This window comes from Bacillus sp. GW823-FHT06B01, assembly GCF_058952315.1.
In genome coordinates, this window is the sequence record NZ_JBXAHR010000001.1 from 823,138 (window position 1) to 938,480 (window position 115,343).

The following is a 115,343-nucleotide window of genomic DNA, read 5'->3' on the forward strand; positions in this document are numbered from 1 at the left end:
TACTCCCGGTGATCCTGGTAAACCAGTTGGACCTGTTACTCCCGGTGATCCTGGTAAACCAGTTGGACCCGTCGCACCGGTCATTCCCGTTAAACCCGTTGGGCCCGTTGGAATATAAATTGGGGGAAGAACTGGAAACGTAGGTCCAATGTTTTCAGGTTCTATCATAGCTTTATTTATTGATAGTTTATTATCTCGCTTCACTTTAATACCTCGTTCCACATTTTTGTTTACTACTTAACAAAATAATACATCTATCATTTTAGAAGAATTCCATAACTACTTTTTTCATTCTCAAATGATTTTTACATATAGTAAACTTTTTACCGTTGCTATAACTAGTAGTAATAATATAATAAAATGATAGTTCCATTTCAAAATACTAAATCGGTTACGTTCTAATTTAAAAATGAGGTGATTTATATTCAAGATAAGAATGAAAAAATGAAAAAAGAACTATTATCACTGGCTCTTGAAATTATTCTTCCATACAGACTTACAGGTCCTACTGGGCCCACAGGTATTACTGGACCCATTATTACAACAAACTCTATGTTCGCTAATAATACATTAGGTGGTCCCATCTCAGTCATATTAGGTGGAACTAATATTCCACTTTCTAATAACCAAAGTCTCGGTAATTTTACAGTGAACGCTACAAATGATATATGTACAATTCCTGTTACTGGAAGATATTGTTTAACCTATCAAATTAATACAACAACTTCTCTACTTGCTGGTACAAGGCTACTATTAAACTCTTCGACTCCACTTCCCGGATCTATTTTTTCACCCGCAATATCAACTTCAAACTATAATAATAATTTAATAACCAATTTAATTGCTGGTAATACAATTTCACTTCAACTATTCGGAGTATTATCCGTAGTTAATTTAGTTGGAGGTGGTTCAACTGGTGCCTCTTTAACAATTATACGAATTGATTAAAAAATGATTCGTTCTTTTTTATAATAATCATTCTTAAATGGTCAAATAGAAAAGATTACGTAATTAAAGCTAATATTCTTTCAATAACTACACGATAGTGATTAAGCAATAAAAAACATTTTGCACTATGTTAATAGTAGAAAATATCTATACTAAATTTTCCGTATATACATTATCAATTTACACTTCTCCCTGCCAATGTTACATTGAATAAGAAGACAGTTTCCCAAAATGCGAACCATCTCAAAACGTATTTGAGAAACATACTCCAATCCTATACGCGAGAGCAATACTATGTCGACACTCAAACGAGTGTCTTTTTTATGAATTTTAAAAAATAAAACCATCTCTTATAGATGGTTTATAAACACACATTTCTTTATATTCTTGATGCAATTGTAAGTTTATGCAGTTGGATAATAAATGGTCATACTTAACCGAGTTAGCGTACTTCCGGAATTATGATAAGAGTGCGGTCTATCCGCCTTAAAGCAAATTGCATCTCCGCTATTTAATGTATATTGACAATCATTTATTTCAATTATCAATTCCCCTTCAAACACCGTTATAAATTCTTCGGTTCCTTCTTTATGGCCTTCCGAACTTAATTTTCCTTCTGTTTCAATTTCAACCGTATAGATTTCAAAGTTCCTATCATCTTGAAAAGGAAAAGTAGGATACACTTTATATCTCCCATTGTCTTCTGATAATACTTGAACATCATTTCGTAAAACAACTTTCGTATCTGGTTGCGGATTATTGATTAAAGAAGTAAAAGACACTTTCAAACCATTAGCAATTTTCCATATCGTTGTTAATGTTGGACTTGACTCCCCTCGTTCAATTTGTCCAATCATCGTTTTACTCACACCTGTTAATTGCGAGACCTTTTCCAAACTCATTTTTTCTTTCTCTCGTATTGTTTTTAAATTTTTCGCCAAAATAAGTTGAATTTCTTCCATAAGAAACACCCCTACACTATATACAATATAACGACCGTTATGTATAATAAAGAGCACACGTTATATTGTTCTTTTCGGTCATTATAACATACACTAAATAATTAGGGGGTTTTGAAATGCCTATATTTTCTTTTTTGTTATTTGTTTTTATAAGTAGCTTCACACCCGGTCCTAACAATTTTTTAGCTATGACATACGCTAATCAACATGGTTTAAAAAGGAGTATGCAATTTTGTTTTGGAGTAGCTTTCGGGTTTTTCATCCTCACCTCCTTATGTAGCTTCTTTAATATTGTACTAATTAATATCCTACCCATAATCGAATTCCCTTTAAAAATTTTAGGTGTAGCATATATGCTATATTTAGCTTTTAAAATACTCACTAGTAAAACTAGTACAGATTCCGATGAAAAACATAATAAAAACTTATTTACAGTGGGAATTTTTCTTCAGTTTGTTAACCCTAAAGGGATACTATTCGGGCTGACTGTAGTATCAACTTTTATTCTCCCTTACTATAATTCATATTCAAGTTTTCTACTTTTCTCATTATTTCTAGGTGTAGTCGGGTTAATGAGTACATTTAGTTGGAGCTTATTTGGTTCCATGTTCCAAAAACTTTTATTAAAACATACTAAATCATTTAACATCATTATGGCCGTTTTATTAGTTTTTAGTGCTATTTCAATTGTAGTCAATTAAATTCAAATTCTAAATTTCATTTCTGTTTAAAAGTATGATTTACAAATATAGCTGATATACCAAACGAACCTCCCGCTTACATGCATTACTTATTTAGTTTTAAGGCGGTAATCTTCTATATCTACTCTTATTCATACGAGATAAAATAAAAAGAGGATTACTCATTATAAGTAATCCTCTTTTTTGACTATTGATTTTTAAATATTCTGTTCCACTAAACTAAAATCTTTACTTAACTTCATACCACCAGCCTTTACGATCAAGGTAATCCGTCATTCCTTTAAGTTGCGCATCTGAAGTTGGTTCAGAGATAAAATATGTTAGACCATCCGATTGTAAGATGAAGTTAGCTGTCATTTTTAGTGACGTTAATGCTCCCATTACATCGGGGGTTTCATGCGGTGAAAAAGCTCCTGATTGAATGATATTTTTTTTGGCTGGCGGAGTTGTCCCACCAGATTGCCCCGTTAACGCATAAACAATTGAATTTGCAATCTTATCTGGATTCCATTTTGACATATCTGCTTCATTATCGATAAATCCAAGTTCAATTAAGATCGCAGGTGCTTTCGTATTCGCTAATACATAAAGGTCTTTTCGCTCCTTCGCGCCACGATTTGACCAGCCAATATCTTTTGAAAGTTGCGCTGCTATCTTTGCTGATAAAGCTTGTTGGTCATAATACAGTACTTCAACACCATTAGCATTCGTATCATATGAGTTTAAATGAAATGAAACTACTAAGTCTACATCATGTGAGTTTGTTTTAGATACAATGTTATTTAAATTTTGCGCTTGTGTTGTCCCTACTTCATCAGTATCATCATAAACTGTATGCCCTAATGCTCTTAATTTAGCAACAACCGCATCCTTAACTTGGCGATCCATAATGTGTTCTTTCCGATTCCCATAATTTGCGCCCTGTACAATACTATTGTGCCCTGCGTGTAAACTATATCTAGCCATTGTTCCACATCCTTTTTTATTACTATATTCAAAGCTCGTCTTATTGTCCGGTCAAATATCCAGTACTTCTCCAGCAAACAAAATTTGGGCACTAATCTATTTTTTAATTTTTAATTCTAGATTATCTATTTTCTAAAATAAGCAACTTAAAAATAAAAACCACAACTAATATTTTTAAGTTGCGGCATTTACGTCTTTAAACTATTGATTTCAAAATCTTTTTATTATAATACAGACAAATACGTTATAATATAACTTACTGTTCTTTAGGAGGGGTTTAATAACTGATAAATATAAATTTTTGATACTCATTGTTACAGCATTTTTTTCTTTCTTTTCTTTAATAAAAGATTTCCGTAACACTTCAAAAAGTTTCTTTTGGGGGAGCTTTGCAATTTTAACGAGCTTTATATTATTATTAACTCCCGCTTTAGAATTAACTCCAATACTTCTCTATTCAGCACAGATGGCTCTTGAGATTATTACAATTCCACGTAAATTAATTCTTCCATCTGGCACTGAAGTTGCTATTTTTTACTAACTATTCGTGTATTTTAAAAAATCCAACTCTATATTTATAATTATCTTTACAAATTTAATATAGTGCGGTTTCCCCTTTCTAGAGAAACCGCACTATATTAAATTTCAAACCCACTAGTATAAAAATCTCATACATCGCTATTTTTTTCATTGAGTTCGTTTGTTTTGTGTAAAAGAAAAAGCACCCAAATGGTTGCTTTTTACAGAATCATCTTTTTCTTCTGCTTCTTTTTACTTCCTTTATTTCTCCTTGCTTAACTAGTTTTCAAAATATAAACGTACTAGCTTATAAACACACTCCCTTCGCTAATTTTCCTGCTCTTCTTGATTTTTCATCCGGACGCACAATTCTTTGTAGTTTCTCAGCTCTTTCACCACAAGTCTTCACATCTCCTTTTCATCGATGTCTTTAAAAAATAACAATTGATTCATACGATACGGTTCCCCTCCGTTCGATCTACTCTGTTGAACTTTTACTTCATTTCTTTTTTACATTCTTCAAGAAAATCAATGACTTTTTGAGTGTGCACTCTCGTAGAAAATAATTCCATCACATCGTCTTCCGTGTTATAAACACAGATCGTTCTTTCCTTGAACTCCATCCCTAACATTCCATCATCACCTAAAAGCTTTACGTTACCCTCCATTCTTTTAACCTCACTTTCTTTTCAAAGGATTATTTTGTTCAGTTCCTTATAAAGTGTTAATATTCTTCATAAAGGAGGTCTACTAATGAAAAATTCCTGGAAGAAAGTTTCTTTAATTGCTTTCATAGTAATTGTCCTTTTAATAATTTTATATTTTGGCGGTATGTCACTTTTTTGGAACCAGCCCTGAATAAAACTCAATATTCCGTCAATACTGTAGACAACCCATTAAGTTACTTTCTCCTTGTTCCCCCTTGGAGAACTAGCCGGGCAGTTAGTTTTTGCTAGCTGCTCTTTTATTCTGTAATCCTCCAAATAATGTTCCTTCTTCAATTTGCTTGAGAAATTCATCATCAACAGCATTTTCTACATCTCTCATAAGTTTAATTAACACCTTATCATCTTCTTTACGGGCTATTTTATCTAAAGTGTCCCAATAAGCACCTTTTATTGAGCTATGCATCTTGTACCATCTTCGTTTCAACTTTCCGTTTACAATTCTCAATCACTTTCTCTCTTAAATGCTCCGGTATGTCTTCAATCAACACATTCACATAACATCTCTTTTTGTGGATTTCCAAACTCTTATACAATTTCTCAATATTTTTACGCACCATATATTGCGCTTTAAGAAATGCTCTATTTGAACTAACTGGTGAATGAGAAACGATTTTACCAGTTACCATTTCAGTGATGACAAACATTCTCTTTGAAACGCTGTATCGCGAGAACAGATGAACACCTTCAATATTTCCGCAATACTCTTGTATCTCCACAAACACACCATCAACTGCCCCGAAAACAGCTTTATTAATAATCACACCAACCTCATACTTTTCACCTACATTCAATGGTCCTTGAATTGCATTAAAGTAACGATCTTCCTCATTAAACATATTTGCTACCATTCCTATGAATCTCATATCCATTCCCCTTTTCTACAAAATGAAATTTTTATACAAAAAACACTCAATTAAACAAACGTAACTTCAGATGATATATTGCATTCTTTTTAGGGTGGATAGTCGCTACAGAAGGGCGCTTTCCGAAGCGCTCTTTTTAATATCCCCTGCACTGAATAATTGTTGAATCATATATTAATTTCGAGAACACTCACAAGTCATAGGTTTACAATAGGTCTTGGTCAGAAGAGCACTTATATATGGTGCTCTTTTTGGTATGGAATGTGAAATAGAGACTTGCTCTTAAAACCTTTCATGTGATTTTTATGGTTTTTCCTTACACCCGTATGTCTGCTTGCTCATAAGTTGTTAAAGTATAAATAAAAATTGGCTAGTTATTTATAACGGAGGTGTAAAAATGAGTAAATTTAAAAAGAAATGTCACATCCCATTTCCATGCGCCTTTCCTTTGCCTCAAATCGGGTCTACTGGACCTTCGGGACCTACTGGAGCTACTGGACCTTCAGGTGGACCTCGGGGGCCTACCGGACCTACTGGAATTCAAGGTAACCCGGGACCTACTGGTCCTCAAGGGATTTCTGGATCTATTGGTCCAACTGGACCTTCTGGAATTCAAGGTATCCAAGGCATCCAAGGCATTCAAGGGATTCCTGGCATTCAAGGGATTCCTGGCCCGACCGGCCCTCAAGGGATTCCTGGCATTCCTGGTTCTGTAGGTCCAACTGGACCTTCTGGAGCTATTGGACCTACCGGCCCTTCCGGGGGACCGCCAGGACCAACGGGCCCGACTGGACCTTCCGGGGGACCACCAGGACCAACCGGACTTCAAGGTATCCAAGGCATCCAAGGCATTCCTGGCCCCACTGGACCTCAAGGAAGTCAAGGGATTCAGGGGATACAAGGTAATCCAGGGCCTATTGGTCCTATTGGACCCACTGGAATAACTGGGGCGACTGGAATTCAGGGTATCCAAGGTATTCAAGGTAATCCAGGACTTATTGGACCTATCGGCCCGACTGGACCAACTGGGCTTCAAGGTATCCAAGGCATTCCTGGGCCTACTGGATTACCAGGAACCGCTGGAGCTACCGGACCTACTGGGCCTGCCGGTCTTACAGTATCTGGTTTATCTCAGTATGCTTATGTTTTCAATACAGCAGCTCAAGTTGTTGCCTTAGAAGCACCTATTCTTTTTAATTCACACGGTAGAATCACATCCGGTTTTACTCATACTCTTGGAACTTCTCAGATGACAGTTATTAATGCTGGAGATTATAAAATTTCTTTTTCTGTATCAGGAGTTGAACCTAATCAATTTGCCCTCTTTTTAAATGGGGCTCCCGTTACCAACTCCATTTATGGATCAGGTGCGGGTACTCAACAAAACAATGGGCAAACAATTCTCACTTTAGCAGCAGGTGATATTCTTACCCTTAATAATCATACTTCCGCTGCTGCGGTTACTTTGCAGACTTTGGCAGGTGGAACACAAACAAATGTAAATGCTTCAATTGTAATTGAAAAGTTAGATTAATTTAATCATTTGTTTCCTGAAACTCTGTCAGTAAATAACTTTGGTTGGATTCTTTTTTCAACAAACAGTTAGCATTTGCTAGCTTCTTTTTGTATGGAGTGGAAAATAAATTTTAAGTCTTATTTCTTTTCTACGTCATATATTTTTAACCTAAACATCCAGCTCAAAGTGTTACCTCCTAATTTAAAGAGCACTTATGCATGGTGCTCTTTTTTATTTTGTTTTCTTTCATTTCTCAACACTCCGGTTGTGGAAATTGATTACCTTTTATGGTAATATATTGGTAATTTCACAAACTTCTATTGTTCCATTAAAAGGACCCGCACCCCTAATCAGGTCCTTTTTAATGTTTTCTACTTAAATAGCGTTTTTATATTAAATCTCGAACATTCCTAAAAAACATACATACAGTATCATGAGGTATTCTTTTTTATTTTTATTAAGGAGCGCTTTAAAAAGCGCTCTTTAGTTTTTAAATAAAGATTTTGTTTTACTTTTGCTAGCTACCCTTCCCTTGTATAAATGCACCTTTTTTTACATACCCTATTAAAATCTAAATAATTCTCTTTTAGGACGGTACAAATATGAACAAGGCAGTAAAATACATTTTAATCTTCTTTTGTACGGTGTTTTATATTGTAATTATTGGCGGTATTGTCTATCAAAACTTTGTTCAAGAGCATTTTATTCCTCCAAGCAAGAAATCTAAGATTGAACATAAACATTCATAATTAGCTATAAGAAGCGCTCTACAAGGCGCTCTTTAACTTTAAAATAAGAATTTTGTTTAATTACTATTAACATTTTAGATTTCTTTGAATACATTAATATCAAAAGAAATTCTATATGGTGCTCTGGTCCAGTTACCTTGAATTTCTTGCAGACCTTGTGTGAAGAATCCGTTTATAACAAACGGGTTCTTTTATTTTGGGTTATAAAATAACTATTTTGTTTAAATTTATCTTAATTCACATCAGATTTTCTTAACATTCGAATTAACAACTATATAATATAATTAAACTATTTGTATGAGGGGTGATTATTATGAACTGGAAACAAAAATACAATCCAAAGTATCTCTTTTACCGTATGTATAGTTATATTTATAAAGCCCTTGATGATATATCATGGTCCTTAAAATAATTTAGATTGTGATGAGTACACATTTTCTGTGTGCTCTTTTCACATTTCTATAAAATAACTCTTTCATTTCAGAATTATATTATTTTAAATTATCTATTTTACTTCTCTTCTCTTGTTCATATGCCAAGTTCTTTATTCATAAACTAAAAGTACTTGACATAACTGAATGGAGGCTAGCCATGTCTTTTGCAAATATTATTAAATATGGACGCGTTCCCCTCTTTAATTCTAACTTCCCTTTAATTTTATTTTGGAGTCAAAAAAGTGGCTGTACCTCTCTTGCACATTGGTTTTTTTATCAAATAAATTTATTTAAACAAGCCATAAAATACGATTCTTTCATTCATAATTATGAAAATGAAATATACAAAAACTCTTCGGACTACTTTATTGAACTAGCTGCGGCTTTATATTCAAACAGAAAAGATACCTATAAATTAGTGAGAAACCCCTATACAAGAGCTGTAAGTTCATTCTTTTCACTAATTGCCCCCCCTTATATAGAAAACCCAGCATGGAATCCTATTCGGAATTTTTATTATGGTAATGAATTTTGTAATAAACCTATTTCATTTAAAATCTTTCTCTACTACTTAAAAGCGCAAATGATAGATTTAGAACAAGTAGATCCTCATTTAATGCAGCAATATGAACCAGGTGAGGAAGAGTTTGTTACAAAGTATATCTACCTTGAAAATTTCTCTACTGAAATTGTGCGCTTAGAACAAACATATCAATTAAAAAATTCTCCTTTACAAATACTAACCAAATCATGGCATCATCAGAAAGACAGGGCGATTTATAAAGGTACTTTTGCAGATGCTGATATTACGAACCCTTTATTCCCACGCCTCCCAACATATGATAGTTTTTATGATCATGAAACTATCCAATTAGTACAAGATATTTTTAATAAAGATTTTAGCACGTACAATTACCCATTAACTCCTTTAAAAAATAAGTGATTTTCTAATTGTAGTTTCATATATTATAGAGAAACTTAAATTCACCTATTTAAGTTTCCTCATAAAACTCTCGTAGTAAGTTGGGACACTGGAAACAGTGTCTTTTTTAATAAAATTAAAATTGTATTATTCATCAAATCATTAAAATGTATAAATACAATGTGAAACACTCATTAAGGTTGTCTTCATTCGCTCTATTTGTTCCACTGCCGTTATATAATCAAAGTTCAATTATTTTACTATTAAATACAGAAACTTCAATTCCTAAACGATTAGTCTCAATTGTTAAAAAAATCAATCAAAGCATTATAATAACATAAAATTATAACACACACTGATAAAGCAATTCTTGGTCAAGCGTATCACGGACTGTGATTTAGTTGTTAGCATCAAAAAAGCTACATGAGGTTATCAAAGTGGATTTCATGATATTTTTAAGGCTCATTTAATAAAATCTGAATTTAAAAAATTCAATTTCATAGTTTACGTCATACTCATGCAACACTTTTTTGGAACAATTTGTACATCCAAAAATTTACAAGTGAACAATTGGGTCATAAAGGTGTTTTCATAAGCTTACGCATGTTTTACCTTGGATACAAGAATACGCAGTTAAAACATTTAGTGAACAACTATTTGGATAATAATGTTTTCAAATATAAAAATACGGTTTCTCTTTCCTAGAGAAACCGCACCATATCAAAGTTCTTATTAAATTTTAAACTGACTCGTATACAGATCAAAGTAAAACCCTCTATCTTCCATAAGAGATTCATGATTCCCTCTTTCCAAAATACTTCCATCTTTTATAACAAGGATTTGATCTGCTTTTTCAATCGTTTTCAGTCGATGAGCGATTACGAAACTTGTTCGACCTCTCATTAAATTGTTTAGTCCTTCTTGTATTTGTAATTCTGTTCTCGTATCAATATTAGATGTCGCTTCATCAAGAATTAATATATCTGCATCTGCTAAAATCGCCCGCGCAATCGCAAGAAGTTGTTTTTGTCCTTGACTTAAATTCGATCCTTCTGAAGCAATTTTTGTTTCATATTGATTCGGTAAATGTTTAATAAAAGAATGTGCAGATGCTGCCTTAGCTGCATTGATTACTTCATCATCACTAGCATCTAATCGACCATAACGAATATTATCCATAATCGTCCCAGCAAATAAGTACGTATCTTGTAAAACTACTCCTATTTTACTCCGCAACGAATTAATATCATAATCTTTTATATTTTTTCCATCGATATGAATTTGCCCTTGCTGTATATCGTAAAAGCGAGTTAGCAAATTAATGATTGTTGTTTTGCCCGATCCAGTTGGACCAACTAAAGCAATTGTCTCCCCTGGCTGTGCCTTAAGACTCACTTCTTTTAAAATCGTTTTATTTTCCTCATAACCAAATGAAACATTCTCGAGTGCAACATGCCCTTGTAAATTTTGTACAATGCATGCATCTTTTTTATTTTGAATTTCTGGTACTTCATCCATAATTTCAAAGACACGTTCTCCACCAGCAACTGCCGCTTGAATTGTATTCATTAAAGTGGCGAATTGACTTAGTGGTCTTGAGAATTGACGAGAATAATTAATAAAAGCCGCAATGACACCTACTGTTGTCATTCCATTTAAAACCATAACTGAACCAGCCCCAATTACAAGCCCCATACCTAAGTTATTTATAAAGTTCATACTTGGAAAAATAAAAGCTGAAAATGTATCCGCCTTCGTAGCTGAAACTCTTAATTGTTCATTAATTTTATTGAAAGTTTGTACGGTTTCTTTTTCTTTCCCATATAACGTTGTAACATCCGCTCCTGTTATAGCTTCCTCAATAAAACCATTTAATTCTCCTAAATCTCGTTGACGCTTTGCAAAGTTTTTACCACTATAAGTAACTAGTTTTTTTGTAACGAAAAACATAATAGGTACTGTAATTAAAGTAACAATCGCTAAAATCCAATCTAATGCGAACATCGCAATCGTTACACCTATAAAGGTTAATGCTGATGAAATAATTTGTACAACACTTTGCGTCAACGCTTGATTCAAATTATCTATATCATTTGTAACACGGCTCATTAAATCCCCTTGAGAACGTACATCAAAGAACCGTAAAGAAAGCGTTTGGATTTTCTCAAAAATATCTTGTCGTATTTTTTGTATCGTTTTTAATGCAACGTTAACCATGACAAATGTTTGTAGCCAAGTTAACAATACTGTTACACCGTAAATCGCGATAAGTAACAAACACATTCTCGCCGTACCGTTTAAATCTTTCGGTACAATATATTGATCTATAATTACTCCCATTAAATAAGGACCTAATAACCCAAGTAACGTCGTAACAAATACTAAAAATATAACGAACGTAAGAGCAGCCTTTTGATACCCCATATAGTTCCATACTCGCAATACAGTTCCTTTTGTGTTTCTAGCTTCACCCATTTTAGGCGCGTTACGCCCACCTTTATTAGCAAATTGCCCTTGAAAATTACGCATGTTCTTTCCCACCTTCTTTATGTAAATTGCCACCTTGGGAAAGATAAATTTCTTGATATACCTCACATTGTTCTAACAATTCTTCATGTGTACCATCACCAACTAATTCACCGTTATCTAAAACGAGAATTTTATCAGCATCTATTATAGATGAGATTTTAGAGGCGATTAATAATGTTGTTGTTCCTTTATATTCTGTTCTTAATGCCGATTGGATGTTAGATTCTGATTTCGCATCAACTGCTGATGTAGAATCATCTAATATAAGAATGGATGGCTTTCTCACAAGTGCCCTTGCAATTGATACACGTTGTTTTTGTCCACCTGATAAATTCGTTGCACCTTGTGTTAAATGATATTGATATGAATCTTCCAACTTGTTAATAAACTCAGTCGCACAAGCTGATGAAGCCGCTACTTCCAGTTCGTCATTCGTTGCATTTTCTTTACCATAACGTAAGTTCTCTTCTATGCTACCTGAAAACAATAATGCCTTTTGAGGTACAAACCCGATAGAAGCACGAAGTTTTTGTAAATCGTATGCTCTAACATTTATTCCATCAATGCATACTTCCCCTTGATCAACATCGTATAAACGCGGTAACAGTTTTGCTAAAGTAGATTTACCACTTCCTGTAGAACCGATAATTCCTACTTTTTCACCTTTACATATGTTAAATGAAATATCTTTTAAAACATATTCATTATTTTTCGTGTAACTATAACTAACATTTTTAAAGTCAATTTCTCCCTCGATTTGCTTAGGTGCAACCGCATTTGTTTCCGTCGTAATATCAGCCTCAGTATTTAAAACTTGCTGTACACGATCCGCAGATGGAAATGCTCGCGCGATTTGCATAAATACCATACTTATAGACATAAGTGACATTAAAATAATATTCAAATAGTTTATAAACGCTAAAATAGCTCCTACTTGAAGCGTTCCATCAAATACTTTTTCTCCACCAATCCATAATGTTGCGACAATCCCGCCGCTTACAACTAACATAATGATTGGCATCATTATGGAAATAAGCTGCACCGCTCGAATATTTATCTTCGTTAAATTTGTATTAACATCTCCAAACTGAGTAATTTCATATTTTTGTCTTACATACGCTTTAATAACACGTACTCCAGATAAATTTTCTTGTAGCTTTGTATTCACTTTATCTAATGCTTCTTGCACTTTTTTGAACGTTCCGCTCGCTTTACTTGCAATGAATATAATCGCAAGTAATAAAATTGGAACAACCACAAGTAATATAGGAAATAACTCACGTGCTGTTACAAAAACAATTATTATACTTCCGATAAATAACAAAGGACCACGAACAAGTACACGTAATGTCATCGTCATCGCCGATTGAATAGAAGTAATATCATTTGTCACAATCGTTAATAATTTCCCAGTTCCAAATGAATCACGATTTTCACTAGAAAATGTTTCTACTTTCGCAAATACATCTTTTCGTATGTCTGTAGCGAAATTAACAGCTGCTTTTGTAGAATACATCATACACCCAAGTCCTCCAACTAAACCGAGTGCTGCAGCTCCTATCATAAGAAGCCCCATTTTTATTACATAATTCAAATCACGATTTGCTATCCCAACATCAATAATATGTTGCATAATAGTCGGTTGAATTAAGTCCATCGCAACCTCAAGTACCATAAATAGCGGTCCAATAATTGCGAAGAACAAGTATGGTTTTAAATACTGTAATAATTCGCGAAATGATTTCATACTTAATCTCCTTTTTCCTATGAAATTACCATTTAATAATTCATACCCTCCTTACTTAAGCCATATATTTTTTGATTTTTCCAGTACTTCTATTATATTATGCAAATTAATATTTAACATTATTAAATGATAAGCATTAATGACTTTCTGGTCAATAAATGTGCTTTATATTACACAAATAGAAAAACCGTATTCTTAAGTAGAAAGAATACGGTTTTTCATCTATATCTCTTCAATTGTAAAATCTAAAAACTCAGTCTCAAATCCATTGTTTTTAGAAGGACTACACGTGTAAAAACCTATTTTAACAGGCGCATTCCCTATATCCTCCATCAAATGAGCAATTCTTATTTGTTCCCATTGACAGCTATTTTTTACATATATTATATAATCGCCACGTTTACGAACAATTCGAAAACGAAGTTGCTCGTTAGCTAATTCTGTTGGAAAGTCTTGTGTTGACCAATCAGAATATCCATTATTCGTTACGACAGCTCCTAAATGAGAAGGGCCATCTGGAATATACTCTAATGAAGTTTTCAACCAACACTTTTCCGAAATCATAACAAAAAGACCTGCTTGATCGTATTTTGAATTTGGATTCATACACAATTGAACTTCAGCTTGAAAGTCTGTCATCATTTCATTATAAAATACATGACCATTCATTACTTCAAAACCATAATGTGTTTTAAGCCAGAAATCTGTTTCTGCTTTGGAACGGACGATAAACGACCGGTTGTCATTAACTTTATAATATTCAGGGACATTCATTATAGTGAGCTGCTCAACATGTTTAGGTATATACGATATATTCATAGTTCCTCCATAATAAAGCCTTTATACAAACATTTAAAACTCCGCTAATACAGGGAATTTATAACCTTTAAAATCTAACTCTTTATTACTTCGAACCATTAAATACTTATTAGACTGTAATTCTGTAAATTGTACATCCTCAATCCCTAATTGATCTGGTGAGAAGTAAAATTCGATTTCTGTAAATCTTTCAGCGATTTCTCCGCATATTTCATCTAAAACTGGAATTACTGGTGCAAATACTCCATATAATTTCAACTTTTCATTATCTACTTCATACACAATTAGAGCATCTAGTTTTTCTGAATAATACAATTTCCCATTCCATCCAGAATCATACATATTCAAATAAAACGAAGGACGGAAGTTTAATGTTGAAAAATTATTTGAAAGTCTTTGGCTACTATCAATAGTTTCATGTATTAACTTTCTATCCTCTTCCATATAATAATCTAATTTTCTAAGTAAGGAGTCATTATTATTCTTTTTATCATATAGAATAGTCATCAAATACTCCTGCACAACTTTAAACCCAAATGATGTATATAGTTCCGGTTTTTCCGTAAATAATAATGTACATTCACATTTCTTATCAATTTCTTCTATCATTTTACTTATTAATTGTGTCATGAGTCCTTGTCTACGAAAATCAGGGTGAGTCATTACCGTTTGAATGCCGGCTGCATTTATTCTTGCACCATTTACTAGCAACGGTAGCGAAAATACCGCAACATTTGCAATCGCTTTATCGTCATGTAAAAATGATAAAGCTTTGTATGTATCATCCCAATAACCTCTCTTTGAAAAATCATTCAATGTTTGAATTGTAATCCCAAACACTTCTTCAAATAAAGGAAATAACTGCTCTCTTTTCGGTTCTTCTAAAAGAAGTTTTTCAAAATTTTCAACATTCCCCATGTTGTCCCTCCATACGTTAATTCCATCAAATTAGATGTAGTTGTAGAACCTACTCTTAAAGTAATAGGTCTTACCAATCAATATACTATCATAAAATATAAAAAAAAAGTCTAATTTATTTTATGTTTTGACTATTTGAAAATAAGTCGAATAAAATAATATTAGGATTTTTGAATATTAATAAGTTTGTTATATAAAAATAGTGCTTTCTAAGTCGTTTTTACTAATAGAAATGCACCATTTATAAAAAATATTTTTTATTATTTTTTTCCTTCTAGTCTCTCCTGCGTGTTAATTTCTTCTCCCCTCATTCGCCTTTCAAATGTATTTCTCCAACTCGTAGAAAGTGCCTGTACTTCTAAAATCCTTTTTAGCCCTTCTATATTTTGTTTTTCTTTATGCATGATACGATTAGCAAATGCTACCGTAACACCTTTTGGATCAGACTTCAGTAATTTTAACGTATCAGCAGGTGATACCCATCCTTCTTTTAATACGCGAAAATAAAATCCTGTATATCCTGTTTCTTGAAAATATAGTGGTAACTTTGGAATATTGTATTTCTTAGCTAATTTAAAACAAGGTTGTCTTGGTTGCGTCACTTGGACAATCGCTTCTCCAATTTGAAATGTATCACCAATACAAACATCCTCTTCACACAGACCACTAATTGTTATATTTTCTCCGAATGCTCCATATACAAGGTCTTCATTCAACTCTTTTTCCCAGTATCTATAATGTTCTCCAGAATAAACACAAACTGCTTTATCTACTCCGCCATGATGAACTAAGTCCGCTTGCCCATCTCCATTAAATTTTAAAAAGGATAAAAACACTGGTTCCCTTACTTGCTTCTTATTTATACCTGTATGAATTACCTTTCCGCCGTATGTAACCTCTTTTGGTAACCCTATGTTTAAAGATAGTACCTCATATACTTTATTCATCTTAATCGCTCCTCTTACTTACCCCACAATTTTTCAATAGATTAATTTATACTTTCAAACTCTCTGTCTATTTTTCATTTAAAATGACAAAAGATCAGCAAATGTAATAACCACTCAAATATCCCTGCTCCGATACTTATCTATCCTTACTTCAAAAACTTTTCAATCCCTCTCTAATAAAGTGATTATAAGCTCAACAAAATCATTGTTCAATCCAATTATTTATATAATAATGATAGGTATAACCTATCATTAAACTTGAGGTGATTCCAATCGAATTAAGACAACTTGAATATTTTTTAGCTGTTTCAAAAGAATTGCATTTCACAAAAGCAGCTGAGAAACTAAATATTTCACAACCTTCTCTAAGTCAGCAAATACGTGCATTAGAACATGAAGTAGGAATGCCACTTTTTGATCGCATTGGTAAAAAAATATCTTTAACTGATGCAGGAAGGATTTTATTATTACATAGTAAAACCATTTTTCATGAAGTCGAACAAGCTCGTTCTGCAATTCAAGATCTAAACGGATTACAGCAAGGTTCCTTAACAATAGGCTCTTTGTTAACCGTCGTAAATTATTTACTACCACCAGCTATATTAAATTTTAATCATTCATATCCCAATATAGAGCTTTCTGTATTAGGGCTTCGTACAGGAGATATTCGTGAAAAATTATTACAAAACGAACTAGATATTGGCATTACATTTCTCCCGGTGCAAGATAAGGAGATTATTTCTATCCCTCTATACAAAAGTAAACTTACATTAGTCGTACCAACCGATCATCAATTAGCTGAACGTAATCATGTATCTATTGCTGAATTACAGAACTACCCTTTAATTCTTTTACCTCAAAATTTCTTTTTAACCGAACTAATTACATCTCATTGTCAAAAATTTAACTTTAAACCAAAACCAATTTTAGAAATTAGTACGATGGAATCTTTAATCCAAATGGTTTCAAAAGGAATGGGAATTACAGTGTTACCAAAACCGTATATAGACTTTTTACAAAATAAAAACATTCAAGCAATTAAAATAGAAAATCCTACCCCAACAATAGAAATTGGGCTTATTTATAGAAAAGATAAATATATGTGTGCTGCAACTCGAGAATTTATTGAACAACTAAAAAGAACAGTACGTTCTTTACAAAGCTAAACGAACAAAAGAGATTATCCTATAAAACCGTTTCACAACGCTCTAGTAGGATAATCTCTTTTCAAAACAAAATACAACATAACTTTTAAACTCAAATAAATTTCAATGTACCTTTTTAGATATTGGAATATATTTCGTAAAATATGCCCCGACTAGTAATAAAACAATTGAAATTAACCAAATAAAAATACCGCCAAAGTTAAACCAATATGCAAGCAAATTTAAGATTGCTAGTGTAAAGAAACAAATTGAAGTTAACGCACTCTTCAATCCTTTTACCCCTGCTTTTTTTCTTTTTTCATAAGTAATATACATTGAAACGGCAACAAATAAGATAAGAACAATCGGTAACATTACTTTTAGCAATGGCAATCCCTCCCGTACATACACCTTACTATTACCATTTTATCTCATTTATTCTTCTTGAATCAATTAATAGCATTCTTCTCTCCAAAAGTCAGTATACGTTTTATTATTAAATTTCACATTTACCTGAGAAAATGAAAGACTTCCTCCAACTTTCAATGAGTACCAGTCGTTGAATAGTGGAGATCCGAAGCAAATATTCATTATACGATTATGCAAATCAAATAAGACAGAATGCAAAGTTCCAAACCATTCTTCATAATTATGTACTGTCAGCCCAGTAGGATACTCTCTTTCTACTAATTCTTTTAAAGAATCCATGCTCACTAGTTCATTTTGATTTAAATATTCATACAATATGTGATATCTGTTTGTGGATTGTTCTAATCTTCTATTATTCAATTTTTGAACAGATAAACTAATCGCATGATTTGTTGATACGATAAAATCATGGCTTTCCTCATCAATTGTGGTTATTGATTTATATCCGTCAAATATTTCAATACGCGCTGCGTCTAAAGGATCTGCTACAATTAGATTAATATTACTTGCAATTGGCATTTCATCAACTAGTGATATCGCCTCCTGCACATTTTTACATTTCTCCAATAATACTCGAATTACCGCAAAGCATTGTAAACCACTTAACACTGGCTTTCGTAAGCCTTCAATATTTCCTACTGGTTGACCACATGCTGAAAATGTAACAGATAACCCATGCTCGTTAACTCCTTCTGTTCGACCGAAATAAAAAGTAGAAAAGCCACTATGTACATATGCACCTTCAACATGTGTTGAGCAAAAACGCATATCATCTATTTTGGGTGACAAATCATAATTTCTTAATACATATGTGTGCTTTGAATCTGTCTTTTTAGGTAATACGACACAATGACTACATCCTGCTTTTAATAGTGTTTGATAATAATACATCAGATTTCTAGCAGGAATTTTCAACACTTCACAAAACCCTTCAATTTCTTCATTAATTCCTGGACAATATTGATTTAATATATTTCTAGATTCTGTCCAATAATTATCTGATACTAAATGTTCTTGCTGTATAAATTGTGGAATGAGATACGGATGATTTTTCACAAACTCTCCTTGTTGCTTTCCAATATCATAATGACTTCCTTTTAATGATGAAAAGTACCCCTTTACTTGGTACATCTAAATCCCCCCTTACACCTAATTTATCCATATCATACCAAATGAATTTTATTCATTCTTGATGTTTTTTACTGTCTTTCAAATCAAATTTGGCTGGAATAAAGAAAACAATTATAAAATAAAAATTCGGAAACTGTAATCATTAACAGTTTCCGAATTTACCTATACTATATTATCCCCTCTTCCACCAACGTTTCTGCAATTTGAACCGAGTTCCAAGCGGCCCCTTTTAATAAATTATCGGAAACAATCCAAAGATGGAATCCTTTTGGTGTATCAGGGTCTTTTCTAATTCTCCCGACAAATGTATCTATTTTCCCTTCTGCATATAATGGCATTGGGTACAGCTGTTCACTAGGATTATCTTGCAGTACAACACCTGGTGCATCCAGCAACACTTCTCTTATTTCTGTAACAGTTGCTTCTTTTTCAAGTTCTATATAAACCGATTCTGAGTGCCCGGATACGACCGGAACACGCACACAAGTAGCTGCCATTTTCAAGTTTTGGTCCTCCAAAATTTTCTTCGTTTCTTGAATCATTTTTACTTCTTCAAATGTAAAATCATTATCTGTAAATATATCTACTTGAGGCAATACATTAAACGCAATCGGATAGTGTTTTTTATCTTTTTTCGCTGGCAGTATAGTACTCTTAACCTCTTCACCTTCAAGCATTGACTTTGCCTGTTCTTTTAATTCATGAATCGCATGAATTCCTGAACCTGACACAGCTTGGTATGTGGAAACAATAATTCGTTCCAATCCGAATACTTTTCGTATTGGCTGAAGAGCTGTTACCATCTGTAATGCTGAACAATTCGGAACTGCTATGATACCGTTATGCTCCTTTAAAGTGTGCGCATTTACTTCTGGAACAACGAGTGGTACATCGTGCGCCATTCGGTATTCACTTGTGTTATCAATTACGATGGCACCACTAGTGACTGCGTGATTAACAAATTGTCTAGACACTTCTCCTCCAGCACTAAAAAAGGCAATATCTACACCTTCAAAGCTAGTTGCTTTTGCCTCTTGTATCATTATCTCTCGTCCTTTAAATTGCACTAACTTGCCAGCGGATCGTTTTGACGAAAGCAATGTAACTTCAACTATATTAAATTTAGTTTCTTTTTCTAACAGTTCAATAATTTTCTGTCCTACTGCACCTGTAGCACCAACTACAGCTACATGATAGCCCTTTTTGATCATCATTTCTCCTCCAATATAATTTAAATGAATATTTCTATAATTTCATTTTATAAAGAATTTAATCATTTGGAAAATTGAAATACGTGATATAATCATTCACAAATCATGATAATAAAAGAGGGATAGCTTATGGAAATGAGACATGTTAAAACATTTTGTGCCATCGTTAAGTATGGTAGTTTTTCTAAAGCTGCTCATGCGTTAGGTTATGCGCAATCTACTGTAACAGCGCATATGAAAGCATTAGAAAACGATTTACGTCTCCCTCTATTCGATCGATTAGGGAAAAAAGTACTTCTTACAAAAGCAGGTCATCAATTTCATCCTTATGCTCTAGAATTACTAGCTATTTATGAAAAAGCGCAAGAAATCCCTCAAAATAGTGATGATTTAGAGGGAACTTTAACGATTACATCTAACGAATCATTAGCAGTGTACCGATTACCACAATTATTACGTATGTACAAACAGGAGAATCCGAAAGTAAATATCATACTGGAAACAACTACAAACGAACAAGCAATGAATAAGCTACGTGAAGGAGAAACAGATGTTATTTTCATAATTGGAGAAAGTATGGAACATAATGATTTTATTACGCGTACTTTTTGTAATGAAGCATTTGGATGGATTTTAACTCCCCATCACTCTACACACTCTAATCCATTTTGTTTACTAAATGATACTCAATTTATCTTTACAGAACAAAGCTGCGGCTATAGACCGATGGTAGATCGGTTTTTACGTCAAAGCGGAAATATTCCAGCTAAAACATTTGAAACTTCCAACGTTGAAGTCATTAAACAATCTGTGATGTGTGAGTTAGGAATTTCAATTCTTCCTTACATTGTTGTACAAGAAAGTTGTCAAAAAGAACAACTCTGTTTTCAGCCTATCGAAACTTCAACAGTTATTCAAAGCCATGTAATCTATCATAAATCTAGATGGATTTCACCCGTTTTACAATCGTTTCTTTCCTTACTAGAGCGAGACTAATATGTGCACAAAAAAAGAGTAACTGCCTAATAAGCACTTACTCTCTTCCAATATTATCTTATTTATTAGTCTGTCCCCCATCTGCAATTAATTTACTACCTGAATATGTACCTTTTTGCATAAACAATTGATTAATTAACTCTTTTTGTTCCGCTTCTGACATTACTCCTTTTCCTTCGCCTAAATTCCCGCTTTGTAATTTCCAAATCTTATTGTGATCTGCGTCCATCTTTTCATATTTCCCTTGTTTCCATCTCTCTAAAATATCTGCATATGTATTTCCTTGTACTAGATCATTACTCTTTACAATATCAAGTAAACTTTCAATTCGTTCTTGTGTGATAAAAATATAGCCCCACTTTTGATCAGCTTTCGTTTTTTGATGTGCCATTTCATGTAATGCTGTCTGTATGTTCTCATCTGTCCATTTAAAATTTTTATTAAAACCGCTATTTGGTAATGAATGATTGCCATTTTCTAAAAGCTTTGCATCTTCAGCTTTTACATTACTATCAGCTAGTACTTCTGCTGCCGGAGCAGCTGGTGATGCCTTTTTCGCAGCTGGTTTACTATTATTTAGATAATACAGCATACCATATGTTACACCTACGCCGATTACCGCCATACCAGCTAAAATACCTATTATTTTAAAAAATGTTTTCATCTTGCTTGTTTCCTCCCACATATCCCATTCATATTTTCTATTTCTTGAACCACATATATATTTCCTTATATTATATTTCTTTTCTTTGTCAATTGAAAGATTATTCTGTCAAAATATCCATCTTTTTCAAATGCAGATCCATCTCTAAGCATTTCGTTTTAATTTTATAAAAATATATGCTAGTCTACATATTAAGGAGATGAATAAATATGAGTTTATTGTATAGCGGTTTAACTTTTTTAAACTTTGACGATACATATTTATTACAAAATAAACTTCATTCTTATTCACATGAAGATATTGATTTTAGTCATTTAGAGCACACAAACCTGTATTGCGAGATTCCTTCTTTAAAGCGTATAAAACGGGAGTTATATCGTAGAAAGCAAAGTGGAATCACCTTTATCGGTTCTGGAAATTATCATTATGTATCTTATTTGCTACTAAAAGAAATAGATGAACCATTTAGCCTTATTTTATTTGATCATCACACTGACATGAACTTAAAAGAAGAAAATGAACATACTCTTATTTCTTGCGGGTCATGGGTATCGTTCGCACTTCAAAATAACCCAAAATTAAAGAAAGTAATTATTATCGGACCTTCTTCTTTAACCATTCATTCTAATGATTATTCATGCGTAGAAGTATTCCCGATAGATACAACTTATGAAGTATCTACACATACGATACTTTCGCATATTCATACAGATACTATATATGTAAGCATTGATAAAGATGTTTTAGATTCAAAAGTAACTATTACAAATTGGGATCAAGGACATATGAAACTTTCTACACTATTAAAATGTTTACATTCTCTTATTAGGAATAAAAATGTTTATGGTATCGATATTTGTGGTGAACTACCGGTTTATCCTTCTCAGCTCTTTCTAGCTAAATATGCAAATGCTATTAAGAAAAATGAAAAAGCAAACTTACAAATTTTAAAATCAATATATAATACATAAAAAAACAACGAGTACCTTATAAGGCACTCGTTGTTTTTATGCACGATGTTCTTTTAACCACTTCGTAATCGCATCTAACCTCGAAACATCAAAACGTCTCTCTTCACACACATTTAAACTATTTAAACTTTTCACAATTTCTAATTCATTCGATTTTACACTTTTCGCATCAATCATTTTGCAATATCCGTCTGTAACAGCATTTAAATTTTCATAATAACGTTGAAACGATTTTGATATATGTAAATGTTTTTCAAAGTTTCTTCTTCTTTTTGTCTCGTCAGATTCTTTCCGTTTTCTCAGTTCTTCATCATTCGTATATAAATAAAAATATTGATCGGGAAAACCAATTTCCCTATGTATCAGCTTTTCTTTATAAAAGTTTTCTATTAAAGATAACGGCTGATTAAATATATCAAAATGGAAACACCAATTATAACTAAGTGGTTGATAAATGTCGCCATCAAGTATTACTAATTCATATTGCTCTGATTTCTGCACTGCTATTTTCCAGCGCTCTACTTGTTTTTCAAAATACCATGTTCTATGTTCGTTTTTTGGTCTTTCAAATAAAACATTCACTTCAGGTATAATGTACGCACCATAATTTTTTTCTAATTCACGACACGTGCTACTCTTACCAACCGCACTTGCTCCCTCAAACGCTATAATCCCCATAGTTTCTCCCACTTTCATTAACTTAAATCTCTTTGCTTCGCATTTTTCCCCCATAACTGTCTCCAGAAAACAATGGAAGCGATAGAAAGCATGATTGTTGTAATGATACTCCCCTCAATACCGAACGAGCCCCCATGAAGGACTTCCGATCCTTTTGTTACAGGTTTAAAAATTGGTGTAGAATACATTGCCATTCCACTTACTGCAAATCCGAATACGTTATATTGTGCCCAATTCCAAATGGAATGCCATGCGCATATCCCCCAAAGACTACTATCTTTCAAAACGTAAAAAGCTGCAAATACACCAACTAATATTATATTCGATATTGAAAGAATTGTAATACCTGGATTTAGTAAATGAAGAAAACCAAATAAAAAAGAAGTCACAACAATCCCAATCCATATACGACTTCTAACAGAAAGGACCGGAAATAACCAACCTCGAACAACAATTTCTTCTGTTGCACCTTGTATTAAAAAAGCAACTAAAGATCCCACAATTCCAATTATAGCGGTTGGCGTAATTTGTTGCATTTGTAGTTGTACAATTCCTGTTAATAAAAGTATCATTACTGGTATTGAAATGAAAACAAACCCTAATAATGCACCTCTCAAATATTTTCTTATCCACTGATTTCTCCAAAACCCAATGGATGAAATTGATCTTTTCTCTACAAATCTAACCCATAAAAAAACAAAAAATACAGCTCCGCCAAACGTCAATATCATCTCAATGTCACTATAAATTGCCTTCATTAAAAGTGTTTCTGCTTTCGGTAAAAACAACATAAGTAACATGAACAATTCACCTAAAGTTAAAAATACAATTGCAAGTATAACAGCGAATACTGGATGAATTTTTCTTCTTCCTTCTTTGGCTGCTTCAATTATTTTAAATTGAGTAAATTGCAATATTCTCGCCTCCTTAACAAATATATTAATACTATATATTGTTTCTCTAATGCAAACTTTCAATAAAAATGCTCTCCGTTTAGCATAAACCTAAATTTGGAATAATATATAAATAAAAGAGATGACTTTGTGCGTTTTACTATTATCACCAAGATTATTCACTGGTATTACCAGCACTTGCTATTTCCCACCATTTGTTGTAAGATAGTAATTAAGGTCAATTTAACACCATATTTCCTTTGCATATTATCAAGTATCAATCAGGATTATTTTGTACTCCTTATGGGTGTTTGATAATATGTGAACTTTTATTTTTCATTCAAATAAGGCCGATCATATTGTAATCTTTTTAAATTTTAGGAGGCATTACCATGACATTAACAGGTAAAGTAAAATGGTTTAACAGCGAAAAAGGTTTCGGTTTCATCGAAGTTGCAGACGGTAACGACGTATTCGTTCACTTCTCAGCTATCACTGGCGACGGCTTCAAGTCTCTTGACGAAGGTCAAGAAGTTAGCTTCGAAGTTGAAGACGGTAACCGTGGACCTCAAGCTAAAAACGTTGTAAAGCTATAATTCAAACAATAAAAAGGTTGTTACCAGCTCGGTTAACAACCTTTTTAATATATAACTAAAATTTTTTACATAAAAGGAGTGGTTATATGTATCGCAATCGAAAGAACGATGTAGCTGAAGTACCACCAGAACAAACCCCTGTCTGGGAATGTGAATCAGAGGATTGTTTAGGATGGATGAGAAAGAATTTTTCATTTGAAGAAGAGCCTAAATGCCCTTTATGTAAAAGTAGCATGAAAAGCGGAGAACGTTTATTACCTAAAATAGGTTAATTTTTACTTACCCCCTCTTTTATAAGAGGGGGTTTTTATTATAAATTTATATCCTCTACATCCGTTCGAACTATAGAATACAATAGTGCATCATGTTGCTTATTTCCTTGATGAATATAGCCACGTAATAACCCTTCCTTATGAAAGCCTATTTTAGATAACATTTTACAAGAAGTAACATTTTCAGGGTATGTAATAGCTCCAATTCTAAATAAGCCTAAATCTCGAAATCCATAATGAATAATTTCTCGAGCCGCTTCTGACGCATAACCGTTCCCCCAATAACGAGGATGTAAGTCATATCCAATTTCAGATCGTTTACTCCATAGTTGTAAATTATTTAATCCAATTGTACCCACTAAAGTATTTGTTTCTTTTAATACAATCCCCCATCGTATTGCCTTTTTCTCAAAGTAATTTTTTGAAAAAGATTCAATCATACGTGAAGCTTGTCCAAACTCCGTAAAAGAATTCATACCGTAATAACACGTTACTTCATCCAATGAAAAGATTTCATATATTTTTTGACAATAAGATTGTTCTATTTCAACTAAACGCAAACGTTCTGTTTCTAATATAGGAAACGCCACAGGATCACTCCTTTCTTTCTACTCATTCATTATAGCAGAAAAAGTATTTATAATTAGGAAAGTCCTCAATGTCCCATTTATCAAATATTTCTAGAGAAGCTTATCCTCTTAATTCAATACGAACTAAAAATAACCCTTCTTGCTTTTGCATGATTAGAAAAAATAAAGAGGTGATCAAAATACTATGATCACCTCTTTATGCTCTAGTTTTATAATTAATTGTATTATTTTCATTTTCATCTCCATCACCCCGTCCTTAATAATACGTCTTATAAATTCGATTCCGTGCTCACTTTTCCCTTCTAAAACAACACCCTCCCCCATACATTTATGGTAAAATATAGTCAATATCTTGTTTTATTATGGAGGTGTGAGTTTTCTATGTATATATTCATCGGCTTATCCCTCTTACTCATATTACTCATATTTTTATTTGCAAAAAAGTTCGCCCCAAATTCATTCATGATGACTAATTTTAAAGGCAATAGCTTTAAAACATTTTCAATCGGTATTTTAATCGCCGCCACTCTTTCTCTTTCATATGGAATCTATCACGCAGCAACATATCAACCTAAACATTTAGATATCACATTACAAAATCAAAACTTTACTGTTTTCGGTAATGTCGGAGAGCTTGGATATTTCTCAGAAGTATTACTAAAGAAAGATACAGAAGTTGAACTACATTTTGCCTCTTGGGAACCAATGCAATTAAATAATCCAGAAATAATAGTTAACTATCCTTCAGGTAAGCAAGAATCATGGAAACCGAACATAACATCACTTCCAGCCAATAAATTAAAAGAGAAACATGGCATAAAAGAGCTTTATCAACTCTCATCCTATTCATTTAAAGAATCCGGGAACATAACATTAACGATTACTGAGAATAATACAACTAATAAAAAAATCTCAATTCAAGTGAAATAAATAAAACGTCCCTCCAATATACTGGAGGGACGTTTTATTTATATATGTATTCTATTTTGACGGTTCATTTAATGTTGCAATTATTTCATTTGCAATGTTCTTTCCATTTCCAATACACGCACCAATTCCGACACCGTAATATGAAGCACCAGCTAAATATACATTAGGATAAAGATCCGTCATTTTTTCTTGTAATGTTTGAACCGCTTGATTATGTTCTAAATGATATTTCGGCATTAAATCTTTCCAATTTGTAACTTCAACTACTTCTGGTTCGCCTTTAATTCCGAGACTCTTTTCAATATCATATAAAGCGACTTGTATTAATTCTTCTTCACTATAATTTTTAATCGTTTCATACACTGGATTTGTACTCTTATAAAACATTCTTACTAATAGCTTTTGTTTTCCCGATGTATGCTTCCACTTCCGGCTTGTCCATGTACACGCATCACAATGTAAATCACTGTTTTCCGTTACGATAAATCCTGTGCCGTCCGCCGGTAATTGTTCATCAAGTATATCAAATCCTAAGTAAATACTTATAAGAGATGCGTTTTTAAATGTATGAAACTGCTCGTTTAACTCATTAGACTGTAATAAAGTTTGTGCGATATCATGCGGAGCTGCTAAAACAACATAATCAGCTTGGATTGATTCATGATTTGCAAAGGAGATTTCATAGCGATCACCTTGTTTCCTTACAGCAGTCGTTACAGCACCTTTCTTAACGACTGTCTCAGTCAGCATTTCTTCTAAACGTTCAATAATCGTAGATAGTCCACCTTTAAATGATACGAACTTTTTGTTTCCTGCTGATTGAAACTGTTTTTTATTCTCTTCAAAACCTTTAATAATACTTCCATATTTATTTTTATAATCCAGTAAATACGGTAATGTCGATGCCATAGTAAGCTCATTTAATTTACCGGAATATACTCCTGAAAGCACCGGAGCAATTTGTTTTTCCACTAACTCTTTCCCTAAAAAGCTTTCTAAAAATACAGCAAGCGAAGTATCTTTTGTAAACTCTTTATTTTTCGTTATAAAATCTTTTAAAGCAACAATTTTCCCTTTCGTTGATACTAGCGTACTGCTAAACAACGATTCCACACTCATCGGTATCCCAAATATAGTGTCAGATGGAATTGGGTGTAAAGTATTATCAGAATATATGTAAGAAATACCCGTTTCGTTATATACCATTTTTTCTTCTAAATTCAAATCTTTTACAAGCGGCATAACATGTTCATTACGAGCAACGATAGAATCCGCTCCTGATTCCATAATAAAATCCTTTTCTTCTACACTATGGATTTTACCACCTAAGTACTCTTCTTTTTCTACAAGGATTAAATTTAAATCGATATTATTATCCTTTTTTAATTTTTCTAAATAAAACATAGTAGAAAGTCCCGTTATACCTCCACCGATAACAACAACTGTTTTCATATGTGCTGCGCTCCTAACCGATACAATTAATAATTCCTTTATTATTATACCCAAAAGTCCTTATATTCGACTAGCAGCTTGTGCATTCTGTAAGAAATTAGACAATATATTCGAATATATTTCCGGTTGATCATTGTGCACTAAATGACCAGCAAACGGAATAACAGCAATATGTATATTGTCGTTTAATTGTTTAAACGTTGTAGCAGCTGTAACTTCATCTTCCGAATCTCCCCCTGCAATACAAAGTGTAGGTACTTGAAGATTAGCTACATCACCAGTTTCATCGAATGGGTACCAATCTTTAACTTGCCACGATTCAAGCAACGCTTTCCAATCACTTTTTTCATGAATTTGATTCATATAAGTTACAACTTCTTCATTTTCCATCAATTCCTGATGGCACTTCGCTTCATACTGCTGGGACTCTTCCCAATTCTCTTTCTTAACCGGAAAGATACCTGAAAAAGTTAATGTTCTCACTTTATCTGGATACTTTTTTGCAAATAATAAAGCGACTAATCCTCCTAGGGAAACACCAACTATATGACATCTATCAATTTGTAAATGTACTAACGTATCATGTAGATCCTTTACAGAACGTAGGAAATAATTCTCCAATGTCCCCCCTGATCTTCCATGTCCTCTTAAATCAGGACGAATTACTTGATAGTTTTTTTCTTGAAAAAATGCTACCTGCTCTTCATACTCTACTAAACCCGTCATACCACCAGAGTGTAAAAGCATAATTGGTTCCCCTTCGCCTGAAATGTGCGTATGTAATATCATATATCCCTCTCCTACAAAACAGAATATTCTACCTATTACCAGTATATAGAATATATATCTGAATTTCCAAATAAAAAAGAACTATAACATTTTCAAATCATGCCATAGTTCTTTTTATTTTAAAAACATAAAGTAATTAATCAATTTGTCTATTTCTTGACTTAATGCCAATACTTTTTCATGTTGAATTCCGTAATCTGATACTAAATATAAAAGTTCTTCTTTCTTTATTTCAATAGCTTTTTCCAATTTTACTAATTCCATGTCGTTTTACTTCTCTCTCCAATACTAAAATATATGTATTTTAGTATAGCCTATTTACATAATTAGTAAAAGTAAAATAAGCATATAAAATCTTACAAATATAAAAATAATATACTATTAACAAAAAATTTAAAATTTAACCCTTTATACAGATCATTAGACTTCATTACGTATTAATAACAAATCGGAATTTCTCTAATGTAATATCTTTATATTCTGGGGCTCTCTTTATATGATCAAAATAACTATATGAGAATTTAAAAACATGCCCGAAATCCCAATCAAACACACTATAGTCTTTTAGCCAAAATTGATTTTCTGTTGGTAATACATGAGCACGTTTTGATTCGATTAAAGGTAAACGATCTATAGGTGAGTGCAAGTTAATTTCAGTATTCGGCATAAGATATTGACTAGCACGTAACACGTATACTAGTTTTAACAGTGGACGTATCCCTCGTTGGAATATATCTCTATGCCCTAAATCATACATAATATTAATTGCATGAGAAAAAGTAAGCAAATGACCAATTAAATCATGATGCGCTTCCGCTCTATAAATAATATTAAATTGCGAGATCTCCTTTAAAATAAACTTAGATAATTGTTTCGGATTTTTGAATTCACTTTCTACCTCATCGTTTATACTTAATTGTTTTTCGAAACGATAATATAAGGTTAGTAATCCCTTCAATTGCTTGATTATTCCCCCATTTTTGTAACTCTTTCATAGCTAATAAGTTTAATGCAGCATAAATGACATTATGCCCCACCCAATGAAGTTCATCAATTGTATGCTCCATTGATTTTATAATCAGTTTTTCAGCACTTTGAAAATCAATTTCTTCTTTACTATCGATGATTTCATCTAAGTTTTGATTGTTCAACATCATTTTTGTTTGGGAATACATACAATGAGTGATCTCTTCTTCCATATTGTTATCTTTCATAAAAAATAACTAGCAATTGCAGCTTCTCCGAAATGCGCATGCCAAATATCATTTGTTTGTTTTTTACACTGAGAAATAATTGAAAGACCATCTCTTAAAACAGTTTTATTTTCCATCTATTTTTCCCCGTAATAAAAATCACTTAATACTCATCCTAAAGATGGTGTCAATACAAATAAAATATGATTGGATTCATCACTTTTATTCAAAAAGCGATGTTTCACATTTGGCGGAATACGTACAACATCACCTTCTTCTAAAAAATATTCTTTTCCTTCTAACTCCACATACACTTCTCCTTTCATAACAACAGCAATCTCTTCTTTATCTTCATGTGAATAGTGACTTTCCGTTGTGTTTGCTTGTTTATTTAAATCCATTATTAACATTTCAATTCGTGCTTTCATAAAATCCGGTGTTAATACATCATATACAATGTGATCATTGTTCTCCCGATACACTTTTTTTCGATCTTTTTTCTTAGAAATGAGTGAATCTGTATCAATCTCATTAATAAAAAGTGTAAATAGCGGTACATTTAATGCTTTCGCAATTAATTCCAATACACTTAAAGAAGGATTCGCATATCCTCGTTCAATTTGACTAATTAGTGAAGTACTAATTCCTGCATAATCAGCAAATTCACGAATTGTCATATTATTTTTCTTACGATAACTTAATACAGTTTGTCCGAGTCTATCATGTATCATAGTAAAACCTTCCTTTCGTTCATTATATTGCATGTTTCGTTGTCTTTGTGCTGACATAGTAAACAAAGGCAAATAATCCTTTCCTATCGCCTTAAGGACTTATATACTTACCTTTGTACATTATATCGTATTTAGTTCATTATAATAAACAATCTATCGGAGGGACAAACTGTGAAATCACCTATTCTTTCATATTGCATCTTATTTTTCGGCGTATTCGCCCTATCCACTTCAGCAATTTTCGTAAAATTGGCAGATGCTCCTGCGGCTATCATTGCTTTTTACCGTTTATTTTTTGCTGCACTGATTCTATTACCGTTATTACTATTTAATAAAAATAATCGAAACGAGCTAAAAACAGTAACAAGAAGACAATGGGGATTCGGATTCATATCCGGGCTATTTTTAGCTGCACATTATGTACTATGGTTTGAATCATTACAATATACTTCTGTAGCGAGTTCTACAGTTATCGTAACGTTACAACCTTTATTTTCAATGATTGGTGGTTACTTTCTATTTAAAGAGAGATTTACGAAAGGAGCGGTTATTGGTTGCCTCATCGCTATTTCAGGAAGTATCGTCATCGGATGGCAAGACTTCCAAATTAGCGGAGAAGCATTATACGGAGATATTTTAGCATTTATTGCGGCCGGAATTATTACCGCTTATTTTTTCATTAGCCAACATGTTCGTAAATATTTATCACTTATACCGTATTCGGTAATTAGTTATGGAAGTAGTGCCTGTTTTCTCGGTATATTTGCCTACATGCAGCAAGAATCTTTCATCCATTACTCTACACAAACTTGGTTGTGCTTTATTGGCTTAGCTTTCATTGCTACGATTTTAGGTCAAACAATATTTAATTGGTTATTAAAATGGATGAGTGCTACAGTTATCTCTATGAGCATTTTAGGAGAAACGATTGGAACTTGTATACTAGCGTACTTTATATTAAATGAGACTATTTCTTTACAACAAGGACTAGGCATTACAGTTATTTTTATTGGCTTAGCATTATTCTTATTACAACCAAAACTACCAAATCACAACTAACAAATAAAAAAGCATGACATTAATTTGTCATGCTTTTCACTATTCATTATGTACAATTAAACCATCAGGTCTAAAACGACTCATCATAATTTCATTAATAAACTTTCCGTGAGCCTTCAAATTCCCTACTTTTATTCCCTCTTCTACAAATCCAAATTTTTCATATAGCGATTTCGCTTTCGGATTCGTTTCTAAAACACCAAGCTCTACTCGCTCTAACATTAACCAATTATCAGCTAAATCAAGCATTTTTGTAAGAAGTGCTTTCCCAATGCCTTTATTATGATATTCACTATCTACCCCCATAAACAAATCCCCCGAATGAGATCTACGTCCTGGGCTTTGGGTTAATCCAACAAATCCAACAACTTCTCCATCATACTCTGCAACAAATTCAAATTGATTTGGCGCTAAATTACGAATTCTATTTTCCATCGCATCTACACGCATACTAGGTAAGAAAACCATATAAGGTAATACATCACCTTGTACGCATATACGATGAATTGCTCTAGCATCTTGAATTTCTACCGCTCTTACTTTGATCCCCATAATTTCTTCCCTCCATATTCATTACAGTACAGTTTTCTTTCCATTCTAGACCTCTAGGTGAAATCCCTTCTCTTCTATGTTTCTTTATGTTATTTTTACACAATTATTTCAGTGTATCATCTGATTTACGAACACCTTATCTACACCAAATTACAGGTTAACTTTTTACTTTATTATATAACTCAAGTAGATTTTCAACTGGAATACCATTTATTTTCATACCGGATATATCACAATTTTCTATTTCAATATTTTTCAGATTACTATTACTAATCGTACTACCTTCTAAATCACATCTATTAAATGAAATAGGATCTTTATCTTCTCCGAGACTTGTATCTTTAAATTGAACTCCACCTAAAGTCACAAAATCAAATTTACTACCAGAAAGATTTAAATCTGCATATGAAGAATTTCTAAAATTTATATTTCTAAAATTTGATTGACTCACATTACAATTACTCATCTTCATATTCATCATATTGCTACCAACAAAAGAACCGTTTTTTAAATTCACTTGATAATACTCTGTATTTGCAAGATTACAGTTTTCGTATTGGCTATTTTTCATATCTTTATTTTTTATTAGGTTCTCTTCAGCTGACTCTACAGTTATTCTTTTTACATAACAATACTCATCTTCAGATTTAAAAGTTATTTCATAGCCCATTTTTTTATAAAAATGATGATTATTAAGTTGTCTACTAGATGTTTCGAGATCCCAAATCCTTATGCTTGGATATTCCTCTTCTATTAATTTAATAACATGTGATCCAATTCCTTTTCCTTGATAAACAGGATCTACAAAAATACGATCAATTCGACCGTATGACTTACCGGAGATTGTAACTATAATTCCCCCGATTATTTTTTCATCCATTATCACTTTGTAACAATCCAGCTCTTCAATCGAATATTTCATCATTTCTACTGAAGAATAGCCAGGTGGTTGGATGTTATAGTCAATACCATTACCTTGACCGCATAGCCATCGTTTTGCTTCTTCATCAAATGTTTTTGTCATTATTTCTGTTAACTTTTCAGCATCTAAAATTGTAGCTTTTTCTATAGATATTATTGTCATTTTTGTTTTCCCCTTCATTGTTACAAACCATTAACTTTTGTGAACGAAATAGTTATCCATTTACTTTCATTTTTAAATTTTTTCCCATTATTACATATGGAACATCATTTTTACTTGGATGAAATGGCTCTAATACATCAACCCAATCTAATCTTTCATATAAAGAACGTGCCTTTTTATTGTTTATTTGTGTTGTTAAAACACTCGTTCTATTTGAAATACCTTCTAATAATTTATTATGTAATGTTGTTCCAAGTCCTTCATTTCGATATTGCGGGTGAACTGCTAACTCTACAAATTCAAAACAATCTTCTAACCACTGCTCTACTTGTCCACAATTTAATGATTTTCTCATTAATTGATTATAGTACTGTCCATCTAATGAACGATAACCATAAGTAAAACCAACAACTTCATTTTCCTCATTCATTGCTACTATACCTTTAAAACCTGTATATTCTATATGTCTATTAATTCGCTCAATCATTTCAGTAAAATTTGTTTTCTCAAATACTTTACAATATAACTGTGCCATATTATTGATTAAAACCTCATCATTTTCAATATGTAAAAATTCCATTCTACTTCCCCCTCCTATTAAAACCGATAAATTATTCAACTTTTATATTTATTTAAAAATAGAGAAACTTCAAACTAATCATCTCTCTTCTATTAAACTACGAATATACCTATATTTTCCACTAAAAAAATAGTATACATGTATAAAAAGAAGAACATCTGTAAAATATACAGATGCTCTTCTTTTTATTTTCTACTTTATCTATTAAATATCAAAACTTATTCTCATTAAAAAATAAAAATTACTTAAGCCATTTGTTACAATTACTAATTAGTTGCTGTAAATCCTCTAGGAATCGACTCGCATGATACCCATCACAAACCGAATGATGTACTTGCAATGAAACTGGTAGCATAACCTTATTCTCTTCGTTAAAATATTTCCCACAAGTTATAATCGGTAATAGAAAATCACCATCATTATTAATATTTAGATTAAATCCAGTAAAACTAGCCCAAGGTATGCTAGAAATCGGAAAAACATTGGGAGGAATGTTTTCTTTCGTGAAGAGACCATGAACATTAGTATACAACCTCATATCCTCTTCATAGTTTTTATAGAAAATGTGAAAATCACTAGAATAATCCGTCCATATACTTGAAAAAGACTTATCATCTTTATGAAAGATTGTATAACTTGGTATCATTTCCTCCCAATATCCTAAAACTCCTTCATCGTTAAAACATGTTCGAAATTCTTTATGATTATTTATTACTCTAGAAATTAAATATATAAAAACGGGATAAAATTTTATTCCTTTTTGATGTAATTCCTTTAATAACCTCGTAATATCAACATTCACAGTCATACTAAACGTACATTTCAATTTTAAATAATGTTCAAAATACTGCTCTCTATTCCAATTTTCTCTGTCAATTATATAAAACTTCATTGTAATAGCCTCCTAAAAATTTTTTTATTTTAGAAGGCTAACTTTCTTGTTTTCACCAAACCTGTTCACTCCTAATAGTTAAAGTTTTTATTTAATTATATAACATCTACAAAAATTCATTCACATATTTATTGAAATCCAACCACATACTATTAATAAATCAACTGACGTTTGGAGGATTCAAACATGAATGACAAAAATGTAAATAAAAAAGATAATGCTATCGCAAACAATACACCTATTCAAAATAATAATACTGTAAACCTTAATGTAGAAGAACAAGCAATGAACGGCTTATATGGAATGCCAGAAACTTCTATTGAAGATGCTGATCATGCTGTAACTGATGATTTGACTTCAAAAAATTAATAAAATACATAGAAGAAGGCCAAGGAAAATATCCTTGGCTTTCTTAACTATGCATCCAATTTTTGTACTTCTTCACTCTTTCTTGAAAGCTTTCCTGGCCAAAAAGCAAAGCGACCTAGAACAACTGTAATTGCTGGTACAAGTAATGGTCTAACAATAAATGTATCTAGTAGTACACCAATTGCAGTTACAATACCAAATTGAACAAGAACTTGAATTGGAAGTGTACCTAACACTGCAAAAGTTCCTGCTAAAATTAAACCTGCGGATGTAATGACACTACCTGTTTGTATAACGCCATTTTTTATAGCATCCAAGTGATTTTGTGTCTTTCTGTTTTTCCATATTTCTGAAACCATAAAGATATTATAATCTTCACCTAAAGCAACCAGAAATACGAATGCATACAACGGTATCGCACCTTGAATGGCCGGCGCTCCCATACCATAATGAAGTAATAGCCACCCTGCTCCTAGTGCCGAAAAGAACGATAATACAACAGTTACAATTAAATAAATCATCGCGACAATTGATCGTAAGTAAACAAGTAATAATAAAGCTATAATACTAATCATTACTGGAATGATAACTGCTTCATCACGTTCCGTAATTTGCTTTGTATCATATAATGATGCTGTTTCTCCGCCAATCCATAGTTGATCTTCTGCATTACTAATCCCAGCATCTTTTAATACTTTTTCTACACTACTTTTCAATTTAGGGATTTGATCTAACGCTTCAATTGAGTATGGATTTTCAGCTAAAGAAACCTCATACATTTGTATTTGCTTATTTTCTTTACCCTCTTTTGGGTCTTTTACTGTATTTACAAAAGAAAATCTCTCTAGTTCTTCTTTAATAGGAAGCTCTTTTCCTTTCGTATCAACAACAACTTTTACTGGCGCTAATTCACCAGCTGAGAAATGATCACTAATTAACGTAAACCCTTCGCGGGAAGGCATATCTTTTGGAAACGATTCTAATAAGTCATATGTGTATTGAATACGTGGTACAAATGAAGCCAATCCACCTAATACAAATACAGTGAGCATAATTATTGTCCACGGTCTTCGTACTACAACATCTCCAAGCTTTTTACTAAAGGCACCTTTTGATTTTTTAACTTTTACGACTTTCTTTTTCTTTCTTGCAAACTCCTCATTCATCGAAGTTGTTCTCGGTATAAACGGGAAGAATGCAGCTCTACCGAAAATTAATAATAATGCTGGTAAAATTGTTAAAGCAGCAATTCCCATTATGAATACAGCAACACTAAATGGTACTGCAAATCGATGAAAGGCACCATAATGAGCAAGTAACAATGTTCCTAATCCAAGTACAACAGTAAGCGCACTCATTATAATTGCTCCACCAGAAGCTTTAATTGCAAGTTGCAGCGCCTTATATTTACTTTCTTCCTCTAGCAAGTACTCTCTATATCTCGAAATTAAAAATAAACAATAGTCCGTTCCAGCACCAAACAATAATACTGTCATAATTGATATTGCCTGAGCATCTACTTTAATCCATCCTTGATCAGCTAAAAAACCGAGTGTAGGACTAATAATACCGTATGCAAAGCCGACAACAAGTAAGGGTAAAATTGCTAAAATCGGTGAACGGTACAGTAAAATTAATAAAACTAATACGAGTAATACAGTAGCAATTAATAATTTCACATCTGCTTGACTAAATAAGCTAACTGCATCCGTTTGAATACCTACAGGTCCAGATAATCGAACGTGTAAACCAGCGTCACTTAGTTTTCGTTTGAATGGATCTTCATCGATTTTACTATTCACTATGTTTTTTAAATCATCAAGATTTCCTTTTAATATATCTGTTCCAGCTGCCTTGTTAAAAAATACCGGTGTAACAAATGATGTACCATCTTTTGATGCACTTTTTGATAATACTTGTTCTGGAATTGTATCAAATGGCGGTAACGTTGATTGTTCCTTTAAAGGACTGGCCTTTAATTCCTTATAAACGTCTTGTATGAGTTTATAATCCTGTGACTGTAATCCACCATCTCTGTACCATACTACTAACAAAGGATTCCCTGCATTATTCGGAAACTCTTTTTTCATAAGTGCTTCCGCTTGCTGCGACATAGCTGTTTCAGGTAAATTTTTCGGATTCGGTTCTTTCGTACTGTTTACTTGTGGCAATGTAAATGAAAGTAATAATGTAATAAGAATCCAAATCGATAAAGTTATCCACTGTGTATGCTTCCCTGCTACAAGCCTCCCTAACATATGTAACGGGTGCTTTTTCATAAAAACCCACCTTCCTTTTTTCCTCTAACATTAATTATATATACTGGTTGGTTAATTAATCAAGAATGAATAAAACTTTGTGTTATAATTATCTCAACAATACATGTCAGGAGCGAATGGATTTGGAACAAAAACAACGTCCTCTCGGAAGGCCTCGTCAAAATAAAAATACAAAATCTACAAAAGAAACCATTTTGGAAGTTGCAACTCGACTATTTCTTACTCAAAATTATCAAGTCGTTTCCATGGATGAAGTTGCAAAATTTTGTGGTGTTACGAAAGCAACCGTCTACTATTACTATTCAACAAAAGCAGATTTATTTACCGCTACTATGATTCAAATGATGGTACGTATACGCGAAAATATGTCTCAAATCCTTTCTACAAATAAGACTTTAAAAGAAAGATTATTGGACTTCGCTAAAGTCTACTTACACGCAACGATGGATATTGATATGAAGAATTTTATGAAAGATGCAAAACTATCATTATCTGAAGAACAATTGAAACAATTAAAAAATGCTGAAGACAACATGTATGAAGTATTAGAAAAAGCACTTGATAATGCAATGCAAATTGGAGAAATCCCAAGAGGAAACGCTACGTTTGCGGCTCATGCATTCGTATCTTTATTATCAATTGGGAATTTTAAAGATGAAAATCACAATCCTATTCTTACAAATATAGATGAATTAGCCCAAGAAATCGTTTCTTTTTATTGGAACGGGTTAGATCATTCATATTAAATAGATTACCTTTAATAAAAGAGCATGTTTGATTTTTTTTCAAACATGCTCTTTTATTATTTATTAACTATTAATTAGATTATACTTCAGCACAGTTTAACAAAAAATTCCTCTTCAACTTTTACAAATTTTGAATTTGAATCTTTATATTCTCCTTACTTAATCCTCCATGGTAACAAACTACCGATTCAATATCTAGATTTGAATACTTCTTTAAAGACTGCTGTGATTCCTTAACATTTAAAGTTGTTGGGGCATAAATTCCTCCTAACTTTCCATTCACACTATACATCGGGTCTCCTGCAATAAGGGTTTTACTTTGTTTCAAATATAAACTAATATGACCTGGAGTGTGTCCTGGGGTATGTAGAATTAGTATCCCACCGCAATACGGAAGTTCTTACCCATCTATCACCGTATTACTAACTTTTCCTTTTGGTGGATTCTCTACATTTCCATCTTTCAATAAAGGTAACTCTCCCTCAATATATGGCTTATCTAGCTCGTGCGCATAAACTTTAATATCGCTTACACCATTCTCCAATAAATCAGGAAGGCTACCTATATGATCTAAATCCTGATGTGTCAAAATCACAACTTTTAGCTTATCAAAAGATACCCCAACTTTCTCCATCTCTATTTGTATATCTTCAAATTGTCCAGGGAAACCAGTATCTATTAACACTGCCATTTCATCATCCCATAAAAGAATTGGGTGAATAATAAAGTGAAACTTTAATCAGTGGGGTTTTCTTCATCCCCCACTGATTATTAGTTGAACCAATCGGGCTTTTATGGGCAGTTGATCCCCCACCTAAATTCTTTGCTTTCGCTGAGTTTTGAGGGGGGTCTTACTGCCCATTAAAGCGGGATAAATTCTTGAAACTCAAGTTGTAACATTTCTACCCCTTTAGCAATCTCCATACAGCAATTCTCCTTTATACTGAAGTTTAAAAATATGTACGAGTAAACTGAAAATATAAAGCGCGACTATCTTTTAATATGTTTTGTCATCCCAATAGAGAATACCTCAAACCCTATAGATTCATAGTAAGATTGCAATCTTTCCACACACATAAGTTGGGGAATAACTTTGTTTTGTTCACAGTGCTGGATTAATCGTTCCACTATTTCTTTTCCAATGCCAATGGACTGATATTTTTGCAATACACATACACCACAAATAACGCCTGTTATTACACCATCGGATATAACACGCCCCATGCCTACTAACTTCTTATCATCAAAAGCATAAATTGCATACCAACTTTGTTTACACATTTGTTCTAACTCGTTAACCGTTAATTGAAGAAAATTCCATCCTAAAGATTCATATAAGACTAATAATCCATTGAAATCTGTCGGGTGTTCCATTGTGTAATTTATACTATTATTCATGTGAATACTCCTTATTCTCTTGTTTGTATTTCATAAAATCAACCAAATATGAAATGACCTTTAACAAACTTCCATAAGAACAAAATAACTCCTTCTCAACATAAAATAAAAAGAAGTTAACCTCACATCAGTTAACTTCTTTTATATAAATCTATCATTATATTATCAACCAAAAATCATACAGCTACAGACGATAAGAACAAACAAAACTAATAAACCATTTGAAAAATAACCCATAGAATACTACCCCTTTATTTCATTATGTAAAAAATTTTATCATAAAATGATTTACAACATAATAACTGAAAAAGACATTGCATGCATTAGTTACGTATGTTTAGTAATATTTTATTTTTGGTCATATTCTTCTTGCCTAAAGTAACTTCTTATACTCCTATACTTAAGTTCATATAACCTCGAAACAATATAAATAAAGAAGACCTCGACATATCGATCTCTTCTTTTCAACTATGCTAATTGCTAACTCATGTTTTTTTATTGAATAGATATAAAACTTTCACAAACAGGGCATATAAGTAAGGCATTCTCTACTGCATAAATATTTAATCAGATCATTAACACCTTTCCTTTATATTTTTTAAATCTCACCCCCAGTTATTTTAATAGATTTCTTATTCGAAAAAAGATTTTTAAAAATTCCTATCCCTATAATTAATAGACCTATACCAACTAATTTATTTATTTGTAATGGAATTCTCTCCATTCCAAACAATCCAAATGCATCAATACATAACGCAACTACTAATTGCGTTATGAGACTAATGAGCACCGTATATGCTGGACCTAAGCTCTTTATTGCACCCATTATACAAATAATTAATCCGATACCAAACAACCCACTTACATAAAACAAATAATTTGTAGTGTAAAAATTAACGCTTATACTTTTCTCTGTAATGATATAAAATAGCACTGAACTTATAAGACCTATTCCAAGAACACACGTAGTTGTTAACCACTGCCCTACATTTTCATTCACTTTCGTATTAAAAACAGATTGTAAGCTAATTAATATTCCTGCTAATATAGCTAAACTAAATCCAATCAAAATCTTCCTCTCCCTTTCATTACTCATAAATATTATCTTTAGCAACTTCCTTCATTTTAAAAAAGTCTTTAATTACAATAACTCCATTTCTCTTTTCAATTAATTTTTCTTTATAAAATTTTTGTAACACCCGGATTACGTGCCGATAACTTACTCCGATAAAATCCGCAATACTTGATATCGAAGTTGCATCCAAATCTTTTTTATACATATTCCCGTTACTATCAGTAGAAATAGAAAGTAAATAACTAGCTACACGTACTTCTACTGGATAAAGTAAATTAAGTGCTGTAAAGCGAGTCGATATTTTTAATGTGTTTGCAATGTTTTCAAGCAAGAAGTTCATAAATATAGGATCATGTAATAACTTATTTCTAATTACAGCATGAGAAATAGAGATGGCTATAACATCTGAACAAGCTTCAACGACATTATGCGCTTTGCTATTTTGTATTAATTCAATATCGCCAACAACCGCCAATGGGTTGATAAAACGAAGGATCAGTTTCTTCCCCTCTGGTGTAATCGTATAAACTTTTACTTTACCTTTAACAACAAAGTATAAACGATCCATTGCGTCATCTATATTGCATATAAACTTACCTTTATCAAAATGATTTACTTGAAAATAAGCTGTATCTATCTCTGAAAAAATTTCAAGCATTTTATTAGTTTTCAAATAATGGATAATTAAATCTGATCTATTCTCCATTTTCATTTCCTCCTTTCATTTACATATTAAATACAACAATACCTATAATCATTACTATTGTTCCCACAATATGATATCTCTCCATCTGTATCTTTTTTATTTGAAATAATCCCTTCATTTCAATTAGAGTTGCTGTTAATAATTGAGCAACCATGAGTGTTCCAGCTGTTAATGTAACTCCCATTGAATGTATTGCTATTGTTTCTGCACAAATAATTAACCCACCAAGTGCACCAGCTACTAAATATATTTTTTTCACATCCTTTAAAGCGACTACTTTCTCTTCTTTCTTTAACAAAAATACAGTTGTTGCAATAAGGACTCCAATTAAATGCGTTATAATACTCGTTGACCATATACCGATATGTGAACTAAGTTTTGCATTAAATGTACCTTGGAGTGTAATAAATACGCCAGCTAAAATAGCAAATACAACGCCTTTCAAAAAATCATCTCCTAATCTTCTATTTCTGACTTAATTAAAAGCTATAATCCTATAAAGGCAAAAGGACAAATGTCACATCAGTATGAAAATAGCTACAAATGAATAATAAAAAACACAACTCAAAATATTTGAGGTGTGTTTTTTATTTTTTTATCTTTATATAATATTTTAATAATTATAACTACGCTATATTAACAGGTTTATTCTTCAAAACAAACTTTCCAAATAAGAAACGCACAAGCGGCCCCATAATAATTAATTGTAATGGATACGCCATAATGAAGTTTTTAATAAAAATCGAGAAATACATTGAAACGAATGATTCACCATGTAACCCATTATGCAAATACATCATAGCCATACCATAAAACGACATGAAGAAAACCATTCCAATAACCATAGCTGTCGCCATCGCAATAATAACATTTACTTTTTTCGATTTATCAAATGGTAACGCGAAGACAAGTTTTTTCGCACAAGGTCCAACGATACATATTTCAATTAATAGTGCAATAATGAAGCCAATTATTAGTTCTAATGCGATCTCCTTAATATGAATTTGTCCCCCTGTTCCGTTCATCAATAAATTATAAAACGTCATTACAATAACCATCCCAAGGCACATCATCATACCAAACTGGAGGTTTTCCTTTCTTGTTGTTGGCAATTTCTATCATCCTTTCTGTTTAAGTCTTTGTCATTATATCGATTATGGAAACCTCTTCGTAAGTGAACATTTTGTGAACAAATTTAAAGCGTTATCATATTTTCTTTCCTTTCTGCTCAAATTCGCACTTTTACTTATAAAGGTTTTATATATTTCAATGTTGAATTATTAAATGTAACATTGAATTACATTACTACTAGGAGGATAACTATGTATGAACAAGAGTTTTGCGCATATCACATCGTAACAAAGAAAAAAATGAAGATTGGACAAATCATGCATTTCGATAAAAATCAAAAGAATACCCTATTTCATTTCTTTTTTGAAAGAGAACATTTAAATTCTAACGGTAAAGATGCAATCCAAATTTTAAAAGAACATTATACAAATGAAGAATTACATATAAAGAATGAAAATGCTACAGTAATTATGGATTATATGGATCAAACAATTAGAGCCGTTAGAGAAACAATTGTGGAGATGGTTAGGCTACAAGAGTATCCTGATTATCCGTCAAGATTGTCTTGTTTATATGCTGCAAGGAGCTATGAAGATGCTTTGAAATGGAAAGCATTATTTGATTCCTATAATCGAGAAGTTTTGCAGATTGTTAAACTACGAGTGATAGGAAATTGTTTTGAAGGCAACGGAAATCTTTTACCGAAAGAAGACGGTATTCCTTTCTCTCAAAAAATTGAACAAGCTAGAGAGTATTGGAAAGGAAACGTCAGTAATGAACTTCCTGAGTTACTAATCAATGGAAAAATTGAAGTGATGGAAATTATTGATGATTTTTCCGAAGTTTATATTTAGTTCCTAACTAAATCATATAGGATGGAGATTACAATGATGAAAAAAGTGTACTTTAATCATGATGGTGGTATAGATGATTTAATTTCACTATTTTTATTACTTCAGATGGATAATGTCAAACTTACAGGGGTTTCAGTTATCCCTGCAGATTGCTATTTAGAACCAGCAATGTCTGCAAGTCGCAAAATTATTGATCGCTTCGGCAAAGGAAAGATTGAAGTAGCCGCATCAAATTCCCGTGCCAAAAATCCATTTCCAAAAGATTGGCGGATGCATGCATTTTATGTAGATGCTTTACCAATTTTAAATGAGTCTGGAAAAGTTGTAACACCCGTAGCAGAAAAACCTGCACATCATCATTTAATTGAAACTTTACTACAAACTGAAGAGAAAACAACTTTATTATTCACGGGTCCTCTTACCGATTTAGCGCGTGCACTATATGAAGCACCAGTAATCAAAGAAAAAATTGAACGTCTTATTTGGATGGGAGGCACATTTCGTACTGCCGGCAATGTACATGAACCAGAACATGATGGAACAGCTGAGTGGAATTCATTTTGGGATCCTGAGGCAGTAGCACGTGTATGGGAATCAAAAATTGAAATCGTCTTAGTAACGTTAGAAAGTACAAACCAAGTTCCATTAACTATAGACATACGTGAACGTTGGGCAAAAGAGAGAAAATATATTGGAATTGATTTTCTTGGTCAATGCTATGCAATGGTCCCTCCTCTCGTTCATTTCTCAACTAACTCTACTTACTATTTGTGGGATGTATTAACTGCTGCGTTTGTAGGAAAATCTGATCTTGCAAAATTACAAACAATTAATAGTATTGTTCATACAAATGGACCTAGCCAGGGGCGTACAATGGAAACTGTTGATGGACGACCTGTAAATGTAGTATATGATGTAAACCACAATGGATTTTTTAACTATATAACTGAATTAGCAAAGAAAGCCTCTACTTGAACCTCTATCTATACGAAAAATAGATAGAATGACATCGCTTCAGACGATGAACTCCCATATTTAGAATTTGGTTAAAACTACATATTTAACTATTAAAAAGAGTATTGAATTACATTTCAATACTCTTTTTGTGCAATTTAATTATATTTGATTAATGTTGTGTTTTACAGTTTATTCATTTCATAACCATTTACAAAAAACGTTATTGTTTCTATTTCATCTTCATTTAATTCTCTATTTACGTCTCGTTTATACGCTTCCTTTATATTCTCTTCATCGCCTTTATGAGCTTCTGTATATGTTCCTACTGTTTTTAGCAAATACAGCTCTTGTAAAAATTCATCCCGACTTATAGCTGTCCCATGAGAAAGAATATATGTTTCAGCATCAAACGACTCCAACTCTTCTATTAATTTAAACGTTCGTTGCGTCGTATAGTTCCACTTTGAAGAAAAGATATCTGCATATATACAGTCTCCTAAAAATAATATCTTTTCCTCTTTCACGTAAATAACAACTGAATCATGTGCATGATCTCCGCCGACATGTTTTAACACGCATGTCACTTCACCAAGATCTAATTCAATTTGATCCTGGAACGTTAAGGTTGGAGGAATAATGTTAATATTCCTCTCTTTTTCTTCAAACTCTTTTTTGATGCAATCCGCACAAAATGCAATTTCAGTACCCTCTTTTACGCGTGCGTCCAACGCTTCATCTGTCCATTCATAAGATACTAGTGGCTGCATTTCTTTCTTCGTTTCTGCATGCGCAATAGTTAATGCATCTTGTAATACAGGCAATCCAAAAATATGATCCCAGTGCCAATGCGTTAATGCTACGAAATCAGGACTTGATCCATTCTGTTCTTTTAGCATTTCTAAAAATAATTGTGCATGTTCTTTTGAATTCCCTGCATCAATCATTAAAGTTTTTTCTTGTCCAACGACCATTCCTAATATAGGTCTATCTGTTTCAGAAACAGGTGTCATATACCAAAATGAGTTTCCTATTTTTTTAATTTGCTGCATAATTAGCTCCTCCATTTACTACTATTCTCTTCAATTATAATCTGTAAAACCTTCATCCAGCACATAGCATGAAATAATATATATCGCTTTCTTTAGAACATAGTAACTTCATCTATCCATTTAAATAAGCATCCCAATCATAGTCTTCAATTTTATAGAATCTACCTTCATCATTTCTTTCATATGCACATAAAGCTGGTTCCTCAATAAAGTGTAAAATAGAATCATCTATATTCAAAATGACTCCAATTGAAATAATTTGAAAGTTTTTAGGATTATTGACATAGTCATCACTTTCATAACCACTCAATATTGACCAACCAGAGTCACCTTCTTCTCTTGAATCCTCTTTAAGCATAAAGTTAAATTCTCTTTTTTCAAGTACATCATCACTAACAATTACCTTCGTATCAAAATAAAAGTCCCAATCTTTTGAAGCTGGATCATTATATTCCGTATCACATATATTTTCAATTCCAAATGAAATTTTATCACCTATTTTTAAATCTAAACGATATGGATCATTGATCAGTTCCCCTACAAACTTTTTCTCATTTCTTTCAGTGATTTCCACCCACATTCGTTCACCATGAAACCCATCTTCGTCTTCGATTTTAGTTACAAAAATTAACTTTACCAAATCTCCAACCTTTAATTTCTCCAAAACTTCTGAGCTAGGAAGATAGAATGTATAGGGCGCTTCTTTATTTATTTCATAAACATTATCTAAGTACCAAGTCATCTTTTTCTCTCCTTAAAAGCTTTTCACACTCATATTTTAAAAATAACACTATTTTTTCTTCCGACAAACTACTACCATAGAATAGCAGTCTTCCCCTAACTCATTTCCTTCCCAATCATTATATATATGTAATAATTCAAAACCATTCACTACTAATAATCTTTCTAACTCCTGTGGATACGTATAGCGAAGATCTATCGCTGTTTTTATTTCCTCTACTAGAGTATCCCCCTCATAAAACCTTCTTGTTGTTATGTAGTGCTGTATTTGCTGAATTGAATCGTATGTCATTTCAGTATATAAATCACATTTTCTTCCCTTTTCATCACTAATAGTTGTCCAATATTCTTCTGTAGAGGGCTGTATTAATTCTTCTTTTGAAGGAAAACGTGTATCGAATATAAATATACCATTGTCAGCTAATACGTCATGAATAGATGTTAATAACTGATCTTGATCTGTATTCGTAAGGAAATGCTGGAATCCGTGCCCCACCATAAATGCTAACGGAATTGTTTCATTCATGCTTAATTGTAAACAGTCTTGTTGTAACCATTTTACCTTCTTACAATCCGTAGTTTTTGTCTTTGCTTCAGCAAGCATACCTTCATGTATATCTACACCAATCATTTGATATCCGTTTTCTATAAATGGAATTGTAACCCTTCCTGTTCCGCAGGCAATATCTAGAATCCATTCATTTTGTATATTTAGTTTTTGTGCCCATGATAGTAAGAACGGAAAATCTGACAGACTTTTATTTTCTATATCATATCGTTTTGGATTTTCGTATTCAGATAGACTCCATTTTGTTTGCAAACGTATTCCCCATTTCATATTTCCACTTAAGTTTAATATATAAATTATAACGAATTATTAGTTTTTTCTCTATAATCAAACACAATTACTTGGACTAATCTAACTTTCCTTTTCGTAAGCTAAAAATAAGTGGAAGAATCGGAGTGTGATACGATGGAACGATTATGGATTCCTATGATAGTTACATTTTTTTCATTCGGTGGATTACTATTAGGCGGTGCTGTCGGCATTGCTACGCGCCAACTAATTGAAGAAAAAATGCATCGTTTATATGCATTATGTGGCGGAATTTTGCTTGGCCTTTTATCCCTTGAAATTATTCCTGAAACATTTGCAAGCTATGAAATAATTGGGCCTATACTTGGTATAGCTATCGGTATTTTAGTTATGAGCTTATTAGATAACTATTGTCACCATCCAATGATACATAAAAAAGATCAACAAGCGTGGCAAACTTTCCTTTTTCTTTCTTTTGCTATATTTATTCATAATTTGCCAAGTGGATTTGCTTTAGGTACAGCTTTTATTAATCATGCTGAATCTGCAGTTCCTTTTTTAATAGCAATCGTTGTTCACCATATTCCTGAAGGATTAGCTTTAATTATCCCCTTTCTCTTTACAAAGCATAAATATATTTCATTTTTACTAACAACTTTATTACTTTCACTTATTCTCGGTACCGGTACTGTTTTTGGCATTTTGATGGAAGGAAAAGCTCTTCATCTACAAGGGCTCATTATGGGAAGTGCTATCGGTTCCCTTGGCTATGTTACAATTCATGAAATGCTTTGGAAAGCAAAGAAACAGCTCTCTTTCCTTTCATTTTTAACATGGGCAACTAGTGGTTTTTTACTAATTGCAGTATTTACGCTATTCGCTGGTCATCATTAAAGATAATAATATAATCATTTGTATATTTTTCCTTTTTCTCCAAAACATAATAGTATCTACCTAATTATAAGGAGGAAAAATTATGTTTGGGAAAACAGCCGGTGAAGCTCTAGTTGACCTTTTAATTGACTGGGGAGTAGAACATATATACGGAATGCCTGGAGATTCCATCAATTCTATAATTGAAGCTTTACGAAAAAAACAAGATAAGATCAAATTTATTCAAGTGCGCCATGAAGAAGCTGGTGCACTTGCAGCAGCTGCCTATGCGAAATTAACAGGGAAACTCGGCGTTTGTATGGCAATCGCAGGGCCCGGTGCTATTCATTTATTAAATGGTTTATATGATGCTAAACTCGATAAAGCCCCTGTTCTAGCAATTTCAGGTCAAGTAGAAACAGATTTACTCGGGACGGATTTTTTCCAAGAAGTAAACTTAGAAAGATTATTCGATGATGTTGCGGTATATAACCAGCGCATTATGTCAGCAGAACAGTTGCCTACTGTCGTGAATCAAGCGATTCGAATGGCTTATACGAAAAAAGGTGTATCTGTTCTTACGATTCCAGATGATGTTCCAAAATTCGAAGTAAAAAGTGGTGCTCGTGTTACAAATACTTCTTTTACATTACCTGAATTATTTCCGCAAGAAGAAGATTTACATGCTGCTAAACTCGCAATAAATGAAGCGAAAAAGCCTGTTATTTTAGCTGGAAAGGGTGCGAAACATGCGAGAGAATCTTTACTTACTTTCGCAGAACATATTGGTGCTCCAATCGTACTTACATTGCCAGCTAAAGGAATTATTCCTGATGAACATCCACTTTGTATCGGTGGATTAGGATTAATTGGAACGAAACCTTCTTATGAAGCAATGAAACATGCGGATACTTTAATTATGATTGGTACATCCTATCCGTTCACAGGTTTCTTGCCCGAAAAAGCAAAAACAATTCATATCGATACTGATCCTGCCCAAATAGGAAAACGTTACGTAACAGATATTGGCTTAGCTGGTGATGCTGATAAAACATTAAAATGGTTAATTGAAAATGTAGAAAAACACGAGGACCATTCCTTCTTAGAGCATCACCAAGAAATGATGAAAAAGTGGGAAGAAAAATTACACAATCAAGAAGAAGATTCTTCTACTCCAATTAAACCACAACGCGTTATGCATGCACTGCAACAAGTAGCTCATGATGATGCAATATTATCAGTCGATGTCGGAAATGTAACAGTATGGACAGCAAGGCACTTTCGTATGACAAATCAGCAATTTATTATTTCTAGCTGGCTCGCAACACTTGGCTGCGGTTTACCTGGTGCACTTGCTGGAAAAATTGCTTTCCCGGATAAACAAGTATTTGCGGTTTGTGGTGACGGTGGTTTTGGAATGACAATGAACGATTTCGTAACAGCTGTTAAATATAAACTACCCATCGTTGTCGTCGTTTTAAACAATAATAAAATCGCCATGATTAAATTCGAACAAGAAGTTATGGGGAATATCGAATTTGGTACAGACTTAACAAACCCTGATTTTGCAAAATACGCAGAGGCGTGCGGAGGTATTGGATACCGTGTTGAGAATTTAGATGAACTACTTCCTGCTTTCGAAAGTGCGGTAAAACAAAATAGTCCGTGTATTATTGATGTAGTTGTAGATGTAAATGAAGCACCAATGCCAGCAAAAATCACCTTTGGTCAAGCCGCTGGTTATACGAAGCATATGATAAAAGAATTATTTGAAGAAGGTAAGATTGATTTACCACCACTTTAAACAAAAAGATAGCTGAAAACAATTTGTCTTCAGCTATCTTTTTTATTTTTGTATCTCTCTATAAAAGGAAAAATCATTCATATTAGTTTGTACTCGCTTCTCTTCCTTTACCTCTTTATCCTTGCTCTTAGGTATTTTTACATTTCCTAGTTTAATCGCATCTTGCATACTATTACTAACTAGATTTCCCCCTAAAATTGTCATACTATAAAAAGTAATTGGTATAAGTACAATCCACGTATGTGTAGTTAAATGGCGGAAGTTTTGACCAATTAGGCCCGTCCATTCTTTTGTTACACTATCTGGATCCATTCCACTGAAGGTTATTGTTCCACCAAAAAATAATTGCAACAAACCAAGGTGTAAAAGAAGCAATAAAGTACTCACAAATTGTTGGGCTACTAATAAAAGAAATGGTGGTAACATATGCGGCCATATATGGCGCTTCAACCTCTGCCATTTACTCCCGCCGAGAACAGCAGCTGCCAACATAAATTCCTCTTTCTTAATACGTTTTACTTCTTGCGCTACATATAGCATAACTGTTGGTACAGCAAGAAATACAAGAACTATAATTTGAAATGCCACCCGCAAATACAACGGCACAACTTCCGCTCCACTGTCAAACGTTAAAACTTCATTTAACATAAAATAAGAAATCATGACCATTGGTACAATACTAAAAGGATCAAAAAATGATGAAATAACTGGAAAAGAACGTTTACCATACATACCAAGAAGTAAACCAACTCCCCCTCCAACTATAACTCGTAAAATCGCTATAATTATACTCGCTCCAACTGTCCATTTCGCGCCTTCTATTATTAATTGAACAAGGTCGCGGCCTTTCACATCACTTCCAAACCAAAATTTACTTGATGGCGAAAATGGAGCTGCCTCTAGTTCTCCTTTTTCGTTATACATCATCGTAAGCTCGCGAATATTCCCATCAAAAAACACCGTATATCCAATACTAACAATCATTAGTACACTTAAAAAAGTAATACCTATCCAAAATCTCACATCTCTTTTTACAACTTGCCACATATTACACACGCTCCTTTATCACATTTTGCAAGAGTGTATGTAATATACGAAATAGTATAAAAAGCGGTACGTATAATATTACTAGACTCACTGTAAATATTTCTAATTTCGAATTTTCTTTTACAAAAACAAACATTCCATATGTATTGAAAATCCATTCGATAATATATAAATTTGAAAGCATAAATAAAATATTTGTTTTCGCATAATAAATTGTCGTCAATAAAACATTTCTTGAAATATGATGTGTCAAAATATGCCGTAAGCTTAGCCCCTTACTCTTAGCAAATAAACTATATTCTTTCTCTAATTCTTCTTTAAATCGTAATAACAACAGTTTAATAAACAATAATGTTGTTGGTATGGTAAGACATATAATCGGTAACAAACGTATCCTTTCTTCCCCTAATCCAGCTAGTTTGACCGGCATAAATCCTGTTTTTTGAAAAAGAATTACGACAAGAAGTTGTGATAATAAAATAAGTAATATATCTGGTATACTCTCAAGCGTAAGAAAAATCCCGTTCCACATTTTCTGTTTCATATAAGAACGTTGCAATACCCAAACGACAAGTACATACGCTATAAGCAAAGATAGTAAAAACGCTGATAGAAATACAATCATCGTTTCAAAATAATGAATCCATATTTGCGGAAATAATTTTCTTGAGTCTCGAAATCCATATGTTATTTCACCTGGTTGTAGTAACTTCCCTCCAAGAAATACAACTGTGTTCCAAAAACCGATTAAATCAATTTGCAATCCCTTAAATAAACGCGGTAGCGCGCCTAGACAGATTATACATAAAATTGCAGCTACTAGTTGTAAACAAGTAACCCCACACCATTTAGCAATTCGCATCAACATAACGATTTCCCCTTACCATCCGATAGAATATTCAGAAATCAAAAAACCGCATATATTACATCTCTTCAGCTATACTTTGCACCCGTTTCTTCCCACTCGGTAAAATGGTTTGATATAAACACGTAACAAAAAATAATAAACCAAATAAAATAATATACAACGTATCTGCACGAATCCATTTCGGGAACAACATCGCTATCGCACCGAGAGATAACAACTGGAATCCTGTCGTTAATGGACTAAGTAAACTTTGAACACGTCCCATGAATGATTCTTCTACAATTTCATACATCCAGCCCATAATTGCAACATTAATAAACGGTAAAAAGAAAGTCGCAAAAGCGATACATACATAAAAAGACCATACGTGGTTTACAAAGTAACACATACCGAAAAAGACCCCTGAGCCCGCCATACCAAATACAATAATAGGCTTGGGTGCATATTTCTTCCCTACACTTGTTGCTACTACACTTCCAATTAGTAATGAAATCCCTCCAACTACACCACCCACCATCGCTAAACTTTCATACGTTGCTGGTGCTAATTTATATTTTAATATGTAAGTTGTGGATACGCTTAAAATACCATTTAATAGTCCAAACACGATAAATCCTAAAAGTAATTTTTTTAAAGTTTCATTTTGATATATATACTTGATCCCTTTTTGAAACTCTGTTATTAACATTTTCAAATTAACTTCTTTCCATTTTGTTCTACCGTTTGGCAAACGCACTTTTTCTGGAATGGAGATCGTTTGAATCAAAATACCACTCATAATAAAAGTGAGCGTATTTACTAAAATACTTCCGTATATTCCAAAAGTCCAGTACACCATCGTTGCAATTCCTACACCAAACAAAGCATACAAACTATTCACCATTTGATTCACACCTGCTGCTGCACCGTATTGGTCGGATTCAACTACTCCCTGTATCATTGACTGTTCTGATGGAGAGAAAAATTGTATACATGCATTTTCCAAAAATAAAAATATAAAGATGAGTATAATCATTCCGTAATAAAGCGAAATTAGAATTCCGATATTACAGAGCGAACAACATATGTTACTTACCGTACAAATACGTTGTCTATCAAAACGATCCACTACTGTCCCTACTAATAGAAAAAAGATTAATGCAGGTAATGCCATCATAATTTGTGTCATCGTTGCGTAAACTGGTTGTTTTCCGTATTGGTCTAACAAATAAAACATTAAAGAAACTCCAGCAATCATAGAACCGAGTCGCTCTAAAATATTTGCTAGAAAAAAACGTGCATACACTTTGTTACGAAATAACTGTAGCATTTCTTTCATACTTCTAACCCTTTCTCTCGACAAAATTTTATTTTTTCAGTCATTTCTCGGAAGTTACATTATATTTTTCGACCATTATCCAATCTTTTCCTTCTGTATAGAGCACAATAAAAAAAAGACTCATGTTTTTTATACAAGAGTCTTGTTATTTAACTTCGCTTCACGTAATAATATGTAGCTAAAATCTTTATACGTCTCGCTAACTATTTTAATTCTCTAAAGTTCGGATATACTTTATTTATTTTATGAATGCATCGCACATCCACTCATAAAATTTTTCCTTCTCTTCAAATTGCGGATAATGAGCTGACTTTTCAAAAGTAATGAATTCTTTTTGATTCACTTCAATCATATCAAAATATTTTTTCGCTGCATGAAATGAAGTATTATAGTCGTATTTTCCCATAAGGAAATAAAGCGGTAGCTTCATTTCAGTCACCTTAGTAGGCAATGGGTTCTTTAAATCCTTTTCTAATAAGACAGTTTGAGAATGTGATAATCCAACGTTATAACGAATTACATCTAAAAAGTTATATTCATTACTGAGTAGCATCCCAATATTATCACCATCTGGATTTTCAATGAGTCTTGATGTTCCACCATATTTTGCAACATAATTCCTCGGAGTGTATGTATCGCCATTTTTAATTTTTTCAGTCAACTCATTTAAATAGGCAACCTCATCTGTATTCCCAGCACTTTGTGCCTGTTCAATCACATAGTTTAAACTATCCATTTCACTTTCTACTGTATCACTCATTTGCCCTATGCCAACATATGCTTCATATTTTTCAGGGGCTTTATTGGCAGCTTGCATTCCGATATATGTACCGTAAGAATGACCAACCAATATTACTTTTTCTTTACCAAGATGTTTTGAAACATAATCTGTCATAGCTAATAAATCTTCTACAAGAAGATCTGATGTAAGATTCGAATAGTCTTCAAAGAAATGATACGACTTCCCACTCGCTCTTTGATCGTAATTAACAACTGTGAATTTCTCTTCCAATAAGTTTTGGTATTTTTGCGCATATGGTATTTCTGAAGTACCTGGTCCACCATGTACAAAAATAATAACCGGATTGTTCTTATCTTTGCCGCGTATCATTATTTCATGCCCACTCCCATTTATCTCTACTTGCTCTAATGTACTTATACTGTTTTTCCCTTTTATTTGCGAGGTCCATGTAGGAAATATTAGTGCTACGATTAATAATAGTAAAATGATGACTCCAATAAGTTTTATTAATTTTTTTATCTTCTTCATAAGTAGTTTCCTTTCTTTTAAATTTATAAAAACATCAATTTAGTTCAGTAAAACTACCTCAAAAAAATATAAATATACAACAATTTCACCTTGATCTTTTGCACATTTTTAATATCCCATACACTTCTTAATTTTCCCCTATATAAACTCTTAACATTTTCTTAATTTTCAAATATAAACTTTATAGAAAGACTCAGTCAAAATGTATTAAAAATAAAGAAAAAAGCCCTTGTTTTCAAAACAAAGACTTTTTTCCTTTAACTATTTCGCTACTTCTTCTTTCGGCATTACCATACCTTTATAAAGTTGGACAGTAATCCAGTAATAGATGAAATAAATGACTAAGAAAATCCCAATCGGCACCCACACCTTTACAAACGGGTCAACTAATATAAAACTGAATAAGTTAAGCCCTACTAACACGTGGGAAATTCCAATAATCGCTGGGAAGATAAATAAATATGAAATTTCTTTATAAATACTTTTCGTTAACATACTACGTCTCACACCAATTTTTCGTAACATTTCATAACGGCGTACGTCACGAGAAGCACCTGTTAATATTTTGAACATTAGCGAACTTGCCATCATTGCTAAAAAGGCAATTCCAAGGAAAAATCCCATAAACATTGTTCCACTCATGAAACTGTTCATAAACTGATAAATTGTCATTTTTGTAAATAAATCTACTTTGGTACCTGTTGTTTTTTCAATTTGCTCTTTTTGTCTCTTATCTATATCGAGCAACAACGGTTTATATTTTTTCATATCATCTACTTTTGCTAATGTTACACTATGTTCCGTTCCTTGAACTGCTTTGTAGTGTTCTTCATCAGCAATTCTTACCGGTTTTCCGTTAAATTGATTATGTGTAATTTGTATTTCTCTTACAACCGCATCTTCCCAATCCCTTGGCATACGAGGAAGTTTATTGGCTGCTTCGGGAGCTTCCAAAGCAGAATAAACAGGTTCAGTTAAAGGTTCAGCCACACGTTTTCGAGCTGGCTCTTTTAAAGTTTTTGTATCAAAGTGGTCGGAAACGAGTGGTGGTTTCGCCGTTAAGTCGTTACGTAAGTAATACACCGCTTCTCCATCTACTTTATATTTATACTTGCTTTCTTCCACAATTTCCATTTCTTTTAAGGCTGCTTTATCTTGATCATTTGGATCATGAATTACGACATCATATACACGAGAGAAGTCTGTCATAATACCTACATTTTTTTGAAACGCCATACCTGCCGTCATTGCCCCTGCGCCTAATGCAATTAACATCGCTACTGTACCTAGTACTCTCGATAAGCTATTTACTCGAAAGCGTAGCTGTGCATATGTAAAACTATTTAAGCCCGTTTCATTTCGTTTTTTATTCCCTTTAATTTTCATCACAAAAAATGGGAGCAATGAACTAAAGATAAAATATGTTCCAAGAGTTGTAACGATTGTCGCTATTATAAAGCCTAATTCAGCATATATTTTTACATTGATCATAAAGTAGTATCCTATACTTACTAGCAATATACCAAGTACCGTCATTATAATAATGCGAGTTTTACTTTTCTTTACTTCATCTAGTGTTTCATCTTCACGAATTAACTCCAATTCTGTTTTACGTAATAACCGGATGCTATTCATTAAACCAGTAATAAAAAATAGTATTAAGAAGAAAATAGCTGTAACTAAGATTGCTGGTGTATATACAGATGAATAACTACCTTTCGCTGAAATTTCCATACCATTCATTAAAAAGTTTCCTGCTACACTTGCAAGCAACATCCCCACTAAGATCCCGATAATAATACTGACAATCCCCATACCGAATGTTTCAATAAATAATAACTGTGCTACTTTTTTCTTTTTCGCACCGAGCATCATGTACATACCGAGTTCTTTTCTTCTTAATGTGAGTAAGAAAGAATTGGCATATATAATATAAAATACAGTAATGAACGATAATAGTATGGCACCTACCCAGAATACGAGTCTAATACTACTAATAAGACTATTATCCTTCGTAAATTCACTATTCATCGCCATCGTTTGGAACATGTAGAAAATACTAATACTAATAACGAGACCAATAAGTAAAACCATATAATCTTTTAACATCTTTTTCATACTATGACGTGATAATTTGAATAACATAGTCTCGCCCCCTACTTAGACTCAGCAGCTGAGCCCATATGAGCGAGCACGCCTAAAATGTCTTGATAGAAATTTTCTCGCGTTCCTTGACGCGTTAACTCTTTATAAAGAAGACCGTCTTGAATAAATAAAATACGCTCACAATAACTCGCACTAAATGCATCGTGTGTAACCATCAAAATACTTACATTGTGATTTTCATGTAAATCTTGCATCGCTTCTAATAAGCTTTTTGCATTTTTACTATCAAGCGCACCAGTCGGTTCATCTGCTAATACGATTGCTGGATTATGTACTAAAGCTCGTGCTGCCGCCGTTCTTTGCTTTTGTCCACCAGAAACAGCAGTTGGATATTTTGTTAAAATTTCAGTAATCCCTAATTTCTTTGCAACCTCATTTACTTTCCCCGTAATCTCACTTGAAGGTACGCCTTGCAGAGAAAGTGGTAAAGCGATATTTTCATAAATTGATAAGTTTTCTAGTAAGTTAAAATCTTGAAAAATGAACCCTAATTTTTGAGATCGAAAATCAGATAATGCATTCCCCTTCATAGAAGTAATATTTGTACCAGCTATTGTCACACTGCCACCCGTTGCTTGATCCAATGTACTAATCACATTAAGTAAAGTCGTTTTTCCAGATCCAGAAGGACCCATAATCCCGACGAATTCCCCTTCTTTAATACTTAATGACACACCCCTTAACGCTTTTGACTGATTCTCATTTCTTTTCCCATACGTTTTTTCTACACGTTCTACAGTAACTACATTTGTTGACATCTCTTTCACTCCATCCCTTTTGTGTAAAATTAATTTCTCACATATTTCTTATCTTTTTCTCATGTAAATCCTTAATAATTTTTAAATTTTTCAATCAGAAAGGATTACACGAGTTACGTAAACCTTTTTCCTATTACATATTCTCACTTTTCTAAAACTCGTTCCTTCGATTTCGCTTACATTTACCTTACATTTTTGTAAGGTAAAAAATATTACAGACCATTTCATAAGGCGGATTCCTTTGTAATGAGCAAGTTTTTTATTTTTATCAAAATTAATGGGATACATAAATAACAATAATAATAAGTTAAAAAACAATATAGTTTTATTTTAAAACGATAAATTATATGATAAAATCATGTTGTCATTAAATAAACGAGGTGCTTTTTATGAAACAAGTTTCAACACTCTTTTTAAAACTAGCTATTGTTTTTATAGGTATAGTAGTACTTGCATTGTGCATATTTTTAGTTCCTAGAATCGGGAATTTCGCTGGAGAATTGTATCCAGCTATTGCTTATATGAAATCTCTCGTTTTAATCGATATGTACGCAGCGACGATACCTTTTTACTTCGCTCTGTATCAAGTTTTTAAACTTTTAAGTTATATTGATAAGAACAAAGTGTTCTCGGTATTATCAGTAAAGGCTTTAAAAAATATAAAATACTGTGCCCTCACTATCGGTACCATATACATACTAGGTATGCCACTTTACTATCTTATGGCAAAAAAAATTGATCCTCCAAGTTTTATACCAATTGGATTGATCATTATTTTCTCCTCTATCGTGATTGCTGTTTTTGCTGCAGTTCTCCAAAAGCTCTTACAAGAAGCCATTAATATAAAATCAGAAAATGATTTAACGGTATGAAGTGAAGTATATGGCAATAAATGATGAAGGAATAGCGATTAAGCTATCCCTTCATCATTTATTATGGTTCTTTAATGAGTTTAAATTCAGTAATACATGTTAATGGTGTATTTTATTATCAATCTCTATTTCTTATTTTTTATTTCCTCTTTTATACTCTCCACAAACCCATTTAGTTCAATAACTTCTGACTGGTCTTCACCGTATTTACGTACATTTACAGATCCGTTCTCCATTTCCTTATCCCCAATAACAAGAACATAAGGAACTTTTTGCATTTGTGCTTCTCTTATTTTATATCCTAACTTTTCATCTCGTACATCTCTTTCAACACGAATGCCAGCTTGTGCTAATTTATCCGCAATCTCATCTGCGTATTGTACATGGACTGCATTCGAAACTGGAATGACCTTCACTTGAACCGGTGCCACCCATGCCGGGAACGCGCCTCCAAAGTGCTCAATTAATATCGCTAAGAAACGGTCTAAAGATCCTAAAACTGCTCTGTGAATGACAACTGGTCTTCTCTTTTCATTCTTCTCATCTATATAATTTAAATCAAACTTCTCTGGCATTTGGAAATCTAGTTGGATTGTCCCGCACTGATGACTTCTATTTAAGGCGTCTTTAATATGGAAGTCGATTTTCGGTCCATAAAATGCACCGTCACCTTCATTTAGTCTATATTTATAATTCAATGAATGTAATACATTTTCTAATGCCTCTTCTGCTTGCTCCCACAACTTATCATCACCCATTGAATCTTCTGGACGAGTAGAAAGCTCTACTTCATATTCGAATCCAAAAGTTTTATAAACATAATCAATTTGCGCCATTACAGATTTAATTTCATCTTCAATTTGTTCTGGAGTTACAAATAAATGAGCATCATCTTGGCAGAAAGTACGTACTCTTAATAATCCATTTAATGCCCCGCTAAATTCGTGTCGGTGTACTTGACCGAACTCACACATACGAATTGGCAATTCGCGATAAGAGTGTAATTTATTTTTGAACATTAACATATGTCCTGGGCAGTTCATTGGTTTTAATGCGAAACTTTTATTGTCTACTTCAGAGAAATACATGTTGTCTTTGTAATGTCCCCAGTGTCCTGATTTCTCCCATAATTCTTGGTTCATCATAAACGGAGTACGTACTTCTTGATACTTATACTCTTTTTGAATTTCTCTTAAAAATGCTTCTAATTCATTACGAATAATTTGTCCTTTCGGTAAATAAAATGGCATTCCCGGAGCCTCTTCAGAAAACATAAATAACTCCAGCTCACTACCTAATTTACGATGATTTCTTTTTGCTGCTTCTTCAACGAAATGTAAATAATCTTCTAATTCTTTTTGAGAAGAGAACGCAACACCATATATACGCTGAAGCACTTGATTGTTACTATCACCTCGCCAATATGCACCAGAAACGTGAGTTAATTGGAATGCTTTCAAATAGCCTGTTGACGGTAAATGAGGTCCTCTACATAAGTCTACAAATTCACCTTGTTTATATAGTGTTACACTTTCCCCACTAGGAATTGCTTCTAACAATTCTAATTTCAGGTGATCATTCATTTCTTGAAACAGTTTTTTTGCCTCTTCTCGTGAAACCTCAACTCGCTCTATTTTTATATTTTCATTTATAATTTTTTTCATTTCTTTTTCGATTTCCGGTAAATCTTCTACGTTTACACTACTCGGAAGATCCATATCATAATAAAATCCATTTTCAATAACAGGTCCTACACCAAGGTTTACATTACCATGCATCCTCTTTACAGCTTGCGCTAAAATATGTGCCGCAGAGTGTCTTGCAATTTCTACCCCTTCATTTGAATCTATAGTAACGATTTCTACTTCCGCATTTTCTTCAATATTTCGGCGTAAATCATATAACTGATCATTTACTTTCCCTGCGACTGCTTTCTTTTTTAAACTACTGCTAATGGATCCCGCAATTTCTTCTAAAGTAATTCCTTTTACAAATTCTTTAACGCTTCCATCCGGAAATTTCATTTCAATCATCTGTTCTTTCATTTTTCATCTCTCCATTTCATAATAAAAGCACACTCATCCCTAAAATAGGGACGAGCGTGCTTTTACCCGTGGTTCCACCCAGATTCCCATTGTAAATATACAATGGCTTCTTTTACGGTAACGTCGTTTACACGGCACTAGATACTTAATTTCCCCAGTGCAGCTCTAAGGTGGTAAGTTATTTTTCTGCGTTAGGAAGTTCTCAGCTTTCCTTCCTTCTCTGTATAACCGGATAAAATAACTCGTGTCCTTTTCTTCGCTTATTATGAAATTGAATACAAAAAAGCATATTCATCCCTAAAATAGGGACGAATATGCTTATATCCGTGGTTCCACCCAGATTCCCATCACAAAAAACATAATGGCTTCTTTTGCGATAACGTCGCTTACACGGCACTAGATACTTAGTTTCCCCAGTGCAGCTCTAAGGTGGTAAGTTATTTTTCTGCGTTAGGAAGTTCTCAGCTTTCCTTCCTTCTCTGTATAAAACCGGATAAAATAACTCGTGTCCTTTTCTTTGCTTTTAAAAGTACATCCATTAATTGTTATTTACTATATCTTATTCATTTTATTTTTGCAAGTGTTTAAAAATGATTTTTTATTTAATAAAAAAAGAAACCAAAAATAGATTTTTGGTTTCCTCTTCTCAATTTTACCAATCTTGTGGTTCGTAATTTAAGTCTGAAAATAGACGTCGTTTCTCTTTCTTCGATAAATCTCTCCACTGTCCAACAGGTAAATTATTTAATTCTATATTCATAATTCTTGTACGCTTTAACGTGTATACTTGATAACCTAAAGCTTCACACATACGACGAATTTGACGATTCAACCCTTGAGTTAAAATAATTTGGAATTCATATTTTGATAACTGTGTTACCTCACAAGGAAGCGTTTTCGTTCCTAAAATTTTCACACCAGCTGCCATTTTCTCTAGAAAATCAGGTGTAATTGGCTTATCTACTGAAACGATATATTCTTTTTCATGTTTGTTTTCAGCACGTAAAATTTCATTAACGATATCACCATCATTCGTTAACAAAATTAAACCGTCTGAGTCTTTATCAAGACGTCCAATGTGACTAATTCGTAATGGATGATTCACTAAATCGATAATATTACCTTTTACAGCTTTTTCACTCGTACATGTAATACCTACTGGTTTATTTAAAGCGATATATACGTGATCTCGAGCAATACGAAGTTGCTCTCCATTTACGCGTACATCATCACCTGGATTTACTTGGTCACCAATTTTTGCAACCTTACCGTTAATAATTACTCTTCTCTCATTAATTAGTTTATCTGCTCCACGTCGAGACGCTTTTCCAGCTTCACTAATAAATTTATTGATACGCAAATTAGGCACATCCTTTTCAAAAAAATTCTAGCTCACACTGATTCTACCGTACAATACAAAAGGGTAAGCCTTCTATTATAACTTAAACATATTAACATGAAAGGGTATATAACGTCTTCTATTAATTACTCGTTTATAAGAAAATATCTTTATTATACATTCATTTATGCACGTTTTGAACACTTAATATACAAGCCACTCTTCCTTACATACAGCTTGTTTACCTCTTATATCTTTTAAATCCTCATGAATATTAGCTAGTTTATACAGCTCTGGGAAAATCTCTTCTACATAATTTTGATGCGCCATTTCATCTTTCCAATAAGTTAACACTATGTAACGATTTTCAGTTTTTAAAGACTTCCCAACTACTCCACCTATCATCCCGTTTGCTTTTTCCATTCCTTTATTCCAAATTGTTTCTTGTTTATGTAAAAACTGCTTTTCCTGTTCCCCCTTTACATCACATATAGCAACTCTGACAAATGACCCTTCTGTAACAACCTCTTTCAAAGGCATATCAGTTATATCATACAATGTTTGAAACAGTTCAATTTCACATGAAAGAAACGTATCCTCTTGATTACTATTTAAATAAATGGTATCGTGAGCACCATTCATAAATGATTGATACGCACCCCTATCATTCCATAAAGTATAAACACACGCCTCATCTTCATTCCATCCACCAAATTGTCCGTGAAAACCATCTAGATGCTGTATATCACGCCATTTTTCTTGTGCGATTGAAAATAACTCTTTTTTCTCTTCTTCCACCTTACAGTAGATTGTTTTTAGTAGCATTTCTAATTCCCCCTTATCTTACATTCCATTTCCACCTACACTAACATTAATTTCACTCTCTACTTCTTTTTGTTTACATAATATTATTATATATTATTAGTTATCTATAGTATTCAAAAAATCAGCCGCTCTTTCTATCAGCCATTCACCAAACGTACTTAAAAATAATAAAATTTCATTTATATCATTTATCGGTTCAATTACATATTGTAATGCCTTTCCCATATTTTTTTCTTGTTCGGGAAAATGCTTACTAAATAATTCATAGGCAGGATATAAGTCTCTGGAGTAAAGTCCTTCTCTCTCAATTGTCAATGCTAGACCTGACCTGATTATTATCTTCATAATCCAACGACAACAATCCGCTATATCTTCCACGCCTTTATTATGTATTAACTCTTTGCGTGCTTGTCCAATTTGTTTCCCCAATTGAATAAGATGTTCATAGGCTAACTCCTGACTTACTTTATATTTAGGTAAAGACAATGTTACATCTTCACCAAATATACATACTCCATGTGTCTGTATCATGAAGCTTATAAAAGAAAAACTCTTGGAATTTATCACTTCTTTTTCACTGTAAAAACTCAATTCCACTCCTGTTATACAATTGAATTTTTGCAAAATTTTAATTTCTAGTTTCTTTCGCCAACTTAAGTCTATTAATTTAGGATCCTTTCGCACTAATATAATTACATCTATATCAGCAATACCTTTAATTCCAATCCCTCTTGGAATTGAGCCTCTTATATAAACACTGTGTAAATCATCCTGTAACAATTCACAACAAGTATTTTTTATTTCCTGTATTACCTCCATAAATATAGGTTGAACTTTTTCAATATGTGCATCATTTATAATATATCCTTCATCATCAGTAGGACAAAAACGACCTATCTTTTTTATACTTGGCAATTTATCATCTCATCTCCATACTAAATATTATTTTATTCTATACACATAGTAATTATAATTTAAATAATTCAGAATTAAAAATTAAAAGAGATGGAAAGTAAACAATCCTACAATATCATTTACTTCCTATTTCTTTTATTATCAATTATTTTTCAAATATATAATACCTAATTTCTCCTGGGTAATGTAATATCTTTACCTTTCTTTCCACTTTTTTAAAACTAACAGTATGCCCGTTTTCCCCTAAGTTCTCCCATCCACTTACCTTTGTAATAGGCATTACACTTATATATTTATAATCCTCTTCCTTATCATTGTTAATATGTATTGCTGACATTGGCACTGGAAAATCTTTGATTTTAGATTATTTATTCATAAATATGCATGCAATTAAACCCATTAATAACATAGCCATTGAAATATTTGAAACTAGTTTTCTTCTATTCATTTTCACTAAAATTCCTCTTTTCTCACATATTTCTTTTATCATCTTACTAACTTTAATTACTCGTTTATAGAAAAGATATAATTTAAATTATTTCTAACCTATTTTCTCTACACGAAACAACATTATTGTTATATATTATAATTATAAGTTTTTAAATTTTGGAGGCGTTACATATTGCAGAAATTTCTTTTTACTAAATGGACAGTTGTTATTTCTATTTTCATCATTTTCGGTACGATTTTCTATGTTACTAATGTGAAAAATAACAACAAAAAAGCAACTGTAGAAACAGTGGATACAAAAATTTTCAAAACTAAATTACAACCTAAAATCAATGAATTAACTACAAATTATAATGACATCATCGAAAAAGATTGGTTGCCTGCCTGGGAAGAGATTAACACGAACGGAAATTCAGTAGACAGAAATAAACTATTAGTCACAATGACTGCTATTTCCAAACAATATGAAAACATTATGAATGAAATAGACACTTTGAAAATTAAAGAAAATATATCGGAAGTACAAATACAAGAACAACTAGTTTATTTCGCAACTGAATTTAAGGCTGCTTCTAAATTTATGAAAAACGCGGCAAATTTAATTATAGACGGAGCAAATAACTCTACTCCATCCAATGAAACAATTGAAAATACTAAACATGCTTTAGGACTTGCGGACCAACATATTGTCCTCGCTTTATCTACGTTAAATGAAGTTGAAGTTAAATTAGGACTTGCAAAAAAATAAAACTGGTTACTATTTTAAAATAAAAAAAGATTGCAATTCATATTTTGTCTGTCTATAATGTTTTTATTGATTTACAATCAATATTTTTATAAATTTTATAATTCGGATGAACCATTCAGGAGAAGGTCTATTGATCTACCGACGGGGCAAAAGGTTGCTGAATCAACTTTGAAACTCTCAGGTCTTGTTTACAAGTAGAACTGCATGGGGACGAATCTCTGGAGAGACTCCCTCTCGCTTTTATATAGCGCGGAGGAAAAAGAGCACCGAAGGAGCAAATCCGCTACTATAGCGGATAATCTCTCAGGTAAAAGGACAGAGACAAGCGAAAGAAAATGCCGATTTGTATCGGTTTATTTTTCTATCCCTTGTTTCTCCAGAGACCATTTCATTTACTTGAAGTGGTTTTTATTTTTTCATAAAAAGGAGAATACAGATGGAGACAGTAAGTACAGTATTAGAACAAATCAATCACTATGTGTGGGGATTACCAACGTTGTTGTTACTCGTTGGTACTGGTATCATTCTCACAGTGCGTTTAAAAGGATTACAGTTTAGTAAACTATTATACGCTCACAAACTAGCTTTTAAAAAATCAGAAGATACATCTTCCTCTGGAGATATTAGCCACTTCCAAGCACTTATGACAGCTATGGCGGCAACGATAGGTATGGGGAATATAGCCGGTGTTGCAACTGCTGTAACGATTGGTGGACCCGGTGCAATCTTTTGGATGTGGATTACTGCTTTGTTCGGTATGGCAACAAAGTATGCCGAAGCAATTCTTGCGGTGAAATACCGTGTTAGTAATGAAAATGGTGAATATTCAGGTGGACCAATGTACTATTTAGAACGTGGTTTAGGTAAGAAATGGCTTGCTGTTTTATTCGCTATATTCGGCACAACTGCTTCTTTCGGTATCGGTAATATGGTGCAATCTAACTCAGTTGCAGAGGCAATGCGAATTAATTTCTCTTTTCCTCCTGCTTTAACTGGTATATTCATGTCATTTTTAATCGCCATTGTTATTTTAGGCGGTGTGAAAAAAATCGGGAAAGTGACAGGATATATCGTTCCTATTAAAGCTTTCTTTTATATCATTGCTGGGCTTATTATTATTTTCTATCACTACGATCAAATTCCAGAAGCATTCTCACTTATTTTTTCTGGCGCATTCAATGGTACTGCAGCTGCTGGTGGTTTTATTGGCGCAACAATTGCATCTGCAATTCAAATCGGAATGGCGCGCGGTGTATTTGCGAACGAAGCTGGTTTAGGGAGTGCCCCTATTGCCGCAGCTGCCGCAAAAACTGATTCACCTGCAAAGCAAGCTTTAGTTTCTATGACTGGTACTTTTCTAGATACGTTTATTGTATGTACAATTACAGGGCTAGTATTAATTACTACAGGTGCATGGAAATCAGGTAAAACTGGCGTTGAAGCGACGACACTTGCGTTCCAATCTGTATTTGGCACTGCTGGTAGTATGATTCTTGGTATCGCAATTATATTATTTGCCTACTCTACTATTTTAGGATGGTCGTATTACGGCGAGAAGTGCGTGGCTTATTTATTTGGAGAAGGTGCTGTTAAATATTATAAAGCAATCTTTATCGTCATGATTGCTATTGGGGCTAATTTAAAACTAGGTATCGTATGGACATTTGCTGATATTGCAAATGGACTTATGGCGATTCCAAACTTAATTGGCCTTATTGGGTTAAGTGGTATTGTTGTTGCTGAAACGAATTGCTTTTTACAAGAAGAGAAATTGAAAGAAAGTCATAAAAAACAGGCAAGTTAATCTAAAAAAAGGAATGACTCATACATAATGAGCATTCCTTTTTTCGTTTTCTAACTCAGTAAATATCATTAAAAATATATTTATATCAATCTTTCCCTTTTTTATTCCACTAAAAATTTTTCACATAAATGACATAAATCGTATGGTCTAACTATATAGTTGAAAAGGAATGCGACATTAAAGTGTCGACGAAAACTCATCCGAGAAAAGGGAGGAAAAATCTTTTGAAAAACAAAATCATTGTTTTCCTATCTGTTTTATCATTCATTATCGGTGGTTTCTTTTTTAACACAAATACTTCAAGTGCTGAAACATCATCTACTGATTACGTCCCTAACCAATTAATCGTTAAATTCAAACAAAATGCCTCTTTAAGTAATGTTCAATCTTTTCACAAATCTGTCGGTGCTAACGTTTTATCTAAAGATGATACGTTAGGTTTTGAAGTCGTTCAATTTTCAAAAGGTACTGTCAAAGAAAAAATAAAAAGTTATAAAAATAATCCAGATGTGGAATATGCAGAACCGAATTATTACGTTCACGCCTTTTGGACTCCGAACGACCCATTTTTTAAAAATCAATATGGATTGCAAAAAATTCAAGCTCCACAAGCTTGGGATAGTCAACGAAGTGATCCTGGTGTAAAAGTAGCTATTATTGATACAGGAGTTCAAGGTTCACACCCTGATTTAGCTTCGAAAGTAATTTACGGACATGATTATGTTGATAACGACAATACATCTGATGATGGTAATGGTCATGGTACGCATTGCGCTGGAATTACTGGAGCACTTACGAATAATAGTGTTGGAATTGCTGGTGTTGCCCCACAAACTTCAATTTATGCTGTCCGCGTATTAGATAATCAAGGGAGTGGTACTCTTGATGCTGTAGCGCAAGGGATTAGAGAAGCTGCTGATTCAGGTGCAAAAGTAATTAGTTTAAGCTTAGGCGCCCCAAATGGTGGGACTGCTTTACAACAAGCCGTTCAATATGCATGGAATAAAGGCTCTGTTATTGTTGCAGCTGCTGGAAATGCTGGAAATACAAAAGCTAATTACCCTGCTTATTACAACGAGGTGATTGCAGTTGCTTCTACAGATCAATCAGATAGAAAATCTTCATTTTCTACTTATGGTAGCTGGGTAGATGTTGCAGCACCAGGTTCAAATATATATTCCACATATAAAGGAAGCACGTATCAATCATTAAGTGGTACATCTATGGCAACACCTCATGTTGCAGGAGTCGCTGCTCTTTTAGCAAATCAAGGATATAGCAATACACAAATCCGCCAAATTATTGAGTCAACGTCTGATAAAATTAGTGGTACAGGTACGTATTGGAAAAACGGTAGAGTCAATGCATATAAAGCTATACAATACGCTAAGCAATTACAAGAAAATAAAGCCTCTTAAGAAATAATGTAAAACTTTAATCAGTCGATCTGCCATTAGTGCGGGATAAAACAGAAGGAGAGACTTTTACAATTAAAGGCTCTCCTTCTTACAAACTATATTACTCCCCCTCCTTCTGCACCATATGTAAATACAGTACAAAATCCATCATTGTCGACGGATGACCAAGTTGACGGATCATCGCTGTTATATTTCCTCTATGATATGTCCCATGATTTACAACATGTTGTACTAACTCTAAAATTGAAGTTTCTAATTTCCCTGCATATGGATTCTCGATAACAAATACAGCATTCACGTCTTGTATTGTAATTAAGAAGTCTTTATATTGATTTGTCATGTTTTCAAACATTTTTTCTAATTCATGTAACGATTTAGTTTCGATTTGTTTTCGTAAATTTTCTCGGTCTTGTATTGCTTCATTCATACTTTTACCATGCAATATGTGTAACCACACTTGATCTGTAATATAAATATGCGTAAAAGTATCCTTAATTGATGGAAATACACTCTGTATCTGTTCATTAAAAATAGTCTCATAGCTTGGTAATTCTTTTAGTCGATTGAATAACCGTATATTAGCCCAAGCATGGTAATCCACCTGTTTTAACATGTACTCTTTCAATCTAAATCGCCTCCTTATTGTACGAAACGAATGTTTTGTTTCTCCATTTCCGATTCTCTATCAGCTTTTGCAATTCCTTTTTCTTCAATTTCACGTTTATTTATAGTTTTATAATTTACATACGTATGAAATTCCGTTTGAAATGGAAACGGTGTAATCCGAATTGTTTCCTCGTCCACCCATTCAGCTTGAATAGGTTTCTCCTCCTTACTATTAAACATTTCTGTTCCCTCAAAACCACCTTTAAATAAATCAATTTCATCTGTCTTGTCTACACCAGGTTTATTCATACATACATATAATGAAAGTTCATCACAAAACTTTAATAATTTATAATGTTTATCGAACATCGCAAACTGTTCTTTTATTAACGTTTTCAAAATTCTTTTTTGTCGTTCCAATTCATGTTTATAAAAAGACATCATTTCTTCGTCTTCGTCATTTAATGAAAATGATAAAAAATGTTTACTACAAAGTAATGCTCCGTATGGATTCGAATCTTCAATTTCATTCAAACCAATCGTATAAAAAACAAAACGCAATGAACTTGGACAATCCATAAATGTATATGGAATATTTTTAGCATCATTCAAAATTGGTACTTTATCAAGTTCTATCCATCCTCTATCATGCTCATATATTGCATCAATTGTCTCTTTTAAGTATGTTTCATCTTCAAAAAGATCTTCTTTTATATGCTTTGCAATCTCTCCAGCTAAAAAACCATGATCATGTTGACGAATTAATATACTTTCATTCTCATTTTTTTCACGAAAAATCATTCATATACTCCCCCTCATCCTCATATTACAGCATTTTCTATACATCAATTCTTAATTAATCCCTAATTATTAGCAGGGATTCAGTCTCTTACAACGAAATTAACATAACTATATAGTATTCTTTCTAACCATATAAATAGCTTTCTCTATACTATCCATTATACTAAAACATTCATTCTAAAAAACTTTTTATGAGGTGAAAACATGAACAAAACAGAATTAGTTAAAAACGTGGCACAATCCGCTGATATTTCTCAAAAGGAAGCTTCTGCAGCGGTACAATCCGTATTTGACACAATTGCTACTGCATTACAATCTGGCGATAAAGTTCAATTAATCGGCTTTGGAACTTTTGAAGTGCGCGAAAGATCTGCTCGTACAGGACGTAATCCACAAACTGGCGAAGAAATTCAAATCGCTGCTGGTAAAGTTCCAGCATTTAAAGCTGGTAAAGAGTTAAAAGAAGCTGTGAAATAAATAAGAAACCAGCCATTTTATAGGCTGGTTTCTTATTTTCTATTTAAGCAGATTTTTTATATTCTCTGCATGATATACTTCACAAATATAAAATATGCATTTGCAATTACTTACAATTTGATATTTTCTAGTTGGATACACATTCGCCGTAACAGAGCATCCATCAAACAATTCAATAATATTCCCAGATGGCTGATATCCTTCGTATAATACGTTTCTTCTTACTTCCATCTTTTCTATAAGTTTTTCAACTGGAATATTTCCACTCTCTAATTCACTCTTAATTGTATTTGGTAAAAACGAAGTGTCCGCAAAAATTAGATTCTCAGATAACACTTTTCCTTTATAACTAACATTGGATACACGGTAAAGAAATGTTCCGTTTTTATCAAAGAAATTCTTTGCTTCTTTCGGAATGTACTGTCTATCAAGTACCTCTTGTTCGAGAATTTCAAACTGAACTGTATCATTCAAAAGCTTTTCTAAAGCATGAATAGATGATGTATCTCCAGAAAATAAAATATTTTTAATTGCTTGTACATTATAAGTGAATTCATTTGTTCTATTTTCCGCTACTAACATGAGGAACACCTCTTCTATAAGATTTTTTATTTAACTTATTTATAATTTAAAAGCGCTACTGCGTCTAACTGTGTAATTTCAGTTACTTCTTTACTAAATATTGCAATTGAAGCCATATAATCTGCACTTGGCCTTATATTCTCCATCATTGTATTTTCTACTAACTCTTGCCTATCCTTAAAAACTAACAAATTTGGAGGATCATTTGGAGCTGATACAGTAATACCTACTGGTGAAATCATTAGTCCTTCACCTGTCGCTTTTAATACCGCTTCTTTTCGAGTCCAATATGTTAAAAAACCTTCTATTTTCTGTTCATTAGGTAACTTCATAACTTGTGCTATTTCAATGTCTGTTAATACGCCCTCTGCCATTTTCATAACATCTACATTTGGATTCATTTGTTCAATATCAACGCCTACAGGTGCAGACTTTGTAAATGCAACAACAACCCACTCACCCGAATGTGAAACCGATAACTGCGGCATACCCTCTGGTAATTGTGGTCTACCATGTTGTAACTTACATACTGGGCACAGCCTATCAATTGGCACTTGAACTGGTGACATAGAAAGTATTTTACCTAGAACTAATCTACTAATTACACAACCTATTATAAAACGAGCACGATCTGCCGAATGATGATATGAATTTGCTTTCTCTCGTTCAACATCATTTAGTAAATTGTAATGCCATGATTGTAAATCCGAAATTCTTGCCCACCATATTTGACAATCATTCTCATTCAAAATCGGTATAGAATCTACAACTTTACTTTCTATCATGTAAACTCTCTCCTTCTAAATACCAATATCAATTTATTTCAAAAGACCATTATCAAACTTATTCATTTACAATTTCTTTCTCTTTTTGTAATACAGGTAACGGTTTTTTCTTCTTTTTTGACATTACCTCTTTATCAGAAATACGTAAAGAAAATAGTAATGCTACGAGTAAAAATATTGCTGATCCAATTAATGCCGCTTGATATGGCAAGAAATCTGAATGAGCATTATGTTGTGCACCGTAATTTCCAAAACCAGCTAGTATACTAGCTAAAACAGCAACTCCTATCGCTGAACCTAATCGATTTTGCACATTAAATATAGTAGTTGCTCTCCCCATAGAAGGTGGCGTGATATTATTAAATGCAGAAAATTGAACTGCTCCAACTGACTGGCCTAAGAAAATACCTATACCAAACAATAATGCCCGTATTTGCCAAGGGTTCGTATCGTGATTTACAAAACTTAATAAAACAAAGATAATCGCCGTACAAATTAACCCGATAGAAATTACCTTACGAGCACCTAATTTCTTATATGACCATGGCACAATCTGTGACGATATCATTAATCCAATTGCCTCTGGGAATGTAGTAAGACCTGATTCCAGTGCGGATGCTCCTATTACATTTTGATACATAAGCGGAAAAACAAATAACATTCCTATTAAACCAGCTGAAGAAAACAATGAAATAAGACTCATTTTTCTAAAGACTGGTTCTTTTAATAAGCGTAAATCTAACATTGGTTGCTTTACTTTAAGTTCTACGATTATAAACAATGTAATGAATACAACCCCAGCTATCCCAGTACTCATAATTTCTGGAGAAATCCACCCTTTTGATGGTCCCTGGCTGAGTGCATATATGAGCATCGCAAATCCTGGTGCTGATAAAATAAAGCCGAGAGAATCAAAGCGACCAGCTGATTTTTCAACATGCTCTGCTAAAAATAGAAGTCCAAATAGCAATGCAACGATTCCAAACGGTAGATTAATATAAAATGCCCAACGCCAAGACATTTGATCTACAAAGAAACCACCGATGATAGGACCAATTGCTGGTGCTACAGCAATTGGAAGTACAATGAACCGGGAAATCTTCGGTCTTTCCTCTGGTGAAAATGTTCGAAATAACATCGCCATTCCGACCGGTGTTAAAAGCCCTCCACCAGCACCTTGAATGATACGGAAAATATTCAATAAAGTAATATCGTTAGCCATTCCGCATAAAGCAGAGGCAATTGTAAATACGAAAAGAGCAATTAAAAATACTCTTTTCGTACCAAATCGATCTCCTAACCAACCAGAAATCGGAAGGAAAACAGCTAAACTAACTAAATACCCAACATTAACCGTCCCCATTGCAGATGGAGGTACTTGTAGTTCTCTACTTATCGTTTGCAGTGCTACATTTACAATCGTTGCGTCCATCGCAGCCATAAACATCGCTGTTATATATACGATGCTTACAACTACTTTTGGATTTATTTTTGCTTTCATTATCGTTTTCCTACTAATATTTTTTCACCAGCTTGATTACTTTTTGGATTCAAATCTGTCCAGTTATTTTCAACATATTGTAAGCAATCGTGCCTGCTAGCTTCTTCATGTACGACATTCCACCCAATAGGTACATCAAGAAAGACAGGCCAGAGAGAATACTGGCCCTCCTCATTTATTAATACTTTATATGTGTAATTATCGTTTTCAAATGGATTCGTCATACTCTACTTACCCCTTTCTTATTCTGCAAATATTTTGCTAATACTTGTCCAATTTCCGTAAGTGGACCTGGCTGACATAAATCTTTATGTCTACAGTCAATATCATGCTGCACAATTTGCCCATCTAAATAATTTAGCCACGTATTTGGAGAAATAGGATCAAACCAGTCTGGTATAACAGTAGATCTAAAGAATAAGATATCTCCGTTATAAACTTTCGGTACATATTTCCCTAACAACCCTACTGAATTTACATATGTTTCTTTCAAGTTCAATATAGTCTCTTCTTCAAGACTTGCTAATGCACTTCCATCTTTACGAAGGATTTCAACTGCACTTTCCATTGTAAGTGGTTTACCATCCATGTTATCTGGGTCATATCCGCCTAAAGCAAGTAATGCGATTAACGCTTCCTCTTCAGTAGGCGCTTCCGTATTCGGTAAGAAGTGTCCAGGATAAGAATCAAGCATAACGAGTAACTCTACTTCTTCCCCTTCATTTTGTAGTTGCGCCGCCATTGCATGCACAACATTTCCTCCAAGCGACCAACCTAATAAACGATATGGTCCATGAGGCTGTACTTCACGAACGTGTTTCAAGTAATCCGCCGCCATCTCCTCTAAACTTTTTGGAAGTTCTTCATTTTTAGCAATACCACGTGCTTGGACACCGTAGATTGGATAATCTGTTCCTAAAGATTTCATAAGTCCTGCATAGCACCAACTTAACCCACCTGCTGGATGTACACAAAATAGTGGTAATTGATCCCCGCTTGCTCGTAATGGAAGCAATACATCAAGTGCACTTTGACCATTCCCCATCTCAAGTCTTTCAGCTAACCCTGCAACAGTCGGTGCTGCAAATAAAGTACCAATGTTTAGTTCCACTCCAAGCGCCTCTTTCATGCGGCTCATAAGCTGCACTGCAAGGAGTGAATGGCCACCAAGATCAAAGAATCCGTCATCAATTCCAATTTGAGGTACACTTAGCACTTCTGTAAACAAGTCACATAACATTTCTTCTTGCGGTGTTCTTGGACCACGACTAGAAGATGATGCGATAAATTCTGGAGCTGGCAATGCCTTTCTATCTAATTTACCGTTTGGAGTTAAAGGTAACTCATTTACTACTACAAAAGCGTATGGAACCATATAATCTGGTAAACTATCACTAGCAAACTGACGTATTTCATTCGTATCAATCGCTTCATTATTTGATGAAACGATATAAGAAACTAACCGTTTATCCCCTGGTTGATCTTCCCTTACAATAACGGCTACTTGCTCAACTTTAGGGTGCTTCATTATGACTGCTTCTATTTCTCCTAATTCAATTCGGAATCCACGAATTTTTATTTGATGATCTGCACGTCCTATATAATCTAGCGTCCCATCTTTACGCCAGCGAGCTAAGTCTCCTGTACGATACATTCTTGTACCTGGCTTTCCAAATGGATCTGCGATAAAGCGTTCAGCCGTTAATCCTGCTCTTCCTAAATATCCACGCGCAAGCCCTGCACCTGCAACATACATTTCTCCAACTACTCCAGGTGGCACTGGTTGTAAATAGTTGTCTAACACATACACTTTAAGGTCAGGTATACTGCACCCAATTAAACTATTTGCTCGTAAAGAGACGATAGTTTCATCTAATTCAATATAACTAACATGTACTGTCGTCTCCGTAATACCGTACATATTAATAAGCTTTGGTTCGTTATGAGGATGTCGACTATACCAATCTTCTAAGCGACTTAGCTCAAGTGCTTCTCCTCCAAAAACAACATATCGTAAAGATAATTTTTGGCCAATCTCTTCATTTTCACGATCTGCTTGCATCAATTGATAGAACGCTGATGGAGTTTGGTTTAAAACCGTAACCTTTTCTTTAACAAGAAGCTGTAAAAATTCTTTCGGTGAGCGACTTACAGTATGTGGCACTACAACTAAACGCCCTCCATATAATAAAGGGCCCCAAATTTCCCAAACCGAGAAATCAAAAGCATATGAATGGAACATCGTCCAAACATCTTCTGCGTCAAATTGGAACCAATGATCAGTTGCTCCTAAAAGTCTTACTACGTTTTGATGAGGTATCATAACGCCTTTCGGTCTACCTGTTGAGCCTGACGTATAAATAACGTAAGCAATATGTGAAGGAGATAATGGCTTCATGCGCTCCATTTCATCAATATTATCTTCACTATACTTCTCAATTTCTTTTATTGTCTTCACATCATCAACTAAAATTTTCAGTTCCTCATCACATTCAATTTCCACATCTGAATTTGTTAACACACATGATGGTTTCGCATCGTGGAGCATAAATGAAATACGATCTGACGGATAATCCGGATCTAATGGAAGATAACCTGCTCCCGCTTTCAGAACAGCTAGTAAGCTTACAACCATATTTAAAGATCTCGGCATTGCTAAAGCAACGAGTTGATCAGGACCAACTCCTTTTGCAATTAGCAATCGAGCTATTTTATTCGCTTTTTTATTCAACTCTTCATAAGTTAACTTTTCATCTTCAAAGACGACAGCAATAGAATTCGGATTTATATAAACCTGCTTTTCAAATAATTGTGATAATGTCATTTCTGGTACAATTTGAAAACCACCATTCCACTTTTCTAGCACTGTATTTCTCTCTGCTACTGTTAAAATTTCTAATGTGCCAATTGATTGATCCGGATGTTTCGCTGCATCATCCAATAACAGAATAAATCGTTCTACTAATTGTTGAACCGTTTCACGTTTATACAAATCGGTACTAAACTCTAGTAACCCGTGTAAGCCATCTGGCGTACCATGAACTCCGTTACTCTCGCTAATTTCAAATGTTAGATCAAACTTCGCAGAGCCCACACTTTGGATTTCAAGGTCTGCTTTAATATCTGGAGCATCAAATGTTGCTTGTGGCGTATTTTGGAATGCTAACATAACTTGAAACAGCGGATGACTATTTCGAGTACGTACTGGGTTTAACACTTCAACGAGTCGTTCAAATGGAACATCTTGATTTTCATAAGCTGCAAGATTTGACTGCTTCACTCTATTCAATAATTCTTTAAAACTTGGATCTCCTGATGTATTTGTGCGTAACACTAATGTATTTACAAATAAACCAACTATGTCAGAGAGTGCATCATCGTTTCTTCCAGCAATCGGACTACCGATTGGTATATCAGTACCTGCACCTAATCTTGTAAATAGCGCACTAAGTCCTGCTTGCAACACCATAAACAAACTAACTCCGTTTTTCCGTGCAAGCTCTACTAACCTACTATGCATACCCGCATCTATTTGAAAATGAATTGTTTCTCCGCGATAACTCGTTTCAATTGGACGCTGGTAATCTGTAGGTAACTCCAGCTGATCTGGTAAACCTTCTAGCTCTTTCTTCCAAAACTCTAATTGTGTTGAAATAAGACTCTCTTCTGTAGTTTCATCACCAAGCAACTGTTGTTGCCAAAGTGCATAATCTGCATATTGAACTGGAAGTGTCTCTAGCTGAACTCTGTTACCTTGACATCGCGCTTTATATGCCGCTGTAAAATCTCTCGTTAACGGTTGTAATGACCAGCCATCCCCTACAATATGGTGCAATAGAATTAGTAATACATGTTCGTTTTCATTCACTGTAAATAGTTGCAGACGAACTGCTGGTTCAACATCAAGGTTAAAACTATATCTTACCGCCTCTACAAGCACACTTTCTAATTCATCTTTACATGTTTTTGTTATTATCATTTCTAGATTTAAATTTTCCATATCTAAAATTTTCTGATAGGAACTACCTAATACGTTAGGGAAAATCGTTCTAAGCGTTTCATGTTTCTCAACTACATCATAAAAGGCACCTTGCAATGCTTCCTCGTTCAACTTTCCAGAAATACGAACGACTAATGGAATATTATAAGTAGGACTTGGACCTTCTAAACAATTTAAGAACCATAACCTGCGCTGTGCAAATGAAAGTGGAACTTCATTTGGTCTACTTACTTTCTTAATAGCTGGTCTTGCAGTTTTTGCTTGATCCAATTGTTTCACAAGTTCAGCAACAGTTGGCGATTCAAATAGTTTTCCTATTCCTAATTCAACACTTAACGTTTCACGAATTCTTGCCATTAGACGAGATGCAAGAAGCGAATGGCCACCCATTTCAAAGAAATTATCATCAATGCTAATGCGAGAAACACCAAGTACTTCTGCAAATAAATCACATAATATTTCTTCTTTCGGATTTCTAGCAACTCTCTCCTTGTTCATTTCATTAAAATCAGGAGCAGGTAATTTCTTTCTATTAATCTTACCATTTGGCGTTAATGGTAATTCTTCTAGCACAACAAATGCCGATGGCACCATATAATTTGCTAAACTTTCTGAAACATAAGAACGAATTTCTGAAAGGTTAATCCCTTCACTCCCTTCGACAACGATATACGCAATGATTCGTTTATCATTTGGGCGATCTTCTCGTACCATTACTACCGCTTGTTGAATGTATTCATGTCGTTGTAATACCATTTCAATTTCAGCTAATTCAATTCGGAAACCACGAATTTTAATTTGATGATCTGCGCGGCTCATGTACTCTAACACACCATCGTTACGCCATTTCACAAGATCACCTGTGCGGTACATGCGCTTCCCTGGTTTTCCATAAGGATCTGCAACAAACCGTTCAGCCGTTAACTCTGGTTTTCCTAAATAGCCGTTCGCAAGTCCTTCTCCTGCAATATATAGTTCGCCAATTACTCCAGGCGGTACTGTTTGTAATCCTGCATCTAATACATACACATCTGTACTCCAAATCGGTTTTCCAATAGGGGGTATACCAATTTCATTTTCGTCGATGTTCTTGAAAGTAGACCAAATAGTCGTTTCAGTAGGTCCATATAAGTTTGTAATAGAGCAACCTAATTCTTTTAATATATTTGCTAAATGGGCCGGAAGCGCTTCACCACCAACGAGCACATTTAGCCCTTGTAGCCTTTCTGGATATTCAGTTACTAACGCCTGCCAGAGTGTCGGTGTGGCTTGCATAATTGTGACTCTTTCCTCTTGTAACAATGCCGTTAACACAGAAGGTTCTTGGATTACCTCTTTTTGTGCGATTGTTATACTTGCACCACTAATAAGAGGTAAATAAATTTCTAGAGCTGAAATATCAAACGCAAATGTTGTAACTGCTAATAAATGATCGTTTTCATGTAACGAAAACATATCATCCATGGCCAATAAAAAGTTACTTAAAGCTTTCATAGGAACAATTACACCTTTTGGATTGCCGGTTGAGCCTGAAGTGTAAATTGTATAAGCTGGGTTTAAAAGTGAATCATCATTTCTTAATGGTATATTCATATAAGAATATGTGTTTAACGCTAGTTTCATTTTTTCACTATTTAATTCGATTTTTTTTATATCATTTTCTATAACTAAAGTTGATGCGACCGATGAATGCGTTATAATACAAGCTGGTTTTGCATCATTTACTATATAATGTATTCGCTCAGCTGGATATTCTGGATCTATCGGTAAATACGCTGCACCAGCCTTTAAAACTGCTAGCATACTAACTACCATCTCTATTGACCTTGGAAATACTAAAGCTACAAACTGATTTGGCCCTATTCCTTCTTCTACTAAATAGTGCGCTAGTTCATTCGCCCGTTCATTTAGCTCTTTATACGTAAGGTCTACTCCGTTACACGTAACCGCTATTTTATTTGGATTTTTTTGTACTTGTTTTTCAAATAATAAAGGTAGAGTGATTAGATCCTCAGCTTCCTTAGTTTCATTCCATTCGAATAAAACTTTATGATTTTCTTCTGGAAGAGTAATGTTTATATTTCCAATCGACACGTCTTTTTCATAGTCATTTATCACTAATTCTAATACATTCATAAATCTCTCTTTATGCAATGCTAGTTCCGAATCACTATATACTAACGGATTCCCATCAAAATGAATCATTAACTCATTTTCATCGAAACGTTTATAAACATTTATCGATAAATCATCGACAGGTCCTGCTGATAAATTATGTGTAATACCACGATTCCCAGCAAAATTAAGCCCATAATCAAAAGGCATCACATTCACTAACGGCCCGAATAACCTTTGATTTTCACCTAGTAACTTTAAGTCTCTTCTTAATTCCTCATGACGGTATTTATGATGAAGACGTACTTCTCGAATCTCTTTAGAAACTTGCTGTAATAATTCCGCAAGAGTTATATTTGGAGTTACTGTAATACGAAGTGGTACTAAATTCATTACCATGCTCGGTGTATAAATAGATGCAGAACCGAGACGCCCCATCATTGGTAAACCTAAAATAATATCATTTGCACCTGTTAATTTATGCATATAAATACTTGTTACAGCGACAATAAATTCCGGCCAATTTGTTAACGAAACATTGATATCTTCTAGTAAAGTTTTCGTGCTAGAACTGGATAAATAAGCTGTTTCTCGTAAAAATCCATTTGATGTTCTCGGCGCTCGTTTTGCTAAACTTATGACATCCGGTTCATCTGCAAACTTTTCTAACCAAAAAGTACGATCTTCCTGAAATTGTTTAGACTCACGATACTCCATATCTTCTTGTACAACTTTTGCAAGAGAACCAAATGGCTTTTCATTCTTTCTTATTTCTTCTATAAGTGATGTATACTCTTTCGCTACCTTTTGGCTAAGAAGTGAAAATCCATAGCCATCCATCACAATGTGATGGATGCGCTGATACCAAAAGAAACGATTATTTTCAACTTGAATAAGTGCTTCAGTAAATAATTTATCTGTTTTCAAATCGACTGGCATAGATAAATCATTTTTCATCCATATTTTAGCAGTCTCTTCAGGATCTTCTTCTTTACGAACGTCAATAAAATGCATATGAAACTGTAATTCTTCAATAACTTGCCATGGACCAATTTCATCCTCTTCGAAGCGAACATGTAGTATTTCTGCTTCTGTTACAACTTTACGTACTGCTAATTCGAAAATTTCTTGATTAATATTTCCGTTTATTTCAACATATTCCCCAGTATTATAAATCGGATTTAGCGGATCTAATTGCTGTGCAAACCACATACCAGTCTGCGCAGATGATAACGAATGACGAACCTTTTGACTATTAGGCATTCTTTACTACCCCTTTATTATGTAGTCTATTTGTTACAGCACCTGTGCTGTCTGTGAAGATAGTAAACTGTACCAATCGGAAACAGTTGGACGTTCTGCTAAATCTGCAAAAGTTATTTCTTTCCCTTCGCGACGCCACTTCTCTACTAAACTCATAATTCTGACCGAATCAAGTCCTCTATTTAGTAAGTCCTCATCAATATCAATACTCTCTACTGGCTCACGAAGTAGTTGTGCAACTAGTTCATGCACTTCCTGTAAAGTGATTCCTTCACTCTCATCACTTTTTACACTTTGTAAATCTTTTAACAGTAAGTTTGTTGATGTCGTTACTGCACATCTATTAGATGCATACTCCAATGCTTGTTTATGATGGTCTATTGAAAAATCAGCAACTGCATCTGCTACAAAAAATGGCTCTATACCATCCATAAATGCTTCGCAAGCTGTTAAAAGGCAGCCGATATGCGCATAAATACCGCAAATAATAAGTTGATCTCTTCCCTGTTCATTTAAAATTCCTAATAGATTTGTCTTTTTAAATGCACTATATCTCCATTTTGTTAAGAATATATCATCCTCATCAGGAGTAAGTTCACCGACAATTTTCTTTTTATCTGGTCCAGCAGGAATACCGTCACCCCAGAAGTCTTGTAATAATCCACGTTGTTCTAACGTTTGTCCACCTGGTTGTGCTGTATAAACAACTGGTATACCAAGTTCCTTACATTTTTCTCTTATCACCTTAATATTTGAAATAAGTTCTACTTTTGGTGATTCTTTATCGCTATATGCATCAAGAAAATATTCTTGCATGTCATGGATTAGAAGAACCGCACGTTTCGGATCTGGTGTCCAGTTCACTTTATTTTTTGGTAGTTCTGATTCAACTGGCATTTTGTATACTGAAATAGATGGAATAGCCATCTAATCACTTCCTTCCAATTTTTATATTTTATATTGTTTTACCGTAATAAGTTTTTCCGTAATGACTTTACGTAACTCTTTTTTGCTTACCTTTCCAACACCTGTTTGCGGGAATGAATCAATAAATTCAATTCGATCTGGAATCTTATAAGCCGCTATACCCCGTTCTCTTAAAAACATTTTTAATTCACTTACTGTCGGAGCTTGTCCACGAGCTATTACAAACGCACAAGTACGTTCTCCTAAATAATCATCAGGCATTGATACGATGGCTACATCATGTACTGCATCATGTGCTAATAAATGATTTTCAACTTCTTCCGCAGCAACTTTCTCACCACCACGGTTAATTTGATCTTTATCCCTACCTTCTACAATGATGTAACCTTGTTCATTTACTTTTACAAGATCACCTGTGCGATAAAATCCATCCTTTGTAAATGATCGTGCATTATGCTCTTCTGCTTTATAATAGCCACGAATTGTATAGGGCCCTCTTGTTAATAAACTACCTACTTCACCAGGTTTTACATCGTTATCATTTTCATCAACGACCCGTACTTCATCGAATGTAGACATCGGTCTACCTTGTGTATGAATAATGATTTCTTCCGGATCATTTAATCTCGTGTAATTTACTAACCCTTCTGCCATACCGAACACTTGCTGTAACGTACATCCAAATGTAGGGCGAATACGCTTTGCAACTTCGGCACTAAATTTCGCACCACCTACTTGAATCACTTCTAGGCTCGATAAATCGTTATTACGGGAAGATGCAGCATCAAGCCAAATCATTGCTAATGGTGGAACGAGCGCTGTAATCGTTACTTTTTCTTTTTCTATAAGAGCAAATGCCTCATCTGGACTCCCTCCAGTTGCTAACACTACTTTTCCACCCGCATAGAAAGTTCCAAATGTCCCTGGAGAACTCATCGGGTAATTGTGTGCTACTGGAAGAACTGCCATATAGACACTTTCTGCATTTAAATTACAAATTTCAGCGCTAACACGTAAACTATAAATATAGTCATCGTGTGTTCTAGGAATTAATTTAGAAAGTCCTGTTGTCCCTCCTGATAATTGGAGAAACGCAACATCACTTGGCTGAACTGCTGGTAATGGAACGGGATCTATATACAGATCACTTATGTTCACAAACTCTTCTTCTTCTCCCACTACAATTACATGTTGTAAAGTTGGTACTTTCTCTTTCACTTCTCTTGCTAGTTTTCGATAATCAAAGCCGAGAGCCTTATCTGAAATAACGTAAGCACTCGCCTCACCAAACTCACAAAAATAACTAATTTCACTGCTTCGATGTGAAGGTAGTGCAAAAACAGGAAGTGCTCCAATTCGAAATAGCGCAAAGCATATTTCGAAAAACTCGATAATGTTGGGTAACTGTATTACAACCCGGTCCTCTTGCTTTATTCCTAAATTCAGTAAACCTGAAGCTAAGCAATCTACTTTTTTATCAAGCTCACTATACGTCATATGCATATTACCACTTACAACTGCAATTTCATCTCCATACTTTTCAGCACGTTCTCTTAACATCGAACCAAATGTTTCTCCAAGCCAACATCCTTCTTCTCGATAACGATTTGCAAATTCTTCTGGCCATTCCGTGAAACCTGATAACATTATTTCTTCCCCCTATTTTTCATTCAGCGAATTATCTCTTAATCCTAAAGCCTTCAGCATTGTTTGGAACTTAGCTGATGTTTCTGCTAACTCATCTTCTGGTTTTGACTCAGCAACAACTCCTGCTCCTGCATATAAACGAAGTGTATTTTCTTGCACTTCAGCACAGCGAATTGTAACAATCCATTCACCATCTCCATTTAAATCACTCCATCCTAGCATTCCTGTAAAGAATTCACGGTCAAATGGCTCAATTTTTTGAATCGCCTCTCTCGCTTCTTCCATCGGTGTTCCGCAAACTGCTGGCGTAGGATGAAGAGCAATTGCTAATTCCAAAGAAGTAGTATTCGGATCCTTTAGTTCACCTTTCACTTCAGTAGACAAATGCCACATCGCTTCACTATGAATAACGGATGGTTTTTCCGGAACATGTAATGTATGACAGTATGGACGAAGCGCAGCAGCAACCGCTTCCACTACTACCGCATGTTCATGTAAATCTTTCGGAGAAGAAAGTAATTCCTCTGCTCTTCTCTTATCTTCTACTGGATCATCACTACGTGGTCTTGAACCAGCTAACGGATTAGAAATAACTTGCATACCATTACGTGAAACGAGTAATTCAGGACTTGCTCCAATTAATGTTTTATTACACTCGTTTTCATCTTCCGGTAAATTCACAGCAAATGTATAACCACGCTTATTATGCTCTGCTAATTCTCGAAGAAGTTTTTGCTTATCAATCTTTTCGGAAGATTCAACATCTAACGATCTGGATAGAACGATTTTCTTTAAATCGCCGTCCTGTATTTTTTTAATCCCTTGCTTTATACCATTCATATAAACTTCAGGATCTGGTACAGGCGTCATTTCAAATGCCAGTTTCTCATTTCGTTTTATCTCATTTGTTGTCTCTAACTGTAAACGCTCAGTAATTCTACTATGTTCTGGTACGATAAGTTGAACTTCTTTTCTACGATCAAAAGGCAAAGCACCAACAACGATAGGATTCGGATTTCCAGCTTGTTTTGCATTACGTAATACCGCTTGTACAAGTTCTGTAAAACTTTCAATATCATGATGTTTTACTGTAGTAAACTCTCCTTCTGTCAATATCGTTCGAGTTGGTGAAGCAAAAAAGAACGAAGATTCAGTTTTATAATCTTCTAATAATTTTTCCGACAGTTCCTTTACGGCTATAAGTTCATTCATAGTATTAAAACCTCCTGAATTTTTTATTAAACTCCTAATGTAGCTCCGCCATCGACACATAAATTGTGCATTGTAATATGACTCGCTTTATCAGAGGCTAAAAACAATACTGCTTCAGCAATTTCTGAAGGTTGTGCAATTTTTTGTAACGGAATACCGAGTCTATATGTATTTTGAGAACCAACAATTATATTTTCAGCTCCATTCTCATCAGCCCATAATAATCTTTGCATTTCAGTTTCAGTAGAACCTGGAGAAACTAAGTTACAGCGAATATTGTATGCTGCAAGTTCTAACCCTAAACATTTCATAAACATCGTCGTTGCAGCTTTTGATGCAACATACGCAGCCATCTCCATTCTCGGAGTATTTGCCGCATTTGAGCCAACTGTAACAATTGCCCCTGACTTTCTTTGCATCATATATTTACTTACTGCTCGGCACATATAGAAAACTCCTGTAGAATTTACAGAGAATGTTTTATTCCAATCTTCATCACTTAAAGAGTGAATCGCTCCCATACGTAAAACCCCTGCAACATTTACTAATATATCTATCGGTGCTATATCATTTTCAATCCGTTCTACTACTTCTTCAACAGCGGCACTATCACTCACATCTAAACGAAACGTTTTCACACGTGTTTCATTTAATTCATTTTGATTTAAGAGTACGTTTAACCCCTCTTCAGTTTGATCAGCCCCAATAACTGTAGCTCCTCTTTCTAAAAACATGTTTGCTACAACACTACCTATACCTTGTGCTGCACCAGTTACTAAAACCGTTTTCCCATCAAATTCCCCTATGTTCATTTCCTCTATCCTTTCATATAAAAATTAATCCAGTTTAACATCATCAATGATAACGATTTTCATTATCATTGATGATGTTAAAAATAATACACTTACTAAACTAATTGGTCAAGTGTACTTTTCATCAAAACATTATTCATTGATAATGTTTTTCATTTAGCATTCTTACACCGAAATGATAATCTTTCTCAACGAACTTGTCAACCTATTTTTATTTTTCAGATAAAATATTTTATTGATTCTCAATAAAATTACATCTAAAAGCATTAATAAGTACTTACATTACACATTTAATTCATATTCCTCTTTTTAAACTTGTAGAAGACTAACTGTAGATACCTTCATTTACAAAGCCTTATCAAAAACTCAAGTGTATATTTTCTCAACATTTTTCTGAAAATACCGAGAAAATATATCTTGCAATTATTGATGTATGTCTTGTTTATATTTTAAGATTTAATACGTATTTCGGATATAATGTATCATTTTTAATATTCCAATATAATCCAATTGGGTATTTCACTCGCTTTTTTGTCTCGAAAATCCCAAAGATTATATAACCTCCTTGCAATCATTCATAAAAAAGCACCCTATTTAATAGGATGCTTTTTCGTATTTATAGTGTGATAGAAGATTTATATACTTATGCTACGCTACTATACTCTTCTTCTTGTTCTTTTTTCTGCTTAGGTGCTTGAATTAAAATTGCGATAACAAATGATACGACACATAATACACCGATTACCATGAAGGTTGGTTTGAATCCACCTAGAAGTGCACCGATAAAGGAACCTGCAAGTGCTCCAAATCCAAATCCTTGATACACAATCCCGTAGTTCTTACTATGGTTTTTCATACCGTAGAAATCACCAACGATAGCTGGGAAAATAGTGATATTTCCACCAAAGCAAAACGCTACGCTTGCTACACATACGAAGTAGATACCATAATTTAAATCTACGAAACTTAAAACCAAGACTGAAGCTGCCATAACAACAAATGTACCAGTAACGATTTTTAAACGGCCGATTTTATCTGATAACGGTCCTAAAATAATACGACCTAATGTATTGAAGATTGCAACCATAGCCACCGCATTAGCTGCTGTCGCTGCGCTAAGCCCTACAAGTTGAACACCAATGTCTTTTACCATACCAATTAAGTATAAGCCACTCATACATGATGTAAATAACATAATAAATAATAAGTATACTTGTTTTGTGCCTAACATTTCTTTCGTTGTATATTCCTGAGTTTTTGTTTCATGAACTGCTCCTTGATCTGCAGCTTGATGGATTAAACAAGCGCCAATTACAATCATAGCTGTAACAATTAAACCCCAGTATATAAACGCTTGTGATACACCAACTGATTCAATTAACTGTGCGTTAACATATTTAAAGATTAAGCTACCCGAACCATATGCAGAGACAGAAATACCAGCAATTAAACCTTTACGCTTTGGAAACCACTTTATTAAATTGGATAGTGAAGTGATATATGCTGTACCATCTGCATAACCTACAACAACCCCTGCTAGTACATAAAGCAATATTAATGAGGAAGCTTGTGAACTAAGTATTAATCCTAGTCCTAATGCTAGTCCAGCTATCATAATAAGTTTACGAAGTCCCCATTTTTCTTGCAATTTACTCGCAAATAAAGTCGAAAACGCTAAGGAAAGACTAGTAATTGAGAAAGTTATAGCAACTGCGTTAAGACTCCAACCGTATTTACTAACTAAAGGCTGATTAAATAAACTCCATGTATATATCGTTCCAAGTCCCATTTGTACGATGACTGTACCAAGGACAACAAGCCATGGATTAACATTTGATTTTTTCATACCTTTCCGCCTCCTCTTTCTATTTCAATGCTATTCGCTAAATTTTCTTTTTTTATGTTCATATTGACCACCTCTTTTGATTTAACACCTTCATTGTATAAGATGTTACCGTTTATGTAAGCACTTACAAGATAGAGCGTCAAAAATATGGAATCAGTTACAGAAAACGAAGGACGAAATACAAAAAACGAATTATTAAATACGTAAATAGCTATTATTATGTTTTGCATTCATACGACTTACAGCTGTTTTATCATCTTTTTTTATAAAAATTATGTCTCAAGTTTTATCATAACTAGATTACAAAATTTTGATTTTCCTATACAACCAAAAAAACTATTTTTATACTACGATGCACTTTATTTTTTATAAAATAAAAAATATTTTATTGATAAACAAAACTAAATATTCACTAATATATCTATACGTGGTTTAATATATATAATAAAAAAATATTTCTGTCTTTAATAAGGAGGTACTATGAAAGCAAACGTAGGGGATACTATACTTTTTCAACGAAATAATTTAAAGATTACAGGATCTGTATTAAAACTTTATACTGAATCGGTCTTAGTTGAAATTACAAATGTAAGCGGTGGTACTTTTGAATTTGATCGAACGATTGTAAATCATAAAAACTATAAAATTTTAAATACGAATACATAAAACAACAAAAAATAGCCCCTGCTCACCAGCAGCGGCTATTTTATATGAAAATACTTCATTAGTTTATATATCCTAAAACACTTACAATCTTACTCGCTTTTAAATTATTAATATGATAATAAATTTCTAAGCCCCTTCTCTCAGCTCGTAACACTTTACCTTTCATTTTTGATAAATGTTGCGAAACAGTCGATTGTGGAATATTTAGTAATTCTGTTAATTGTGTTACATTACAAGTTTTTCTCGTACTTAATTCATTTACAATTTGTAATCGGATTGGGTGAGCCATAATTTTTAAAATATCTACATCTTCTTCTGAAACTAAACTTTTTCTCATTTCACTCGTATATGTTGTCATAAGACATTCCCCTTTTATATGAATTTCTCTTATTTATATCTATTTCCAAAATATTTAAAACTCCGATGTGAAACCTTTATATAAAAATAATAGAATTTTAAATGTTTAAAAACAGAACGAAATACAATTCACTTTATTTATTTGGTACATATACATAATACAATGTTAATATGTGCTCTATGTGAAGTTAGCATATATTTATAATGAAGATTTTTCAAGCAATTCACATCTAACTATATACTTCCTCATAATACTATCCAGTGATTTTAACATATTTTAGGCATTTGTATATACTATCTACAAAATAAATGTTGTTTAGGAGGAATTCAAATGCCAACAATGTTACAAGAAGAAGTTGAAGAAGCACGCGAAACATATGTCAGTCGTATCATTTTGGTCGGTGGATCAGCTTTATTTTTAGTCGGTGGTGTTATCTCGGCAATTTCGGCCTTTAAGACTTATAATCGATTGGAAAATACACCGCCTTCTACAGATAACTCCTAAGTGAATTATTTAATTTTGAATCACAAATAAATGCCGTCTCTAAAAAGAGGCGGCATTTGTTTTATCATAAGTTCTTTACTAGAAGATCACAAACAATACTTTGAATTACACTTGAACTTACTTCACCACAAAACGAGTCTGACTACACCCATCCTTCTGCTTCGTTACTTCTAATACAGCTGGCATTGCGTTTTTCAGTTCTTGAACGTGTGAAATGACACCGATAAATCGGCCTGATTTTTGTAAGTCAATTAAGGCGTCAACTGCTTTTGTTAATGACTCCTCATCTAATGAACCAAAACCTTCGTCGATAAACATCGTTTCGATGGAAATACCGCCTTCATACGATTGAATGACGTCTGCCATTCCAAGCGCTAAGCAAAGCGATGCATTAAATTTCTCACCACCAGATAATGTTTTTACATCGCGTGTTTGGCCCGTATATGCGTCGTATACATCTAATCCTAATCCACTTTGACGATTTCGCTTTTCAACTCGTTCACTTCGTTTTAAATAAAATTGTCCATTTGATAATTTACGTAATCGTTCGTTTGCAATTTGAACAATTTGTTCTAAATACTCTATTAAGATGTAACGTTCAAATGATATACGGCTTTCGTTATCACCTTTCATTACTTCATATAAATCAACAAGTTCTTGGAACGCTTTTTCTTCCTCATGAATTTGCTCATCAATACGTCTAATGTTTTCATGTAAATCAGAAATATACGTTACCGCAGTTTGCGCACGTTGGCGTTTTTCTTTTATTATATCGAGATTAATTTGTAATTCTGTTATGTGTTCACCTAACGCCGTAATATCCATGTACTCTTTATCTTTTAATTCAGCATGTAACTCTTCAATTTGTTTTGTAAGCACTTCAAGAGATGAATAATAACTTTGGATTTCTTTTTGTAACATCTCCATTTCAATATCACTTAATTTAGCTTCTTTATACGTAATTTGATCGGTAAATCCGCTCTGCTCAAGCTCTTTCATAAAGCGCGTAAACGTCTCTTCTTTCTTCAATTTTGTACTTTCAAATTGATTAGAAGCACTTTCCTGTTCTGCTTGAATACGTATATTTTCATTTTGCCAATGTTGATACGCTTCCTGCACTTTCTTCCATTCGTCCTCCATTAATTTGAGTTCATGCATAGCTTGGTCAAACTGGACTTTCCAAGCTTGGACTGTTTGTAAGTTTTCAGGAATATTTTTCTTATCATGTTCATATGACGTACGAAGTTGCATACACTCCATTTCTATACGGTGCTGTACTGTTTCTACCTCACGCTTTTGTTTCTGAAGTGCATCTACTTTTTCTTCTACACTCTTTATATTCACAGCAGTTTGCTTACGCGTTTCTTCACTCGCTTTTAGCGTATTTACTTCAGTTGCTAATTGTTTTCCTTTTTGAACAAGTGCACTGTATGTTTCAACTAATTCCTCTGAGCGATAGCCTCGCTTCTTAACCTCCCCTATTACCTGTTCATATTGTAGATGATAGAAATTCCATTTCTCCTCTAATTGAACATGTAATTTTTCAGCAATATTCTTCTTATCTCTTAAATCATTTAACTCTTTTTCATCGATCGCATCACTTTGCTCTGTAGCTTTTTTCGGATGGTTCGTACTACCACATACTGGACAAGATTCGCCATCATGTAGATGAAGAGCTAATATACCAGCTTGTTCACTTAACCAGCGACGTTCCATATTTTCATATGCGTTAACTGCCAATCGCATCTTATTATATGCCGCTTCTTTTTCTTTCTCGAATTTTTGCTTTTCTTGCCATACATCATATGCTTGCTTTAAAACTTTTGCATCTTCTCGCATATTCGTTAGTTCTTCTACTTTATCTACATATTGTTCAAGTGCTCGTTCTAATTGCTGTAATTCATCAGACATTAGCTGTTTTTGATTTGTATGCTCTTCTAATTGTCGATCTAAGTTTTGCATACTTTCTTTTAATTTTCCTATTTGAATTTCTGCATTTTGTAAATTCAACTGTTTCTCAGCTAATGATGCAATAATCGATTGTAACTCTTCTAATCTTTGAACAAGTTTTTTTGCATTTTCTCTCTCAGGTTCTTTATTCTTTACCGCTTCATATTTCTCCTGAGCAAGTTCAAAGCTTTTCGTTACATTTTCTTTTTTAGCGATTATTTGTTTTAATAAACTTTTAGCCTTCTGCTCATTTTGCATTGCTTCTTCGTACCATTGTTCAAATGGTAATAAGCGCTTCGCCTCTTCCGCACGTTTAAAAGATTTTTCTTTCATTTCAATAACTGTACGATTTTCTTGTAAAGTGTTATATTTCTCATTCTTTTGTTGTAAATCTATAAATTTCTCATTTATGGATTTCGCTGCATGAAAACGTGTTTCAGCATCCTTTAATTGCTTCGTTTGAACATCTTGTTCTATTTGTAATTGCTCCACCTCTGCCTTATACACATCTGTTTCTTGTTCTAATGCTTCTACTACTTGATGCGTGTTTACATGTTCTTGTTCCACCAATGTCTCTAATAATGCTCCATCGCGGATTGGTAATTTGAAAACATTACGGAAGTATAGCTCTCGCTCTTTCTGTTTTTCTTGTAAAACTTCTTTCCATTGTTTTCGTTTTTGATCAAGTAACTCACGCATTAACTTATAACGATCCGTTTTAAAAATACGACGTAAAATTTCTTCTTTGTTTTCTGTCTCAGATGTTAATAGTTTTCGGAATTCCCCTTGTGGTAACATAACAATTTGGCTAAATTGATGTTTACTTAAACCAATTAAATCTTCCACTTTTTTATTTACATCCGTTACATGGAAACGATCAACAGCTGGAACATTCTCTTCATCAATCACTTCATATAGTTCTACTGCATGTCCCGTAATTGTCTTGTTCCCTTGTTTTTTATGTCCAAGTTGTCGTTTTATTTCATAACGTTTCCCTTTTAACTGAAAGGTTAGTTCTACACTTGTATACATATTATCATCAGCAAATTGACTGCGAAGCATGCTCGTATCACTACGTTCTTCTCCGCTTGCCTCACCATATAACACATAACAAATCGCATCAAAAATCGTTGTCTTTCCAGCTCCTGTATTCCCAGAAATGGCGAAAATACGATGATCTCCAAGATCGTTAAAATCGATTACTTCTTTCTGTTTATATGGCCCAAATGCTGTCATAATTAGCTGAATCGGTCTCATCCTCGTTCACCTTCCCGTTCTTGCACTGTTTGTAGTACTTCTACAAATAGACGTTCTTTCTCTTCTGATAAATCTAAGCCTTTCATTTCTTTATAAAAAGCCTTTAATAACGATAAATCATCCGTTTTATGTCTTGAAACAGTTACTTCATTTGACTCTGTGAACTCTCGTCTTTGAATAGATCTTTCAACATGCATTGCATTTGGATATACAGATCGTATTTTTTCCATTGGCTGCAAGACAGGATTTTCATCTAATAATTTTACAAACACATAATCTTCACTTACTGGATGTTGTAATAATTCATCTATTTTCGCTTCTACTGTTCGCATTTTACGACGTGGTGCAAGTAACCTTTTTTCAATTGTTGCTTCACCTTGCTCGTCCAGTTCCACAATATAATATCCTTTTTTATGTTTTTCTTCAGAAATAGAATATGCAAGTGGAGAACCTGAATATCGAATTGTCTCATTACGTACAAAATGCGCTTGATGTAAATGTCCAAGCGCTGTGTAATGAAACTTATCAAAATAATGACTATTTACGTATTCAGCACCACCAATTGAAAGTGGTCGTTCTGCATCACTTGTATTCTCTTCCGCTTCTCCCGCAGAAGTTACAAATGCATGACCAACAAATACGTGTCTTGCTTCTTTATCCATTGTTTCAGAAAGCTCATTCATAAAAATACGCATCGCATCATCATGAGAACGTACATCTTCGTTTTTCAAAACATGTCTAACTATGCTTGGATCCGCATATGGAACGAGATGGAAGTGAACCTCGCCATATTCATCATTTAATATAATTGGCTCATATGGAAATTGAAATTGTCCCACAATAAATAATCCTTGTTTCTTCATTAAACTACTTGCAAAATGAATACGATCTGGACTATCATGGTTTCCTGCAACCGCAATAACTGGTGTTTGTAAATCAATGACTATTTTTTGTAAAACATCATTTAATAAGTCTACTGCTTCCGTAGGTGGAATTGCTCGGTCATATAAATCCCCTGCAATAATTACGGCATCTGGTTTTTCTTCTTCAACAGCTTGTACAAACTGATCTAATACAATCTTTTGATCTTCAGTCATATACACGCCATGAACGAGCTTTCCTAAATGCCAATCCGCTGTATGAAATAACTTCATAGTTTCCTGCTCCTTTTAATTTACTGATTTTAGTGATACGAGTTGATAGTTTATTGTAGTTTCTCCGTTTTCCCACTCTAACTTTTGTATCATTGCACTACCAATTCTTTCTTCATTTGATTTATATAAAGGCAATATTTCTTGAACTGTAAATAAGTGATAACCATCCAATTTTAATTGAAATATGTTTTCTTCTATATGTAATCTTACTTCTTTTTCATTTGAAATAATTTTTGTGTGCATCTCAAATTTCATGACAGATACAACCCCTTTTTCTAATCTCTACACTATTAATAGTATATTGGCTATGCAAGATTGACAAGTAAATACACGACAAAGTACACACTTTTCTACCGCTATATGTTTTTTATTTTTATATATAATACGGTATGTGAAATTTTATTTATTGTAAAAATAAAAATGTCTAATGTGACATCTTTATTTTTGTATAAAGTCTTTCATTACATAATATAAAACTGTAATGAAAACGATCGCTACAAAAAATGAAAATACTGCGATAATGTACCCATCCTTATTTAATAAAATGCAAAAAGAAATAGATATGATAAAAATCGGAAATACAAGTCGTACTTTATCCTTCACTTCCTCTGTCGTATCTGTATGATGAAAATACTGCGTTATCCCTATCATTAAAGAAGACAAAATAATCACCGACAATAGTAAAGGTCCTGGCATTCCGATTTCTCCTTTCTCTATTTCTAATGAAAAGCAATTTTTCTTTCAGCATAATCACTTCAAATACTCTTTTTGAAGTGATTATGCACAATTTACACATATATAATAGCGTGTTTATCATGATAATTTCAAATAATTACAATTACAGTAATGTTGTAATATTCATTTTCAACCTCAGAAATCCTGCAAATATATCTCGTCAAAATATGCGGTATACAAATTAACACGTACCGTCAACTTTAGACAAAATTTATAAAGGACATTTCAGTACGTATCAAGAATTAAGAATAAGAAGATATGTAAGGGAGGATGAATTATGACTGAACACGTTTTATTTTCTGTTAGCGAAAACGGCGTTGCATCAATTACTTTAAACCGCCCAAAAGCACTTAATTCTTTATCTTATGACATGTTGCAACCAATTGGGCAAAAACTGAAAGAATGGGAACATGATGAGCGAATTGCGCTTATCGTATTAAAAGGAGCTGGCACAAAAGGTTTTTGTGCAGGCGGCGACATTAAAACTCTTTATGAAGCGCGTTCAAATGAAGCTGCATTGCAGCATGCGGAACGTTTTTTTGAAGAAGAGTATGAAATTGATACATATATTTATCAATATAAAAAACCGATCATCGCTTGTTTAGATGGAATTGTAATGGGCGGTGGTGTCGGTATTACAAATGGTGCGAAATATCGAATTGTAACTGAGCGTACGAAATGGGCAATGCCAGAGATGAATATCGGCTTCTTCCCAGATGTCGGTGCTGCTTATTTCTTAAATAAAGCTCCAGGGTTTGCTGGCCGCTATGTTGCTTTAACAGCATCTGTTTTAAAAGCTTCTGACGTATTATTTATAAACGCTGCTGATTACTTTATGACATCTGATTCATTACCAATTTTCCTTACTGAACTTGAAAGTGTAAATTGGTATAAACAAGATGATGTACATACTCATTTAAAAGAATTCATTCGTACATTTGCAACTGCTCCAAACTTAGAAAGCGAGCTTTCTATTTCATTAGAAGAAATTAATTCACATTTTGCATTCGATACAATTGAAGAGATCACCGATTCATTGGAGAAAGCTCAAAGTTCCTTTGCTTTAAAAACGAAAGAAACGCTATTATCAAAATCCCCTATTTCATTAAAAGTAACTTTAAAACAGTTTATTGATGGACAAGATAAATCCGTTGAAGAATGTTTCGCTACCGACCTTGTACTTGCTAAAAATTTCATGAGACATGAAGATTTCTTCGAAGGAGTACGATCCGTTGTCGTTGATAAAGATCAAAATCCGAATTATAAATATAAGCAATTAAGTGATGTTTCAGAAGAAGATGTAAATCGGTTCTTTAACTTACTTAATGCATAATAAGATGAAACATTAATAAGTGGGGGTTCATTACCCGCTTATTATTAGCCCTCACCGATCGTCCGGTCATGCGGGATAAAATTGAGGCTATATAGTAGTGGAATTTCACTACTATATAGCCTCTTTCTCATTTAATAATTTTTAATAAAATTTAATTTTATTAAATCAAAAATGTATGCTACACTATTTTTAATCAAATATTCTAAAAATAAAAAGGAGGAGCAACTATGATTGAAAATTATTTTCTTTTCATCATTATGTCTATTTGTCTTATTATTTTACCCGGTCCTGATACTGCAATGGCGACGAAAAATACATTGGTTGCCGGTAAGGTCGGTGGAGTGAAAACAGTGTTCGGTACATGTGTTGCACTTTTAATTCATACTTTAGCAGCAGTAATCGGACTTTCCGCAATTATTGTAAAGTCAGCTCTTTTATTTTCTATTTTCAAGTACGTTGGAGCTCTGTATTTAATTTATATTGGCATTAAAGCCCTTTTAGCGGTAAGAAACAAAGAAGGCTTTGATACGAACGATATATCTTTAAATAATGAAGATGAACACACTTCTTGCTTTCGCCAAGGGTTTCTTACGAATTTATTAAACCCTAAAGTTGCAGTCTTCTTTTTAACCTTTTTACCTCAATTTTTAAATCCAAATCATAATACGTTTTTTCAACTTCTCGTAATGGGTCTTACTTACCTCGTATTAACAGTTATTTGGTTCGCTTTTTATATATTTTTAATTGATAAAATTAGTGCTTTTATGAAAAAACCGAGGACGCAACGTTATATTCAAGGCTTAACAGGAATCGTCTTAATTGGTTTTGGTATTAAACTAGCTTTTGAAAAAAATAATTAACAAGACGAAAAACACCACATCTTCAGAGTGGCGTTTTTCATTTAACAACTGTTTTGGCTGTTTACTCTCTATTAAAACCAGCGCTCTGTTACAACTTTTTTACGTGTATAGAATTGAACACCATCTGTACCATTTGTACCTAAATCACCAAAGAATGAAGCTTTATTTCCTGCAAATGCGAAAAATGCCATTGGTGCTGGAACGTTTACGTTTACACCGATCATACCAGCATCGATATTATCACGGAACGTTTGTGCATGTTTACCATTTGACGTATAAATAACCGCGCCATTTGCAAATTTAGATTGATTTGTTAATTTAATACCTTCTTCTAAATCTTTAACTCGTACAATGCTTAATACTGGAGCAAAAATTTCATCTTGCCAAATTTTCATTTCTTGATTTACACCATCAAAGATTGTCGCACCTACAAAGTAACCTTCTCCAACTTCTTCCTTAATTTTGCGACCATCAACTAATAAAGTTGCTCCATCTGCTACACCGCTATTAATATAGCCTAATACGCGCTCTTTATGAGATTCACGAATTAATGGTCCAACATAATTATCTTCGTGGAAACCGTCACCTACTTTTAACTTCTTCGTCTCTGCTACTAGTACGTCGATGAATTCATCAGCAATTTCATCAACTACTGCTACTACTGAACATGCCATGCAGCGCTCTCCACTACTTGCGAATGCAGATCCAATTACACCTTGCACTGTTTTCTCAAGATTACAATCAGGCATTACAATCGCATGGTTTTTTGCACCAGCTAACGCTTGTACACGTTTCCCGTGTTTCGTACCTGTTTCATACACGTAACGAGCTACCGGCTCAGATCCAACGAATGAAATAGCTTGAATATCTTTACTTTCTAAAATGCTATTTACAACATCTTTTCCACCTTGTACTAAATTCAATACCCCTTTTGGAAAACCAGCTTCATAGAATAACTCTACAAGTCGCTCTGCTAAAAGTGGCGTTCTTTCTGATGTTTTTAATACGAACGTATTACCGCAAGCAATTGCAAGTGGGAACATCCATAATGGAATCATCATTGGGAAGTTAAACGGTGTAATACCAGCAACAACTCCAATTGGGTAGCGCCAAATCGATCCATCAATGCCGCTAGCAATATTCGGAAGAGCTTGTCCCATCATTAAATTTGGTGCTGATGTTGCAAGTTCTACCGCTTCAATCCCTCGCTGCACTTCACCAGTTGCATCCGTTAATGTTTTACCATTTTCTAGCGTAATGATTTTAGCAAGCTCTTCTTTGTTTTCTTGTAAAAGCTGTAAATATTTATATAATTGTCTTGAACGATTCGGAACTGGTACTTTAGACCATGTTTCGTATGCTGCTTTTGCCGCTTCAACAGCTTTTTCAACATCTTCTTTCGGAGATAGCGGAACGTAAGCGATAATTTTTCCAGTCGCCGGATTCGGAACTGCTTCTACTTCTGTACCAGTAGATTCTACCCACTCACCATTAATATGATTTTTTACTCGTTTAATTTCAGTTGTAATCATTATATTCTCTCCTTTTTTATGATGTATATAAGTCTATTATTTTTGATTAGAAATTAACTGTTCACTAACTTTCTTATATAAAGCAGCCATATCGTTTTCACCATATCCTGCCTCACTTGCTTCTTCATATACGTTTAATAGCATTTCGCTTACTGGTAAGTGAAGTTCGCTTTCTTTCGCTAAATCTACTGCAAATCCTAAATCTTTCTTTAATAAATTTACAGTAAAACCTGGCTCGTAGTTTTCTGATGCAATGAAACTTTTATAATTACGCTCATAAATTCTACTTTGACCGTAACTTACATTTAAAATATCAAACATTTTATCTAAATCCATATTATTCTTTTTCGCTAATGTTAAAGCTTCACTCACACCAGCTGTATAAAAACCAATTAATAGGTTATTAATTAATTTAACTGTTGTGCCACTATCAATCTGCTCACTAACATGGAAAACATTCGCGCCTAGTACGCCCATGATACATTCCGTTTTCTCATATACTTCTTTCGATCCACCAACCATAAACGTTAATGTACGGTTTTCAGCTCCAATTACCCCACCACTAACAGGTGCTGCTAAAAAGTCTACTTTCTTTTCCTTTGCAGCTTCCTCTAACTGTTTGTTTAATTGTGGAGATACAGTACTTGTATCAATTAAAACTACATTCGAGTGGCTATTTTCAAATAATCCTTCTTCCCCAAAATACACCGCTTCAACAGCGCGAGGTGAAGGTAAACTTGTAAAAATCACATCGCATGTTTCTGCTAGTTTTGAGATTGATAAGCCAATAATTCCTCCTTCATTTTCAAAGGAAGCTTCGGCCTCTTTATTTAAATCCACACCGTATACTGTGTAACTCGATTTAACTAAATTTTTAGACATCGGAAGACCCATATTACCTAAACCGATAAAGCCAATCTTTTTCATATCGCTTTCCTCCTATTTACACAATATACTTTCCACGATTTATAATAGCTTTCGCAATTTCTCTCTTTTTTGTAAATACGTTCGTGTATAAAGGCACTAATAATTGACGAATTTCAGCTAAAATTACGTGTCTATCTTGTTCTTCTGTGACAGCCGCTGAAAGTATAGAAATCGCTGCTTCTTCTACTTTACGATAGCCTTCTTCACAAATAACATCAGTTATCATTTGTTTCGTACGCTCTTTCTCTTCACCGTTTTTACTAATTGCTTTACTCGTGCGTAAAAATGCTGATTCCATGACGTACACGTCCGTTAACATATTTGATAATACACGTGAATATTCTTGTTCTTGGTCAATTTTTAACCCTGGAGTTTTAGAGAGCGTTTTCAAAGATTGTTTCAACAATTTTTTCGCTAATAAAATGTAACGATGGTTTCTTTCAATATTTGCTACATCAACTTCTACTTCAGTATCTTCAATTTGTTCTATTTGCTTCATTAACATTTTAGCAACTGTTAATCTATTAATTTCGTTTGTTCCTTCAAAAATACGACTAATTCTAGCGTCACGATATAATCGTTCTACCTCGTACTCTTGCATATAACCGTAACCACCATGAATTTGTACAGCTTCATCTACGATGTGACCAAGTGTTTCAGAAGCATTTACTTTATTAAGTGCACATTCAATTGCAAATTGAGACATTTTCTTCATAAGATCTTCATCGCTCTCATGAATTGCTTCATCAATTACACCTGCTGTACGGTAGGCTGCACTTTCTGCTCCATATGTAGCAATGATCATATTTGCAATTTTCTCTTGAATCATCGTAAAATCTACTAATTCCGTTTGGAACTGTTTTCGCTCTTTTCCATATTGAACCGACAAACCAATTGCTTGTTTTGCTGTTCCAATATTTCCAAAAGCCAACTTTAGTCTAGCGAAGTTAAGAATATTAAGAGCTACGTGATGCCCTTTTCCAACTTCCCCTAAAACATTTTGAGCAGGGATGACAACATCTTCTAAAATTAGGGTAGCCGTTGAAGAACCTTTAATCCCCATTTTCTTTTCTTCTAGTCCAATGGATACACCTTCACATGTTCTTTCGACAATAAACGCTGTCATTCCTTTATTTGTCTTCGCAAAAACAACGTATACATCTGCCATATGAGCATTTGTAATCCACTGCTTCTCACCATTTAACTTCCAAGCAGTACCATCTTCATTTAATACTGCACTTGTTTTTGCACTTAAAGCATCAGAACCAGCATTTGGCTCAGTTAAAGCATACGCCCCAATCCATTCTCCAGACGAAATTTTCGGCAAATATTTTTCTTTTTGTTCTTTCGTTCCGTAATATATGTAAGGCAATGTACCTACACCAGCGTGTATATTAAAGGAAACACTAAATGCACCAGCGTATCCCATTTTTTCTGCTACAAGCCCTGAAACTGCCTTTCCTAACTCAAATCCACCGTACTCTTCTGGGACTTCGATACTTAATAATCCAAGTTCTCCAGCTTTCTCAAATAATTGACGAGAAATTTTATAGTTATGTTGTTCTATATTCTCCATTTGTGGAACAATTTCTTGTTTAACGAATTGTTCTGTCGTTTTTGCGATTAAATCTTCATCTCCTGAAAAATCTTCTGGCGTAAAGAAAGTATAATTCACATCTTTATTAAGTGAAAAAAATTCATCCCACGGTAACTTTGTTTTCTCCATCTGAATCCCCCTATCATTTCGGCCTTACTTGCTACTACGTATGCTCGTCTACGATGAGTGGAATTTCTTATTTGTGAAAACAGAAGGCGATGAATTGTCACATCAAGCAGTTCGTTTTGCCAAAGATGTATTCTCATCGCCTTAGTTGTTTTATCTATTGATCCTCTGATAATACTGTTTTTGCAATTCCAGTATCTAATTCTTCAAAGTCATGATATGAAATTGTTTCATATAACTCACTTCTCGTTTGCATACTTGAAAGTGCATCTTTTTGAGAACCTGTTTCCTTAATTAAAGTAAACACATTTTCATATGCTTTCGCTGCAACACGAAGTGAAGTTACAGGATAAATAACTATTTGGAAGCCCATATTCACAAATTCCTCTGCACTATAATATGGCGTTTTCCCGAACTCAGTCATATTCGCAAGTAAAGGCGCATTTACTTTACTATTAAATAGACGGAACTCTTCTTCTGATTGAAGCGCTTCAGGGAATATCGCATCTGCACCTGCTTTTACATAAGCGTTCGCTCTTTCAATCGCTTCATCTAAGCCTTCTACACCGCGAGCATCTGTACGTGCCACAATATATAAACTTGGTGCAACTTCTTTAATCGCTTTAATCTTTTGAACTAATTCTTCTGTAGTAACGAGTTTCTTACCATTTAAATGTCCACATTTCTTCGGTAATTGTTGATCTTCAATTTGAACAGCCGCAACTTTTGCTTCCACCATTTCTACTGCTGTTCTCGCTACGTTTAATACACCGCCAAATCCTGTATCAATATCAACAAGAACTGGTAAATCTGTAGCTCTTACTAGATCTCTTGCTCTTTCTGCTACTTCAGTAGACGTCACGATTCCTAAATCTGGTAGACCTTTACTTGCAGTATAAGCAGCTCCTGATAAATATAAAGCTGAAAAACCTGTATTTTTCGCAACAAGAGCAGCCATTGCATCATGAGCACCTGGAATTTGCAAAATCCCATTTGCTTCTACTAAAGCTCGGAAGCGATTCGCAAGCTCCTCTTGTGTTGACTGTTTATTCACAACCCAAGCCATTCTAAATTCCCCCTATTATTAATTTAAGAATAGATCTACAAATTCGTTTACATTCATATTTTCTAGTTTTTCTTCATTTAGACAAACTTCATGAATTTGTTCTTGTTGCTTACTAGAATAATGACCTGCCATATTTGCAGTGAATTTTTGAACAACTTTTGGAATTGCTTCGTCTCTACGGAAACGGTGACCAAGTGGATATTCACATTCCACATTTTCTGTTACAGTGCCATCCTTGAAATGAACTTGAACAGCGTTGGCGATTGAGCGCTTGTTCGGGTCAAGGTAATCTAAACTGTACTGTTTGTTTTCAACAACAACCATCTTATTACGTAATTCATCTACACGTGGATCATTTGCTACTACATCCTCATAATCATCCGCAACGATATCTCCTTTTAACAAACCAATTGCCGTAATGTATTGTAAGCAATGATCACGATCAGCTGGGTTATTTAATGGACCTTCTTTGTCGATAATACGAATTGCTGATTCATGAGTTGTAATCGTAATACGATCAATTTCATCTAATCTTTCTTTAATTTCTGGATGTAATTTCACAGCACACTCTGCAGCTGTTTGTGCATGGAACTCTGCTGGATATGAAACTTTAAATAATACATTTTCCATTACATAAGACTCTAATGGTCTTGCTAACTTTAATTCTTGTTTATTGAATAATACATCTTGGAATCCCCAGCCTGGTGCAGATAATGCTGTTGGATATCCCATTTCACCTTTTAGAGCAGTCATTGCAAGATGAACACCGCGGCTTGTTGCATCACCTGCTGCCCATGATTTACGTGAGCCTGTATTTGGTGCATGACGATATGTACGAAGACTAGAATTATCAATCCATGCATGTGATAATGCATTAAAGATTTCTTCACGTGTTCCGCCGAGCATTTTTGCAACTACAGCAGTTGTTGCTACTTTTACGTATAATACATGGTCAAGACCAACACGATTCAAACTATTTTCTAAAGCTAGTACACCTTGAATTTCATGTGCTTTAATCATCATTTCTAATACTTCACGTACTTTTAATGGTTCTTTTCCTTCTGAAATACGAACACGGCTAATATAATCTGCAACTGCTAAAATACCGCCTAAGTTATCAGATGGATGTCCCCACTCTGCTGCAAGCCAAGTATCGTTATAGTCTAACCAACGGATCATACATCCGATATTAAATGCACCTTTCACTGGATCAAGCACATATGACGTACCTGGTACACGTGTACCATTCGGCACGATCGTTCCTGGTACAACTGGTCCTAGTAATTTCGTACACTCTGGATATTGTAATGCTAAAATTCCGCATCCAAGTGTATCAAGTAATACGTAACGAGCAGTACTGAATGCTTCTGCGCTAGTTACCTCTTTATTTAATACATAATCCGCAATTTCTTCTAATAATGCATCTTTTTGTTTAATTTCATTTGTTTTAATCATACTATTCTTCCCTTTCTGTCGAAAATTCGTTATTATTAATGATGGGTGTCGGTCAAACACCCATCTAGCGGGCGGCGCTAACAACTCCCCAGTTGTTCTTATTTACTAAGTACATGTCGCTCGCCAACATAATTTACACGTGGACGGAACAATCGATTGTTCGCATGTTGCTCAATTACGTGCGCGCATAGTCCTACTGTTCTAGAGCTAAAGAAGATTGGTGTGTAAAGTTGAATTGGAATACCAAGCATCCAATATACTGGAGCTGCGTAATAATCAAGGTTCGGATAAATTCCTTTTTCCTTCTCCATAATCTTTTCTCCAGCTTCACACATTTCATATAGTGTATAATCGCCTTTTACATCACATAACTGCTTTAAAGCTTCCTTCATCATCAGTGCTCTTGGATCCATCTTCTTCATATACACACGATGTCCAAAGCCCATAATTTTTTCTTTGTTATATAGTTTCTTCTGTAACAACTCTTCAAACTTCTCAACATTACCAGCTTCTAAAAGCATGTACATAACCGCTTCGTTTGCACCACCGTGTAAGCTACCTTTTAAAGATGCAACTGCACCTGTTAAAGCACCATATAAGTCCGATTGCGTTGATGCAATAACGCGCGCTGTAAATGTAGAGTTTGGCATTTCATGTTCACTATATAAAACAAGGGAACGATCAAAGATCTTCTCCTCAAGTTCAGTTGGTTTTTTACCTGTTAACATATAGAAGAAATTCGCGCTATATGTTAATTCTTGCAGAGGCTGAATTGGCTCTTCATTATTTAAAATATGATAGCTATTCGCTACAATGTTTGGTACTTTGCTCAATAATTTGTACCCGCGGCTTTTGTTTACTTCTAACGAGCGGTTTTCGATATCATTATCGTAACCAGCTAATGCGGACACACCTGTACGCAATCCATCCATCGGGTGCGTTTCTTTCGGTAATGCCTTTAATACGTTGAATACGCCTTCTGGTACCGCGTATTCTTCTTTTAATTTCTTTTCGAGTTTTGCTTTTTCATCCTCATTCGGTAGATTTTCTTCCAATAAAAGGTGCACAATATCTAAATACTCTTTTGTTTTTGAGAGTTCGATTAAATCATACCCTTGAATTACAATTTCACCTTTCACTGTGTCAAGAAACGAAATTTTCGTCTCCGCTGCCACTATACCATCTAATCCCGGGGAAAATTTTTCTTCAGCTTTCATCATTATTTCCTCCAATCCTAATAGATCTTCGTGCACATAACTGTAAGCCTTTACAAAATCGTGAAACTACATTTCTATTTCAATGTATCAGAGTTTTTAGAAGATTTCAATTTATTTTATAATGATAAGTTCCCTATACTTTTACCGATGTAACAATACAATTTTTCAAAAATAATTTTCATATTTTATAAAGAAAGGACAGACTTCTTTGTCCGCCTTATTAAAACAAAATATAAGGATGAATCAGAAAATCCTACAGAACATATCATTCTCCCATTTTTTTTTTAGAAAATAAAAAAACGAGCTGTACACATATACAACTCGTTTCTTCATAATATTTATTTCACTATCTCTTCAATATAATTCTTATATAAAACTTATTTACTTTTAAAAAAGTTATTATTTTACATAATTAAATTGAATTTCTTTCGTTTCCTCATAGTAACATTTAACTAAATGATAGTTTTTAAAGTACCAAAGATTATAAACATCTCCCAAAATAGAATGACTTTTTTCTCAACTGACACGCTTTCCCCATCTGATTTCTCAGAAACTATCCCTAAAGAATAGTCCGGCTGAATTGAATTATTATTATGTTATCCTTTAACCATTGTAAATCGTTAAGTTCAATTGAAATTTTGATCTTTGTTACTCCCATTTACGCAAATTCTTTTTTACCTAATCGCTGTTTTACAAAAATGACAAAAATAATGAAAGCGATTAGTCCTGAAATTGCACTACCTGCAAATAAAATACGGTAACCGAACATTTGCGAAACAACTCCAAGTAAAATTGCACCAAGTCCAATCCCTAAATCAAATGCGGTAAAGAATGAAGCGTTAGCAACTCCTCTTTTACTCGGATCAACAATTGTAAGCATCGCTACTTGTAATGCGGGCTGTGCTGAACCGAATCCAACACCGTATAATGCAGCTGCGATAACTACACCCATTAAACTATTTGAAATCGTTAATACAACTATTGCGATAATCGTAATACATAGTGCCGGGAGTATGATAAATACTTCTCCATACTTATCTAATAGTTTTCCTGAAATTGGTCTTACAGTCGTTAAAGCAACTGCATATACAAGAAAGAATGTCCCAGGATTCACATCAATTGACGATGCAAATAGCGGTAAAAACGTCGTAATCCCTCCATATGCAAATGATAAAAAGAAAACAACAATCGTAATTGATAGAACGGATTTTTCAAACAGTTGCATTTTCCCTTTTTCTTTTTGTGGTGTGAATGGCATTTTCGTCATGAACGATAATAAAACTGCCATAAAGGATAAAAGAGTTGCTAACAAGAATAGGCCGTGAAATGAATAATGTTGTACAACCGATAATCCAATCATTGGGCCGATTGCCATTGCAATTGTCATAGCCATCCCGTACCAACCCATACCTTCACCACGGCGTGAATCTGGAATAATATCAGTTATCGCTGTTCCAACAGCTGTTGTAGAAACAGCCCATGTTACCCCGTGAATAACACGTAAAACAGCTAAAAGGACAATTGTCGTCGCTAAATTATAAGAGTACATCGTTAACCCAAAAAAGATGAGCCCGAAAATAATAAACGATCTTCTACCATATTGATCCAACATCCCTCCAATAATCGGTCGTATTACAACTGCCGCTATTGTAAACATTCCCATCATAAGTCCGACTTGTGATTCATTGCCGCCTATCTCTTTAATAAAGAGTGGGAGCGTTGGAACTAGTAAATAAAATCCTGTAAATAAAAATAACATTGCGAAAGTCATTTGAATAAATGATTTCGTCCATAATCGTTCCATTAAAATTCCTCCATAAACACGTATGTTATTGCAATTAACACCTCCATTTTACATTTTCTTAGTCCCTGTTCCCTCCGTAAATAGACGTATCTTTTTATAATAAATGGTCCACCATCAATTTAAATTGGTCTTACAACTTTATAAGTATACATTAGCCTAAAGTCCTATCTATATGTACCTTTATACGCGTGAAAAGAATATACTACTTTATTATCACAACTTAGGAGTGATTATGTTATGTGGGTGTCTTCAAGAGTAACAGCCGTCGTTCCTTCGACTCCTGGGATACACGTTCCAGCCGTTCATACAGCTAGTTCCGATGCAGGAATTGAACTCCCTGCAACTTGGCAACACTATCAAATTCCCGGTCAAGTTACTCCCTCATTTTGGCATCATGGCGCACATCCAAGTAGTACTACCTTCTACAACCCCAGTTATACTCCATTGCCTCAGGCTCAAGTCTTTTATCATTTTCCATCAATTTATTTTCAAAATTTCTACGGTACTTTTAACATTTAAATTCATCATTGCATAGCTGCTGCATTTTAACGAAAATAATACTTCAAATAGAAAATTATGTAGTAATTTCACATAACAACTATTTAATCCTAAAAACCTATAAACTGCTTACTATAGAATTTTCTATAGGAAATCAATAATCAATATTTTAATTTAAACGATAAAAAAGCACTTAAGATTGTAATTTTCACAAATCTTAAGTGCTTTTTTGTACTTTTTATTAACTTCTCTTATTGTCCATTATTGACAGGGGCTTCTCCTGCATTCCCGCCAGTATCTGGTTGTGTGGTCGCTGGTGGTGTTGTATTTCCTTGACCTCCTCCGTTATTCGCTGGTGGTGTCGTATTTCCTTGGCCTCCTCCATTATTCGCTGGTGGTGTTGTATTTCCTTGGCCTCCTCCGTTATTTGCTGGAGGTGTCGTTCCTTGGCCATTTCCATTATTTTGTTCATTTTGTTTCTTTTCTTCTTGTTTCTTTTGCTCTTCTAGTTTCTTTTGTTCTTCTTGCTTCTTCAGTTCCTCTTGTTGCTTTTGTTCTTCTTGTTTTTTAAGTTCTTCTTGTTTCTTTAATTCTTCTTGCTTTTTCTCTTCTTCAGTTTTTTGCTGTTGATCTTGTTTTGGTTGTTCCGTTGTATCCGGTACGCTCGTATTTGGAGAAGAATCACGTTTTTCCCCTTTTATACGCAGCTCACTACCTTCTTGAATTACACTACTTGGCATTTTAAATCTTGATTTATCTGTAGCCATCTCGCTCATCATTTCTTTAAAGATCAACTGTGCGATTTTCGTATTTTTACTACTAATATACTCGTCTTTACCATCTTTCATATACCCAGTCCATACTGCCATCGTATATTGCGGCGTATAACCTGCAAACCAACTATCACGAGTCGCACTTTCTGGAATGTTATATTGAGCTAATTGTTTTGAAGCATAGTTTGTTGTGCCTGTTTTACCAGCTACATCTAAAGAACTTATATTTGCTGCTGTACCAGTACCTGATGTTACTACTGAACGAAGCATATCAGTAATCATATATGCTGTAGAGTCAGCTATAACTTGTTTTGGTTTTTGCTCAAAACTTTGTGATTTGCCGTCTGGATAAACTACTTTCTTAACAAAATGCGGTTTTGCATATTTTCCACCATTACCAAATGTCGCATAAGCACCCGCCATTTCAGTTGGTGATACTTCGTTTGTACCAATAGCTGTAGATTCTTCTGGCGCTTTATCAAATGTAATACCTAATTTCTCAGAGAATTCCTTTGATTTATTAACTCCTACTTCTTTTGCAGTTTTAACTGCTGGAACGTTACGTGACATTTTTAATGCTTCACGCATAGTAATTGGGCCTAAATGACTTCTGTCCGCATTTCGAAGTTCTTGTCCAGTTGAATATTTAAATGGAGAATCATCAATTTGATGATACGTAGCCCATTTTAAGTATTCAATTGCAGGACCGTAATCAAAGATTGGCTTCATCGTCGAACCAGCTGCACGATCTAATTCAATTGCCATATTATGCCCTTTAAATACTGCTTTATTTTCACCGCGTCCACTACCTATAGCACGAACCTCACCTGTTTTCGTATCCATAAATGTGAAAGCACCTTGGAATTTATCATTTGGATAATTAATAATATTTGTATTTAAAATATTATCAGCTAATTTCTGTGCTTTTGGATCCAAAGTTGTATGAATTTCTAAACCATCTGAGCCAATATTAGCATCGGGCAATTCTTTTTCTACTTCTTTCACAACTGCATCCATAAATGCAGGATATGGCATTGCTTGTAGCTCAGCTGCACTCTTAATATTTTTATCCACTGGTACTTTTGATGCTTCTTCCATTTCTGCCTTTGTAATATAACCATGTCGGTTCATTAATTTTAGTACAACATTTCTTCTTTCTGTTGCCCTTTGAACATTTTCTGGTTTCGATGGATCATAGTTATTTGGTGCTTTCGGTAAACCTGCAAGCATCGCAACTTCTGGTAATGTTAAATCTTTCAATTCTTTACCATAGTAGTTTTGTGCTGCTGTTGCGATTCCATATGAACGGTTTCCTAAATTAATTTTATTTAAATACATTTCTAAAATTTCATGTTTTGAATATTGTTGTTCTAGCTTATACGCTAAATATATTTCCTGAACTTTACGTTTTGATGTTTTTTCCATCGATAAGAAATAGTTTTTAATAACTTGTTGCGTTATTGTACTTCCACCTTGTGAACCGTAATCTCCTTTAAGACTCACCAAGACAGCACGGGCAGTACCTTTAAAGTCTACTCCACTATGCTCATAAAAACGTGCATCTTCAGTTGCTAAAAATGCATTTTCTACTAATTTAGGAATTTGATCATACGTAACATTCGTCCGTTTTTCTTTCCCGTATTCATATACCAAATCGCCATTTTTATCATAAATTTTTGAGGATAACGGATTAACAAGTTTTGCTTTCTCAAGTTTTGGTGCATCCTTAATCATTACGAAGAAGGTAGCAACCCCCGCCACTAAACCAACAATACCAAGTAATAAACAAGTAATCAAAAACTTACGAAAGAACGATGTTTTACCTTTTGGTTTTTGTGTTTTAGAAGCTGGCTGTTTTTTCTTTTTAACTTGTCGTCGCTCCTCTCGAGAACGATAATTTTCTGACATGTTACTTTCTCCTGCCTTTCAATTCTCCCGTTGATTTACTTAAAAATATTGAGGTCACTTTCTAAACTGAATTTAATTAAGAAAGTATATTGACCTGGAGCATTCAATATTTTCCTAATTCACAGATTATAAATTTTAAAATTCTTCTTATACAAACTATTTTCACTTCTATTTTTCCTAATAATGCTGCCCCTTGAAGCATAGAATGTAAAAAGTGAATTTTTCATACCTCGTATAAATAATATACCTTTTTTTCAAATGGTCAATATTTTCTTATTTATAAATCAAAGGTGAAATAAAAATAGCACAACGATATGTACTTCGTGTGAACTTCCTTATCATTACGTATAACGAACATTTAATATATTGCATATAAGTATAATATCTCTTTAATTATAAGGATTTCAACACTACAACCTCAACATCTACAAGAAATTATTAAAAATGAAAAGTGAGGAGTTGCATAATGATGAAGCTATCTCCCGTGAGTTCCAAAAATATTGTTGCTGTTGGCTATAATCCTTTTTCTATGATTTTACGCATTCAATTAAAGAATGGAATGTATGATTTCTTTAACGTGCCTGAAAACATTTACACCGGTTTATTAAGCGCACAGTCTAAAACTAATTATCACAATACTTATATTAAAAATTCTTACCGCTATACTAAAATTTAAACTTAAACAGAATGAAAAAAAGAAAGGAGGTAGTCCCCCTTTCTTTTTACAATCATTTCACGACTTAGCTACCTTCTATCCCTCTTATTCATTTCATCATATGCTCGAATTTGTTTTTTTAATCTCCGGTCTGCTTTTTTATCATGTACAACTAATATCGCATGTATAACTCCTGGAACCCAAAATATTAATGTTAATAGGAAGTTAATTATTGCTTGAAATGGTTTTCCACAAAATAATACGGCTACTGGTGGTAGTAGAATTGCCAATAAATACATCATCTCTTGAAAACTCCTTGTTTTGTATTTTTTATCGCTCTTCTTTTCATACGCTCACAAAACCAATTATTTTTATATTTCATACATTCCAATTAAGCATGAAAAACTTTTCTACTCTTATATATTCTATTCAAATGCCTAAAAACCTACTACTTCAATCTTACCACGTATGTAAAATTGAAATCCCCCTTCCTTTATCAAATGTGTATTTTCATATATTTATTTTTTCTAATTTTTCTTCTTCCTCTATTATAGTTAATCCAATTGCAGAAATAATAGTTCCTATTGCTTGTATCCAAATACCAATGAGTGCTATTATCTTCTCATTCTTTTTATCAACCATACTGCCTTCATTTTCTATTTCGTTCTTTGATACATTAATAATACCTTGATACGCTTGAAGTCCAGCACCTAAACTTTGCAAAGAATTACCTAGTATTATAATTCTCTGTATTGCTTTCATCTGAAGCAAAGCTGCTTCTACTCCTAAAAAAGCTCCAATCGATTGTAAACTGTTCCCGACAATTATGAGATAATCATTCTCTTTCAATTGTTTATTTATATTAAAATATGTTCCTATTACATTTGACATATTCCCTAATGCTAATAATTCAATGCCCATTTTATCGAGCATTTCACTTTTATTCTCCAAACACATATTTTGATTTTCTCTTTCAGCTTCATCTCCGGTATCATTACTCGCTATTATTTGTAATATATAACCGAGGGCTTGTAATGAGCTTCCTACAATTACAAGATCTGATTCAACTTTCTCTTCTCCAATAAATCCTCTTGTCGTCCCAATAGCCGCAGTAAGATTTCCTCCTACTTGAAACCATGCTCCTGTCACTTTTAAACCGCTTGGATTCATTTTTATCACCTATTTAGAAATTTTCTAGTGCTTTTTTCGCCATACACAAATGACATCCTTTATTTCATATTTATTTTCTATATGTAATTTTGTGAATTCTAAAATGTGTTAATCATACAAAAAAGCACCTTTAAGGTACTTTTTTTAGACAAAGCGTATATCACTGAAAATATGCTAATTAAAAGATAGGTATACAATTCAAAATATATTTACATACATTCTGGGCATGTCAATGAAGCTCCATTTTTATCTATTGTTATATTTAATATATATTGAATCGCATGATGTGACCACATTTCAGGTGTGGGTGATTCATTTACATACTGTGGTGCACATGAATACAGCATTGAGGTCCTGATACTTCCGCCCGGATCTAAAGCAACAACAGCCATACCAGAGGGTAATTCAAGTGCCATAGATTTCGTGATACCTTCAATTGCAAACTTTGAGGCACAATATGGCGCAAGCTCAGCTTCTCCCTCTCTGCCCCAACTAGAACTCATATTAATAATCATTCCTTCTTTCCTAGCTACCATCGCTGGGACAAATGCCCTAATTACATTTACTACACCATTTACGTTTACATTCATTATATTTTCGAATTCTTGAGCGGTTACTTTCCACAGTGGCCCATTTTTATTAACAATCGACGCATTATTTATTAACAAATCTGGTGCTCTATTTCTATGAAGTATATAATTTGCCCAACTACTTACTTGCTGGGAGTCTGAAACATCGATTATTTGAAAATCATGTATATTACCGTAATATTTTTTCAATTCTTCAATTTTATCTTTGGAACGTCCACAGCCATATATATTCCATCCCAATTCATGAAATCGATCAACCATTGCACGACCTAATCCTTGCGTCACTCCTGTAATCATTACAATTTTTCCAGTTTCGTTTCGTTGCATGTACCTCTCCTCCTTTATAAAATTTTACACTCTCCCTTTTCATTCAGCCATTTACTAAAGTATCAACTCATTTCATACTTTAGTAGGAGTTTTTATGTAAGCAAAAAGAGTAACCATAACAGTTACTCTTGCTTATATATCAAAAAAATCATTATTTATTTCGTTATTGCTTTTATATTTCAGCTTCTCTTTCCCGCACTTCTCACATCGATACATATAAGCTACACCTAACTTACCAGTTTTAAAATCTTCATTATCCTGCATCTTAATAAAACTATATTTATGTTTACAGCGGGATTCATCCCCAAAAATTTCAAACCATTTTTTCAACATAGAACAGTTCACCTCTATGAATGCTTCTTCATCTATTCTTATTACATACTTTTATTTAAATTCTCAATCTCATTTTGCAACTTTTTGAATTGTTCAAAATGCATAGTGATAGATTGACTGTTACCATAATCAACACTATGCTTCACAAATAAGACACCAGTGTCATGAAAAATTGCTTCCAGTTCTTTTCTGATGGTTACTTTCATTATATGTGCTGTTTTAATAGCCGATAAAATTGCAATTTCATTTAACTTTAATTTTATTTCATTTGGACAAAATGCTTCTTCAACCAAAATAACTTCATTGCTATAAATAAGTGCAACAAGATTACTTGATTTTGCATCTGTTAAATCTACTTTTTTTATAACATTATTCATTACATTTTGCCTCCTTTGATTTCGCATATATTAATTATACAATTGTTTTTTAAAATTAATCGACCTTACATTAATTTTAACATACTTTTATTGTAGGATTAAGCTACACTTCAAACGTTTTACTATTCCACAATTTTTGTTACATGAACCATTTGGACTATAAGACCATATAGTAGTGTTAACAAATGATTGTAAAGCGGGTGAAAACTATGCCCTCAGTTGTAGGGAATTTAGTTGTACAAAATAGTAACGGTTCATTTAACTTAGGCGATTTCTACAACGTTTCTCCGAAAGAAAATACGAAGGCTTATAATGGATCTGGTGCTTCAAACGTTGGTTTTGTTGTCAATACTTTTAATGGCGTGAGCGCGACTAATACGTTTGATTCTGACCTTGCAGATCAAAACCAAGTAGGTACAGCTTAGTCCTATTTTTTCATCGTACTGTTTAGGAATAATAAATTTGTCTATACTATAATCAGGCTGTTACACAGCTATTATTGATTTTTGGAGTACCCTATCTTTTTCTCCCTTTCCCTGGGGCTTAGCAGCTAGTATGAAGCTAGCTGCTTTTTCGTTTCATTTTTTCTGTTCCTCATTTAACAAAAATAAAAAGCTAAAATTTAAATTTCAGCTTCCTTTACGTTATTTCAATAATATCTGTAGTATTAAATACGTAAGTTTTATAAAATGCGTCCGTACATATTACAATGCGCTTTAGCGGGTTTATATGCACTACTGTCATATAACTTGTAAGGATGTAACCATCTTCAAAATATGTCACCAATATTTCTTTCTCAGACAATAATGCCGTTAATAATTTATCAAAAATTCTCTCTTTTGCTTCGTTTGTTAAGAGCGGTTTTTGTACTTTAAACTTCTCTCCAATAACCTTTCGCAAACTTAACAACTGTTCGGACATTACTGTAAATGGAACCCATTCTCTTTCTATTTTCTGCACCTTTACATCATTCATTTCTTTATCTCCTTGATCATTTATCCATTCAATTTCACACATAATGGTACTCAATTATTCTTTCATAATGCTAGGCTCATATTTATCCGGCATTAACAGGTAGTGAAGCTCCTACCTCAAAATCCGCTATATGCGAGAAGGTAAGACAAAAATCAACTGCCCGTAAACGCTTAATTGGTGAAAGCTAATAAATAACGGACGATGAACACCCAACTAATTAAAGTTTCACTTTATTTCTTATTCGTATACTATCTACACATACAAGAACGTTCGTTCTAATTATACACGAACCTACGTTCTTTTGGAATGATTTATATTATATTTTTATCCATCATTTATTTTTTCTTCATCAAGTGAGCTTTTCACTTCTTATATAATAGGCCGTTCACATATCAACAGAAAAAGCGACTTCATACAAAGTGAAGTCGCTTTTTCTAATAACGTATATTTCTATATTTACTTTTCTATCCTGACAATCGTTCTTTCCGGAATACAAATCTCATCTATATTAAAATGATTTATTTTTAATTTTAATTCTCCCACTCGTTCCTGATCTTCATCACCAACCCAACAACTGAATAATTCAAAATAGTCCCCTCATTTAAATAACTTTCCATAATCGAGCATAAAGCTAATAGCTTTTTTTAGCTTCTTTCTTCTCCTTTTCACTTTGCCACTCAACAAGTTCAATGCCCCAGCTCGTTGAAACTTCATACGTGTAACTTGTTTGAAATTGAAACTCTTGTACAATTTCAAGCATACTCTCATCTAAAAAGTACGATCCAAAAACAATTGCATCATTAGAATCTGGATCCGTTAACGGAATTTATACATTGCACCCTATATAACTTGCTAAACTCATTTTTACTCCTCCAATATTCGTATACAAAATACTTTATATGAACATTTATCTACTCGAATATAAAATCCCTGCATAAACTAAAAAGTTTTAATTTTTCAAGTTTATTAGCCAACTATAAATGAAAGCATATATTATAAAGAACGAACTCACAAAATTTAAGGGATTTATAACGAACCACAATTCATTCCTTATGAATTTTTATGAAAAGAGAGCAATTTAAACACTCTCTTTTCGTACATAATGTATAAAACTATTTATAAATAATTGCCCCTTATTATTACATATATTTTGGTTGTACTATTATATGTAACTCCCTCTCTGTTACTGCTTTTTTTGGGTTACGAAAATACTCTAATTCGTATTTTAATACTTCATACTCAACCATCCCAATCTTGATCCCTTTCGTTTCTTTTAAAATAGCTAATAAGTTACTTATATCTTCATCATGCGATTCAAAAACCTTCCCTCCGCCTTCTCTCTGAAAAATTACTTTCATATTTTCTCCTCCTACATAATATATTTATCTATTAAGTAATTCGTTTAAAAGCATTCTTTCTTTATTCTAAAAATTTCATACTAAAAAGAACATCCTTTTTTAGTAGAATGCTCTGCTTTTCACTTCATTTAACATCAATATTTTTTCAATACTATTGTATGTTTCATTCTGCAAATTATGTTTATCCACTTCAATAAAGAAAAACTTAAATCACTTCAGGTTTTAATTGGCCCGCGCCAATCAGACTACATGCAAATAGTGGAATGAAATTAAGCAAACGAAACATTATAATATCAACATTCTATGAAGCATTGATCATTCCAATTTTAAAAAAATACATAAATTCCCATTGTAATTCTTAATATTTAAATGTAATATTATATTGTCTTACTATCTATTTATAACACACACACTAACTAGAAAAGGGAACCTATATAGGTTCCCTTTTCTAATTACAATCATTATTTCTTTTCTAGAAATTCAAATGTATTTTTAAATTCTTTATTATTCACCTTAATATCAGCATCTTTCAATAAATCATTGACTACTTGTTGCTTCCATTTACCTGTCGTGTCTTGTAGTCTTTGCTGTTCTAAATCTTTACGAATATTATCTTTCACTTCATCAAATGGCTTCAATTCTTTTTTATCTGTCACTTTAATAATATGGTAACCGTAAGTTGTTTTTACCGGATCACTTATTTGTCCTGCATCTAATTTATATGCAGCTTCTTCAAATTCTTTCACCGTTTGCCCTGGAGCAAAACCAGCTATTTCTCCGCCTTGTTCTTTTGAACCAGTATCCTCTGAGTATTGCTTCGCTAAAGCTGCAAAATCTTCTCCATTATTTACTTTCTCTTTCACTTCTTTAGCAGTCTTTTCATCTTTCACTAAAATGTGACTTACCTTCATTTCTGGTTTATAGTTATCTTTTACATCTTTTTCTGTGACAGTCGCTTTAATCGCTTTCTCAAATGCGATTTCTGGCTTCATTTTTTCTTTTAATTCATCTTCATTTTTCAATCCAACTTGCTCTAAAGTCGATTTGAAGTTGTCACCCATTTTATCTTTTGCTTCTTCTACTTGTTTTTTTGCTTCCTCATCTGAAACTTTATATTTATCTAGCAACGCCTTACTTAACACCATTTGGTATAAAGTACTTTCCCCATATTTTTGTCTTAATTCTTTACTTAACTCTTTCTCTGTAACATTTCCTACTTTTGATGTTACTACATTGTCTGAGGAACCACATGCCGATAATGCCAATACTACGCATGAAATAATTGTTCCTAAAAATAGCTTTTTCTTTTTCAATTCAAAATACCTCACTTTTATTATTATATAAGAATAACTATACAATGTACTTGTGTTAACAATGTGTTTTCCACATGTAATTCATTTCATTTGAATAAACTATGTATCTTGTTCTTTTTTGTTCAAATATTAAAGGTCATCTTACTATTTATCAGTAAAATGACCCTTTACGTATTCCTATAGATTCTTAATAGTTACATGTTCTTCCAGTATCCAATTATTTTGCCCGATATCTACCGCATTTTTGGCTCTTCCCCACACAC

At 33.6% G+C, this 115,343-nt stretch carries 111 protein-coding genes, 4 pseudogenes, 1 riboswitch and 2 other annotated features (1 of these 118 running past the window's edge); of the genes and pseudogenes, 31 read left to right on the plus strand and 84 right to left on the minus strand.

Features of this window, described 5'->3' with window-relative positions:
• On the minus strand, positions 1 to 204 hold a 204-nt coding region (locus AC1Q8N_RS04275; protein WP_493521091.1), incomplete at its 3' end, for an exosporium leader peptide-containing protein.
• A gap of 240 nt (positions 205 to 444) precedes the next feature.
• Between AC1Q8N_RS04275 and AC1Q8N_RS04280 the strand changes: the two genes are divergently transcribed.
• Positions 445 to 948: a BclA C-terminal domain-containing protein gene (locus AC1Q8N_RS04280; RefSeq protein ID WP_098642311.1), complete on the plus strand. Its 504-nt coding sequence runs from the start codon at positions 445 to 447 to the stop codon at positions 946 to 948.
• A 404-nt stretch (positions 949 to 1,352) separates the two neighbouring features.
• Here AC1Q8N_RS04280 and AC1Q8N_RS04285 read toward each other — a convergent pair whose 3' ends face one another.
• Positions 1,353 to 1,967 (minus strand): helix-turn-helix domain-containing protein, encoded by a 615-nt coding sequence (locus AC1Q8N_RS04285; protein WP_098642312.1) that lies wholly within the window; start codon positions 1,965 to 1,967, stop codon positions 1,353 to 1,355.
• A gap of 59 nt (positions 1,968 to 2,026) precedes the next feature.
• Here AC1Q8N_RS04285 and AC1Q8N_RS04290 point away from each other — a divergent pair, with 59 nt between their 5' ends.
• A complete protein-coding gene (locus AC1Q8N_RS04290; protein ID WP_098642313.1) occupies positions 2,027 to 2,611 on the plus strand; it encodes a LysE family transporter in 585 nt (194 codons plus the stop codon).
• Between the two features lie 228 nt (positions 2,612 to 2,839).
• Here the strand turns inward: AC1Q8N_RS04290 and AC1Q8N_RS04295 are convergent, their stop codons facing one another.
• Positions 2,840 to 3,577 (minus strand): N-acetylmuramoyl-L-alanine amidase, encoded by a 738-nt coding sequence (locus AC1Q8N_RS04295; protein WP_098642314.1) that lies wholly within the window; start codon positions 3,575 to 3,577, stop codon positions 2,840 to 2,842.
• A 280-nt stretch (positions 3,578 to 3,857) separates the two neighbouring features.
• Here AC1Q8N_RS04295 and AC1Q8N_RS04300 point away from each other — a divergent pair, with 280 nt between their 5' ends.
• Positions 3,858 to 4,118, plus strand: a complete 261-nt coding sequence (locus AC1Q8N_RS04300; protein ID WP_060488764.1) for a hypothetical protein — start codon at positions 3,858 to 3,860, stop codon at positions 4,116 to 4,118.
• A 472-nt stretch (positions 4,119 to 4,590) separates the two neighbouring features.
• Here AC1Q8N_RS04300 and AC1Q8N_RS04305 read toward each other — a convergent pair whose 3' ends face one another.
• From AC1Q8N_RS04305 to AC1Q8N_RS04315, 3 genes are all read right to left on the minus strand, one after another.
• On the minus strand, positions 4,591 to 4,764 hold the full coding sequence (locus AC1Q8N_RS04305) for a hypothetical protein (RefSeq protein WP_176519550.1): 174 nt from the start codon (positions 4,762 to 4,764) through the stop codon (positions 4,591 to 4,593).
• A gap of 274 nt (positions 4,765 to 5,038) precedes the next feature.
• Positions 5,039 to 5,227, minus strand: a complete 189-nt coding sequence (locus tag AC1Q8N_RS04310; protein ID WP_098076224.1) for a hypothetical protein — start codon at positions 5,225 to 5,227, stop codon at positions 5,039 to 5,041.
• On the minus strand, positions 5,220 to 5,687 hold the full coding sequence (locus AC1Q8N_RS04315; RefSeq protein ID WP_098076226.1) for a hypothetical protein: 468 nt from the start codon (positions 5,685 to 5,687) through the stop codon (positions 5,220 to 5,222). Before AC1Q8N_RS04315 ends, AC1Q8N_RS04310 begins: the two co-directional genes overlap by 8 nt.
• Positions 5,688 to 6,084: 397 nt before the next feature.
• On the opposite strand from AC1Q8N_RS04315, the gene AC1Q8N_RS04320 reads away from it, so the two are divergent.
• From AC1Q8N_RS04320 to AC1Q8N_RS04330, 3 genes are all read left to right on the plus strand, one after another.
• Positions 6,085 to 7,221, plus strand: a complete 1,137-nt coding sequence (locus AC1Q8N_RS04320) for a BclA C-terminal domain-containing protein (RefSeq protein WP_098642315.1) — start codon at positions 6,085 to 6,087, stop codon at positions 7,219 to 7,221.
• A gap of 584 nt (positions 7,222 to 7,805) precedes the next feature.
• Entirely contained in the window at positions 7,806 to 7,952 is a 147-nt protein-coding gene (locus AC1Q8N_RS04325; protein ID WP_001030513.1) for a hypothetical protein, read from the plus strand.
• Between the two features lie 591 nt (positions 7,953 to 8,543).
• Positions 8,544 to 9,329, plus strand: coding sequence for a sulfotransferase family 2 domain-containing protein (locus AC1Q8N_RS04330; protein ID WP_493521092.1), 786 nt, complete (start codon positions 8,544 to 8,546; stop codon positions 9,327 to 9,329).
• 711 nt (positions 9,330 to 10,040) lie between these two features.
• Here AC1Q8N_RS04330 and AC1Q8N_RS04335 read toward each other — a convergent pair.
• From AC1Q8N_RS04335 to AC1Q8N_RS04355, 5 genes are all read right to left on the minus strand, one after another.
• The gene (locus AC1Q8N_RS04335; RefSeq protein ID WP_431096091.1) at positions 10,041 to 11,837 is read right to left on the minus strand and encodes an ABC transporter ATP-binding protein; all 1,797 of its coding nucleotides are present in this window, start codon (positions 11,835 to 11,837) and stop codon (positions 10,041 to 10,043) included.
• A complete protein-coding gene (locus AC1Q8N_RS04340; RefSeq protein WP_098920457.1) occupies positions 11,830 to 13,584 on the minus strand; it encodes an ABC transporter ATP-binding protein in 1,755 nt (584 codons plus the stop codon). Before AC1Q8N_RS04340 ends, AC1Q8N_RS04335 begins: the two co-directional genes overlap by 8 nt.
• 222 nt (positions 13,585 to 13,806) lie before the next feature.
• Entirely contained in the window at positions 13,807 to 14,403 is a 597-nt protein-coding gene (locus tag AC1Q8N_RS04345) for a DUF1349 domain-containing protein (RefSeq protein WP_098132876.1), read from the minus strand.
• 33 nt (positions 14,404 to 14,436) lie between these two features.
• On the minus strand, positions 14,437 to 15,321 hold the full coding sequence (locus AC1Q8N_RS04350; protein WP_431096095.1) for a GNAT family N-acetyltransferase: 885 nt from the start codon (positions 15,319 to 15,321) through the stop codon (positions 14,437 to 14,439).
• Positions 15,322 to 15,581: 260 nt separating this feature from the next.
• Positions 15,582 to 16,268 carry an MOSC domain-containing protein gene (locus AC1Q8N_RS04355; RefSeq protein WP_098132880.1) on the minus strand — a complete coding sequence of 229 codons (687 nt, stop codon included), beginning with the start codon at positions 16,266 to 16,268 and terminating at the stop codon, positions 15,582 to 15,584.
• Between the two features lie 263 nt (positions 16,269 to 16,531).
• Here AC1Q8N_RS04355 and AC1Q8N_RS04360 point away from each other — a divergent pair, with 263 nt between their 5' ends.
• Positions 16,532 to 17,434: a LysR family transcriptional regulator gene (locus AC1Q8N_RS04360; RefSeq protein ID WP_431096097.1), complete on the plus strand. Its 903-nt coding sequence runs from the start codon at positions 16,532 to 16,534 to the stop codon at positions 17,432 to 17,434.
• Positions 17,435 to 17,536: 102 nt separating this feature from the next.
• Here the strand turns inward: AC1Q8N_RS04360 and AC1Q8N_RS04365 are convergent, their stop codons facing one another.
• The 3 genes from AC1Q8N_RS04365 to AC1Q8N_RS04375 all read right to left on the minus strand — a co-directional run bounded on the left by AC1Q8N_RS04365 (position 17,537) and on the right by AC1Q8N_RS04375 (position 20,184).
• Positions 17,537 to 17,800, minus strand: a complete 264-nt coding sequence (locus AC1Q8N_RS04365; protein WP_116867800.1) for a hypothetical protein — start codon at positions 17,798 to 17,800, stop codon at positions 17,537 to 17,539.
• A 66-nt stretch (positions 17,801 to 17,866) separates the two neighbouring features.
• The gene (locus tag AC1Q8N_RS04370; RefSeq protein ID WP_431096099.1) at positions 17,867 to 18,973 is read right to left on the minus strand and encodes a C45 family autoproteolytic acyltransferase/hydrolase; all 1,107 of its coding nucleotides are present in this window, start codon (positions 18,971 to 18,973) and stop codon (positions 17,867 to 17,869) included.
• 167 nt (positions 18,974 to 19,140) lie between these two features.
• A complete protein-coding gene (locus tag AC1Q8N_RS04375; RefSeq protein ID WP_098132885.1) occupies positions 19,141 to 20,184 on the minus strand; it encodes an aspartate-semialdehyde dehydrogenase in 1,044 nt (347 codons plus the stop codon).
• 129 nt (positions 20,185 to 20,313) lie between these two features.
• Between AC1Q8N_RS04375 and AC1Q8N_RS04380 the strand changes: the two genes are divergently transcribed.
• Positions 20,314 to 21,180: a LysR family transcriptional regulator gene (locus AC1Q8N_RS04380; protein WP_048546776.1), complete on the plus strand. Its 867-nt coding sequence runs from the start codon at positions 20,314 to 20,316 to the stop codon at positions 21,178 to 21,180.
• Between the two features lie 58 nt (positions 21,181 to 21,238).
• On the opposite strand, the gene AC1Q8N_RS04385 is transcribed toward AC1Q8N_RS04380, so the two are convergent.
• Entirely contained in the window at positions 21,239 to 21,865 is a 627-nt protein-coding gene (locus AC1Q8N_RS04385) for a PRK06770 family protein (RefSeq protein WP_116300182.1), read from the minus strand.
• Positions 21,866 to 22,053: 188 nt separating this feature from the next.
• Here AC1Q8N_RS04385 and AC1Q8N_RS04390 point away from each other — a divergent pair, with 188 nt between their 5' ends.
• A complete protein-coding gene (locus tag AC1Q8N_RS04390) occupies positions 22,054 to 22,815 on the plus strand; it encodes an arginase family protein (protein ID WP_098076239.1) in 762 nt (253 codons plus the stop codon).
• 36 nt (positions 22,816 to 22,851) lie between these two features.
• Here the strand turns inward: AC1Q8N_RS04390 and AC1Q8N_RS04395 are convergent, their stop codons facing one another.
• Together AC1Q8N_RS04395 and AC1Q8N_RS04400 are read right to left on the minus strand one after the other, a co-directional pair.
• Positions 22,852 to 23,493 (minus strand): nucleoside/nucleotide kinase family protein, encoded by a 642-nt coding sequence (locus AC1Q8N_RS04395; RefSeq protein ID WP_098076398.1) that lies wholly within the window; start codon positions 23,491 to 23,493, stop codon positions 22,852 to 22,854.
• Positions 23,494 to 23,510: 17 nt separating this feature from the next.
• Positions 23,511 to 24,407 (minus strand): CPBP family intramembrane glutamic endopeptidase, encoded by an 897-nt coding sequence (locus AC1Q8N_RS04400; RefSeq protein ID WP_048546770.1) that lies wholly within the window; start codon positions 24,405 to 24,407, stop codon positions 23,511 to 23,513.
• 371 nt (positions 24,408 to 24,778) lie between these two features.
• Here AC1Q8N_RS04400 and cspD point away from each other — a divergent pair, with 371 nt between their 5' ends.
• On the plus strand, positions 24,779 to 24,982 hold the full coding sequence (gene cspD / locus AC1Q8N_RS04405) for a cold-shock protein CspD (protein ID WP_000176365.1): 204 nt from the start codon (positions 24,779 to 24,781) through the stop codon (positions 24,980 to 24,982).
• Positions 24,983 to 25,068: 86 nt separating this feature from the next.
• Positions 25,069 to 25,254 carry a cold-shock protein gene (locus AC1Q8N_RS04410; protein WP_000286202.1) on the plus strand — a complete coding sequence of 62 codons (186 nt, stop codon included), beginning with the start codon at positions 25,069 to 25,071 and terminating at the stop codon, positions 25,252 to 25,254.
• Positions 25,255 to 25,292: 38 nt separating this feature from the next.
• Here AC1Q8N_RS04410 and AC1Q8N_RS04415 read toward each other — a convergent pair whose 3' ends face one another.
• Positions 25,293 to 25,844 (minus strand): GNAT family N-acetyltransferase, encoded by a 552-nt coding sequence (locus AC1Q8N_RS04415; protein ID WP_046954301.1) that lies wholly within the window; start codon positions 25,842 to 25,844, stop codon positions 25,293 to 25,295.
• A 381-nt stretch (positions 25,845 to 26,225) separates the two neighbouring features.
• Between AC1Q8N_RS04415 and AC1Q8N_RS04420 the strand changes: the two genes are divergently transcribed.
• Positions 26,226 to 26,774, plus strand: a complete 549-nt coding sequence (locus AC1Q8N_RS04420; RefSeq protein WP_048546767.1) for a hypothetical protein — start codon at positions 26,226 to 26,228, stop codon at positions 26,772 to 26,774.
• 51 nt (positions 26,775 to 26,825) lie between these two features.
• On the opposite strand, the gene AC1Q8N_RS04425 is transcribed toward AC1Q8N_RS04420, so the two are convergent.
• The 5 genes and pseudogenes from AC1Q8N_RS04425 to AC1Q8N_RS04445 form a co-directional block, all read right to left on the minus strand.
• Complete coding sequence (locus tag AC1Q8N_RS04425) at positions 26,826 to 28,226, minus strand: protoporphyrinogen oxidase (RefSeq protein ID WP_048546765.1); 1,401 nt, start codon at positions 28,224 to 28,226, stop codon at positions 26,826 to 26,828.
• A 60-nt stretch (positions 28,227 to 28,286) separates the two neighbouring features.
• A complete protein-coding gene (locus AC1Q8N_RS04430) occupies positions 28,287 to 29,015 on the minus strand; it encodes an alpha/beta fold hydrolase (RefSeq protein ID WP_048546764.1) in 729 nt (242 codons plus the stop codon).
• A 114-nt stretch (positions 29,016 to 29,129) separates the two neighbouring features.
• Positions 29,130 to 29,279: an aspartyl-phosphate phosphatase Spo0E family protein gene (locus AC1Q8N_RS04435; RefSeq protein WP_000424360.1), complete on the minus strand. Its 150-nt coding sequence runs from the start codon at positions 29,277 to 29,279 to the stop codon at positions 29,130 to 29,132.
• Between the two features lie 166 nt (positions 29,280 to 29,445).
• Positions 29,446 to 30,345: pseudogene (locus AC1Q8N_RS04440) on the minus strand (hypothetical protein).
• 33 nt (positions 30,346 to 30,378) lie between these two features.
• Positions 30,379 to 30,939 carry a helix-turn-helix domain-containing protein gene (locus AC1Q8N_RS04445; protein WP_000581036.1) on the minus strand — a complete coding sequence of 187 codons (561 nt, stop codon included), beginning with the start codon at positions 30,937 to 30,939 and terminating at the stop codon, positions 30,379 to 30,381.
• A gap of 171 nt (positions 30,940 to 31,110) precedes the next feature.
• On the opposite strand from AC1Q8N_RS04445, the gene AC1Q8N_RS04450 reads away from it, so the two are divergent.
• Positions 31,111 to 31,998, plus strand: a complete 888-nt coding sequence (locus AC1Q8N_RS04450) for a DMT family transporter (RefSeq protein WP_098076241.1) — start codon at positions 31,111 to 31,113, stop codon at positions 31,996 to 31,998.
• Positions 31,999 to 32,037: 39 nt separating this feature from the next.
• Here the strand turns inward: AC1Q8N_RS04450 and AC1Q8N_RS04455 are convergent, their stop codons facing one another.
• From AC1Q8N_RS04455 to catA, 4 genes are all read right to left on the minus strand, one after another.
• Complete coding sequence (locus AC1Q8N_RS04455) at positions 32,038 to 32,550, minus strand: GNAT family N-acetyltransferase (protein WP_048546760.1); 513 nt, start codon at positions 32,548 to 32,550, stop codon at positions 32,038 to 32,040.
• Between the two features lie 157 nt (positions 32,551 to 32,707).
• On the minus strand, positions 32,708 to 33,634 hold the full coding sequence (locus AC1Q8N_RS04460; RefSeq protein ID WP_048546758.1) for a GNAT family N-acetyltransferase: 927 nt from the start codon (positions 33,632 to 33,634) through the stop codon (positions 32,708 to 32,710).
• 52 nt (positions 33,635 to 33,686) lie between these two features.
• Positions 33,687 to 34,214: a GNAT family N-acetyltransferase gene (locus AC1Q8N_RS04465; protein WP_098068853.1), complete on the minus strand. Its 528-nt coding sequence runs from the start codon at positions 34,212 to 34,214 to the stop codon at positions 33,687 to 33,689.
• Positions 34,215 to 34,455: 241 nt separating this feature from the next.
• Complete coding sequence (gene catA / locus AC1Q8N_RS04470) at positions 34,456 to 35,106, minus strand: type A chloramphenicol O-acetyltransferase (RefSeq protein ID WP_098068852.1); 651 nt, start codon at positions 35,104 to 35,106, stop codon at positions 34,456 to 34,458.
• A gap of 186 nt (positions 35,107 to 35,292) precedes the next feature.
• On the opposite strand from catA, the gene AC1Q8N_RS04475 reads away from it, so the two are divergent.
• On the plus strand, positions 35,293 to 35,475 hold the full coding sequence (locus AC1Q8N_RS04475; protein ID WP_048546755.1) for a DUF4021 domain-containing protein: 183 nt from the start codon (positions 35,293 to 35,295) through the stop codon (positions 35,473 to 35,475).
• A gap of 47 nt (positions 35,476 to 35,522) precedes the next feature.
• Here AC1Q8N_RS04475 and AC1Q8N_RS04480 read toward each other — a convergent pair whose 3' ends face one another.
• Positions 35,523 to 37,754: an MMPL family transporter gene (locus AC1Q8N_RS04480; RefSeq protein WP_048546754.1), complete on the minus strand. Its 2,232-nt coding sequence runs from the start codon at positions 37,752 to 37,754 to the stop codon at positions 35,523 to 35,525.
• A gap of 122 nt (positions 37,755 to 37,876) precedes the next feature.
• Here AC1Q8N_RS04480 and AC1Q8N_RS04485 point away from each other — a divergent pair, with 122 nt between their 5' ends.
• Positions 37,877 to 38,500 (plus strand): TetR/AcrR family transcriptional regulator, encoded by a 624-nt coding sequence (locus AC1Q8N_RS04485; protein WP_048546752.1) that lies wholly within the window; start codon positions 37,877 to 37,879, stop codon positions 38,498 to 38,500.
• 121 nt (positions 38,501 to 38,621) lie between these two features.
• On the opposite strand, the pseudogene AC1Q8N_RS04490 reads toward AC1Q8N_RS04485, so the two are convergent.
• From AC1Q8N_RS04490 to AC1Q8N_RS04515, 6 genes and pseudogenes are all read right to left on the minus strand, one after another.
• A pseudogene (locus AC1Q8N_RS04490) lies at positions 38,622 to 39,224 on the minus strand (MBL fold metallo-hydrolase).
• A gap of 266 nt (positions 39,225 to 39,490) precedes the next feature.
• Entirely contained in the window at positions 39,491 to 39,898 is a 408-nt protein-coding gene (locus AC1Q8N_RS04495) for a GNAT family N-acetyltransferase (RefSeq protein WP_098076245.1), read from the minus strand.
• Positions 39,899 to 40,496: 598 nt separating this feature from the next.
• Positions 40,497 to 40,967, minus strand: a complete 471-nt coding sequence (locus AC1Q8N_RS04500; protein WP_098076247.1) for a DMT family transporter — start codon at positions 40,965 to 40,967, stop codon at positions 40,497 to 40,499.
• Between the two features lie 19 nt (positions 40,968 to 40,986).
• A complete protein-coding gene (locus AC1Q8N_RS04505) occupies positions 40,987 to 41,679 on the minus strand; it encodes a Crp/Fnr family transcriptional regulator (RefSeq protein WP_141503388.1) in 693 nt (230 codons plus the stop codon).
• A 19-nt stretch (positions 41,680 to 41,698) separates the two neighbouring features.
• Positions 41,699 to 42,124 (minus strand): DMT family transporter, encoded by a 426-nt coding sequence (locus AC1Q8N_RS04510; RefSeq protein WP_000679406.1) that lies wholly within the window; start codon positions 42,122 to 42,124, stop codon positions 41,699 to 41,701.
• Between the two features lie 181 nt (positions 42,125 to 42,305).
• Positions 42,306 to 42,791 carry a DUF2798 domain-containing protein gene (locus tag AC1Q8N_RS04515; protein ID WP_048546722.1) on the minus strand — a complete coding sequence of 162 codons (486 nt, stop codon included), beginning with the start codon at positions 42,789 to 42,791 and terminating at the stop codon, positions 42,306 to 42,308.
• A 210-nt stretch (positions 42,792 to 43,001) separates the two neighbouring features.
• Between AC1Q8N_RS04515 and AC1Q8N_RS04520 the strand changes: the two genes are divergently transcribed.
• Positions 43,002 to 43,604 carry a DUF2441 domain-containing protein gene (locus AC1Q8N_RS04520; RefSeq protein WP_098049368.1) on the plus strand — a complete coding sequence of 201 codons (603 nt, stop codon included), beginning with the start codon at positions 43,002 to 43,004 and terminating at the stop codon, positions 43,602 to 43,604.
• A gap of 33 nt (positions 43,605 to 43,637) precedes the next feature.
• Positions 43,638 to 44,579: a nucleoside hydrolase gene (locus AC1Q8N_RS04525; RefSeq protein WP_141519947.1), complete on the plus strand. Its 942-nt coding sequence runs from the start codon at positions 43,638 to 43,640 to the stop codon at positions 44,577 to 44,579.
• Between the two features lie 164 nt (positions 44,580 to 44,743).
• On the opposite strand, the gene AC1Q8N_RS04530 is transcribed toward AC1Q8N_RS04525, so the two are convergent.
• The 3 genes from AC1Q8N_RS04530 to AC1Q8N_RS04540 form a co-directional block, all read right to left on the minus strand.
• Complete coding sequence (locus AC1Q8N_RS04530) at positions 44,744 to 45,610, minus strand: MBL fold metallo-hydrolase (RefSeq protein WP_048546717.1); 867 nt, start codon at positions 45,608 to 45,610, stop codon at positions 44,744 to 44,746.
• A gap of 112 nt (positions 45,611 to 45,722) precedes the next feature.
• Complete coding sequence (locus AC1Q8N_RS04535; RefSeq protein ID WP_048546715.1) at positions 45,723 to 46,352, minus strand: immunity protein Imm33 domain-containing protein; 630 nt, start codon at positions 46,350 to 46,352, stop codon at positions 45,723 to 45,725.
• Between the two features lie 48 nt (positions 46,353 to 46,400).
• Positions 46,401 to 47,189, minus strand: a complete 789-nt coding sequence (locus AC1Q8N_RS04540; RefSeq protein WP_098076251.1) for a class I SAM-dependent methyltransferase — start codon at positions 47,187 to 47,189, stop codon at positions 46,401 to 46,403.
• Between the two features lie 135 nt (positions 47,190 to 47,324).
• Here AC1Q8N_RS04540 and AC1Q8N_RS04545 point away from each other — a divergent pair, with 135 nt between their 5' ends.
• A complete protein-coding gene (locus AC1Q8N_RS04545; RefSeq protein WP_060488710.1) occupies positions 47,325 to 48,062 on the plus strand; it encodes a ZIP family metal transporter in 738 nt (245 codons plus the stop codon).
• A gap of 82 nt (positions 48,063 to 48,144) precedes the next feature.
• Positions 48,145 to 49,845 (plus strand): pyruvate oxidase, encoded by a 1,701-nt coding sequence (locus AC1Q8N_RS04550; protein ID WP_098076253.1) that lies wholly within the window; start codon positions 48,145 to 48,147, stop codon positions 49,843 to 49,845.
• Positions 49,846 to 49,887: 42 nt separating this feature from the next.
• Here AC1Q8N_RS04550 and AC1Q8N_RS04555 read toward each other — a convergent pair whose 3' ends face one another.
• From AC1Q8N_RS04555 to AC1Q8N_RS04580, 6 genes are all read right to left on the minus strand, one after another.
• Positions 49,888 to 50,892 carry an ABC transporter permease subunit gene (locus AC1Q8N_RS04555; RefSeq protein WP_098076255.1) on the minus strand — a complete coding sequence of 335 codons (1,005 nt, stop codon included), beginning with the start codon at positions 50,890 to 50,892 and terminating at the stop codon, positions 49,888 to 49,890.
• A 1-nt stretch (position 50,893) separates the two neighbouring features.
• Positions 50,894 to 51,760: an ABC transporter permease subunit gene (locus AC1Q8N_RS04560; protein ID WP_141519948.1), complete on the minus strand. Its 867-nt coding sequence runs from the start codon at positions 51,758 to 51,760 to the stop codon at positions 50,894 to 50,896.
• Positions 51,761 to 51,815: 55 nt separating this feature from the next.
• Positions 51,816 to 53,078, minus strand: coding sequence for an MFS transporter (locus AC1Q8N_RS04565; RefSeq protein WP_368486196.1), 1,263 nt, complete (start codon positions 53,076 to 53,078; stop codon positions 51,816 to 51,818).
• A 238-nt stretch (positions 53,079 to 53,316) separates the two neighbouring features.
• Positions 53,317 to 54,348 carry an alpha/beta fold hydrolase gene (locus tag AC1Q8N_RS04570; RefSeq protein ID WP_098076259.1) on the minus strand — a complete coding sequence of 344 codons (1,032 nt, stop codon included), beginning with the start codon at positions 54,346 to 54,348 and terminating at the stop codon, positions 53,317 to 53,319.
• Between the two features lie 261 nt (positions 54,349 to 54,609).
• A complete protein-coding gene (locus AC1Q8N_RS04575) occupies positions 54,610 to 56,493 on the minus strand; it encodes an FtsX-like permease family protein (RefSeq protein WP_098076260.1) in 1,884 nt (627 codons plus the stop codon).
• 11 nt (positions 56,494 to 56,504) lie between these two features.
• Positions 56,505 to 57,272, minus strand: a complete 768-nt coding sequence (locus tag AC1Q8N_RS04580; RefSeq protein ID WP_048546699.1) for an ABC transporter ATP-binding protein — start codon at positions 57,270 to 57,272, stop codon at positions 56,505 to 56,507.
• A gap of 389 nt (positions 57,273 to 57,661) precedes the next feature.
• On the opposite strand from AC1Q8N_RS04580, the gene AC1Q8N_RS04585 reads away from it, so the two are divergent.
• Entirely contained in the window at positions 57,662 to 58,144 is a 483-nt protein-coding gene (locus AC1Q8N_RS04585; protein WP_493521093.1) for a DUF2975 domain-containing protein, read from the plus strand.
• A 125-nt stretch (positions 58,145 to 58,269) separates the two neighbouring features.
• Here the strand turns inward: AC1Q8N_RS04585 and thrS are convergent, their stop codons facing one another.
• From thrS to AC1Q8N_RS04610, 5 genes and pseudogenes are all read right to left on the minus strand, one after another.
• Positions 58,270 to 60,189 carry a threonine--tRNA ligase gene (thrS, locus tag AC1Q8N_RS04590; RefSeq protein WP_048546697.1) on the minus strand — a complete coding sequence of 640 codons (1,920 nt, stop codon included), beginning with the start codon at positions 60,187 to 60,189 and terminating at the stop codon, positions 58,270 to 58,272.
• A 43-nt stretch (positions 60,190 to 60,232) separates the two neighbouring features.
• Positions 60,233 to 60,455 (minus strand) — a binding site (T-box leader).
• Between the two features lie 35 nt (positions 60,456 to 60,490).
• Positions 60,491 to 60,716: a binding site (T-box leader), on the minus strand.
• Between the two features lie 125 nt (positions 60,717 to 60,841).
• Positions 60,842 to 61,549 carry a 23S rRNA pseudouridine(2604) synthase RluF gene (gene rluF / locus AC1Q8N_RS04595; RefSeq protein ID WP_001222161.1) on the minus strand — a complete coding sequence of 236 codons (708 nt, stop codon included), beginning with the start codon at positions 61,547 to 61,549 and terminating at the stop codon, positions 60,842 to 60,844.
• A gap of 183 nt (positions 61,550 to 61,732) precedes the next feature.
• A complete protein-coding gene (locus tag AC1Q8N_RS04600; RefSeq protein WP_098076264.1) occupies positions 61,733 to 62,353 on the minus strand; it encodes a YdbC family protein in 621 nt (206 codons plus the stop codon).
• 96 nt (positions 62,354 to 62,449) lie between these two features.
• On the minus strand, positions 62,450 to 63,268 hold the full coding sequence (locus AC1Q8N_RS04605; protein WP_098076266.1) for a nucleotidyltransferase family protein: 819 nt from the start codon (positions 63,266 to 63,268) through the stop codon (positions 62,450 to 62,452).
• Positions 63,269 to 63,413: 145 nt separating this feature from the next.
• Positions 63,414 to 63,758: pseudogene (locus AC1Q8N_RS04610) on the minus strand (hypothetical protein).
• Positions 63,759 to 63,890: 132 nt separating this feature from the next.
• On the opposite strand from AC1Q8N_RS04610, the gene AC1Q8N_RS04615 reads away from it, so the two are divergent.
• The 3 genes from AC1Q8N_RS04615 to AC1Q8N_RS04625 all read left to right on the plus strand — a co-directional run bounded on the left by AC1Q8N_RS04615 (position 63,891) and on the right by AC1Q8N_RS04625 (position 67,688).
• Positions 63,891 to 64,466, plus strand: a complete 576-nt coding sequence (locus tag AC1Q8N_RS04615) for a hypothetical protein (RefSeq protein WP_098076268.1) — start codon at positions 63,891 to 63,893, stop codon at positions 64,464 to 64,466.
• 208 nt (positions 64,467 to 64,674) lie between these two features.
• Positions 64,675 to 64,795: riboswitch (glycine riboswitch) on the plus strand.
• 107 nt (positions 64,796 to 64,902) lie between these two features.
• Complete coding sequence (locus AC1Q8N_RS04620) at positions 64,903 to 66,270, plus strand: alanine/glycine:cation symporter family protein (RefSeq protein ID WP_098076270.1); 1,368 nt, start codon at positions 64,903 to 64,905, stop codon at positions 66,268 to 66,270.
• A gap of 224 nt (positions 66,271 to 66,494) precedes the next feature.
• Positions 66,495 to 67,688, plus strand: coding sequence for a S8 family peptidase (locus tag AC1Q8N_RS04625; protein ID WP_098076272.1), 1,194 nt, complete (start codon positions 66,495 to 66,497; stop codon positions 67,686 to 67,688).
• Between the two features lie 100 nt (positions 67,689 to 67,788).
• Here the strand turns inward: AC1Q8N_RS04625 and AC1Q8N_RS04630 are convergent, their stop codons facing one another.
• Both AC1Q8N_RS04630 and AC1Q8N_RS04635 read right to left on the minus strand, forming a co-directional pair.
• Entirely contained in the window at positions 67,789 to 68,313 is a 525-nt protein-coding gene (locus AC1Q8N_RS04630) for a DinB family protein (protein WP_048546686.1), read from the minus strand.
• A 14-nt stretch (positions 68,314 to 68,327) separates the two neighbouring features.
• Complete coding sequence (locus AC1Q8N_RS04635; RefSeq protein ID WP_493521094.1) at positions 68,328 to 69,095, minus strand: DUF3891 family protein; 768 nt, start codon at positions 69,093 to 69,095, stop codon at positions 68,328 to 68,330.
• Positions 69,096 to 69,299: 204 nt separating this feature from the next.
• Between AC1Q8N_RS04635 and AC1Q8N_RS04640 the strand changes: the two genes are divergently transcribed.
• Positions 69,300 to 69,572, plus strand: coding sequence for an HU family DNA-binding protein (locus AC1Q8N_RS04640; protein ID WP_001043960.1), 273 nt, complete (start codon positions 69,300 to 69,302; stop codon positions 69,570 to 69,572).
• A gap of 39 nt (positions 69,573 to 69,611) precedes the next feature.
• Here AC1Q8N_RS04640 and AC1Q8N_RS04645 read toward each other — a convergent pair whose 3' ends face one another.
• The 10 genes from AC1Q8N_RS04645 to AC1Q8N_RS04690 form a co-directional block, all read right to left on the minus strand.
• Entirely contained in the window at positions 69,612 to 70,154 is a 543-nt protein-coding gene (locus AC1Q8N_RS04645; protein WP_048546684.1) for a hypothetical protein, read from the minus strand.
• Between the two features lie 35 nt (positions 70,155 to 70,189).
• Positions 70,190 to 70,939 carry a 4'-phosphopantetheinyl transferase Sfp gene (gene sfp / locus AC1Q8N_RS04650; protein WP_098076274.1) on the minus strand — a complete coding sequence of 250 codons (750 nt, stop codon included), beginning with the start codon at positions 70,937 to 70,939 and terminating at the stop codon, positions 70,190 to 70,192.
• Positions 70,940 to 70,997: 58 nt separating this feature from the next.
• Positions 70,998 to 72,440, minus strand: a complete 1,443-nt coding sequence (locus tag AC1Q8N_RS04655) for an MDR family MFS transporter (protein WP_098076276.1) — start codon at positions 72,438 to 72,440, stop codon at positions 70,998 to 71,000.
• On the minus strand, positions 72,440 to 72,664 hold the full coding sequence (locus AC1Q8N_RS04660) for an MbtH family protein (protein WP_048546681.1): 225 nt from the start codon (positions 72,662 to 72,664) through the stop codon (positions 72,440 to 72,442). The genes AC1Q8N_RS04655 and AC1Q8N_RS04660 overlap by 1 nt, the downstream gene beginning before the upstream one ends.
• The gene (locus AC1Q8N_RS04665) at positions 72,661 to 79,818 is read right to left on the minus strand and encodes an amino acid adenylation domain-containing protein (RefSeq protein ID WP_493521095.1); all 7,158 of its coding nucleotides are present in this window, start codon (positions 79,816 to 79,818) and stop codon (positions 72,661 to 72,663) included. Before AC1Q8N_RS04665 ends, AC1Q8N_RS04660 begins: the two co-directional genes overlap by 4 nt.
• Before the next feature lie 33 nt (positions 79,819 to 79,851).
• The gene (locus AC1Q8N_RS04670) at positions 79,852 to 80,745 is read right to left on the minus strand and encodes an isochorismatase family protein (RefSeq protein WP_048546679.1); all 894 of its coding nucleotides are present in this window, start codon (positions 80,743 to 80,745) and stop codon (positions 79,852 to 79,854) included.
• A 21-nt stretch (positions 80,746 to 80,766) separates the two neighbouring features.
• Positions 80,767 to 82,392: a (2,3-dihydroxybenzoyl)adenylate synthase gene (locus tag AC1Q8N_RS04675; RefSeq protein WP_098123719.1), complete on the minus strand. Its 1,626-nt coding sequence runs from the start codon at positions 82,390 to 82,392 to the stop codon at positions 80,767 to 80,769.
• A 12-nt stretch (positions 82,393 to 82,404) separates the two neighbouring features.
• Positions 82,405 to 83,604, minus strand: a complete 1,200-nt coding sequence (gene dhbC, locus AC1Q8N_RS04680) for an isochorismate synthase DhbC (protein ID WP_493521096.1) — start codon at positions 83,602 to 83,604, stop codon at positions 82,405 to 82,407.
• Between the two features lie 26 nt (positions 83,605 to 83,630).
• Positions 83,631 to 84,416 carry a 2,3-dihydro-2,3-dihydroxybenzoate dehydrogenase gene (dhbA, locus tag AC1Q8N_RS04685; protein WP_048546674.1) on the minus strand — a complete coding sequence of 262 codons (786 nt, stop codon included), beginning with the start codon at positions 84,414 to 84,416 and terminating at the stop codon, positions 83,631 to 83,633.
• A 643-nt stretch (positions 84,417 to 85,059) separates the two neighbouring features.
• Entirely contained in the window at positions 85,060 to 86,262 is a 1,203-nt protein-coding gene (locus tag AC1Q8N_RS04690) for an L-lactate MFS transporter (protein ID WP_048546673.1), read from the minus strand.
• Between the two features lie 480 nt (positions 86,263 to 86,742).
• Between AC1Q8N_RS04690 and AC1Q8N_RS04695 the strand changes: the two genes are divergently transcribed.
• On the plus strand, positions 86,743 to 86,928 hold the full coding sequence (locus AC1Q8N_RS04695; RefSeq protein WP_000646791.1) for a YkvS family protein: 186 nt from the start codon (positions 86,743 to 86,745) through the stop codon (positions 86,926 to 86,928).
• A 58-nt stretch (positions 86,929 to 86,986) separates the two neighbouring features.
• On the opposite strand, the gene AC1Q8N_RS04700 is transcribed toward AC1Q8N_RS04695, so the two are convergent.
• Positions 86,987 to 87,286 (minus strand): ArsR/SmtB family transcription factor, encoded by a 300-nt coding sequence (locus AC1Q8N_RS04700; protein WP_000214798.1) that lies wholly within the window; start codon positions 87,284 to 87,286, stop codon positions 86,987 to 86,989.
• Between the two features lie 330 nt (positions 87,287 to 87,616).
• On the opposite strand from AC1Q8N_RS04700, the gene AC1Q8N_RS04705 reads away from it, so the two are divergent.
• Positions 87,617 to 87,790: a hypothetical protein gene (locus AC1Q8N_RS04705; RefSeq protein WP_001142748.1), complete on the plus strand. Its 174-nt coding sequence runs from the start codon at positions 87,617 to 87,619 to the stop codon at positions 87,788 to 87,790.
• A 117-nt stretch (positions 87,791 to 87,907) separates the two neighbouring features.
• Here AC1Q8N_RS04705 and AC1Q8N_RS04710 read toward each other — a convergent pair whose 3' ends face one another.
• From AC1Q8N_RS04710 to AC1Q8N_RS04725, 4 genes are all read right to left on the minus strand, one after another.
• Positions 87,908 to 90,997, minus strand: a complete 3,090-nt coding sequence (locus AC1Q8N_RS04710) for an AAA family ATPase (RefSeq protein WP_493521097.1) — start codon at positions 90,995 to 90,997, stop codon at positions 87,908 to 87,910.
• A complete protein-coding gene (locus AC1Q8N_RS04715; protein ID WP_098076287.1) occupies positions 90,994 to 92,151 on the minus strand; it encodes an exonuclease SbcCD subunit D in 1,158 nt (385 codons plus the stop codon). Before AC1Q8N_RS04715 ends, AC1Q8N_RS04710 begins: the two co-directional genes overlap by 4 nt.
• A gap of 15 nt (positions 92,152 to 92,166) precedes the next feature.
• On the minus strand, positions 92,167 to 92,406 hold the full coding sequence (locus AC1Q8N_RS04720; protein ID WP_098049347.1) for a DUF2584 family protein: 240 nt from the start codon (positions 92,404 to 92,406) through the stop codon (positions 92,167 to 92,169).
• A gap of 183 nt (positions 92,407 to 92,589) precedes the next feature.
• Positions 92,590 to 92,847, minus strand: coding sequence for a hypothetical protein (locus tag AC1Q8N_RS04725; RefSeq protein ID WP_046955733.1), 258 nt, complete (start codon positions 92,845 to 92,847; stop codon positions 92,590 to 92,592).
• A gap of 316 nt (positions 92,848 to 93,163) precedes the next feature.
• Between AC1Q8N_RS04725 and AC1Q8N_RS04730 the strand changes: the two genes are divergently transcribed.
• Together AC1Q8N_RS04730 and AC1Q8N_RS04735 are read left to right on the plus strand one after the other, a co-directional pair.
• The gene (locus AC1Q8N_RS04730) at positions 93,164 to 94,219 is read left to right on the plus strand and encodes an enoyl-CoA hydratase/isomerase family protein (RefSeq protein WP_493521098.1); all 1,056 of its coding nucleotides are present in this window, start codon (positions 93,164 to 93,166) and stop codon (positions 94,217 to 94,219) included.
• Between the two features lie 227 nt (positions 94,220 to 94,446).
• Complete coding sequence (locus AC1Q8N_RS04735; protein WP_493521099.1) at positions 94,447 to 95,079, plus strand: LysE family translocator; 633 nt, start codon at positions 94,447 to 94,449, stop codon at positions 95,077 to 95,079.
• Between the two features lie 71 nt (positions 95,080 to 95,150).
• Here the strand turns inward: AC1Q8N_RS04735 and AC1Q8N_RS04740 are convergent, their stop codons facing one another.
• The 8 genes and pseudogenes from AC1Q8N_RS04740 to AC1Q8N_RS04775 form a co-directional block, all read right to left on the minus strand.
• A complete protein-coding gene (locus AC1Q8N_RS04740) occupies positions 95,151 to 96,611 on the minus strand; it encodes a CoA-acylating methylmalonate-semialdehyde dehydrogenase (protein WP_060488680.1) in 1,461 nt (486 codons plus the stop codon).
• Between the two features lie 36 nt (positions 96,612 to 96,647).
• Entirely contained in the window at positions 96,648 to 97,538 is an 891-nt protein-coding gene (locus tag AC1Q8N_RS04745) for an NAD(P)-dependent oxidoreductase (protein WP_493521100.1), read from the minus strand.
• Between the two features lie 16 nt (positions 97,539 to 97,554).
• The gene (locus AC1Q8N_RS04750) at positions 97,555 to 99,264 is read right to left on the minus strand and encodes an acyl-CoA dehydrogenase FadE (RefSeq protein ID WP_048546662.1); all 1,710 of its coding nucleotides are present in this window, start codon (positions 99,262 to 99,264) and stop codon (positions 97,555 to 97,557) included.
• A 154-nt stretch (positions 99,265 to 99,418) separates the two neighbouring features.
• Positions 99,419 to 100,327: a methylisocitrate lyase gene (prpB, locus tag AC1Q8N_RS04755; RefSeq protein WP_098076291.1), complete on the minus strand. Its 909-nt coding sequence runs from the start codon at positions 100,325 to 100,327 to the stop codon at positions 99,419 to 99,421.
• A gap of 18 nt (positions 100,328 to 100,345) precedes the next feature.
• Positions 100,346 to 101,782 carry a 2-methylcitrate dehydratase gene (gene prpD / locus AC1Q8N_RS04760; RefSeq protein WP_000598118.1) on the minus strand — a complete coding sequence of 479 codons (1,437 nt, stop codon included), beginning with the start codon at positions 101,780 to 101,782 and terminating at the stop codon, positions 100,346 to 100,348.
• 98 nt (positions 101,783 to 101,880) lie between these two features.
• On the minus strand, positions 101,881 to 103,002 hold the full coding sequence (gene mmgD / locus AC1Q8N_RS04765) for a citrate synthase (RefSeq protein ID WP_048546658.1): 1,122 nt from the start codon (positions 103,000 to 103,002) through the stop codon (positions 101,881 to 101,883).
• Positions 103,003 to 103,398: 396 nt separating this feature from the next.
• Positions 103,399 to 103,589, minus strand: a pseudogene (locus tag AC1Q8N_RS04770) (hypothetical protein); the annotation flags it as partial.
• A gap of 68 nt (positions 103,590 to 103,657) precedes the next feature.
• Positions 103,658 to 104,803, minus strand: a complete 1,146-nt coding sequence (locus tag AC1Q8N_RS04775) for an MFS transporter (RefSeq protein WP_098132209.1) — start codon at positions 104,801 to 104,803, stop codon at positions 103,658 to 103,660.
• 237 nt (positions 104,804 to 105,040) lie between these two features.
• Here AC1Q8N_RS04775 and AC1Q8N_RS04780 point away from each other — a divergent pair, with 237 nt between their 5' ends.
• The gene (locus AC1Q8N_RS04780) at positions 105,041 to 105,322 is read left to right on the plus strand and encodes a hypothetical protein (RefSeq protein WP_048546653.1); all 282 of its coding nucleotides are present in this window, start codon (positions 105,041 to 105,043) and stop codon (positions 105,320 to 105,322) included.
• A gap of 230 nt (positions 105,323 to 105,552) precedes the next feature.
• Here the strand turns inward: AC1Q8N_RS04780 and AC1Q8N_RS04785 are convergent, their stop codons facing one another.
• A complete protein-coding gene (locus tag AC1Q8N_RS04785) occupies positions 105,553 to 107,982 on the minus strand; it encodes a transglycosylase domain-containing protein (RefSeq protein WP_431101715.1) in 2,430 nt (809 codons plus the stop codon).
• Positions 107,983 to 108,448: 466 nt separating this feature from the next.
• Here AC1Q8N_RS04785 and AC1Q8N_RS04790 point away from each other — a divergent pair, with 466 nt between their 5' ends.
• Positions 108,449 to 108,658: a KTSC domain-containing protein gene (locus AC1Q8N_RS04790; RefSeq protein WP_000977083.1), complete on the plus strand. Its 210-nt coding sequence runs from the start codon at positions 108,449 to 108,451 to the stop codon at positions 108,656 to 108,658.
• Between the two features lie 68 nt (positions 108,659 to 108,726).
• Here the strand turns inward: AC1Q8N_RS04790 and AC1Q8N_RS04795 are convergent, their stop codons facing one another.
• From AC1Q8N_RS04795 to AC1Q8N_RS04815, 5 genes are all read right to left on the minus strand, one after another.
• Complete coding sequence (locus AC1Q8N_RS04795) at positions 108,727 to 108,939, minus strand: YqaE/Pmp3 family membrane protein (RefSeq protein WP_046955724.1); 213 nt, start codon at positions 108,937 to 108,939, stop codon at positions 108,727 to 108,729.
• 208 nt (positions 108,940 to 109,147) lie between these two features.
• The gene (locus AC1Q8N_RS04800; protein ID WP_098136898.1) at positions 109,148 to 109,807 is read right to left on the minus strand and encodes a DUF6944 family repetitive protein; all 660 of its coding nucleotides are present in this window, start codon (positions 109,805 to 109,807) and stop codon (positions 109,148 to 109,150) included.
• Positions 109,808 to 110,016: 209 nt separating this feature from the next.
• A complete protein-coding gene (locus AC1Q8N_RS04805; protein ID WP_048546646.1) occupies positions 110,017 to 110,724 on the minus strand; it encodes an SDR family oxidoreductase in 708 nt (235 codons plus the stop codon).
• A gap of 132 nt (positions 110,725 to 110,856) precedes the next feature.
• Positions 110,857 to 111,057 carry a hypothetical protein gene (locus AC1Q8N_RS04810; protein ID WP_048546644.1) on the minus strand — a complete coding sequence of 67 codons (201 nt, stop codon included), beginning with the start codon at positions 111,055 to 111,057 and terminating at the stop codon, positions 110,857 to 110,859.
• Positions 111,058 to 111,098: 41 nt separating this feature from the next.
• On the minus strand, positions 111,099 to 111,434 hold the full coding sequence (locus AC1Q8N_RS04815; RefSeq protein ID WP_001066873.1) for a hypothetical protein: 336 nt from the start codon (positions 111,432 to 111,434) through the stop codon (positions 111,099 to 111,101).
• 209 nt (positions 111,435 to 111,643) lie between these two features.
• Here AC1Q8N_RS04815 and gerPF point away from each other — a divergent pair, with 209 nt between their 5' ends.
• On the plus strand, positions 111,644 to 111,859 hold the full coding sequence (gerPF, locus tag AC1Q8N_RS04820) for a spore germination protein GerPF (protein WP_001141565.1): 216 nt from the start codon (positions 111,644 to 111,646) through the stop codon (positions 111,857 to 111,859).
• Positions 111,860 to 112,073: 214 nt separating this feature from the next.
• Here the strand turns inward: gerPF and AC1Q8N_RS04825 are convergent, their stop codons facing one another.
• The 5 genes from AC1Q8N_RS04825 to AC1Q8N_RS04845 form a co-directional block, all read right to left on the minus strand.
• The gene (locus AC1Q8N_RS04825; RefSeq protein ID WP_098049337.1) at positions 112,074 to 112,409 is read right to left on the minus strand and encodes a YolD-like family protein; all 336 of its coding nucleotides are present in this window, start codon (positions 112,407 to 112,409) and stop codon (positions 112,074 to 112,076) included.
• 631 nt (positions 112,410 to 113,040) lie between these two features.
• Entirely contained in the window at positions 113,041 to 113,235 is a 195-nt protein-coding gene (locus AC1Q8N_RS04830; RefSeq protein WP_239660882.1) for a hypothetical protein, read from the minus strand.
• Positions 113,236 to 113,548: 313 nt separating this feature from the next.
• A complete protein-coding gene (locus AC1Q8N_RS04835; RefSeq protein WP_048546639.1) occupies positions 113,549 to 113,767 on the minus strand; it encodes a hypothetical protein in 219 nt (72 codons plus the stop codon).
• A gap of 461 nt (positions 113,768 to 114,228) precedes the next feature.
• A complete protein-coding gene (locus AC1Q8N_RS04840; RefSeq protein WP_048546636.1) occupies positions 114,229 to 115,080 on the minus strand; it encodes a peptidylprolyl isomerase PrsA in 852 nt (283 codons plus the stop codon).
• Positions 115,081 to 115,257: 177 nt separating this feature from the next.
• Positions 115,258 to 115,343: the final stretch of a glycoside hydrolase family 25 protein gene (locus AC1Q8N_RS04845; protein ID WP_098049336.1), read on the minus strand. The gene runs 928 nt beyond the window's last position; only the last 86 of its 1,014 coding nucleotides appear in the window; its start codon lies off the right edge, out of view — the gene reads right to left on this strand; its stop codon occupies positions 115,258 to 115,260.

Coding starts and splice junctions, on each gene's coding strand:
- AC1Q8N_RS04670 (WP_048546679.1), bottom strand. CDS start 80,745: ATGGCTATTCCATCTATTTCAGTATACAAAATGCCAGTTGAATCAGAA.
- AC1Q8N_RS04600 (WP_098076264.1), bottom strand. CDS start 62,353: ATGCTACTAAAAACAATCTACTGTAAGGTGGAAGAAGAGAAAAAAGAG.
- AC1Q8N_RS04795 (WP_046955724.1), bottom strand. CDS start 108,939: ATGATGTATTTATTGGCAATTCTACTACCACCAGTAGCCGTATTATTT.
- AC1Q8N_RS04385 (WP_116300182.1), bottom strand. CDS start 21,865: ATGTGGGAGGAAACAAGCAAGATGAAAACATTTTTTAAAATAATAGGT.
- AC1Q8N_RS04750 (WP_048546662.1), bottom strand. CDS start 99,264: ATGGAGAAAACAAAGTTACCGTGGGATGAATTTTTTTCACTTAATAAA.
- AC1Q8N_RS04340 (WP_098920457.1), bottom strand. CDS start 13,584: ATGAAATCATTTCGCGAATTATTACAGTATTTAAAACCATACTTGTTC.
- AC1Q8N_RS04545 (WP_060488710.1), top strand. CDS start 47,325: ATGGAACGATTATGGATTCCTATGATAGTTACATTTTTTTCATTCGGT.
- AC1Q8N_RS04560 (WP_141519948.1), bottom strand. CDS start 51,760: ATGTTGATGCGAATTGCTAAATGGTGTGGGGTTACTTGTTTACAACTA.
- AC1Q8N_RS04790 (WP_000977083.1), top strand. CDS start 108,449: ATGATGAAGCTATCTCCCGTGAGTTCCAAAAATATTGTTGCTGTTGGC.
- AC1Q8N_RS04425 (WP_048546765.1), bottom strand. CDS start 28,226: ATGAAAACAGTTGTTGTTATCGGTGGAGGTATAACGGGACTTTCTACT.
- AC1Q8N_RS04380 (WP_048546776.1), top strand. CDS start 20,314: ATGGAAATGAGACATGTTAAAACATTTTGTGCCATCGTTAAGTATGGT.
- AC1Q8N_RS04800 (WP_098136898.1), bottom strand. CDS start 109,807: ATGAATCCAAGCGGTTTAAAAGTGACAGGAGCATGGTTTCAAGTAGGA.
- AC1Q8N_RS04640 (WP_001043960.1), top strand. CDS start 69,300: ATGAACAAAACAGAATTAGTTAAAAACGTGGCACAATCCGCTGATATT.
- prpB (WP_098076291.1), bottom strand. CDS start 100,327: ATGGCTTGGGTTGTGAATAAACAGTCAACACAAGAGGAGCTTGCGAAT.
- AC1Q8N_RS04520 (WP_098049368.1), top strand. CDS start 43,002: ATGTATGAACAAGAGTTTTGCGCATATCACATCGTAACAAAGAAAAAA.
- AC1Q8N_RS04330 (WP_493521092.1), top strand. CDS start 8,544: ATGTCTTTTGCAAATATTATTAAATATGGACGCGTTCCCCTCTTTAAT.
- AC1Q8N_RS04325 (WP_001030513.1), top strand. CDS start 7,806: ATGAACAAGGCAGTAAAATACATTTTAATCTTCTTTTGTACGGTGTTT.
- AC1Q8N_RS04655 (WP_098076276.1), bottom strand. CDS start 72,440: ATGAAAGCAAAAATAAATCCAAAAGTAGTTGTAAGCATCGTATATATA.
- AC1Q8N_RS04395 (WP_098076398.1), bottom strand. CDS start 23,493: ATGGGGATTATAGCGTTTGAGGGAGCAAGTGCGGTTGGTAAGAGTAGC.
- AC1Q8N_RS04775 (WP_098132209.1), bottom strand. CDS start 104,803: ATGGAACGATTATGGACGAAATCATTTATTCAAATGACTTTCGCAATG.
- AC1Q8N_RS04420 (WP_048546767.1), top strand. CDS start 26,226: ATGTATATATTCATCGGCTTATCCCTCTTACTCATATTACTCATATTT.
- AC1Q8N_RS04695 (WP_000646791.1), top strand. CDS start 86,743: ATGAAAGCAAACGTAGGGGATACTATACTTTTTCAACGAAATAATTTA.
- AC1Q8N_RS04815 (WP_001066873.1), bottom strand. CDS start 111,434: ATGAATAATGTTATAAAAAAAGTAGATTTAACAGATGCAAAATCAAGT.
- AC1Q8N_RS04780 (WP_048546653.1), top strand. CDS start 105,041: ATGTGGGTGTCTTCAAGAGTAACAGCCGTCGTTCCTTCGACTCCTGGG.
- gerPF (WP_001141565.1), top strand. CDS start 111,644: ATGCCCTCAGTTGTAGGGAATTTAGTTGTACAAAATAGTAACGGTTCA.
- AC1Q8N_RS04660 (WP_048546681.1), bottom strand. CDS start 72,664: ATGACGAATCCATTTGAAAACGATAATTACACATATAAAGTATTAATA.
- AC1Q8N_RS04580 (WP_048546699.1), bottom strand. CDS start 57,272: ATGTCAACAAATGTAGTTACTGTAGAACGTGTAGAAAAAACGTATGGG.
- AC1Q8N_RS04535 (WP_048546715.1), bottom strand. CDS start 46,352: ATGACTTGGTACTTAGATAATGTTTATGAAATAAATAAAGAAGCGCCC.
- AC1Q8N_RS04705 (WP_001142748.1), top strand. CDS start 87,617: ATGCCAACAATGTTACAAGAAGAAGTTGAAGAAGCACGCGAAACATAT.
- AC1Q8N_RS04290 (WP_098642313.1), top strand. CDS start 2,027: ATGCCTATATTTTCTTTTTTGTTATTTGTTTTTATAAGTAGCTTCACA.
- thrS (WP_048546697.1), bottom strand. CDS start 60,189: ATGAAAGAACAGATGATTGAAATGAAATTTCCGGATGGAAGCGTTAAA.
- AC1Q8N_RS04700 (WP_000214798.1), bottom strand. CDS start 87,286: ATGACAACATATACGAGTGAAATGAGAAAAAGTTTAGTTTCAGAAGAA.
- AC1Q8N_RS04350 (WP_431096095.1), bottom strand. CDS start 15,321: ATGGGGAATGTTGAAAATTTTGAAAAACTTCTTTTAGAAGAACCGAAA.
- AC1Q8N_RS04675 (WP_098123719.1), bottom strand. CDS start 82,392: ATGTTATCAGGTTTCACGGAATGGCCAGAAGAATTTGCAAATCGTTAT.
- catA (WP_098068852.1), bottom strand. CDS start 35,106: ATGAAGTTTTATATAATTGACAGAGAAAATTGGAATAGAGAGCAGTAT.
- AC1Q8N_RS04305 (WP_176519550.1), bottom strand. CDS start 4,764: ATGGAGGGTAACGTAAAGCTTTTAGGTGATGATGGAATGTTAGGGATG.
- AC1Q8N_RS04320 (WP_098642315.1), top strand. CDS start 6,085: ATGAGTAAATTTAAAAAGAAATGTCACATCCCATTTCCATGCGCCTTT.
- AC1Q8N_RS04835 (WP_048546639.1), bottom strand. CDS start 113,767: ATGAAAGTAATTTTTCAGAGAGAAGGCGGAGGGAAGGTTTTTGAATCG.
- AC1Q8N_RS04530 (WP_048546717.1), bottom strand. CDS start 45,610: ATGCAGCAAATTAAAAAAATAGGAAACTCATTTTGGTATATGACACCT.
- AC1Q8N_RS04720 (WP_098049347.1), bottom strand. CDS start 92,406: ATGAAATTTGAGATGCACACAAAAATTATTTCAAATGAAAAAGAAGTA.
- AC1Q8N_RS04805 (WP_048546646.1), bottom strand. CDS start 110,724: ATGCAACGAAACGAAACTGGAAAAATTGTAATGATTACAGGAGTGACG.
- dhbC (WP_493521096.1), bottom strand. CDS start 83,604: ATGAATGAACTTATAGCCGTAAAGGAACTGTCGGAAAAATTATTAGAA.
- AC1Q8N_RS04310 (WP_098076224.1), bottom strand. CDS start 5,227: ATGCATAGCTCAATAAAAGGTGCTTATTGGGACACTTTAGATAAAATA.
- AC1Q8N_RS04295 (WP_098642314.1), bottom strand. CDS start 3,577: ATGGCTAGATATAGTTTACACGCAGGGCACAATAGTATTGTACAGGGC.
- AC1Q8N_RS04525 (WP_141519947.1), top strand. CDS start 43,638: ATGATGAAAAAAGTGTACTTTAATCATGATGGTGGTATAGATGATTTA.
- AC1Q8N_RS04390 (WP_098076239.1), top strand. CDS start 22,054: ATGAGTTTATTGTATAGCGGTTTAACTTTTTTAAACTTTGACGATACA.
- AC1Q8N_RS04465 (WP_098068853.1), bottom strand. CDS start 34,214: ATGGAATTTTTACATATTGAAAATGATGAGGTTTTAATCAATAATATG.
- sfp (WP_098076274.1), bottom strand. CDS start 70,939: ATGATAGAAAGTAAAGTTGTAGATTCTATACCGATTTTGAATGAGAAT.
- AC1Q8N_RS04445 (WP_000581036.1), bottom strand. CDS start 30,939: ATGATACATGATAGACTCGGACAAACTGTATTAAGTTATCGTAAGAAA.
- AC1Q8N_RS04550 (WP_098076253.1), top strand. CDS start 48,145: ATGTTTGGGAAAACAGCCGGTGAAGCTCTAGTTGACCTTTTAATTGAC.
- AC1Q8N_RS04575 (WP_098076260.1), bottom strand. CDS start 56,493: ATGTTATTCAAATTATCACGTCATAGTATGAAAAAGATGTTAAAAGAT.
- AC1Q8N_RS04460 (WP_048546758.1), bottom strand. CDS start 33,634: ATGACAATAATATCTATAGAAAAAGCTACAATTTTAGATGCTGAAAAG.
- AC1Q8N_RS04730 (WP_493521098.1), top strand. CDS start 93,164: ATGACTGAACACGTTTTATTTTCTGTTAGCGAAAACGGCGTTGCATCA.
- AC1Q8N_RS04480 (WP_048546754.1), bottom strand. CDS start 37,754: ATGAAAAAGCACCCGTTACATATGTTAGGGAGGCTTGTAGCAGGGAAG.
- AC1Q8N_RS04335 (WP_431096091.1), bottom strand. CDS start 11,837: ATGCGTAATTTTCAAGGGCAATTTGCTAATAAAGGTGGGCGTAACGCG.
- AC1Q8N_RS04635 (WP_493521094.1), bottom strand. CDS start 69,095: ATGATTTTTCGTGAAAAAAATGAGAATGAAAGTATATTAATTCGTCAA.
- cspD (WP_000176365.1), top strand. CDS start 24,779: ATGACATTAACAGGTAAAGTAAAATGGTTTAACAGCGAAAAAGGTTTC.
- AC1Q8N_RS04715 (WP_098076287.1), bottom strand. CDS start 92,151: ATGAAGTTATTTCATACAGCGGATTGGCATTTAGGAAAGCTCGTTCAT.
- AC1Q8N_RS04345 (WP_098132876.1), bottom strand. CDS start 14,403: ATGAATATATCGTATATACCTAAACATGTTGAGCAGCTCACTATAATG.
- AC1Q8N_RS04355 (WP_098132880.1), bottom strand. CDS start 16,268: ATGAATAAAGTATATGAGGTACTATCTTTAAACATAGGGTTACCAAAA.
- AC1Q8N_RS04825 (WP_098049337.1), bottom strand. CDS start 112,409: ATGAATGATGTAAAGGTGCAGAAAATAGAAAGAGAATGGGTTCCATTT.
- prpD (WP_000598118.1), bottom strand. CDS start 101,782: ATGATTAAAACAAATGAAATTAAACAAAAAGATGCATTATTAGAAGAA.
- AC1Q8N_RS04280 (WP_098642311.1), top strand. CDS start 445: ATGAAAAAAGAACTATTATCACTGGCTCTTGAAATTATTCTTCCATAC.
- AC1Q8N_RS04505 (WP_141503388.1), bottom strand. CDS start 41,679: ATGGAGAATAGATCAGATTTAATTATCCATTATTTGAAAACTAATAAA.
- AC1Q8N_RS04585 (WP_493521093.1), top strand. CDS start 57,662: ATGAAACAAGTTTCAACACTCTTTTTAAAACTAGCTATTGTTTTTATA.
- AC1Q8N_RS04410 (WP_000286202.1), top strand. CDS start 25,069: ATGTATCGCAATCGAAAGAACGATGTAGCTGAAGTACCACCAGAACAA.
- AC1Q8N_RS04810 (WP_048546644.1), bottom strand. CDS start 111,057: ATGTTGAAAAAATGGTTTGAAATTTTTGGGGATGAATCCCGCTGTAAA.
- dhbA (WP_048546674.1), bottom strand. CDS start 84,416: ATGAACATAGGGGAATTTGATGGGAAAACGGTTTTAGTAACTGGTGCA.
- AC1Q8N_RS04735 (WP_493521099.1), top strand. CDS start 94,447: ATGATTGAAAATTATTTTCTTTTCATCATTATGTCTATTTGTCTTATT.
- AC1Q8N_RS04745 (WP_493521100.1), bottom strand. CDS start 97,538: ATGAAAAAGATTGGCTTTATCGGTTTAGGTAATATGGGTCTTCCGATG.
- AC1Q8N_RS04315 (WP_098076226.1), bottom strand. CDS start 5,687: ATGAGATTCATAGGAATGGTAGCAAATATGTTTAATGAGGAAGATCGT.
- AC1Q8N_RS04375 (WP_098132885.1), bottom strand. CDS start 20,184: ATGATCAAAAAGGGCTATCATGTAGCTGTAGTTGGTGCTACAGGTGCA.
- AC1Q8N_RS04725 (WP_046955733.1), bottom strand. CDS start 92,847: ATGCCAGGACCTTTACTATTGTCGGTGATTATTTTGTCTTCTTTAATG.
- AC1Q8N_RS04620 (WP_098076270.1), top strand. CDS start 64,903: ATGGAGACAGTAAGTACAGTATTAGAACAAATCAATCACTATGTGTGG.
- AC1Q8N_RS04740 (WP_060488680.1), bottom strand. CDS start 96,611: ATGATTACAACTGAAATTAAACGAGTAAAAAATCATATTAATGGTGAG.
- AC1Q8N_RS04435 (WP_000424360.1), bottom strand. CDS start 29,279: ATGGAATTAGTAAAATTGGAAAAAGCTATTGAAATAAAGAAAGAAGAA.
- AC1Q8N_RS04495 (WP_098076245.1), bottom strand. CDS start 39,898: ATGAATAATAGTATAAATTACACAATGGAACACCCGACAGATTTCAAT.
- AC1Q8N_RS04370 (WP_431096099.1), bottom strand. CDS start 18,973: ATGTACCAAGTAAAGGGGTACTTTTCATCATTAAAAGGAAGTCATTAT.
- AC1Q8N_RS04690 (WP_048546673.1), bottom strand. CDS start 86,262: ATGAAAAAATCAAATGTTAATCCATGGCTTGTTGTCCTTGGTACAGTC.
- mmgD (WP_048546658.1), bottom strand. CDS start 103,002: ATGATGAAAGCTGAAGAAAAATTTTCCCCGGGATTAGATGGTATAGTG.
- AC1Q8N_RS04665 (WP_493521095.1), bottom strand. CDS start 79,818: ATGCCTAATAGTCAAAAGGTTCGTCATTCGTTATCATCTGCGCAGACT.
- AC1Q8N_RS04475 (WP_048546755.1), top strand. CDS start 35,293: ATGAATGACAAAAATGTAAATAAAAAAGATAATGCTATCGCAAACAAT.
- AC1Q8N_RS04785 (WP_431101715.1), bottom strand. CDS start 107,982: ATGTCAGAAAATTATCGTTCTCGAGAGGAGCGACGACAAGTTAAAAAG.
- AC1Q8N_RS04555 (WP_098076255.1), bottom strand. CDS start 50,892: ATGTGGCAAGTTGTAAAAAGAGATGTGAGATTTTGGATAGGTATTACT.
- AC1Q8N_RS04455 (WP_048546760.1), bottom strand. CDS start 32,550: ATGGGGATCAAAGTAAGAGCGGTAGAAATTCAAGATGCTAGAGCAATT.
- AC1Q8N_RS04645 (WP_048546684.1), bottom strand. CDS start 70,154: ATGTTAGTAGCGGAAAATAGAACAAATGAATTCACTTATAATGTACAA.
- AC1Q8N_RS04570 (WP_098076259.1), bottom strand. CDS start 54,348: ATGAAGAAGATAAAAAAATTAATAAAACTTATTGGAGTCATCATTTTA.
- AC1Q8N_RS04540 (WP_098076251.1), bottom strand. CDS start 47,189: ATGAAATGGGGAATACGTTTGCAAACAAAATGGAGTCTATCTGAATAC.
- AC1Q8N_RS04565 (WP_368486196.1), bottom strand. CDS start 53,078: ATGAAAGAAATGCTACAGTTATTTCGTAACAAAGTGTATGCACGTTTT.
- AC1Q8N_RS04430 (WP_048546764.1), bottom strand. CDS start 29,015: ATGATATTACATACGCACATTTCAGGCGAAGGGGAACCAATTATGCTT.
- AC1Q8N_RS04710 (WP_493521097.1), bottom strand. CDS start 90,997: ATGAGACCGATTCAGCTAATTATGACAGCATTTGGGCCATATAAACAG.